A 115,343-nucleotide genomic window follows, 5' to 3' on the forward strand; every position below is an offset into this window, starting at 1 on the left:
TGTAAAGCGATACTTTTTACGGGCTTATACCCTTTTACTACCAGCTAACTTAGTATGATCTAAAAGTCGAGAGGCCCCAGTCTTTTCATATTTTTCATAATCAGATACTGGCGGTGCTTAATGTAACGCGTAGGCTTCTTAGGTGTCCATCTCCTCGGATTCGGGAAACACGCAGCAATCAACGCAGCCTGAGAACGTGTCAACCTGGTACATGACTTACCAAAATAAGCTTGTGCAGCAGCTTCAGCGCCATATATACCGTCTCCCATTTCAATTACATTGAGGTAAACTTCAAGTATCCTTTCCTTACTCCATAACAGCTCTATAAGTAAGGTAAAATAGGCTTCAAAGCCTTTACGCACCCAGGAACGTCCTGGCCATAAAAACACATTCTTTGCGGTCTGTTGTGAAATGGTACTACCTCCTTTTATCTTCTTCCCTTTCTGATTGGTAGCAAAAGCTTTTTCAATGGCCTTCACGTCAAAACCAATATGCTTTAAAAACAACTGATCTTCAGCCGAAACTGCGGCGCGTTTCATGTTGTCCGACATATCTTCAAAATCAACCCATTCTTTTTCCAGTTTCGCGGGCTTACCATCAGTTTTACGCTCAATATTACGCAATACCATCAATAAGGTAATCGGTGGGTTTATGAAGCGGTATGCAAGCACCCACAGCACACTAACCAACAAGAACCAAAGGAAGATCCTGGTTAATACTGCAGATAATTTTTTAGTAAAAGATTGTTTTGATTTAGTGTTCGAACGCTTTTTTTGTGCCATCGGCCAAAGGTAATAAAAAGGCATAAAAAAAAGCTTTCCGGAATCCGGAAAGCTTTTTTTTATATCTGGTATTAAGATTACTCAGCTACAACTTCGAAAGCAACTTTCACTTTCACTTCTTTGTGTAAGTTTAAGTTTGCAACATATTCACCTACAAATTTAGGCTCAGTTTCGAAAGTGATACGGCGACGGTCAACATCAAAACCTTTTTGTTTCAATGCATCAGCAATCATGATAGTGTTTACTGCACCAAAAATCTTACCTGTTTCACCAGCTTTAGCACCGATAGATAATTTAACATCAGTTAAACGCTCAGCGATACCTTCAGCATCTTTCTTAATTTTATCTTGTTTAAAAGCCGCTTGCTTTAAGTTTTCTGCTAATACTTTTTTAGCTGAAGGAGTAGCCAAAGCTGCAAATCCCTGAGGGATTAAGTAGTTACGACCGTATCCTGGCTTTACATTAACGATATCATCTTTTTCCCCTAGGGATTTGATATCTTGTTTTAAAATAATTTCCATCTCTCAGCTCCTATTTTAATTGGTCAGCAACAAAAGGTAACAAACCAATGTGACGTGCGCGTTTTACAGCTTGAGCCACTTTACGTTGAAACTTCAATGAAGTACCGGTTAAACGGCGAGGTAATAATTTACCTTGATCATTGATGAATTTTAACAAAAAGTTTGCGTCTTTGTAATCAATATATTTAATTCCGTTTTTTCTGAAACGGCAATATTTTTTTCTGTTATCGTCCACCTTTGGAGCGGTAACATATTGTATTTGATCCTTAGCCATTATACTGCAGCCTCCTGTTTAGGTTTTTTGTTAAAAGCACCACTACGTTTTTTCTCATTATATGCAACCGCATGACGGTCTAATCTAATGGTAAGGAAACGTAGAACACGCTCATCACGCTTAAGCTCTAACTCCAACTTGTTAATTAATTCACCTGAAGATTTGTACTCTGTAAGGTGGAAAAATCCGCTTGCTTTTTTTTCAATCGGATACGCTAATTTTCTCAAACCCCAATTGTCCTCTTGAACAATTTCGGCTCCGCTGTCAGTGATGATTTTGCTGAATTTGGCAATTGCCTCTTTCGCTACTTCTTCTGACAACAACGGGGTTAGAACGATAACAGTTTCGTACTGATTCATTGTTATTTATTTATTTTTTAATTAATCCGCTCTTAATGCGGGATGCAAAAGTAACAATAAATTTCTAATAATCAAATGATTTAGTGTTTACCAAGCAAGTAATTCAGGCCAACCCGCATTTGACGTTTCCCGATACTAATAAATTGATAGTCTGTAACAGCAGAGTAAGGAGAATACCCTGCCGAAATTTCTATCTTTTTATTTAAAACAACCCCCGCCATAAGCATAACAGAATAGTTAAACTTTTGCAGCTCTATCTGTATTCCGCTCTCTCTGGGCGGGCCAGTCACAGACTCAAATGTGGTGAGGTTATTACTGGTGATAGAATAATTTAACCCTAAACCACCACCTGCAAAAAATTTAAACCGGTCCGCATTATATATATTGTAAAGGAACTGAGGTGTAAGCACAAAAGTAATTTGGTCAAAATGATGTTTTATGCCGGAATACCGTATCTCATTTTTACTCATCAAAAATGACAGTTCGGTCCTAAATATAAGTCTTCTGACAGCAGGATTGATCACAAACAAATCTAAACCTGCAGTAAGCATAGGCATCACAGAGGACTTAGATTCTGCCAAAGGATTTGCCAGATCATAATTTCCACTATACTTAACATCTGTCATCATCACACCTGCACCTGCAAAAAAGCGGCTGCTACTATGCTTAGATTTAGCCAGTTCCTGTTTGTTAATCAGGGCTGCCACTTTTTCGAAAGACGACTGATCATACCGCGTTTGTAATACTCTTTGTTGGTCGGCTGCAGTACCAATACCAAGCTTATTCATGACAAGCAGCAATTGACGCGCGTACAGTTTGTCATCTACAAATGCGCTTACTCCCGGTTCCCTAAAATAGCGGTTTCTGGCCAGCTCCACTGGCTCCACCTGATCTTTATCCATGATATAGAACCGTTGCTTAAGCTGATCTGTGTAAACAAATAAATCCAGGTTTTCACCGGTTTGCAGGACTTTCAAAAGTACTGTATCTCTTTTTGAACTGTCGTTTTTCCCTATACTTAATTTAGCAATATCTATTTCATTCAGGCTAATATTAACCACATATCTTCTAAAAGATTCAGCATCGTACACCCCGTATCCAGCGCAATCTTTAACAGTAAAAACCTGGGACTCCCCACCTTTTGACTTGCTAAAAATAACTGAAGTAGGATTCGTTCTTCTCTCCTTGAGATTTATATAGCCTTTTAAAGTGTCTTTAGAGTTCGTAACAACATATCCTTTTTGAAAGTTGGATTGCGAAAGCGCAACTACCGGCGAAGCCAGCAAAAGAGTGATAAGAAAGCGTTTCATTTAATTTAGTTTAATTTATTTAACAAAACTACTTTTTATCAACCACAATGCAAAGCATTCCCAAAATAGTTTCTGATCACGAAATAACCACAAAGGATCGTTATGCTGGCAAACAAAAAAGAAGTTGTATCAAGAATACGGATTAACACTATTCTTATGCAAATCGTCATTCTGAATTTATTTCAGAATCCCTCTTGGGCATGTTTTGAATAGTTGGGGGCGAGATTCCGACCACGAATTAGCTGCGAAGCAAAATAAATTCAGAATGACGAACGCCTGAAAAAAACAAAAAAGGTTGCTCTTTTTCTGAACAACCTTCTCAAAATAAAAGTATCGTATAACGATTACATTTGAACCGTTTTCGTGAAAACCTGGTTTGCAGATCTGATGATGAAAGTCAGCTCATTCCTACCTACACGTCCAACATCAAACTTCTTAACAAATGACGCATCCGCTTCAAACACCTTATTATATATAGCATCATTATGTCTGTCTAAAATCTCAATTTCAACCGGCCCGGCAGGGGCATTTTCAAAATTTAGAGTAATAATATCGTTTACCTTCCTAAAAACCGGCTTAAACAATTCCTCAACTAAAGGGTTTGAAACCAGGGCCTGACCATCTTTAAGCTCTATTTTATATTCCACAGATTTCGAATCTGTATTCAGCTTAAAGCTATAATTACCGTCAGGAAGAGAATCGAAATTAAACGTTTTTGTGGAGCCTTTTAACGCATTTATTTTTTGGTTATATATAAGTACATCGGCAGCATCATAAATAAACACCTCAGTAGGCTGTGTCTCATTTATAAAAAAAGTAACCGATTTTTCATTCACTCGCTTAAGCTTAAAGGACAAATCACCCTCGCTTGCATACGAGCCTACAGCATTAAATAATAACGCTGCAACCAAACTGATTTTAATAAAACTTTTCATAGCAAAATTGTTTAAAAAATGTATAATTTATTTACATGACAAAATTACCACCAGCCCCCATCAAAAATTTATTGCATATTTCCATATATCTATGCTATATTAACCCTCATTCAGAATGAACACGAAAATCACATTTCATTCTCCTGAAACATGAATAAAAAGACTACAAAGAATTCCAAACCAGGCTTTGAAATTATTGAATCTTCTTTTGGGAGCTCCTTTTACTATTCAAAATATGCAGAGAACCTCAACAACAAAGCACATATCTGGCACTACCATCCTGAAATCGAAATGGTCTTTGTAAACGGAGGTGCGGGAAAGCGGCAAATCGGAAGTCATCTCTCTTATTATACAGATGGGGATTTAATACTGATTGGCAGCAACCTACCCCATTGTGGTTTCACCGATACCAACACAGGCAATAAAAACGAGACCGTTATTCAAATGAAACCCGACTTCCTGGGAAACGGCTTTTTAGGCCTCCAGGAAACGAAATGTATTTCAGACCTGTTTAATAAAGCTAAAGGAGGTATTGCCTTCGGACCTGAAACAAAAAAGGAAATTGGCAAGAGGATTGAAAATATGAATAGCCTGCAACCATTTGAAAGGCTCTTAGCACTATTAAGTATCTTAAAAGACCTCGAAAATGCCAGGGATTACAAAATCTTGAATGCTTCCGGCTTCTCTATAGAAATGCAGGTCCAGGATAACGACAGGATCAATATGATTTTCAACTATGTTAAAGACCATTTTCAGGAAGAAATTGATCTTGCTGCTATTGCAGAAATGGCGAGCATGACTACCCCCTCTTTCTGCAGGTATTTCAAGAAAATCACCAAAAAAACATTTACCAGGTTCGTAAATGAGTACCGGGTGGTACATGCAGCAAAACTTCTGGCAGAAAAACAAATCAGCATTGCAAACATAAGTTATGAAAGCGGCTTCAACAACTTTAGCCACTTCAACAAACTATTTCATGAGTTTACAGGCAAAAGTGCATCACAGTACAGGAAAGAGTTGAAATCTGTTTTTAAGTAGTCGTTCTTCTCTTTTTACAGTCAACTTTTCAACATTTCAGACTTACCACATTCCAACGTCAACAAAAATTCCTACTTTCGTGGACGAATGGAGAATTTTATAGTATCGGCCCGTAAATATCGTCCGGCAACGTTTGAAACCGTTGTTGGTCAGCAGCATATTACAGGCACACTAAAAAATGCGATAAAAAACAACCAGCTGGCACAGGCATTCTTATTTTGCGGGCCTAGAGGTGTGGGTAAAACAACCTGCGCACGCATCCTTGCAAAAACCATTAACTGTACCAATTTAACCGCCGAACAGGAAGCATGTGGTACCTGCGAATCCTGCGTTTCCTTTCAAACCGGTCACTCCTTTAACTTTCATGAACTTGATGCGGCATCCAACAACTCTGTTGATGACATCAGGAGTTTGATTGAACAGGTACGGATACCGCCACAAGCCGGAAAATATAAAATATACATTATTGATGAGGTGCACATGCTATCTGCAAATGCATTCAATGCGTTCCTGAAAACGCTGGAAGAACCACCATCCTATGCTATATTTATATTAGCCACAACTGAAAAGCATAAAATACTACCAACGATATTGTCGCGCTGCCAGATCTTCGATTTCAACAGGATCCAGGTAGATGACATTTCAGGTCATTTAAATAAAATCGCGCAACGCGAAAACATAACTGTAGAAGCAGACGGCCTCCATATCATCGCTCAAAAAGCAGATGGTGGATTAAGGGATGCCTTGTCTATGTTTGATCAGATTGTAAGTTATACCAATAAAAACCTGACTTATAAATCAGTAATCGATAACCTTAATATCCTCGATTATGATTACTACTTCAAACTTACACAATACCTTACAACGGCTGATGTAAGCAATTCATTGGTATTGTTTGATGAAATACTAAACAACGGATTTGATGGCAACAATTTCATTAACGGATTGGCGAGCCATCTCAGAAATCTTTTGGTAGCAAAAGATCCGCAAACGACCAGGTTGCTGGAAGTAAGCGAAAACATCAAACAAAAATACATTAGTCAAAGTCAGCAAACTTCGGTATCGTTTATCCTTACCGCTTTAAACCTGGCTAATCAATGCGACCTGAATTATAAAAACAGTAAAAATCAGCGTTTGCAGGTAGAGATGGCGCTAATTAAAATGTGCCACATCCCTTCGGTACTTCAACTGGCCAGCCAACCTCACAACAACGCAACTGACATAGATCAGATTAAAAAAAAAACTAATATAGGTTCCGTTGCCGCACCATCAGCAACTGTAAATCCGGCATCAATCCCTGCCATTGGGAATAGCAATCCAGCACCCCAAAGTCAGCCAATAGTACAAACGCCATCGTTACCGACAACAGAAACGAAAACCAGTACAACAGAAAGCAAACCGGTTGTCACACCATCAGCAAGTATTCCACTGCCCAAAAAGACAGTAGCACCAACTACCAAAATTGTTTTAAAACCTTCATCTACAAATGAGCAGAATAAAGCTGCGATGCTTATTCCTTCCTTAAATGGAATAGAAAAAAAAGCTGAAGGAGATGACAGTGACGAACCAAAATATATCACAGGAACCGATCGGGAAGCATTCACACTCGAGCAACTTACATTTTACTGGAACCAGTATGCTAACATGGTTAAAGAGGCCAACAAAATCAATATTTATACATTGATGAGTACCTCACTTCCGATAATGGAAAGCCTGGAAGAAATTATAGTTGGTGTTGAACATAAGCTACAGGAAGATATTCTACAGAACGAGATGATAGAACTGCTCAACTTTTTAAGACCACGACTTAAAAACTTTAGCATTCATATCAAAACCAAACAGGTTGTTCGGGAAGTAGTAAACAGGCTATACACCAGTATCGAAAAATACCAGTACCTGGTAGAGAAAAACCCTAAGCTGGAAGAAATGCGCAGAAGGTTTAATCTCGACGTAAACTCTTAAGTTACCTTCCCGGTTTATCATTAAGTGGATAGCCTTCTTCATCCAGGTCATCACGATCATCTTCGGGAGTTCGGGAAAGGATCGCATCTTCAGGACTTAGTTCAATGCTCTCACCACTACTATCGATTCGCATTCCGGCACCATCTAACCTTTCACTCATCTCTTTCTCATGATCATATTCCAATCCATTATAAGGATTAGATTCGTCATAAGTAGAGATACTATCCTCACCGTTGGGCGCTGAGGTATCATAAGGGAGCGGATGGTCGTATTCCACATCCTTGCCTCTTACATCAAATTCAAAGCTGTTTTTATCTTTATCGTAAGATAAATTATCAAAATCCTTAGTCTCTCCTAAATTCATTGAATGGAGTTTATCAGTAGCCCTATTAGCACCTTGCTGATTATTGTCGCCGGTCATCATATTGGTTAGTTTATATAAGCATAACGTAAACCAATATTCAAATGTTTTGATAAAAATAAAAGGGGCTATATCCTGGTGATAAGCCCCTTCCATTTAAATTATAGATGTTCCTATAAACTTGCCAAAGCAGCGTTTAAAGTTTCGCTAGGGCGCATTGCTGCTGCCGCCAGCTCATCATTAGGATTGTAATAACCACCAATATTTTGTGGTTTACCTTGTGCTCCTATTAATTCTTCATTTATTTTAGCTTCATTCTCTGTCAGCGTTTTTGCTAAAGGTGCAAACCTGGCTTGTAATGCAGCATCTTTCGTTTGTGCTGCCAATGCCTGGGCCCAGTATAAAGTTAAGTAGAAGTGTGAACCACGGTTATCAATCTGTCCTACTTTACGTGCCGGAGACTTATCATTAGCCAGGAATTTCTCTGTAGCGGCATCTAAAGTTTCTGCCAGCACCAATGCTTTCGCATTGTTTTGCGTTTGACCTAAATGCTCTAAAGAAACAGCTAAAGCTAAAAATTCACCTAATGAATCCCAACGTAAATACCCTTCCTCGATAAATTGCTCAATATGTTTTGGTGCAGAACCACCAGCTCCGGTTTCAAACAAACCACCACCGTTCATCAAAGGAACGATAGATAACATTTTCGCTGAAGTTCCCAATTCTAAAATCGGGAATAAATCTGTTAAGTAATCACGTAAAACATTACCAGTAACAGAAATGGTATCTAAACCTTTACGGATCCTTTCCAATGTAAATTTAGTCGCTTCAACCGGAGAAAGGATACGGATATCTAAACCTGCAGTATCGAAACCAGGCAGATATTTATTCACTTTGGCAATAATCTCTCTATCATGTGCCCTTTGCTCATCCAACCAGAAAACTGCAGGGGTATCAGACAAACGTGCCCTGTTTACAGCAAGTTTAACCCAATCCTGAATTGGCGCATCTTTAGTTTGGCACATACGGAAGATATCTCCTTTTTCAACCTTTTGATCAAAGAAAACTTTACCATCAGCATCAGTTACACGGATGGTTCCGCTTGCTGTAGCCTGGAAAGTTTTATCATGAGAACCATATTCTTCAGCTTTTTGTGCCATTAAACCTACGTTTGGCACTGAGCCCATTGTAGTTACATCAAAAGCGCCATGCGCTTTACAATCATCAATAGTTGCCGTGTAAACACCAGCGTAGCAACGATCCGGGATTAAAGCAATTGTATCTTGTGATTTACCTGCAGCATTCCACATCTGCCCCGAAGTACGGATCATTGCAGGCATTGAAGCATCAACAATTACATCGGATGGAACATGAAGGTTGGTAATTCCTTTATCAGAATTCACCATAGCCAAAGCAGGGCCATTTTCAATTGCTGCTGCAATTGCAGCTTCAACTTCTGCCTGTTTAGGATTACCTGCAATTTTAGCATATACATCTCCTAAACCGTTTCTTGTATCTACATTTAAAGAAGCGAAAAGTTCAGCATACTTTGTGAAAACATCAGCAAAATAAACTTCCACAATAGCACCAAAAATGATCGGGTCTGAAACCTTCATCATTGTTGCTTTTAAATGCGCCGATAATAAAACGCCGGCAGCTTTAGCTTCGGCAATTTCTTTAGCAACAAACGCTTTTAAAGCCGACAAGCTCAATGCGGAGCTGTCAATCACTTCACCAGCTTTTAATGCAGCCAGTCCTTTCAGTTCTGTTACGGCACCGTCTGCTCCAACAAACTCAATTTTAAACTGAGTAGCCTCAGCAACAGTTACTGATTTCTCTGAACCATAAAAATCACCTTCAGTCATGCTCGCAACCCTGGTCTTAGAATCCGAAGACCATGCGCCCATTGAATGTGGGTTCATTTTAGCATAATTTTTAACCGCTTTTGGCGCTCTACGGTCTGAGTTACCCTCGCGTAAAACAGGGTTAACAGCGGAACCTAGAACTTTAGCATACTTTGCTTTAATTGCTTTTTCTTCTTCCGTTTGTGCATTATCCGGATAATTAGGAATGGCAAACCCTTGTGATTGCAATTCAGTAATTGCACCAACAAGTTGTGGAATAGAAGCAGAGATATTAGGCAATTTAATAATATTAGCCTCTGGCGTAGTCGCCAATTGGCCTAGTTCTGTCAAAGCATCTCCAATTTTTTGTTCGTCTTTCAAAAACTCGGGGAAGTTGGCCAAAATTCTTCCAGCCAGAGAAATATCTCTGCTTTCAACGTCAATACCAGCTGAAGCAGTAAATGCCTGTACAATTGGTAAGAAAGAATAGGTTGCCAACATTGGCGCTTCATCTGTTTTGGTATAGATAATTTTTGATGTGTCTGACATATTTTTATAAATACGATTATATGAATGAAAATGAAAGCTAATTGTCGGTGATAAACATGCTTTCTGTTAAAATCGCCTAAATATAAGAATAAACGAATGATATCGTAGCACTCTTTGCACATCGTTCACTACAAATACGAGATAATTACTACTAAATCACTGGATAAATACAGGGTTGCGCTATCCTTGCACTATCATTGAAATAACATTACGCTATCATTACAATATCTCATATAATAGCCCAATGATAGCGAAACGATAGCTCAAGGATAGCGCAACCTAGTACTTTAGTTATAATTATCCTGTAGTTATCTTGTATTCATTCCCAAATCAGCTAGTCCTAGCCTAACAGACGCCCCCCATAAAAACCTTAACAATATTTAACAAAAGCCATTCTTCAATTTTGTAATATTGAAGAAAGTATTCCTAACCAGACACTTAATTTTACAATCTAAATTTTAGCTTTGTTTAAGATGAAGACATTTTTTACAGGCTGTTTAACCGTACTTTGTTTATCAGGTATTGCCCAGACTAAACAAGACACTACGAAAAAATTGAACGAGGTTATTATCCGTCCTTATTTTTCAAATCAGCCACTACTAAGGTCTACAGGTTCAATTGGACTGATCGATCAGGCGGTTTTAGACAGGCAAGTTTCAACATCTTTTGTCTTTGCAATGAATACCTTATCTGGTGTTCGTATGGAAGAACGTTCGCCGGGCAGTTACCGTCTTTCTATCCGCGGCAGTTTACTGCGATCTCCGTTCGGCGTACGAAATGTAAAGGTTTACTTTGGTGATTTCCCTTTAACGGATGCAGGTGGCAATACCTATTTCAATGCGCTTGATGTATCTGCCGCTCAAAGTCTGCAGGTACTGAAGGGACCACATGGCAACATTTTCGGGGCGAACTCTGGCGGTGTCATATTGATCCAGCCACAGGGAAACATTCCCGATAGCACCAAATTGCGTTTAAAACTTGAAGGTGGTTCTTATGGTACTTTTAAAGAAGATTTAAGCTTAAATCAACAGTTTAACAAATACAGTTTCAATATTACACAAGCCTACCAGCGTAGTGATGGTTACCGCGACCATAGTGCAATGGACCGCAAGTATTTCCAGACTTTTCACAAATGGGATTATGCACGGAATGCCGCCTTAAAGGCTTTGGTGTTTTATTCAGATCTGCATTACAATACGCCCGGCGGTTTAACTGAGCCACAGTATCTACAAAATCCGAAGTTATCAAGACCTGCCGGAGGAGCATTTAAAAGTGCTATTGAGCAAAATGCCGGAATCTATAGCAAAACGCTGTACGGGGGTGTTTCTCATGATTGGCAAATCAATGAAAATTTCAAACATGTACTGGCTATTTTTTCTACTTATACTGACTTTAAAAATCCGTTTATTACGAATTATGAAAAGCGCAAAGAGTTTACACTAGGACTGAGGTCATACGTTGAGTATCAGCAGCGTATCACTGATCTGAACTGGAAGCTTAATCTTGGTGTGGAAAGCATACAAACACGTACTGATTTCAACAACTATGTTAATAATTCAGGTATACAAGGGGCACTTAGCGTTTCCGACAAGTTAAAGGCGAAGTCTAATTTTGCCTTTGCTCATTTTACGGCAGACTTATTTAACAAGTGGTTACTTGAACTTTCTGCAAGTGCAAATTTATATGGATATGGCTATAAAAGTACTTTCCCGGCTGTAATCGCAAAAAAAACAAACAACTTTGATGTGCAGATCATGCCGCGCGCTGCCCTGTCCTACCTCATTGGTCCACAATTATCCTTACGTGCATCAGTAAGTAAGGGTTATGCACCACCTACCCTGTCGGAAGTAAGGGCATCAGACAATGTGATCAATGTTGACTTACAACCAGAACATGGATGGAATTATGAAACAGGGTTGAAATATCAAACCTTAAACAATAGACTGTTTATTGACATTACAGGATTCTATTACCACCTTAAAAATGCTATTGTCAGACGTTTAAATGATGGTGGTGCAGAATATTTCCTCAATTCGGGAGGGACTAAACAATGGGGACTGGAAAGTACGCTTGCATATTGGGTTATTCCTGCCAATACCTCTAATTTTGTTAGAGGACTGCAATTCCGAAATGCATACACACTAAGCCGGTTTAAATTTGACCGTTTCCTTGACAAAACTGCAGATTACTCAGGGAATGCCCTTACAGGTGTGCCAAAAAATGTTCTGGTGAGCAGCATAGATATACAATTGCCAAAGGATATTTACTTTTTCGTACAGCATAGCTTTACGTCGCAGATTCCATTAAACGACGCGAATACAGTGTACGCTAAAAAGTATCATATCCTTCAGGCTAAAATTGGCTGGCAAAACCTACGGATCGGAAATACTCCTGTAACCATTTTTGCCGGTGCTGATAATCTTTTAAACAAAAACTACAGTTTAGGCAACGATCTCAACGCAATGGGTGGCCGTTACTTTAATGCCGCAGCAAAACGTAGCTTTTACGGAGGCTTAACCCTCCGTTTCTAGTTCTATCAATTCCATACTGTTCACTACAATTTCCATGGCATACCGCTGTTCGCCCTTTTTATCGGTATAGCTCTGTGTATTGAGTTTACCTTCAATACTAAACCGCGTTCCTTTTTTAACGATGTCTTCCACCAATTCTACTTTTTTGTTCCAAAAAATCAGGTTAAACCATTGGGTTTGGTTAATCGCATCACCGGCAGCATTCTTATAAAATTCATTTACAGCAATACTAATTCTCGCCATTCTTTTCTCACTGGCAAAATTAATGATCACCGGATCACTACCAGCGAAGCCCATCAAACGGACACTATTTTTAACATTTTCCATTAATTATATATTTTAGTTAATCACATTCATCAGCAGCAATTACCGCAGCTGTTGATTTGGTAAATGTGAAGAAGATGATGACAACAAAAAGAGATTTAAACGGATATAAACGTTTATATCCGTTTAAATCGAATAATTCTGTAATTCCAACCGACATTTTGAATAACATAAAAACAATAATTTAACTAATTGTTTTTATTTTTTACTTACATTAGCATTAAGGTCATATTTTGATCGTTATGAGGCTGTTTGTATTGTAGAATTAAAAGGATGGATTTAACAATAAAACGTTTATGTATAGATTGCAACTGTCCATTGCAGGGCCGGCTGGATAAGAAGTTCTGTAACGATCATTGCAGAAGTAATTACAACAACAGAATAAGGGCTGAAAGCAATGGTGCAATCAAATCTGTTAACCTGATCCTAAAAAAGAACAGGGACATCCTGGAAAGGTTTAATCCAAATGGTAGAATCAAAATAAACCGCATAAAACTACTTTCAGCCGGCTTCGATCCTAATTATCATACCCACACCCATTATTCTAAAAAGGGTGGTTTGTATATTTTTTGTTACGAATACGGATACAAGAAACTAGAGACGGATGAATTTTTACTCATCAAAAATTTACTACCTTAGCTTCAAAACTATTGAACCATGCCTAAAATTTTAACACACTTCCTAACTGCAACTTTGTTGATCTTATTTTTTGCCGGTCCGCTTGCCGCCAAAAAAAGAATCCTTGTTTTTTCTAAAACAGCAGGCTTCCACCACTCTTCTATAAAAGTTGGTGTAGCCGCAATTCAGAAATTAGGCCTGGAAAACAAGTTTGAAGTTGATACGACTATTGATGCGCAGAAATTTACACCTCAAAACCTTAGAAAATATGCAGCCGTTGTTTTCTTAAACACTACCGGCGATGTGTTGAATGATGCACAGCAAGCTGCATTTGAACAGTACATTAAAAAAGGAGGTGGTTATGTAGGAGTGCATGCCGCTACTGATACAGAATATGACTGGCCATGGTATGGAAAGCTTTCAGGTGCTTATTTCATCAGTCACCCTGCTCAACAGGTTGCAGACTTGATGGTCGTAAAATTGAATACAATTGCCACTAAACATTTGCCTGCAAAATGGACAAGAAAAGATGAATGGTATAATTTCAGAGATATAGGAACGAACTTAAATGTGTTGATCAAAATTGACGAAGACGGCTACACAGGTGGCAAAAATGGTGACAACCATCCTGTAGCCTGGTACCATGATTTTGATGGTGGAAGATCATTCTACACAGCCCTTGGTCATACCGAAGAATCTTATGCCGATCCGCTATTCTTAAAACACGTTCTTGGTGGTATCCAATATGCAATGGGTATAAAAAAGATGGAATAAGCGTTACGGCAACGTTATTTTTGTATGGAAGCGGCTCTTATGGGCCGCTTTCTCTTTAATATAGGTTTTGATGGATAGTTTCTGTGCCTTAAATTATTAAAAATCAATGCTACAGCAAACAAAATCAATACGCCTGTTAATACAGGCGATAAAACATACAAATAGCCCAATTCCGCGATCTTTTTCCCACCTGTAACTGCAATTAATGCTGTAGCACCACCTGGCGGATGCAAGGTTTTAGTGATTTGCATGGCAACGATAGATAAAGAAACAGCAAGTGCACAGGCCAGCCAAAGTTCGCCTGAAAACAGTTTATAAATGGTAACCCCAATAATTGCACAGATAACGTGTCCGCCAATTAAGTTTCGTGGCTGTGCAAGCGGACTATTAATAATACCATACACCAGTACAGATGAGGCCCCAAATGAACCTATAAGGAATAAATTATCACTGGCCACCAAGTACTGACTGTTCAGCAATCCGATCAAACCAATGCCGACAAAGGCCCCAATAAATGTAAGTACATGTTCCTTCGCATCTATCAGCGTTTCCCGGTATAAAACATACCTTGCTTTCCGATATTGTTTTCTAATAATTCTTCTGGGCATTTGTTATCTATATTCGCCGCAAAATTAATATAATATCTAGTCATTTACTAGTCAATAGGAAAATCACTATACCAGAACTCTACGACATGAACACCAGGTTATGTCATACTATTTTTCTAATTTTCAAAAAAGTATAAAATATACCAGAGTACTTATCAACCAATTAACTGGTCAAACAGTTCCTGAATACATTGACCATGCGGTGTACGTTCAACTTTGGCGAAGTTATTGCACAATTTAAACCATGCTGAATGCCACTGTTATTTTGCGTTTTCAATATGTTTTTTGTCTGGTTTTATTGACACTCTTCTGCGGTTCCTGCAATAATACTCATCAATCAGACACCGGGTTTTATTATTGGAAGCAGGATTTTCAGCTGAATAGAGCACAAACCAATGTTTTAAAAGGAGCGGGCCCAGCCAATCTTTACGTTCGTTTTTTTGATATTAAATGGGACATCAGGTCACAAAAGCCTTACCCTGAAGCTATCATCAACTTTAAAGATCAAAATGTAGATTACAACATCACTCCTGTTGTATTCATTACCAATCAAACTTTTGAAAAATTAGATCAGTCGGATATAGACAGTCTGGCTTTAAAATGCAATAAACTTATAGCCGCCCTTGCCCTTAAATACCATATCAGTTACAAAGCTGTGCAAATAGATTGCGACTGGACTGTAGGTACAAAAGATAAGTATTTCAGCTTCTTGCATTCGTTTAAAAACATTAGCAACAAAACACTGGAGGTAACCATTAGGTTGCACCAGGTAAAGTATCAGTTTAAAACAGGTGTTCCTCCAGCCGATCGCGGTGTACTTATGTTTTATAACATGGGCAAAATATCTGCTGATTTGAATGAACCTAATTCGATTTACAATGCGCCTACTGCGAAAAAATATGTAAATAGTTTAAAGAACTATTTGTTGCCATTGGATGTTGCCCTGCCAGTTTTTTCCTGGTCTATACACATAAGAGAAGGGAAAGTTATTCAGGTATATGGAAAAATCGGAAGAGCGGAGCTTAATGATAAAGCTAATTTTAGTCCAACGGCACACAGGGTTGTGTACCGGGCTAAACGCGATTTCTTTATGGGTGGCATCTATATTAAAAAAGGTGATCTGTTTAAAGTGGAAGAAACAGATAAAATATTACTGAAACATGCGGCTGTCCAACTCGCAGCCCATTTAAATAAAAATGAAAAAAGAACAATCATCTACTATGAACTTGGCAATCTCAATTTATCAGCGTTTAAGGCAAAAGATTTCGAAGAAATTTCTGCTTATTTTTAGTCTTCTTGGTCTTTCCGCAGGTGGAATAGTTTGGGCATGTTCAGACTATGGTTATGATTATGAGTATTCCAGTTTCAGTCCTGAAGCCTTTGTAAGCAAGGATTACAGCCCTTTCTTTTATACGGAGTACATCTCCTATTACGGAGACAATTACGATCACAATACCTCAAGATATAACCAGGTAATTGTAGATGAATGGTATGGTTATTTTAACGAACGCATTCAAAAGAGTAGTCTTGAATACCTGTTAACAGTTGCTACGGTTAAACAAATAGATTCTGTATACAATAACTTCAAGGGTAAGATCGCTATTCTGCCAGCTAAAATGCCGCAATTAAAGACTTTAAAGCCCGATAAAAAGAAGGTAGATACTTTCTTCGACTACCTGTTACTGGCAAAATCTGCAGAAGCTTTTGCCGCAACAGACATTACACACTCCTGGGAGCCGCAGCCTCAGATCGCAGCGCCCGTTAGTTTAGAAGAACCGCTGTTAAAGCGTTTCAAAAAAGCAAAAGATCCTTTTATTAAGCAAAGATTATGGTTTCAACTGGTCCGTTATTATTACTTTACTGAACGGATGGATTCAAACACAACAAGTACTTCATCTAAAACACTGAATACGTTTAACGCTTATAAAAGTGCATTCCCACAAAATATGATGTACCACCGTACTTTAGGTTATGTAGCAGGATGGTATTATAAAAACCAGGACTATGCCATGTCTAATTACCTCAATAGCCTCTGTTATAATTATTCATGGGAAGCTAAAGTTCCGGCAGAATGGAGTTTCCGTCCGCAGGAGGAAACTGATTGGGTTAAAACACTGGCCTTAGCAAAGACTACTGCAGAAAAGGTTACACTATGGCACTTGCTTGGCATTCATTATGATACGAACAGGGCTATACAGGAAATTGTAAAGTTAGATCCTAAATCGGAGAAGCTGGATCTTTTACTGTCAAGAGTGATCAATACCACTGAATACAACCTTGGCAACTTTTATCAATCTACACCAGATACAAATGCGCTACAAAACTTAAAACGAAATACAGCATTGGTCAGTAATATCGCCTTAAAAAATAATACGTCGAAGCCTTATTTCTGGAACCTGGCTGCAGGTTACTTAAATTTTATGAACCAGAATTATGTTGCTGCAAGAAGTTTCTACGGTGCCGCTAAACCACAACTTCCTAAGGATGAACAGCTGGTTATGGCCCAGTATAAAATACTGGATTGGATTTTATACGTAAGGGAACTAAAAAAGATTGATGCGGCCGCCGAGGCTAAAATGATAGAACCATTGAACTGGTTCGCAAATCTTAAGGAAGGAAAAGATACCATTTCGTCCTTAAGGTTTTACAAAGCATTGGATGAAAGCATCGGTGACATTTCGGAGCTTTATAAAAAACAGGGTGATTTTGTAAAAGCAAATGCTTTTAAAAGCTACTTCAATTTTTATAAAGACAATAATAAGATTGAACAGATGAAGGCCTTGCTACAAAAACAGCACAAATCAGCTTTTGAACAGGCTATGCTGCGTTACTATCCATTTGACATGCATGACCTTTATTACCATCAATCGCAGGTACTCACTTACCAGGATAAAATCGATGAAGCGATTGTGATGATGAATAAGAGTGAAAGTAATGGCTTTCTCATGCCAGCCAATCCTTTTAATATGAACATCCAGGATTGTCACGATTGTGATCATAGCTTAAAACAAAAAAAGGACTTGTATGCCCTCGATGTGCTGAAAGCTATGCAAAATATGAAGACGCAAATTAATCAAGGTAAAAATATTTATAACAATGCCTATTTATTGGCCAATGCATTTTACAACATTACCTTTTACGGCAACTCCAGACTATTTTATCAGGCCAAAGTAATGCAGGCAGATGGAAATACAGCTTTTGAAATACCAGCTGCATTCAGGTCGATGTTGTTATCTAATAAAAATGCGGAGAAATACTATCTTATGGCGGCCAATGCTGCAAAAACAAAGGAACAAAAAGCAAAATGTATCTTTATGGCCAGTAAATGTGAGCGTAATGAAAGTTACAACCTTGCTTACAATAAGCCAGAAAATGCAAATTCAAGCTATTGGGATGTGGATATAGAACCTGTTTTCTTTGGTAAGTATTTCTCTGTGTTAAAGAGTCAGTATGAAGACACTAGATTTTACGAGGAAGCGATTAAGGAATGTGGTTATTTCAGAAGCTATGACCGCAAACATTAATTTTATTAAAAAATATTCAGCTCAACACAATAATCTTTTATATAAAGCGTCTATATAACTGAGAGCGTTAATTTAGATGAACGGGAGTGGTCGGTAGGATTACTCCCGTTTCTTTTTTACACTTAGTTTAAAGCGCTTTCAAAGTACTTCGCGCTTTTGTTGATCAATTGCGCTTTTTTAATTCCCCAGCCTGCATATTTTTTTGTCAAACCGGCATTGTTTAATTCCTTCATAATTCGAACCCCTCCAACTAAAACATCATACCCGGAGTTTTCATGAACTACCAGTTTTACCCATTCGCTATACAATTGTTTATCTTCCAGGGCAATTCCAGGTCTTGCTAATCGGGAACCGATATAGCGAACCTTATTTTCATCGTCGTTATAGTTCTTTATTGCATATTGAAAAAAGGCTTTGTTATCTTTCAGTTGATTTAAATAATGAGCTTCTGCAAGATCTAAGCGTGCATAAGGCCAGTCTTCTTTAGCAAAAAGAGGTTTGATCTGCGTTAAATAAGCTTCAAACTTTGCATCATCCTTTGCTGGGATATCTTTGCTTATTCTACTACCAAGAATTTCCATCACTCTACTCCATACCAAATTCCTACCATACAAATTTTCCAGCTTTTTGTAATTCTTAATTAGCTGATCTCCGAGCTCCTGGTCCGATACATTGCTGACTAAAAGAGGAACTGCATTTACTTCGGCAAAGAGATCCTTTCCTTTTAAATAGGGTACCAACTTCTCTTTGGTGATGAACTTACGGCCGGTAAACATCTCCCTATAAAAATCGGGATGATTAACTTTAAGCGTTGTACTAAAGCCGTTCAGCACAATGCCTTTTTTTGATTTTGAAACCGCCTCTGAGAGCAGTTTTTTAAACTTATCTGCTTCCTGATATCCTCCTGATGCAGATATCAATTGTCCGTCCTTATTCAAAATCAGGTAAGTAGGAAAACCTGTAACCGCATATTTTATTTGTAGTGCTTTACCTATCGGCTCTTTAAAAAAGTCGATTTTAAAATTTACAAAATTATCGGCCATTTGCTTACTTACGTCAGGTAAAACAAAGACCTCTTCTTCCATTTGTTTACAGGGGTGACAACCCACAAAATAAGCGTCTATAAAGATTAATTTATTTTCTTTTTTTGCTTGCGACAATATGCTGTTCCAATCTGTAGCAGTTCTAAACTGATTTTGTTGTGCACTACCTGTAAAAGCAAGCAGCGTAAGCACCAGACTAAAGTATATTTTAAGTTGTTTCATTTTTATAGATTTAATATAATTCTTCTTTTAAATGTGTTTTACTTCCTGGCTAAGACTTTCTCAAGTAATGTCTTCAGTTCAGCTAGAGAAGGTCTCGGTGCATCTACATCCACAATCTTTCCATTTTTGTCAAAAATCAGGAACCTGGGAATTGAGGTGATTTTGTAAAACTTCGTTAAATCACCCCATCCGGAAGCGAACAACTGCAGTCCGCCAAGATTCTGATCATTAACCATTTTTAGCCACTTTTCTTTATCCTTTGCTACATCTACCGAAATACTTATGACCTGTAAATCCGTTCCTTTAAATTCTTCTTCCAGTTTCTTTAAATGTGGAATCTGGTCCTTACATGGTCCGCACCAGGTGGCCCATACATCAACCAATACCACCTTACCTTTCAAATCGGCCATAGTTACCGTTTTACCATCCTTATCCGGATAAGAAAAAGCAAAGGCTGGTGCTCCGGGTTTAAGCACTGTAAGCGAAGCTGATTGATCTTGTTGTATTTTCTGTTGATTCTTACTTAGAATATATTTGCCGTAGGTATTCATGGTCGACCGGTATTCGTCATAGTTCTTAAAATCAGCCGTAAGTTCTAATACAAAATCTCCTTTCAATGTATCATTGGGGATGAGTGCAAGTAAATTGTCAAAGCCTTCTATCCCTCCTCTATACATAGAATTCTGCTGCCTCATGTTCAGTTTAATCAATCCTCCTAATGTTCGAACCGACCAGGTCTGCTGATAGGCTAACGAAGCCTTCCCTGCAAAATCGGAGGTCTTGAGCGTCGAATAATAAGGGCTATATTCTTCAAGCTTTGGATGTATGCTACGCGGTGTGACTAAGTAATTTGTGGCAAATCCAGCCAGGTCCCATCTTATGCTCTCTTTCATCAACCTGTCAAACTTAGCATTGCCTGTTGCTTTCCCTTTCAGAAAAGTTTTGGACTTGGCTGCAATATCTTCTAATTGAGGAAAAAAGTCGACGTAATCACTCATCACTCTGCCAGAGTTGTAAGACTTATCATCCAGCGGTTTCACCAAATCATACCATTGTCTTAAAACAATGTTTTCTTTAGAGTTCGATTGACCATTGAGTACATAATCGGCATCAAGAATTGATAAGGCGAGCTTATCACCACCTTTGAAGTAAAATTTATAATTATCAGCCGGGCCATTGGCGGTTCCTGTCCCCAGCAAATAAAAACCTTCATATTCCGGGAGGAACTGGAAATCAAATCCTCCGTTATCAGATACCGTATAAATTGCAATTTGAATCGGTTTACCATCACTGATCTTAAATAGCTTTACCTCGTTTTTTTTCGCCTTTTTTAGTGTCCCTGAAATTTCGACAGGACGCTGAGCTTGCGCCTGTAGAGCCATTAGGCCCAGACATAGCGTTGCCATTAACATTTTTTTTATCATGTTGTTATAATTTAAATTTGAAATTCCCTCTCAGGCATTTTTTTAAAATACTCGTCATCCCGGTGAAGACCGGGACCTCGCAATAGAAGGTATTTATTCTTAGTAGGAATGAATGTATGTAAACTCACCTACAGTAGGTGATATATAGGTTACATCCCTCACTATGCCTTTTCCTTCGAGTACAAATGCAGGATCACCTGATATACTGCCTGAAGCTTTGTTAAACATTCTAACTTTGTAGCTATCTCCCAACTTTGTACCGATCATGATATAATTAAACCCGTAATTGGTTTCCGTATATTTTTTATGCCTGATAAAAGTAAGCTCCTCACCTGAAGGAGGAGTAAACTCCAGCTTCTCTGTTTTATTGCTCAGGTTTCTAGACCATACCTGATTATCAGTTATAAAATATAATATCTCCTCATCCGCTATTACCAATGCATAGTCGCTTGCGTTATAAAGTTTATCCGTTGTCTTCAACGTATCATTGGTCAGAAACATCTTCGCTTTATTGGGCTCTACCTTTGTTAATATTTTTAAACCCGCATCAGTTTTGTCCTGGAACACCGCATAACCTATAGTCTTATTTCTATATTCAGTGCTTAGATAAACAGATAATTTGTGCCCCATAAACAACATTTTTTTATTGTTGTTCGTTGCAGGCATTGCTGTTTTTATTTCATCTGTCATGGCATCCATAATAGGTGTAGTTCCTGTGGATATGGTTAGGAAAGAGCTACTCAGATCATCATAAAAAACAGGTTCCACGGATGGACCATGTAGAAAATAATCAGATAAACGGTAAGCTGGATTAGCTGGGTCTTTCATTTTTGGCGCGCCAAATAAGCCTGTATTAAAGCTCTGAGTTCCCAGGGCATACAACTTAGCTTCATTAGTCAGGTAGATAGCGGAAGAGCCTGGAAACACAGCACCAGGTGCTTTAGCCGGCGGATTTCCAAGGAACAAATTATCCATATTTTTTATCTGTTTAAGCGTACTGATATAAACAGCAGAAACATCTCTATCGGTCGTTACAAATAATGTTTTAGTATTGCCCAGCGCTCCTGTTACTGTACTTGCATAATTGTGGACATAGGTTAACAATTTGGCCTTCCCATTTATTTTACCTCCATTTACTAAACTGAAAATATTTTCCCGTTTACTTTGAGGTATAATAGAGCCAGGTGTAAGAAAGAGATCAAGATCTGTTTGTACGCCATCATCTTTGGCTACATACCATCCTCTGGTGAACTCTGTAACGACAGTAAGTGTTGAATTTACATATTTAGCATAACCTGTTTTTTTATTGGTTACACGAAGTACCAATATCCAATCTTTTGCTGGTCTTTTTATTGGATAATCAAGCGCTTTAGTTCTTCCTATGGTATCCAATACAGGCACCCCACCCACAACACTGGTTTCATAAATACCCCACATATACTCCAATTCAGCATTTGGATCGGAACAGGTAACCTTCGGATCCAGCGTAATCCTATCTTTTTCAGAAATTAAAGTATATTTATTATCAAACCCTTCGACAGTAATTTCTTCTGCTGTTTGGTAGTCGTAATTGCCATTATCCTTTTTACAAGAAGATAAGAGTGTTGCTATTCCGCAGAACAGCAATATATATATATGTTTCATTTTTTCTACATTAGGTTTAAGGAAACTCGATCCATTGTCCATCTTCATCTTCGAGCGGATTTCCAGAATGTGCATTATTGTAATCAACCAGCGCAATTTTTATTACCGCCAGGTAATAACTTTCCATGTCTGGTACCAGTCCATTAATAAATAACTGATCCCAACGTTCCCCTGTGGTATCTATCATAAATTTATGCTTGGCTACGCTATATTTGCCATATCCGGCTTTCCATGCCACCGGCCTGAGCAACCGATCAGTAAATTCCAGCTTTCGCCATAGGTTACGAATTTCTCCGAGCTGGAAATGCTCATTGGCTACGACATTAAATTTTAGAGTTGCTGTAGTGGTTTTCAAACTGGCATCACGCAATACAATTATGGGTATACTGCTATGAACACTTCCCGCCTTTATGACATAATGTTTGCTTACCGCAGGGTTATTGAAAGCAACAAAGTGCGTACCTGCAACAGCATTGGTTACATTTGGTACTTGCTCCTGAACAAGTTTAAAGGCCCTATCGGATTTCGAGGCTCCTCCAACTGCATAGATATCATAAAAAACAGTATCCTGCTGAATGCCAGTTCCATCATAATAAAAAGTGTGCGCTTTTAGCGTATCAGTGAAACTGTATTCCGGTCTGTAGATTAAACTGATGTCAGGTCCGAACTGTATCCGGGCTACATCGTTAAATAGCTGGTATGCATCCTGTTTACAGGATGTTATTAAAGCTATAGCTATAAATGCAATGATATATTTTGATCTTTTCATGCAATCAGATGGTTAGATGGCTTCCGATTTTGGAAGTGGAATTAGATAATTTATAGTTGCTGCAAGTGGTAGAAATAAAAAGCCTGTATTTGTCGTGTTCAGCCTTTTATAGGCAAAAAAAGCTTGTCCTTCCGAATAAAATTCTTTCCTGTATTCTTTTAATATTTCAGTCTGTAATCCCGTCGGATCAGCTGGTACAGCCAACTGACCAATATTTCTGGCGGCCCTGAATAACTTAAAATAGTTCAGGCCTTCGGTAAATGGCGCAGCTTCAGCTGCGATTAAATACATTTCACTGATCCGAAGCATAGGAATCTGTTTAAAATCACTACCTGCAGGAGCATCCTGTACTTTATATTTTTTAATCGTATAGCCTTTAGCACCACCGCTCAGTGTAATTAACTCCCAAAGTCCACTTTCCCGAATATCTGTCCCGGTTTTTCCAAATAACTGGTTGTTAATGGTTAAATTATTTGCTCCTTTTTTAAGTATTCCTGATCCGTATAATGAGGTATATCTATTAGCAAGGTCAAAATCATATAATCCGAAAATATGCTCGTTGGTCAACAAATAATCTTTGGCCGCGATATCTGTAGCCGACCCGAATACGAATTTAACTGAGCCATCCTCATTTTTGGCATCAATAATTAATTTGGCGCATTCGTATGCCTTTTGCGTATCGTTAAACCACAAATATGCGCGGGCCTGCAGCGCTTTTACAGCATAGTAGTTCATCCGTAAATAACGATAAGCCAGGAAAGTATCAGTTGGATTAACCCCAGATGCCCCCGGAGCCTTCAACTGCTGGATACTATATTTGATGATTGGGTCAATGTTTTTAACCAACATCTCAGCATCGGAAAGGTCCTTGAATAAGGCGGTTTGGAATTCATGATAAGAGAGCCTGCTATTAGGGGTATTAGACAATACGGTAACGTAGGGTAATCTATTGCCATTGACTGGCGACGAAGGCTGCGGGCCAAACAACCTTAAAATATCAAAATGACAATAAGCACGAATGGCCAGGCATTCTGATTTTATAGTTTCATACATTCCTGCAGTTACAAAGACATCTCTTCTCGAATCAATCTGTCCAAGAATTGCATTTACACTTGAAATGATTTTGTATTCCTGTCCATAGATTGAAGACAATGAACCTTCAACGCCTTCATCGGTGTAATTAAATAATCCCATTCGCTCTTCTGTAGTTTTCGCGGTCACATCCCAACTTGACGCCAACTGTTCAATGGTGGTCTGTGTCATTGCCGCTCCGTAAGTCTTATTATCCTTCATTTGAAGGTACACACCAGTCAGTGCATCCTTAAATCCACCCTCACTACTAAAAAGTACGTCGAGTGGCATTTCTGTTTTAGGATTTACCGTCAAAAATTTCTTACATGAAACTAAGAACAGGGTACTCAGCAAGGCGAGCACTATAAAACATTTTTCTTTCATTTCTATAAATATTAGAATGTTGCGTTTAAACTAAATGAGAACTGTCGGGAGAATGGATAGCTGGTTCCTCTTTCTCTTCTAATGGTTGATAAATACATCGGTTCGGCGATATTGGCAGTAAGGTTTAATGCTTCGAGTCTTAATTTCTTCAATAAGCTTTTATTCCTTAAATCATATTGAAAATTCACATTCTGAAGCACCAGCGTATTTTCATCCTGAACAAACCTGGAGGTTTTGAAAGTTTGTTCCGTGACAAGCAGCCCTTTAAAAGGAGCAATATCTCCCGGTTGATACCAACGATCGTCATAAACCCTGGAATCAAGATTGTATTTAAAATCGGAAGTTTCTACTTTACTTACGAGCGTACTATTGTATTGCTGTGCACCCATAGTATATCTGAAAGAAGCATTCAAGGCAAAACTCTTATAGCGAAGCATTGTACTAAAATTCCCGAAGAGTTTAGGTTCTCTGCTTCCCACCGCTACAACGTCACTTCCCTTCCAGATATAGGTAGGCAAACCATCTTTACCCAGATACAGCTCTTTACCTGTACTTGGATCAATACCCAAAGATTGCACTACCCAAATATCATTACTGGAGTGTCCTTCCAGATATAAGGTTCCCGGATCGGTTGTACCATTCATGATAGCAGCCTGGGCATCTTTCAATGCTTTAGAAGTTTCCAATACTTTGTTTTGATTCCTCATCGCAGCTGCGGAGATACTCCAGGTAAATTTCTCTGGATTAGCCAGTAAAAAACCTGTAGCTTTTAGCTCGAAGCCTTTATTTTGCATTCTACCAATATTATCTATATAACTGGTAAATCCATTTGAAGCGGGTAGGTTGATTGACGACACCAGGTCGTTGGTTGTTTCAATATAATAATCAGCTGTGACTTTAAGACGTCTTCCTAAAAATTCAGCATCAGTACCAACATTGTATTTTAAATTCTGCTGCCATTGCAAATCTTTATTGCCCATACCTAATAAATAGGCTCCCATCCAGTTGAAGTAGCGTTGGTCTGCGTAATAACGATAAGTAGAAAGCGCCTGATAGGCATTAAAATTTTGTGATCCGGTAATCCCCATGGAACCACGCAATTTCAATCTGTCGACGATTTTATTATCTGCCAAAAACGATTCTTTGTGAAGGTTCCAACCCAGGCCCGTTGACCAAAATGGGGCGAAGGTTTTGTTTGCTCCAAACTGTGAAGATCCATCGAACCTTAAGGAAGCGTCTATAAAATACCGGTCATCATAACTGTAATTCAAATTACTAGTTATACCAACAGCCCTGGTCAATGCTTCTGATCCGGTTGGTTTTCCATCTTTAGCATATTGCAGAGCCATGGAAATAAAATCAAAGTTTGCATTTGGGAAACCTTCTGCTTTAAAATTATACCTTGAGTTTTTATTCTGGCGAACATTGTAATCTACACCGCCGAAAATGATGTGTTTGCCAGCAAACGTTTTTGAGTAAGTCAGGTTAACGGAGGCGTCATATCCAAAACCGTTAGAAATGCCATAATTATAATCACCTTTTCTGAATACATCAGCAGTACTATAATTGGCAAAAGCAGTATGATCTGCGGGTCTGAATGCATCATACTGAACATTTCCCTTCGTCAGCCCCACTTGTCCTCTTAAGCTCAACTCTGGAAGGATGTTCCATTCTACCGAAGTATTGTTAATGATCTCGGAAGTTGAATTTTTATCGAAAGTATGCAGTGTAGCATTATACAGAGGATTTGTAGGGAGCGGAGCCCATAAAGGGGAATTAGAGTTATCACCCGGATCGCCCAATAGCTTTAACACTTTTCCATTGTTATCATACGGTCTCCAATAAGGATTCTGCCTTGCATAATCGCTAAATGAACCATAGGGGGATTCCGTTGATTTGCCCTGTTGAATTTGAAGGTTATTTCTGAACCTGATGCCTTTATAAATATAAGAGAGTGTAATTGCACCATTAAATGTATTACGACCTGAACCTTTCATTACCCCTTGTATATTGTTAACCTGGGCTGATGCTCCATAACGGAATGACTGATCTCCACCTTCGAGTCGGAAATTATGACGTTGCCCTACACCATTGCGTAAAGGGATGGCCATCCAGTCTGTTTCAACTCCCCTGTTCACTTCATTCAACAAATAGCCATAGTATTTCTTCAAAAGCACATCTGTATCAGCACGATCATGATCATAAGTACCAGCTCGCCACTCCAGGTCTAGTTTTTCTCTTGCATTCAGCAAACTGTAATCAGAAAGATCGGGTGCTTCGAAGTTGATATCTGAGCGGAACGTTAAACGCAATTTACCAGGCCTTGGCGCCTTTGTGATAATGACAACTACACCATTGGCCCCTCTTGATCCATATAGTGCTGTTGCTGCCGCATCTTTAAGAAGTGTAATGGATTCCACTTCATTCTCGTTCATATCATACAGTTTTTGGAGGCTTGACTGGAAGCCGTCTAAAATAATTAAAGGTGTATTTAAGCCTACCCTGGTCTGATCCTGCAGCTCATTTACATTGGGGATACTTGAGTTTCCACGGATTTGTATTTCCGGCAGCCGATTGGGATTAGAGCCGAAAGAATTACTTTCAATGATGTTAAAAGCAGGATCGATATTTCGTAATGAGGTGATTAGGTTTCGGTTGCCGAACTGTGCAAGCTCTTTAGCGGTTACCGTAGTTGACGCTCCTGTAAAAGTCTCTGCCGATTTTTTGAAAATACCTGTGGTAATCGTCACTTCTTTCATTTCGTTCGTGGTCTCTTCCATTCTGATGGTAAGGAACTGCTGATCGCCACGGATTCTTACTTCTTCCGTTTTATAACCGATAAAAGAGATCAACAGTATATCGTTTTCTGAAGCTTTAATACTGAACATTCCGTCGGCAGCACTCATGATAGCACGAGCTGCCGAGCCTTTAATCTTCACAGAAGCACCTGGAATGGGTTGTCCTTTTGCATCAATCACTTTGCCACGGATATCAATTGCCTGAAAGTTTTCGATTAGCCCTTCGATAAATGATTTTTTCCTTTCACGGATGATAATCGATCGGTCCTTAATTTCGAATACCAGGTCCTGGTTTGCCAAAGACAGCTCCAATACCTCTTTAAGTGCTGCATTTTTTACGTTCAGGCTTACCTGGGCAGGTTGTTTTATGATTTTGCTATCGAAAATAAAATCGTATCCTGTCTGGTTTCTGATTTTTTTAAAGAGTTTTTCCAATGAAATATTTCTTTCTGCAAGGGTAACCTTTTGCGCATAGGATGCTGCGCTTACCTGAAGAAAGGTGGTCGTGATTATAATTATGACCATTTTCATAATTAACAAAATTTTAGGTGGCAGCCAATGCCTTGGCATGCCTAGGTTAAAAGTATTTATTTTCATACTTTTGATAAGGTTTGAGTTGATACTGAATAGTTGCACGATTATTTATTCCGGCCTTTCTTAAGGCTGGAAAGGGTTACTCAAATTACGGCCGGTAAGTGCGTCCAACACTTCCCGGCCTCTATTAGAACAACCATTAATTGCTTAATCTGTATGTCGTAAACGTCGGTTCATGTTGGTTGGTTTATTGGTATATAATTGTGATTGTTTAATAGTTGTTGTTATTTCATTACAGTGATGGTTTTCCCATCAACTTTAAACCTTACTTTCCCTGTTGCTTCAATGAGACTCAACACAGATGAAATATTTTTAGATCGGGACACGATTCCACTGAGATTCAGGTCAACTGGCTTTTCATCTTCATAAATGATTTGAACATTGTACCATCTGGCTACTTTCCGCAATACATCTTCCAGTTTTGCATTGTTCATCACAAAGTCTCCATTTTTCCAGTCTATTTCGTTTTCAATATCCACATTGGCTATTTTCAGGTCTTTTGCATTAAGTACTGCCTGCTGCCCCGGCGTTAGTACTACAGCATCTGTTTGCTTTCTGCTATTTTCTGTATCTAGTCTATTCACCCGTACAGATCCTTCGACCAATGTAGTTTTTACGGCTGGCTCATCTGTATAACTACTAATATTAAACATGGTCCCCAGCACTTCAACTTCCTGTTTAGCGGTTGTCACCCTAAATGGTACAGACTTATTGTGAGTTACCTCAAAGTATGCTTCTCCCGATAACAATACTTTTCGTTGAGATTTATTTTCAAAAGTTGTTGGAAACTTAATTGATGATGCTGCATTTAACCAGACTTTGGTTCCATCTGGTAAAATGATTTGTTGCTGATTACCATTATAGGTAGTGATTTCATTATAAGTTTCGGCACCTGCTTTATGGTGACCTGTCACTTTATAAACGAGTTGTCCATTTTCATCTTTTACGATGAGGAGTCCGGCCTGGCTGGCTATGTTTCCAGAGTTCGTATCCGTTAAAGCAATTTTTTGTCCGTCGGACAGGGTCAAAACTGCATGATTTATACCAGGGGCGACATCATTTGCATAAGCTATGCTCCGGGGCTCTGCAACAAAACTATTCCGCACAAAATAGATGGCAATGACAGAGATCAGGAGGATAGATGCGGCAATGGCAATTTTTGGCCATAATAATTGACGGGTTGGCTTCATTTGAGGGTGTAACGTAATATAACCTTCAATTTTACTGGCCTTCTCTGCTGTTACATCCTGCAGCTGCTCTTCGGCAAGCATGTTCCAGTTTGCATCAATCAGTTCATTTACCATTTCCGCAGCGTCCGGATTGTTCAGAATTTGTTTAAATTCTTCAAATTCCAGTGCCGTACAGCTATTGTTCTGATATTGATGATATAAATAAGTAAACTTTTCCTTTTCGTTAAGCATACGAGCCCCCTTTGTTATATAGACACCTGGAAAATAGTATCGGGGTAGTTGACAAACACTTTTTTTAAAATAATCTGAAAATGATTGTTAGAATAACCAGGTCAGTGTGTTTACTTAAATGATTACGAAGGAAACGAAGTGCCATTTTCATATGTGTTTGTACTGTAAGCGGGGAAAGGTTAAGTCGCTCTGCTACTTCTTCATATTTCAAACCTTCTTCACGACATAATTGATAAACCTGTCGTTGTTGCTGAGGGAGCAACGCAATACCAGCCTTTAAAACATTTGTCGTATCCCTGAGCAGGATATGCTCTTCAGTTTCATTGTGTGCTTCATCCCAGCTCCATTTCATCTCCCTGTCGGCACTAACTTCCAGCTTAAGTCTTCTGATTACATTTAGGCACTTATTCCTGGTCAATGTTCTCAGGTAGACTTCTAAGTTATTGATGCGCTCCACATCATCCTGTAGCTGCCATAGCTTCAGGAACGTTTCCTGCATGACTTCTTCTGCCTGTTCTTCAGATTTCAACATTTGAAGAGAAAACGTATAAATCTTTTTGCGGAACCTGTTGTATATTATTGCAAATGCATCTTCCCGTCCCCTGGCTATTTTTGCCAGCAGTACTTTCTCATCAGGCCAGATCTTGATTCTTTGTGAATACATTTCCCCAAGCAGTTGCTGTAGCAATATTAGATATTTATTTCATTAGTAGCTAATGAATAATGTTTGTGGGGAAATTAAAAAAATATTCAGTTCAACACAATATTCTTTTATATAAAGCGTCTATATATGTGAGAGCGTTAATTTAGATGGGCGGGAATGGTCGGTAGGATCATTCCCGCTTCTTTTTGTATATTATCTTGCTTCGGTAGCTGTAAACACCCTTTTTCCTGCTTTAAAAACAACCAAAGGCTTAAATAGGGCATTCAAAGTTATGGAAGGATCTGCATCAAGCAGCAATAAATCTGCCCTTTTGCCTTTACGGATTACTCCCCTATCTTTTAGACCTGTTACCTCGGCAGCATTTAATGTCGCTGCCTGAATGGCTTCCAGATTATTCATACCACATTTACTTACCAATAAATTCATTTCGTCCAGTAAAGGAACTGCTTCATCTTTTTCAGGATAAATCCAGTCCGTACCAGCAACAATCTTTACGCCCAGCTGATGTGCCCTGCGCGTAATTAAGGCGGCGTTGAACATCTTATTGTTTTCTGCATGAAAGACTGTCGGGTCTAAAAATGTGCCATGCTTTTTCATTTCCAGGAGCATTTTATCACGCATGTTGCTATCCAGCTTTAAGCCTTTATATAATTGGGCCCAGGCTGCGCCTATTTCTATCGTATCTCCTTTGATCTGTTGAAACACGAGATCATTGGCGTGCGACATGCTGTTTACACCGGACTGGGCTACGTCCATTGGTTTAGATGGAAAAATAGCACCATGTGCCCAGGCGAGTAATCCTTGTTTATGCGCTTCGTTCGTAATTTCACGGATCAGTTCTTTACTTAGATTGGCATAAATTTTTATCCCTGTAACCCCTGCTTTTTTTGCATTGGCAATTGCAGGCTTGACATCTGATTTAGTTTTAATGGCACAGTACCAGGCGGTATGCCCGAGATCTTCTTCTCCTTTTCTACCATTCGCCATCATTGCGAAATAACCAGGGCCCGCAAATTGGGCTGCATAAAAAACATCAGGGCCCAGAACTTTCCCGCTCTGTACATCCTTTTTGTAATTTGCCAGATAAGGTGCATTACCTGCCATATCTCTCAGAGTAGTGATGCCATGTCTTAGCATATTACCGGTGATACTATCTGTACTGAGGCGTGCTTTTTTAGGGTCTGTTAAATCGGCTGTCGCCAAATGTATGTGCGCATCCATCAAACCCGGAGTAATAAACTTACCTGTGCAATCAATGACCTTTGCATTGGCTACTTTTGGTGCAGTGGTCGTTACAGATTGTATGTAACCATCTTTTATAAGTAGAAATCCTTTGTATGGTTTTACGCTTGCATCTCCATCAATGATGGTAGCATTTTTTAACAAGATGGATTCGCTTTTTTGTGCAATGGCAACGCCTTGCAAAAGCATCAGGAATATAATTACGCTGAATTTGTTCATGTGATATCTGGAATTAACGGATTGGGTATTTATTTAATGAACTTTTCAAGTGCTTGTTCCAATGCCGGCCCTCTTAAATTGGTGGCAATTATTTTGCCCTGAGGGTCAATAAGAAAATTGGCTGGAATCCCTTTAACTTCGTACAATCGTTCTGCACCAACTTTTTTATCATTCAAGACCTGTACCCAAGGCATTCCGTCTTCTTTAACCGCTTTTCTCCAGGCAGGCTCACTTGAGTCCAATGACACACCAAGTACTGTAAAGCCTTTTGCTTTGTAATTATCATAAGCTTTTACCACTGTTGGATTTTCCTTGCGGCATGGCCCACACCAGCTTGCCCAAAAATCGAGTAAAACGTATTTACCTTTTAAAGCAGAAAGCTTTACTCCCTTTCCGTCCAAATCGTTCAATTCAAAGTCCGGGGCTTGCTGACCGATTGCAATAGATTTTAACCGGTCTATTTTCTTTTGAATCTGTTTTAAGTAATAGCAGTGCTGGATGGATGGATCAAATTGTTTTAGAAATGCTTCCATTTTTGGAACATCATCAGTTGACATGGTATACATACTTGCCATTACTGCAACTGGCATACTTTTGCGATGTTTTGGAATAAGTGCGGTTATTTCATCTTGCTTCTTCTTGAATAGTTGATCTAACTGAGCACCGGCTGCCTTTAATTTTTCGAGATTTTCGGGTGTCTGCGCAACATTGTTGTACAAATTAAATACTTCGTTATATGGCTTGGTTGCTGCTTCTATTTCTTTATTTGCAGAAAGGTTATTGTACAACTTATTGTATTCATCACCACATGGGGAGCCTTTAATGGAAGTAAGGGACATATTTTTGTCCTTAACCGCTGCTTGAATTTCAATTTTGGTTGTACATATGTAAAATGAAATCACCGGAATATTCATTGATGGGCCTAATGGTCCCAGTGAAGGTGCATGCAGGTAATAATGGCGCATATCTCCAATTTCCATATCGGCGGTAATTTTAAATTTACCATCCTTAGTCTGCGTCTTTTCAATTACACTTTGATCTACATTTAGCAAGACCAGTTCGTTGTTACCAAGGTTTTTGATTTCTCCCTGGACAGTTACTTTTTTTATTTGCGCGTCGGTTCCTAAGCCTAGAAAAACGAGGCTTAAAACTACTAATATCTTTCTAATCATTCTTATTTTAAGTTAGCATGTAATATTTCTTCCAGTTCGGCTTCTGAAATATTTTGAGCAATGACTTTACCGGTTTTGTCGAGCAGAAAGACAGTTGGCAAACTCCTAACACTATACTGCTTAGCTACCGAGGATTTCTCTATCCCTGTTAATTCGGACACTTGTAACCATGGTAAACCGTCCTTTCTTATTGCTGCTTCCCAAAGGTTTTTCTTATCATCCATAGAAACAGAGACCATTTCAAAACCTTTGTTTTTGTACTTTTCGTAGAGCGGTTTTATTTTCTGATTAGCGGCACGGCAAGGTGTACACCAGGATGCCCAGAAATCGACCACCACATACTTGCCCTTCAAAGCTGATAGAGGAATAGACTTACCCGCCAAATCTGGTATACTAAAATCCGGTGCCTGTTGTCCGACCAGGAATTCTCCTTTTTTCTGATTATATCTTTGTATAAGGTTGGAGTAGACATCTGAGTAGGCCAGTTTAGGAGAGAAAAGTGTCTTCATCTCTTCTAGCTGCTTAAAATTCATCACATCAAAACTTGGTCTCATCACGTGCAGCATGGCTAATGAAGCTGGATACTTACGGATATACTTAAGCTTAATAATCGTCTGCTTTTCATTCAGTGCATTCATTTCTTCACCTTCCTTTATCCGCTCTTCTTTACCTAGTTTCTCGTAACGACGACCTAACTCCTGCATTTGTTTATTCAAAACAGCGGTTTCAGCTTCATAAGCTCTTTGTATGCTCATTTCTTTTCCACCGCTAATGCTATCTCTATTTTTCCAGTCGGGCTGCATCAGGATGTCGTAATTCTCATTTTCTAGAAATAACGATACGGATTTTCTGATCTTTTTAATTTGTATGGATGCAGATAAAGGATGTTTTACAGTTCCTTTGAAACTGAATGATCCATTGGTAACCGCAGCACTATCCAGTAAATTTCTACCGTTGTCGAAACTATACAGGTAGGCCATAGATGGCTGGTCAAGACCAGCCACCTTTCCTTTTATTTGATAACCTTTTTGGGCGAGGCAGGCAGAGCCCGAAAGTCCCATCATAAAAATGGCGACCCATTTGTTTATCTTTCTCATAATCAACAGGTCTATTATTTCATCATTTTATAAGTGATGTCGACGATTGGGTCAAAGCCATCATTTCTGCTGTTATATTTCCCTCCTTTTAAAACCCCGGTAGCGGTTAGATCGAAAGTATAAAAAATACCTTCTCCATCTTTATTTGCTGCAACACCCAAATGCCCTTCTGGGACAGGTGTATCGGGAGTTGTTTTAAAAAAGGGTGATCCTTTAAGCATACTCAATGCCGATACCTTCTCATCTGTGGGAAAAGAGTAAAGAAGAGTAGTACGTTTTTCACCTACTTTATATACATATAAATTATTATTAGCCACATAATATATTACAGGTAGTTTACCCGATGTAGCAAAGAAAGTGGGCGCTCCATTATCCTGAATTCCCATTGGATCAACTGCTACCGCCGGATAACCGTCCAATGCACCCTCTAGTGCCATTGTATATAAATTATAGCCACCGGTTACGCTTTTACCTACTACATAACTCATGTCACCAGCACCTAATCCACCAAACTTAACCTCATCAGGAAAATGATTCATATCAAATGCTGCATTTACAGGTGAAGCCTTGAAAGGCAATAGTTCATTTACACCAGACTTCTGATACAGAAAACGTTTACCTTGCTCGTCATAAAAAACTGACGCAATAGGATTACCAGACTCAACGGGTAAGATTAATTTAGCAACACGATAATTACCAATGAATGGCAAATCAAATCCTACAGGAAAATTAATAGGACCACTCCTTGGGCGCGGAGACTGATACAATTGTCCAGTTGAATCCCATAGATAGAAAATGTTATTGTATATATCAGTCGCATAATTTGTCACATTTATATTAGATGGATTCTTAAAAGCATCGTGGGCGTCTTGCTGAATTTCAAACGTATTATAGTCTAAAAAGTATACATTAGGCAGCGTAGTTGAAATCGTTATAGGCTGCGAAGAAGCATCCCAATCATTTATACAAACTATTTTTTCGGGTTTAGCATTAATTGGATACTCAGTTGATGGTTTCAGAAAACCTTTAAGCACATCATTAGCTGGAGTTACAATAGATAAGTTAGTTTTATTATCTTTCCAGGTCAGGAGCAGCCAACCTTCGGAAGTAAGGCGTTTCACGGTTAGGGCAATCTTTTTATACCCTTTTACACCTGTTTTTGTATCCGTGCTTTCAACAACGAGAAAATACTCCCCGGTTGCCATAGTGATTCTAAGCTCCAATTGAGCTTTATTGCTTACGACAATTCTTTCCGAAGTAGCATTACTAATTGCTGAATAGTAGTACCATTGGAAAGTTAGGTCACCATTACCCTGACTTTGATTAACATTTGCATCCAGCTTTAACAGGTCATCAACGTTGACCATATAAGCATCTTTCAAATTTTCATCTATGTTCAAATTATTTACAGAGTCAGGTTTATAATCACCTAGATTTTGCTTAAGGCATGCACTAAACACCAACAGTAACAATACTGCGATGCATGAAGTGATTGTTTTAAATATTTTATTCATCTCGATCCTTTTTAAAATGAAATTTCGTTACCATTTTCATCCTTTAACTTTTCAGGATGAGTTGTGTTATACTTGACAAGCGCAGTATTTAATGTCGTTTTATTCCTATTCATAACTCCAGCTGAAGTAGTAGTTGGGAAACTAGTTTTGGCAAGTACATCGATTATGAACCTAAACTTCACTTCACTATAAACCCCAAAATACTTGGCAATAAATGAGTCCCAATTCTCGGGTTTAACTACAATATCCTTTGCTGTAACATTTAATGCGACAAGCCGAATAACACCTGTATTACTGAAAAACTGAGTACTATCTCTGTCAGGTCCAAGCTCAAAATTATCATTTGCTTTTAAATTATAGGAAAAAGATAGTGGCTTCACGGCCATACCGGGTGTTCTACGAACAACTACCCGGATAATGGTATTAAACATTCCGGCAGGTATTACAAAGTTCTTATCCAATATATCGAAGTCAAGTCCTTCCTTTGCATTTCCGGCAACGGTACTGCGCTCAAAAATAAATGACCTGTCAATTTTCGATGCGGCCCCGCTGGATTGGATATTAAATCTTAAAGTATCCGTTTTTTTACTGCTATTCTGTGGTGCATAATCAATCCTCAAGTCTCTTGCAGTTGATGTTGGGAAAGGTGCGTAAAATTGGCTTTTTGATAAATTCAAATATATCCTTGACTTTTCACTGTACTGTTGCAATTCCTGCTTCTTACAAGCAGTGAATATTATGCAAATCATTGATATGATTAGTATTTTTTTCATTTTCGATTCATTTATTTATTAAAAATCAATTCATCTTCAGGTACCGGCAATACATATACCTTACTATTGGCAACCACCGCACTCCCAGGAATAGTTGAAAAGCTGTTTCTTTTATAGTAATAGAACAACTGTCCTTCGCTAAAAAATTCTTTTTGATATTCTTTAGTCAACGCATTCTGCAGATCTGCTTTGTTATTGATGCCTGTTAATGGATCTACAGCACGATGGCTAAGCACCTCATTCACAAAGTCAATAGATTCATTGAGGTCCGGAGAACATTCGGCAGCGATATAATACATTTCACTTACCTTAACAACAGGCACTACATTTTTAGCCCATGTACAATTTCCTGGTGAAGATTCAAACTGGAGATATTTCGTATTCATCAATTTACCTGCTGTACTTTGCCAAAGGTAAAGGAGTCTGATATCGGTACTAGATGTACTTTCCTCGAAAACAGCTTTAATCACATTATCCTCGTTATTAAGCGGTGTTTGTTCATACGTATTTGAAAAAGTATTAAAATAATCATCAGTATACCCCTTCATATTATTAATCTGCAATGCGAATAATTGTTCATTCCTGAACGTACGATCGCGACAAGCGCCTGTAGTAGAAATATCAGCGTCTGTTACAAAACTGAACTTTCCAGAGCCAATTACTTTCTTTGCATAAGCATAAGCTTCAGCAGGTTGATTATTATACTGATATACCCTTGCCAATGTAGCCTGTACTGCCAGATAGTTCATTCTAAACTTTCTGTTTTCCACATTAAAGTCATAGTAATCATTACTAGCACCGCTTACAATAGGATCTTTTGCCAATAATGCCTCTGCTTCAAGAAGATCTTTAATAATTAATTTCAACACTTCGTTTGCCGGCAATAATGGCTGCGCGTCTTTACTTAATATAGTTCGATAAGGAATGGCGGGTGCAGTAGGATTATTAGCCATCATTGGACCAAACATACGTAGCAGATCAAAATGGAGAAATGCCCTAAGCCCCAATGCTTCACCCTTAATCAAATTATAATTATTACCAGTAAAAACGGATCTTTTTTCATCCATTTGACTTAAAATATTGTTTGCATTTGCTATTCCGGTATAAGCGGAAAGCCAAATGGTCCGGATGGTGCTTTTTACCTTTATTCCGAGAACATCACCTTCATAATTGTAGTTTACGGCATCCCAGTAAGGACTGGCCTTAGTCCCTGCTTTATAACGTTGTGCTAACAGATCCAGGAAGGACATCGTTAATTTGTCCCCGTACAAATCCCTCCTCGCCATAAGTGTGTAAACACCCGACAAGGCATCCACAAATCCTCTTTCCTTTTCAAAAAGGAACTCTTCTTTGATTTGTGATTTTGGCTTTACATCCAGATACTTTTTACAGGAGTAACAACTACCGACGATAAGCAGTAATAATATAATATATTTTTTTGTCATGACTTTAAATTGATAGGGTTAAAAACCTGTTTGTATGGAAAATGAAAAGCTTCGGGCGAAGGGGTAATCGGTACCACGCTCCATCTGAATAGAACTTAAACGGAATAAATTGTTCATGTACAATCCAAAATTCAGATTTCTTAGCTTCAACGATTTCAATTTTGCCGGATCAACGCGATACAACAAAGACAGAGAGGTCATCTCCAATGTATTGTCATCCTGAACAAACCTGGATGAAGCATTGGTTTTTGAACCATCAATCTTTATCGATTTAAAGTAAGCCAAATCCCCTGCTTGTTGCCAACGCTGTGTAAGTACTCGTCTGTCTGCATTGTCTACCAGATTTACATTCTCTATCCTATCCACTAAAGTTTGATTATATTGTTGTCCACCTAATCTATATGAGAAATAAGAAGTAAGCTGTAAGTTTTTGTAAGCCATAGTAGCACCAAAACTACCACGGTATTTAGGATTAGATACACCTACAGAAACCATGTCTTTAGAATCCCAAACAAAAGTCGAAGTCCCGTCCTTTTTAAGGAATAATTCTTCTCCAGTTACCGGATCTATTCCTAGTGATGGAACTACCCAAAGTGCGTCAAGAGGTTGTCCTTCTTCATATCTTTGAAATGGACTGCTTGTAACAGTGGATGCGTACAGTCTTTCATTTTGCGCTTTCAGTTCGTTACTAATTTTTTTAACAACACTGGTGTTACTACCAACATTCCCCATTAACATTAAACTAAAGTCTTTAAAATTAGCTGATTTAATTGCCTGAAAACTGGTTCTTACTTCCCAACCGCGACTTCCTAATGAGCCTAAATTCCCTTTATAGGTTTGGAAACCTGTAGATAAGGGTAGGTTAAAATCTGCGATAAACTTATCCGTATAATCATAATAGTAATCAGCATTTATGTACAAACGTTCTTTGAATAAGGAAATATCAGTGCCCACATTATATTTCATCGTACTTTGCCAGGTTAAATTCTCGTTACCGATGCTCAACAAACTGGCACCAATGCTATTCCCGTAGGCTTCATTTAGGAAATAGTTGTAGGTACGATAGGCCATATAGGGATCAAACTGCTGCGCACCCGTTAATCCTACAGATCCTCGTAATTTTAATTGAGAAATGATTCCATGTTCCAAGGCATTTTTTACAAAAGCCTCGTTATGTATATTCCAACCTGCTCCAGCCGACCAAAATGGTGCGAACAATTTATCGGAGCCCAAGCCCGAAGAACCATCTAAGCGGTATGAAAAATCAGCAAAATAGCGATTATCATACGTATAATTAATGTTTCCTAAAAACCCTAAGGTTTTTACAGTTGACTCTGAACCAGATGGACGATCATTTACATATTTTCTACCATAAAAAATATAGTCAGTAAGTGCACTTGGCAATCCATTTACCTGCACCATCACATTTTCATTACTGTTTTGATTGGCTCTGGCACTAAAAGTGGAATAGATTTGGCTTTTACCAAAATTACGGTTGTAATTCAGATCAATATTAGCATCATAAGAAAATAACTTGCCATACCCAGAGGTATAAGAACCACGTTCAAAGATGGGGGTATTCAGGGCTTTGAAAGTCGTATGATCTGCGGGTAAAAAGATTTCACTATCGTCATTTTGTGTAGTAAGTGATAAACGGCCTCTTAAACTAAACTCTTTAGTGAAATTGTAGGTAATTGCTGTGTTATTAACCAGGTTCCTGGTTTTTCTAAAATCTTTGCCATTAAGGGTTGTATTATAAACCGGATTATAAATATCCCCGTAAACTGCTCGTTGTATTGATGCGTTCTTTCGCTGAAGATAAAGCACAATATTACCATTTTCGTCGTATGGACTATAATAAGGGTTCATACTTATATATTGTGAAAAAGAGCCCCACGGAGAATTCGTAGCATTGGTAAACTGTAAGCTCAATCTATTGCTCAACAAAAATTTATTGCCACGATAGTTCAGGTATATACCTCCATTATAAGAGGTGCGATCTGATCCTTTAATTACCCCATTATTTTTATTAAAAGTAAAATCTAGTCCATAAGTCATACGGTCACTTCCCCCATCCATGGTCAAACCATGTCTTTGTCCCAATGTATTCCTTACTGGCAAAGCCGGCCAATAAGTATCACGCCCGCGCAACATTTCCTTATATCGCTCATTATAAACTACTTTAAGATCTTCATCAGTATCCGTATATCCGGTATTATAAACGCCGGCCATTTTTTCAACTTCCAGTTTCTCCCTTGCATTTAGCAATTTATAATCGTGTAAATCAGGAAGATTTGCAGTTAAGTCCAGTTTATAGTTAAACCGAAGTTCGCCAGCCTGTGACTTTACCCTTTCTACTACAATCACACCACTTGCCCCCCTGGAACCATAAATTGCAGTTGCCGACGCATCTTTTAAAATGGTTACGCTCTGAATCATGGTTATATCAAGATCACTGATCTGATTGATAGACACCTCAAAACCATCCAGAATAAACAACGGAAGGTTTGGATTCACAGTATAAGTATTCTTGATTTCATCAACACGTTTACCGTAAGCATTATAATAACCCTGTTCAGCCCTTTGTGTACTGACACTCAAAGGATCTACAATGGTGTTAGTCGGCAAACTCGAGGTACCTCTCAACTTTAACTGCGAGATTTTATTTGGGTCAGAACCATTCAAAATATCCTGAGGAATCTGAACAGCAGGATCCAAAACAGACAATACACCAAGTATATTCTGGTTACCAACTTTACGGATATCATTAGCAGTAATGGTATTCGCCGCACCAGTATAGGTTTTCGCAGAACGTTCAAAAATACCAGTGATCACTACATCCTTTAAAGCCAAGGGACTTAACTTCATGCGAATCGATAGAGGTTCGTTCTTATCCTTTACCGTATATTCAAAAGGTTCATAGCCAATATATCGGAATACAAGTACATCCCCTTTTTCAGCGGTAATGGTAAATGCGCCATCGCTATTTGTTTGCGTCACCGTTTTTTTGCCTTTAACAACAATACTTGCACTAGGCAGAGGGTCGCCATTTTCGTCCAATACCCGGCCTTTTATATCAATGGCCATCACATAGTTGTACAATTTATCCAGCAAGCTTTTTTCCTTTGGTTTAATGGAAATCGCTTTGTCTTCAATAGAGAATGCCAAGCCTTGCTCATCCAGAATTTTAGTTAAAGCATCCCTTAAGGGAACATCTTTAAAATTAACAGTTACCGGTGTGGTCTTATCGAGCTGTTCTGTTTCGTACAGCACGTTAAATCCGGTTTGTTTTCTGATCTCGAGCAGGATACTTTTAATACTTGCATGATCCCGCTTGAGCGTAATGTTTTGCGCACTGGTGCTGGCACTCACTTGTAGTAAAAAAACAGTCATTATCAAAATGATCAATTTCATAATACGGAGTAATTGGTTAGGTATAACTAAAGGCAAACCATGCCTAAATAGTTGATTAAAATTCATAAATTTGGTTGTTTTGGTTAGTTGCGGAAGCCTGGAAACCTCGAAAATTTATAGGCGACCGTAATTGTAAAACTTATTATGGTTGGTTCTTTCTTAAAGAATTGGCAAATCAGAACAGCTAACCGGGGGTGGTCTCAAGCATCTCCGGTTTTGTGTTTCTTACAGGCAAAAATATTTTGGTATTGGTTTAGTTTTTGCACTCATCTGCATGATATATAGTAGCATTATTTCATGGCGATGATCCTCCCCTCTTCGATTTTAAAATGGACACCGCCCGTTAATTCAAGCTGTCTCAATACTTTAGATACATTATCAAAACGCGATACGCTTCCTCCAAATAGTTTATTTTTATCTACACCTTCGTATATAACTTCTACGTCATACCAGCGTGATACCTTTTTCATGATACTTTCCAAAGGTTCATCATTGAATACAAAAACTCCATTTTTCCAGGCCAGGACTTCGTCAACATCAGCTTTGGTTACTTTAATTACTCCTTCGTTTATGATAGATTGCTGACCAGGTTTGAGGATAATATGACCTTCTTTTACCCCCTGTAAATTCTTCACCTTAACAGAACCTTCAAAAAGTGTAGTTTTTACGGCCGATTCTTCTGCATAACTACTGATATTGAAATGTGTACCTAAAACCTGGACCTCCTGTTTAACAGTAAGTACCCTAAACGGCTGACTAGCGTCTTTAGTTACTTCAAAGTAGGCTTCACCACTCAACTCAACCTTTCTTTCATTTAAGGAGACAAAACTTGTTGGAAATTTTAGTTTCGATGCCGCGTTTAACCATACTTTGGTACCATCGGGTAGTATGATCTGATAAGTTCCACCCTTAGGCGTTGAAATCGTGTTATAGCTACCCGCTGCAGCACTTGCATCATTTCCCACAACTTCGTAAACCAGTTGTCCTTGTCCGGTTTTACGAATCACCATACCTTCAACTTTTACCAGCTCTCCATCAGCAGCCTCATTAAGTGTAATCGTTTTTCCATCCGCAAGCGTTAAAACTGCCTTATTTCCACCTGGCGGAATATCATGAGAAACAAGCTCTGCCGCTAAATCCTTAAATTTTACATTGGGATAATTATTATGGAGCATTGCTGCAATTCCTGTTACAACTAAAGCAATACAGGCTGCGCTGAGATAAACAAAAGCCTTACGCTTATAAAAAGGAAGTTCAATGATTTTATCTTCGTCCGTCTTTAATTTAGCGGAGATATTTTTATACAGAGAAGCCAGGTGTTGCTTCGACTCCGGGCTTAACGAGGCAGGCTCGTTTCCTTTGCGTAAAGTATCACTTATAGACTTCCGCAGGTCTTTTTCAGTCAACGTACCAAATTGCCCCATCAACAGCTCAATTTCCTGAGGTGTGCAGGCATTATTCAGGTAACGTTTGAATAACTCTGTATGTGATATATTTTTTTCCAAGTTGTTTCTTTTTCACGCTAATACGCTTGTCGAAAAAAAAGACACTACTCTAAAATGAAAAAAAATAAAAATATTTTAAATACATCCTGTTAGCGCAACAACCAGCAAAACGGGAAGCAAGTCTTTGGATTTATTAAGGTATTCCCTGATGCTGACATTCGCCTTTACCAGATGATTACTAACTGTTGAAGCAGAGACCCCCATAATTTCAGCAGCCTCGTCATAACTCCGGCCTTCTACTTTACACAAGATAAACGCAGTTTTGCGCTGTGGAGATAACGTAGCAATCGCTTTATCAATTATTTCTTTACTTTCCTTGCTCAGCAAATCTTCCTCGGTATGGGTATAAAGTTCGGTTGTAATCCGCCGGAACTTCTCCTGTAGTTTTCTGTCGCGGGCGACTTTTCTAAAATGATCGTATACCAGATTCTCTGCAATGGTGTACAAGTAAGACTTAAACGATTGTGTAGTATTGATTTGTTCTCGCTTTTCCCAAATCTTTAAAAAAAGATCCTGAATGATCTCATCAGCAACATCTGTATCTTTGAGCAGCCTCAGCAACCGTGCATAAATCATTTCACTATAATGTACATACAGTTTCCCAAACGCAGGTTCTTCTCCTCCTTTAAGTTTAAGAAGTATATCTTGTTCATTCCAGCTTTCTGATTGCTGTGTTTGCATTTTAATAATTACTGATAAGCTTAGTTAAGTTCCGAAAAAATAGTGGATCATCCTCCCAATATTATATATAATTTCTGAATTAGGCACAATCCTTAGCAAATTTAAGCTTTATCTGCTCTTTTAACCCTTGAGTATAATTGATATTAAATTCAAAATAAAAAACAATCTCCGTTATACTTTTGTTGTACCCCGATAAAGAACACCATATGAAACTACTAATATTAACACTGGCATTCTCTGCAATTACTATAGCATCCTGTACAAATGAACAAAAAGTTAAGCAGGCCGACGATACAGTAGCTAAAGTTATTGCCGTGGATACCACGTTTACTTCCAGCCGCCCGAGAACCAGTAGCAGCGATTGTTACGTGTACATCAAAAACAGGGACACAGCTTCTCTTAAAATTAACATAGAAGGAGAAGAACTAACCGGAGAACTGGACTACAAATTATTTGAAAAAGACAGCAATAAAGGCACAATTGCCGGCGAAATGAAAGGTGATACCATCATTGCTGAATACACATTCGACTCTGAAGGGATGAGATCCGTAAGAGAGGTCGTTTTTGTCAAAAAAGATGACGGTAAAATTTACGAAGGCAGTGGTGATGTTATGGAAAAGGGTGGCAAAATGATATTTAAAGACCGGAGCACGCTAAAGTTCGGTCCGGCAATTGTATTTACCAAAACAAACTGTAAATAGATTTTAAACAAGACGTGTTACTGCTTAATAAGGTCGAGTATGAGCTCGGCATTGTACGCTTCAACGATCTCCCCGGTTTCTTTATCTTCATATTTAACATTTGGGAAATTTGCGGTCCAGGTCAGTTTGCCGGCCGACACATCAGAGATTTCCCATTTTTTTGCATCAAAAATTTCAGCCTCATGTAACTCAATATAAACGCTTTTCTTTTCCTGCGTTAGTTTGTATGTAGTGCTTATCGATTGGTCACTCTTACTTAAAATATTTGCCTTCGGCCCTATTGTAAAATCAACTTCAGTAGCATCACCGGGTCTTTCCAATATCTCTTCGTATTCTTTTTGTCCAGACTCGTCATAGTATATCATCTTATTAGATTGCACATTCCACTTCCCTCTTAATTCTTCACTAATCCGGGCAAGCTGTGCACCATCTTTCTTACAACTTATAGCAGCTATTACAATAAACAGGATTAACAAACCGTATCTCGCTAATGATTTTGAACTCGTCATTAATTTTATTTTAAATGATCAGAAATGATTAAAAATAAAATTACACAATAGGAGCAGGCAATAATTGGCTTAATTGTATATGATTTTGCCATTTGAAATCTAGGGCAATAAAAAAGGGATTTGTTAAAATCCCTCAAACTTTTCCCAGAAACCATCTACAGGCAGCTTCGCAAAAATATTAACCGGTTCCTTCTTAACCGGATGAAGAAACTGAAGTCTTCGTGCATGTAAGCAAATACTCCCCTTACGACTACCGCGCGGATAACCATATTTATTATCACCTACAATTGGACAGCCCATAGTAGATAATTGTACCCTGATCTGATGCGACCGTCCGGTAAGCGGGTCTATTTCAATTAAATAATAACCATTTAACTCCCCAATAAGCTTATAGCTCAGTTCAGAACGCTGACTTCCCGGAACCTCAGTGTTATAAGGTGTAACTACATTCTTCTGTGGATTTTTAATCAACCAATGAACAAGTGTACCGGAAGCCTTTGAAGGCTTGTTACGCACGACCGCCCAATAGGTCTTTTTAACTTCCCGGTTTTTAAACATAGCATTCACCCTTTCAAGGGCCTTACTTGTCTTAGCAAATAGAATAACACCACTCACTGGCCTGTCAAGCCGGTGTACCACACCTAAGAACGCACTATTGGGTTTATTGTATTTTATGGCGAGGTATTTCTTCACCTGTTCATCCAGGGGTTCATCACCGGTCTCATCAACCTGAACAATATCACCCGCTCTTTTCATTACGGCAATCAGGTGATTGTCTTCGTAAAGTATATCCTTATCCGTTACAGGCATTAATATTGTTCTTTTTCATTTGGAAAATCACTCCCTTTCACATCTCTGATATAGGCTTGTGCAGCTCCTTTTATTCCTTCATAAAGGTCAAGGTACTGACGTAGGAAACGTGGTTTAAAGCCTTTGGTTAAACCAATCATATCATTTACCACAAGCACCTGTCCGTCACAATCTCCACCCGCGCCGATACCAATAGTTGGGATATGCAAGCTTTCAGAAACCAATTTGCCCAATTTGGCCGGAATCTTTTCTAAAACTACTGCAAAACATCCTGCTTCCTGTAACGCCAGGGAGTCAGTTTTTAACTTATCAGCTTCTGCTTCGTCTTTTGCCCTTACAGTATAGGTACCAAATTTATAGATAGATTGGGGAGTAAGTCCTAAATGCCCCATTACCGGAATACCGGCTGTAATGATACGTTGTACAGAATCTACTATTTCAGTTCCTCCCTCAAGCTTTACGCCGTGTGCACCCGACTCTTTCATGATACGGATAGCAGAATTTAAAGCTTCTTTAGAATTCCCCTGGTACGAACCGAAAGGTAAATCAACAACTACAAAAGCACGGGCTGCTCCCCTAACTACCGATTGTGCATGATAAATCATCTGATCTAAAGTGATCGGAAGAGTGGTTTCATGTCCGGCCATTACGTTAGAAGCGGAGTCTCCAACTAATAAAACATCCAATCCCGCATCATCCAGAATGGTAGCCATCGAATAATCGTATGCAGTTAACATAGAGATCTTTTCTCCACGTTGTTTCATTTCCTGTAATATATGAGTAGTTATTCTTTTTACTTCTTTATTTACCGACATGCTTTTATAGTTTTGTTGTCGCAAAATTAGTTTTTACAATTGTAATAAAGGGATTTTTATTGTTTTTGTGACACTTGTCTCCTAATCATCGGCCTCTACCTCTGGTGGGAACAGAGACAGTTTTACGAAATCTCAAAAAAAATCTTGAATAAAACCTCACAAAAACATACCTTTGTACTCCGAAATGAAGGAGTTACTTAACAGCACATTTGTTAAAAACATAATCGGTATCAAAACCGCAGTCAAATCCCCATTTTTCTCTTTTTTTACACCAATTATTTCTCATTATAACTACAATGACTAATTACACCAAGTTACCAGCTATCTTGTTACTTGCCGATGGCACCGTATATTATGGTAAAGCTGCCGGAAAAATAGGAACAACAACAGGCGAAATCTGTTTTAACACAGGAATGACCGGATACCAGGAGATCTTTACAGACCCTTCTTATTTCGGACAGATTATGGTAACAACCAATGCCCATATTGGGAATTATGGTATACATAGAGAAGAAATTGAATCAGACAGCATCAAAATAGCTGGTTTAGTTTGTAAAAACTATAACATCGGTTTCAGTCGCAAAGAAGCATCTGAATCTATTCAGGACTACTTTCAAAACGAAAATATTGTAGGTATCTCTGATATTGATACCCGTGCACTGGTACGTCACATCAGACACAAAGGTGCGATGAATGCAATTATTTCTTCTGAGATTACTGATCTTGAAGAACTGAAAGCCAAACTTGCAGAAGTTCCTTCTATGGACGGTCTGGAGTTGTCTTCTCAGGTTTCCACTAAAACACCTTACTTCTACGGATCACCGGACGCAACCTATAAAATTGCAGCGCTTGATCTTGGAATTAAAAAGAATATCCTTCGCAATTTTGAACACAGAGATGCTTATGTACAGGTGTTCCCTGCAAAAACAACTTTCGAAGAAATGGATAAATGGGGTGCAGATGGTTATTTCATCTCAAATGGCCCTGGTGATCCTTCTGCTATGCCCTATGCAATTGAAACTGTAAAAAAAGTGCTGGCAGCAGAAAAACCTATGTTCGGTATTTGCTTAGGTCACCAGTTACTGGCGGAAGCTAACGGCATTGGAACCATGAAAATGTTTAATGGTCACCGTGGTTTAAACCACCCTGTTAAAAATATAATCAAAAACCATTGTGAAGTTACTTCTCAGAACCATGGTTTCGGTGTAATTCCAGAAGAGGTTAGAAGCTCTGACAAAGTAGAAATTACTCACGTTAACTTAAATGACCAGTCTATTGAAGGTATCCGCGTAAAGGGCAAAAAAGCATTCTCGGTTCAATATCACCCTGAATCTTCTCCGGGCCCTCATGATTCACGTTACCTGTTTGATGATTTCATCAACATGATTAAAGGTGAATTGACCTGGTAAAACGTTTACCGAATCAATATATCATTTTATCGACATTTTAGAAGGTTTAGCAGAATAGCATTTTCTATTTGGCTGAACCTTCTTACATTTATAACATGGACAACAGAAATGCCATTATCAGTGTTAAAAATCTGGTAAAAAAATATGACGATTTCACCGCTGTTCAAGGCATTAGCTTTGACGTGTATGAAAACGAAATCTTTGGCCTCCTTGGGCCCAACGGAGCTGGAAAAACGACAACTTTAGAAATCCTTGAAACCCTTCGCGAGAAAACATCAGGAGAAGTTACTGTTGATGGTTATACCGTAGAAAAAGACGCCAGCAAAATTAAAAGAATTATTGGCGTACAATTACAGGCAGCAGGTTACTATCCAAACCTGAACCTGATAGAATTGATGGAATTGTTCTCGGGTCTATATGGTGTTGACGTGAAGCCAATGGAAATGCTGGAGAAAGTAAACCTTCAGGACAAAGCCAAAGCGAAATACAAGGCATTATCTGGCGGACAAAAACAACGCTTTTCTATCGCCACCACACTGATCAATTCGCCAAAAATAATTTTCCTGGATGAACCTACAACTGGTCTTGATCCACAGGCCCGGCGCAATTTATGGGACCTGATTATTGAAATCAGGAACAATGGTACAACTGTGGTCCTCACTACACATTATATGGATGAGGCTGAGCAATTGTGTGACCGGGTTGCTTTTGTGGAACGCGGAAAAATTATCGCATTGGATACACCTGATAATTTAATAGACAAACTGGTAAGCAGCGGTTTCGAAAGGAAAAAAGAAGTAAAAAAAGCCAATCTGGAAGATGTTTTCATCAACCTTACAGGTAAAGAATGGCGGGAAGATAATTAGAACAATATGAATAAACCTTACAATCATACAAAAGCTACACTGGCACTTGCAAAAGCGAGCTTCCGCTCTATTATGCGGAGCCCTTCGGCAGTGGTATTTACGCTGGCATTCCCACTGATATTTATTCTTGTTTTTGGCTTTTTAGGAGGAGGTGGTGTAAAGGTAGACGTAGCCCTTTCATCGGGGTCCGACCTGAATAACCCTGTCGTAAAAGCATTGGAAAGTAACAGCCTGGTACACCTGCTTACAGACAAAACGCCTGAGGAGATACAAAAAGGATTAGAAAAGGGACAAATTGATGCGGTTATATCTGTTCAGAAAAATGCTGCTGGCAAACCTGCCTATCTTGCGGATGTTCAGTATACTTCTGCATCAATTGATAAAGGAAGTATATTTAAATCGGTATTGCATGATATGCTTTACACCATAAATACTCAACATACAGAACCTGCCATCGCCAAATTACACGAAAGTACAGTTCAGGGCCGTGTGTACAGGACTATAGATTTTATTTTACCCGGGCAACTTGGCTTCTCTTTATTAAGTACCGGTGTATTCGGAACAGCGTTTGTTTTTTTTAATTTAAGACAAAACCTTGTGATCAAGCGCTTCTTTGCTACGCCTGTAAGGAGATCAAGTATCGTATTTGGAGAAGGTATAGCAAGAATCGGCTTTGCATTGTTAGGTGCATTATTTATCATCTTACTGGGGCATTTCTTTTTTGAGTTCACATTAATCCAGGGTGCAGTCACAGTTCTAAATATGCTGCTGCTTTCTATTATGGGATTGATCGTATTTATGGGTTTTGGTTTTGTCGTATCAGGAATCGCAAAGAGTGAGAGTACCATCCCTCCCATTTCAAATATTATTACTTTACCACAATTCTTATTGTCGGGTACTTTCTTTTCTATTGATGCCTTTCCATCCTGGCTTCAACCAATCAGTCGTGCTTTACCTTTAACCTACCTGAATGATGCCATGAGAAAAGTTGCCTTTGAAGGCGCCGGTTTATGGGATGTAAAACATCAGATTCTGATTATGGTTATCTGGGGCATTGGGGTCTATGCCGTTGCTGTTAAAGTCTTTAAGTGGGAGTAATATTTACTGCTGCTTAATTTCCCTATTGGAATATTAAATATTTGTAGTTAAATTCATTCATTGATAAACCATTGACAAACAAACTATTTATGAAAAAATTAGCAGCAGAATTTATTGGTACCTTTTGGTTGGTATTAGGCGGTTGTGGAAGCGCCGTTTTAGCCTGTAACTATCCGGAAGCCGGCATTGGCTTTTTAGGTGTTGCACTTGCCTTTGGATTAACCGTAGTAACCATTGCTTACGGACTTGGACACATCTCAGGGGCTCACTTAAACCCGGCAGTTTCCATCGGTTTATGGGTTGGCGGCCGTTTTGATGCCAAAGAACTTGTTGGATATATTGTAGCCCAGGTTTTAGGCGGTATTGCCGCAGCTGGTATACTTTACGTCATTGCTACCGGTAATGGTGCTGCTATTGGCGGCTTTGCCAGCAACGGTTATGGCGATCTTTCGCCTGGCAAATACAGTATGGTAGCGGCTTTGGTCTGCGAGATCGTGATGACCTTTATCTTTCTGCTGGTGATTTTAGGTGCAACAGACAACAGAGCGCCTAAAGGTTTCGCCGGATTAGCTATTGGTCTGTGTTTAACTTTAATCCACCTGATCAGTATTCCTGTAACCAACACTTCCGTAAATCCTGCAAGAAGTACCAGTCAGGCCATTTTTGCTGGTGGCGAGGCTGTAGGACAGCTATGGTTATTCTGGGTTGCACCTATTGCGGGTGCAATTTTAGCCGGAATTGTTTATAAAGCATTTTTTGCAGCTGATTCTGAGGCTGCATAACCATTAATAAAAACATTAAACTTAAGGGCCGTAAGTAATTACGGCCTTTTTTGCTGATAATTTAAAATTTATTATAACTTTGGATATTGTCTTAGTAATTGTACTTTTTACACTAAGGCAGATTTACTAATAAAAACCAATAGAAATGAGTTTAATAATCGATGTTCATGCGCGGCAAATACTTGACTCCCGTGGCAATCCTACAATTGAAGTAGATGTAATTACAGAAAATGGTGTACTTGGCCGTGCTGCAGTACCTTCAGGTGCTTCAACAGGTATTCACGAGGCGGTTGAGCTTCGCGATAATGACAAGGCTGTGTACCTGGGTAAAGGTGTATTAAAAGCTGTTGCCAATGTAAATGATACAATTGCTGCTGAATTAAGGGGTGTGGATGTATTTGAGCAAGTTGCAATCGATAACTTACTGATCAAATTAGACGGAACTGAAAACAAAGGTAAATTAGGTGCCAATGCTATTTTAGGTGTCTCTTTAGCTGTTGCTAAAGCTGCTGCACAAGAAAGCCGTCAACCTTTATACCGTTACATTGGTGGTGTTAATGCAAACACATTACCTATTCCAATGATGAACATTGTAAACGGTGGTTCTCACTCTGATGCGCCTATTGCTTTTCAGGAATTCATGATTATGCCAGTTGGTGCATCTTCATTCTCTGAAGCATTAAGATGGGGTACAGAAGTATTCCACAACTTAAAAAAGATATTACACGACAGAGGTCTTTCTACTGCTGTAGGTGACGAAGGTGGATTTGCTCCAACTTTTGACGGTACTGAAGATGCTGTAGAAACCATTATGCAAGCTATTGAAAAAGCAGGTTATACTCCTGGTAAACAAATCGCTTTAGCATTTGACTGTGCTGCGTCTGAGTTTTACAAAGATGGCAAATACGATTACACTAAATTTGAAGGTGATAAAGGCGCAATCCGCACTAGTGCTGAACAAGCTGAATACCTGACTTCATTAACTGAAAAATATCCTGTCATCTCTATTGAAGATGGTATGCATGAAGATGACTGGGCTGGATGGAAATTACTGACAGAAAAAATCGGTGACCGTGTTCAATTGGTTGGTGATGATTTGTTTGTAACTAACGTTAAGAGGCTTCAAACAGGAATTGACAATGATACTGCTAACTCAATTTTAGTAAAAGTAAACCAGATCGGTTCTTTAACTGAAACTATTAACGCGGTTTCTTTAGCCCAAACTAATGGTTATACTTCTGTAATGTCTCACCGTTCTGGTGAAACTGAAGATGTTACCATTGCTGATCTTGCTGTTGCTTTAAACTGTGGTCAAATTAAGACTGGTTCTGCTTCACGTTCTGACAGGATTGCAAAATACAATCAGCTGTTACGTATTGAAGAGGAATTAGGTGGTGCTGCCAAATTTATCGGCAAAAACTTCAAATATGCAATAAAGTAATCAGTAAAAATATCTATAAACCCCCAATACTGCAAAACGGTATTGGGGGTTTTGTTTTAAAGAAAAAATCATCTTCTTTGAGGAGGCCTTAGGCGTTTTCCGATTCTTCATCGGGAAGATGCCAGACTCTGAAAAGAACGGTTATTTGTTACATTATCCTGATAATTTTTCTTATTTTCGTTTGACTTCAAGGTCTTCTCGCTCAACGTATACACATGAATTATAATCATCAGGGGATCATAAAAAACTGGAAACTCCTAATTGAAGGAGAGAAACAAGGTTTGTATGCTTGCTTTTCTCTTTTTTATGATGATTTATACCGTTTTGGGATGTCACTTTACAGAGACCCGGAGTTGATTAAAGAAAGTATCCAAAACCTCTTTATCGAACTTTGGAAAATCAGGGATAAGCTTTCCGAAGTAGAAAACATCCAGCAATATGTTTTTACCATTTACAAGCGGATTATTTATAAAACCAACCAGAAGTATGCGTATCAGGAAGGATTAGTGGCCTTAGATTCTGAAGACGTACCAGAGCACGTCATTTCTGTAAGTTCTTACGAAGCCATTTTAATTGCGAGCCAGGAAGATGAGCATCTTAAAAACCGGTTGCGACATGCGTTAGGTAGTTTAAGTCCGCGACAAAAGGAAATCATTCAAATGCGCTATTTCGACTGTATGTCTTTTAAAGAGATTTCAGACAAAACGCTTTTAACGGAAAGAACCGTTTATAATACCTTACATAATGCGGTTAACGTTTTGCGTGAAACTTTGCTCTTTATTCTGATAACAATCAATTTAGATTGAGGCGCTAAACTAAATTTTCAACCTGATATTTCTTTTTTCCAATAACCCGGTAATGGCAACAATTATTAACGCGTAGACAAGGGATTTACCCAGACCCAGTCCCCCTGTTCGTAGTATTGCAGGTAACTGTGGGATATGTAACAAGGTGATTAGCGCATAATGGATGTAAGGTAAAAGATAGCAGGTTAGCGTACTCGTGCCAGCTGGCTTTATAAGGCTGTACCATTTTCTCTGATTTAAAATCTCGGTAAGATATATCATCAATGCAAACAACATTATTGTTATTGCCGCACAAATACTTATCCAGGATGGAGTAGCCCTTATTTTAGAGATTCCCCATAGCGGATTGCTTAAATAACCAAAAAGTAATAGCAACACGGCAAAAAAGGTAATACCTATCCAAAAGTTAACATTCCTGGCTGTAAATTTTCTGTACAATAATGCAGTAATGATACCTGCCATAGGGAGTGCCGCCATAGCGCCATTTTCAGACAACCAGATGTATTTACGAATCATTCCAGCGCAATCTAACCAGCCCAAACTATTAGCTGAACTAAATAGCATAAAAAATATAAAGGCTATAATTTGTACGAGCATTCTACCACCGGAAAATAGAAAAACACAACTTGCAACAAGATAGCCCCAGCCAATTAATCCCAGTATCCCCCACCATTCAACTCGCATAGCCGCAAATCCTTCCCCTCCATTTCCTTTAAACAAAAAGCCAAGCAAAATCAAAAGGATAACACCTGTAGTTTTAAGGATTCTACTAAGCCGCAAACCATAAGACGAATAATCCAGCCACACCAGAAAAAAGCCCAGTGTAACTAAAATCTGCCAGAGCGGTTTTACCAACATCGCAGATTCATCATAGCTGTCCATGTTGACATGAAAAAAGCCCATGATCAATAGCGCTATGGTACGTACCAGAATGTGAAAAAGAATTTGAAAGAGATCTTCCTTTTTCTTCCTTCTACTTTCTATTGCATAGGGTACCGACAGGCCAACAATAAACAAAAATGCAGGAAATACAATATCTGCGAGGCCCATTCCATTCGCTGCAGCAGGAACATGATCTAACCAATGTGGAATATCAACTAATGTCCACAAATCATTCACAAAAATCATTAGGACCATAATGACCGCACGGAGGGCGTCGATAGACACCAACCTGTGCGGTATTTTCTTTAATACAGACTCCAATCGCTTATTTCAATTTATTGTTTAAAGCCTTCATTAATGAATTTGTGCCTATCACATCATAATCTACAGCCCACATGTAGGCTCCTTTAAAACCATTTACTTTTAAAAAGTCTGCTTTTCGTTCAACCATCGGAATTCCGTTATAAAAAACCGTCTTCCCATCCATTGTCGTCATTTCTTTACCAAAAGCTTGTGCGTCTTTAGCCAAAATAGCCGAGTATGGCACATAACTATAAGAACCCCAGCCTAAATTGTTACCATTACCATCCAATTCATCGAAACGTAAACCAAAAGCAGGTATACCAACAACAACCTTACTTGCCGGACCATGGTTATTTTTCCAGATATTGGCACCAGCTATCATATATTCGTAGCTAGAGGGCTGTGCAACAGGCGATCCCGGACTAATGGCACCATCTTCAAAGGCGTGTACATTTACCCAATCAACCATATTCAGGTTACTATACCCCCAATGCATCCAATTGGTAGTTACGGTAATTGTAATAACAGATTCTGCTGGTAAGGCGGCTCTTAAGGCAGCTATAAAAGGACCTGTTGCAGCAATATTCCGCTCTCCAAAATCGCTCAGGTCAGTCATCATCACATCTACACCATCTAATTTTCTATCTTTTACATAGGTTGCAATCTGAGCAACAAGTGCGGCCCTTCTCCCTGGGTCACTTATTGCATTGCCAAAATTATTACTTTGATACAGGGACCAGCCATCAATACCTGACAGCGTACCACTTACCCCAAGCATCGCACGAATACCATTTATATGAGCCTGAGCTACGAGTTCATCAGTAACCTGGTTAACCTGCCCTTTGGAGATATCGAGTCCATCCGGAGTTACCTTAGCACCGTTAAATGCCACATGAGTTACATTAGCCCAATCAACTTGTTTGGCCGTACCATTCTCAGATAAATAAGCTAAAGCTACATGCGAAAAGTTTTTGAAAGTATAGGTGGTAGGGCTTACCAGAACTTTGGAAATACGGGTTGAAACCTGGCCATTGTAGCTAGCTTCTACTTTTACCTCATACTCTCCACCAGCTGTTGGCGTAAATGTATAGGTTGTATCTGTTGACACTTCTTTATCGTTAACCTTCCAAACAACTTTTGTTTTCGTATTTGGCTTAGGTGAGAACATCAGTCCGCTGTATACCGCAGACTGCCCCTGAAAGATTATCCTGTTAGGGCTTAAAAAGACCCCGTTATTGTCTATGATTCTTGGATGAAAATTATCGTCATAATCCGCTTCCTGTCCCTTTTCACAGCCTGCCAAAGCAGCAAGCAGAAGAACAGAAAACACTAAATATTTTATACTATTCATGAGATTTATTTTTTAAAATAGTTAATAATATGCTGTACATTATTTTATTGTGTCGTTGATTGCGGTTAACAAGGAAAGGGGGCCTTGTGCATCTCCGGCAATCTGCCAGATCATTACCCCTCCCATTTTCTTTTTAAGCGCCAATTCTACCTTTTTCTTAATGGTAGGCATTCCGTTATAAAAAAAAGACCCTTTTCCGGACACCACCCAGAAATCTTCCTTTTCAGTACCCGGATATGCAGTTACCAATTCACCATAGGTAATACTTTCCTGAATATCAGGACCAAATCCATAGGCATAGAACGGTAGCCCCAGAACCAACCTGTTAGCTGGTATAGACCGGTTAATATTCCAATGTGTAAAGTCAGTTTCCGCAGCCTCGTAAGTAGAATGTGGTCCTGGATTATCTTTTCTCCAGGGGCCAGTCTGATCATAAGACATGATGTTGATGAAGTCAAAAAGCTTAATGGCTTTATCTGAATAGGCCGCCGAATTCCAGGTAGCTACCGCAGCAGTCATCAACTTTGCTTCAGCCTTTAAACCGGCAGAAAGTGCAACTACAAAAGCTTCATAATCTGCATTTACAAAATCTCCTTCAAGATCTACGTCAATCCCATCCAAATTATAGGTTCTTGTCAGCTGTATCAAACCGTCAACCAAAACGCCTCTTTTTTCAGGTCGTAACAAGTCTTTCAGATATTGCGGTGGATCACCTCCTGCCAGTGCTGAAAGCACTTTAACATTATTGTTATGTGCTTTTTTTACGAGTTCAGGCAGGCCATTAACCGGAGCAAAAACACCATTTGCATCCGGATTAATAAAGGCAATATTGAGGTGTGTGAGCTTACTAAAATCAATCGTAGCAGCTACAGCAGCGAGATCACTGTTTGCAAACACATAGCCTACAATTTTAAAGTCCTTCTTTCCTTGCCCCTGTGGTTCAGGCATTGCCGTCTTTACCTCTGCTTTACCACAGTTTGTAAATAGCACCGCTAAACAAATCAACGGAACATACAACTTTATATTTTTCATAACATCTGTCTATTAATGATGCTGTTATTGCTTATCCCACCATACTCTTGCGTTCCAACTATCTTCGCCACCTAATCCTGGAAGTACCTTTACGAAATTTGCCTTATTTTGCTCTTCCTCGGTAAAAGGATACTCGAACCTCCTTGGTATAGTCGTACTTTGGCTAGGCTCATCAATACCTACTCCCGGTGTCAATAAAGGGAAACCACTTCTTCTCCAGTTAGAAAAAGATTCTGGTCCGTTTAAAAATAAGGTAATCCATAATTGTTTATTGATCAGTTCAATTTCTTTACCGGCAAGCAATGCATTTCCCTGAATAAAGGTATTGATCTCGGTACTGGTAGCAGTTGGGCCGGATGGGAAAAAACTAAGCTGTTGTATTCCCGCTTCAATCCCTTTTTTGTAATGATCAATGGCGGTACCACCAAAAGTTTCTCCAAACCTTACGGTTGCTTCAGCAAGTAAAAGTTCAACCTCAGAATAGGTTAAATGCAAATACGGCGCATTAAATCTCAACAGAAAATTTGCCGGCTGTGCTTTCTGATCATTATTAGTAACGGTCACAGTACCCACACCAGGAACAACAACAGGGAAGCTATCCTTATAATCGTTCCAGATATATTGACCGGGAGTTACTCCCTGATAGCCTTGCTTTTCAACCACCTGATCTGTAATGTCGATCCTGTTAATCGGTGGTATTGCCGGATTGTCTACGTAGTATTTTACCATGTATTTCATTCTTGGGTCATTGGTTGACCTCAACTGATCTAAAAACACAGAAGTAAAACGTCCCGGAACACCATCTTTATGAAAAGATTCCGAAACCGCATTTCCTTTAATATATCCTTTACCTCCCTCTTCATAATTATTTCGAACATCTTCATGATCCACCTTACATACATCAGCATTTGCAGTAAATACACCTGCGTTAAATGCCGCCTGAGCTTCCGTTTTTGCTTTAGCAAGATCAATTTTCACTAGGCGCATAGCATAGCGCAAGCGCAATGAATTGGCAAATTTTTTCCAGGAATTTACATTTCCATTGTAAAACACATCACCTTTCACCAAATCTTTTGACGCATCAAGCTGAGCTGACGCAGCGGTAAGTTCTTTAAAGAAATCATTATAAATTTCCTGTTGCGTATCAAATTTTGGTTTGATCCCCTTACCAGCCTCTGAGTATGGAAGGTCTCCATATAAATCAGTCATTCTGGCGAAAATATAAACCTTCATAATGCGGCATATCGCATTTAAATTAGACTTTTCCGCAACCCCATTGGTTCTCTTTACAGCATCAATGATATTAACTACCTCATTGCCATAAGAATCATCCCATAAAATACCCAGCATACCCGGATCTTTATAATAAGCCGTTCCCCATCTGTTGCTATATGCGCCTGCAATCTGCTGTACCAATGGCATGGTCAACATAAAAGTTGTACGTTGATTGATATTCAGGTCTCCGGAAAACCTCAACTGAACTGTAGTGAGTTGGATCGACGGATCAAGATTAGATGATCTCGTAGGATCGATGTTTGTATCTCCAAACTTTTTACAGGAAGTTACTGATAGCAAAAGTGCTATTCCTCCAATATATAATGTATTTATAATATGTTTCATCTTCTTCTAATTAAAATCTAAAGTTGAGGTTAAAACCATAGCTGCGTCTTCCTGGCAAGGAGCCGTACTCAATCCCCTGTCCGTTACCATTGTTATAGTTCGAATCAGGATCCACATTTGGAACATCTTTATAAATAATAAACGGGTTCCGTGCTACAAAAGCGACCTGAAGATCTTTAATTCCCCATTTAGATGTAACAGCAGAAGGAATTCTATAGCTTAAAGTCAATTGTCTCATTTTTACATATGAAGCATCATAGATAAAAGGCACACCAACAGAGTTGGCAATATCATTTAAGGAACCCCAATAACCAGATGGCTCAACTGCCCTTGTATTTTGAGCGTATATAGGTTTCCCTTGTCCATCGGTACCTGTTTGGATGACTCCTTTTGGCACCAATCCGCCAACTCTACCTTCGGAAGCCCATTGCTGAGGTGTTTTTCCCGCAGACATTCTATCCTCTTCCGACTTAATCCATTCTGCCCTTCCATCCAGCGTGATTTTAGACGCCCCGTTTGCTGCAGCAAAATAATTCGTTAAGGATAACAAATCACCGCCAACTTTGATATCCAGCAAAGTACTCAAACTAAAATTCTTATAAGTAAAGGTATTGGTTAAACCACCCGTCCAGTCAAAAATACCTTTGCCTAAAACCTTACGGGTATCACTTAAAAGTGGCTGCAAAGTAATTGGGTCAAGAATAATGTTTCCGTTTGGATCTTTTTGATAATCATAGGCTAAAATAGAGCCGTAATCTGCTCCGGGCATGGCCACAACCGATACGCCCATCCATCTCGCATCAGACAATACCAGGAACGGCGTGCCGTCCGCTAAGGATTCTACCGTATTTTTGTTTCTTGCAAAAGCAATATTCATTTCCCAATTAAAATCCTTGGTGGTAACCGGAGTCGCATTCAACGCAATTTCGACACCTCTGTTTCCAATTACACCAGCATTAATGATTGAGTTCTTATATCCTGATGAAACTGGATTGGGCAAAATATTCAACTGGTCTTTTGATTTGGAATTGTAATAGGTAATATCCATTCCAATCCTATTGTTAAAAAACTTAAGTTCTGCTCCAAATTCATAGGAGAAAGTAGTAGTAAGCTTCAAATTAGCATCTGCCGGCATAACATCGGTTGATAATCCTCCTGTAGGCAGGCCTTTAAAAGCCAGAGAATTTGCTCTGTAATACTGATTTAAAAGATAGGGATCGGTGTCAGAAGCCACCTGTGCAACAGAAGCCCTTAACTTACCATAAGAGAGCACTTTATTGTTCATTTTAAATGCTTCAGTAAAAACAAAACCACTACTAAATGAAGGATATAGTTTACTGTTCTCATTTACACTCAACGTAGAGAAAGCATCATTACGCAGGGTCGCATCGGCATATAAATAGCCTTTATAAGCAGCGGTAACAATCCCGTATACAGAATTGATAGCTTTTTTCAACGGTGAAAGTGGTGTAACAGACTGGGTAACATAACTCGTCGGAATGGCAACATCTAATACCGCCTGATCTGTAAACTGCATTAATGTACCTGGCCTTTTGTTTCTTGTAATACTACTTCCTATACGGGCAGATAAATTTAAAGAAGGAGTAACCTGTTTTTGTGCAGTTAGCAATACATCCGCTTCTAAAGTATTATACCTGGAATTATTGATATCTAAAGTGCCCGTTAATGCTCCGGGAGTTGTTCTTGGCGCAAATTTCTCAAAGTCAACCTGAGTCTGATCTGTTGAGGCTCTACCTTGTAAACTTAGCCAGCTTAAGATATTATAATTCAATTGTACGGAAGCCAGCAACCTGTTTTTGATGGTCTTATTTTTCATTTCGTTAATTACCCAATAAGGGTTTAAACGATATTGATTTCCATTATTCCAATCGAGATAACTACCGTCAGCATTTTTATACTCGTTTTTAAACCTGGCCTGATCCACGGTGTTTGCCAGTGAAAGGAAACTATTCCCAATATTTCCAGGGTCATCAGCAAGAGAGGGGCGGTTTTTAACATCTTCATTCATGTAAAATGCCCTGGCTTCCAAAGTAACTTTCGAACCAAATTTAGAGCTGCCATTAAAGGTGAAAGAGTTCCTGGTGAGGCCACTACCTGGAATAATATCCCTGTTCGTCAGGTTAGATGCAGAAAATCTAAAAGCCGTAACATCCGTCGAATTAGCCAAAGAAAGCGTATTTGTAAATGTTGATCCGGTTCTAAAAAATCCATCAATGTTGTTTTTTACATATGCGTAAGGCATACGTGCACCTGTACCGGTAATTACTGTTAAATCCGGGTCTATACGTGCACCGAAGCTTTTGGTTAAGGTATTATAATCCTGTATGGCACGGGTATTCAATTCCTGTTTAACGCCTTGTCCGTACAAGGACTGGTAACCATCATAACTGGTCAGCTGTTTTTCCAATGTAGCAGTACTGTTAAACTCTATCCCCAGATCTTTACTTTTATTCCCTCTTTTTGTGGTGATTAAAATCACACCATTTCCTGCTCTTGAACCATACAGTGCCGATGCTGAAGCTCCTTTTAATACACTGATTTTATCAATATCATCCGGATTGATTGCCGAAATCGCATCTCCCATATCTACACCACTCGCGCTGGCAGCAGAACCTGTGCCACCATAATTCGAGTTGTCAATTGGAATCCCATCTATAACATATAAAGGCTGATTATTGCCACTCACCATTGTATTTCCCCGGATGATTACTCTTGACGAGCCTGCCGGGCCGCTTGCCGTCGTATTAATCACCAAACCCGGAACTTTACCGGCCAAAGAATTGATGACATTAATCTCTCTGGCTTTTTTAAGTTCCTCACCTTCTACTTCAGATACCGCGTAACCCAGCGACCGCTGTTCTCTTTTAATACCCAATGCAGTAACTACTGTTTCTTTTAAATCAAGCGATTCTTCCTTTAAAACAACAGTTATACTCTTTTGCTGATCGCTGGCTACAATTGCTGCCTGCTGGAAGCCCATCATTCTAAACCGAATCATATCGCCCTTATCTGCCTGTATAGAGAAATCACCCTGAGCATTGGTAGTAACCGTCTTATTTTTAGTTACATTCACAACAACTACCCCCGGCATAGGTACTTTCTTCTCGTCGGTAACCTTACCCGTTAAGGTGAATTCAACCGGAGCAGCAACAGGTTGTGGTGTGACAGATTGAATCATAATCGTACTCCCGTTAATCTGATACTTGATACTCACCTGGCGTGAAATTGCATTTAAGACTTCATCAATCCGTGCCTTTTCGACATTAAGATCGATCTTCCTGTTTACATTTAAATCCAAAGGATTGTACGAAAAATGAACTTTTGCTTCCGTTTCTATCTGCTTAAAGACATTTAGGATGGAAGTCTTCTTCCATTTAAAGGAATACAATTTCTCCTTCGACTGTGCAAATCCTGATAAAGAAACGATCATTACAAAACATAGGCATGCTTTGCAAAACAGCCCGTAAAAGTAATAATACGATGGTAGTTGTTTTTTCATATTGGTTTGTTTGGTTAGTATTTAAAATTTATCTGGTGGTTATTTTTCGAAATCAAGTTTCACTTTATCATCCTTTATACTATAGGTAAAATGGTTAGAGAACCCGATGGCATCCAAAACTTCGGTAAGGCTTTCATTGGTAAACTGGCCGGTAAATGCGATGGGTTTTTTAGGCTGGTTTTGAGTAATGATCTCTACGCCATAAATATTTTTGAGAACGGACCTGATTTTTTCTAGTGAAGCCATGGAGAATACCAACCTGCGATCTCTCCAGTCCTCAACTTCCTGGATAGAGAATGTTGACTTGTTAAACTTATTATCGGCTTCAGCAATATGAACCTGCTCTCCCGGAAGTAGCTGAACATGATTCACAACCTCCTGCCCGTTAACAGTCCCGACACTCACCTTACCCGTGGTCAACATCACTGATGTCTCTGTAGTCCGGCTGTAATTATTAATTTTGAAAGATGTACCCAGGGCAGTGGTTGCTGTTTTTCCGGATATCACAATAAATGGTCTGTCAGCATTCTTAGCAACTGTGAAATGGGCTTCCCCAGTTAACCATAAAACCCGGTTATTTTTATTGTAGTCTTTATCAATTTTAAGTTCAGTAAGTCCATTTAACAACACAGTACTCCCATCTGGCAGATTTACCGTTCTACGCTCATTAAATTTGGTCTTTACTTCTTCAAGTGCACTTACCGTTGCATAGGTAGGTACATAAGTACTATAATCTACCCTGTTCATTACTGAATAAACACCGATACCGATTAAGATTGCAGCCGCAGCAGCTGAAAGCCATGCATACTTTGGTTTGAAACGCACAATTCTTTGGGGGATTTCTGAATCAACAGCATCTGCCAGCGTTTCATTTTCTATGACAAATTTCAATTTGTCCAGTTCCTTTTCTTTTTCAATAGGATCCACTTTTAGTGCGAGCACCATAAAAAGTGATTCCGCCTGATGGATTGTACCAGCAAGTTCGGGTTGATTTTTTAACACCGCTTCCCAATACTTCAGCACCTCGGGGTCTTCCCGCAGGCAATATTTTATAAAACTTTCGTCTGTTAAAAAGTCTTCTATCTTGTATAATGAATAATCCATACCGAGCAATTTGTTCTGTTTATAGCTACAAGTGCCCGGCGTTTTTCATTTTTACCAATGATTTTGAAAAAATATTTTTTAGTTCTTCAAGGATGTTGTTTTTTCCCTTCTTTTATAACCAATACAATAATGCCCGGCTACGATTTGGATTGTATCCCATCACATTAAAAATTAAGAAGTGTTTAAAACAATTGTAAGGCTTTTTTGTTACATTGCTGTATTAGTGCATAAATTCAAAACTCATGACAAAAAATAAAAAGGAAGAAATAAACGTTATAGCGACCTTACTAAGTGTATTTCCTCCATTTGCATTATTGGTTATTCTGGCAGGTTGGTTTAAAGGAAACAAAATCAGTTCCCTGTCACTGGTTGGCGCTGTTGCCGCAATAGTCTTTAGCGTACTCTTTGCTGTACTATTATACAAACCATTGTAAAAAGCTGAAATCATATTTATACATTTGTAAACATGAATCGCATATTAGAACTTGTCCGCAACAAATACTTCCTGTCTGTAGCAGCTTTCATAGTATGGATGTTGTTTTTCGACAAGAATGATATGGTTGCCCAATATGAATTCAATTCCGAAGTGAACAAACTTCAGGAAGAGAAAGACTTCTATGTCAAAGAGATTTCGCAGGTCAAAAAAGACCTTAATGAGTTAAATACAAATTTAAACACTGCAGAGAAATTTGCCCGCGAAAAATACTTCATGAAAAAAGATAATGAAGATGTCTTTGTGATCATTAAAGAAGCGCCGAAAGATTAGTACCCAAACTTTGGCAAAGTAAGTTTAAACCGTACCACGACTACCCTTAGTATAAATATAAAGGCAATAACAATAATTGTCGCGACATCGTCTTTAAGATTAAAATACTTCAAAGCATAATACAGTATGCCTCCAAAAATACAGGCAGTGGCATAAATTTCTTTATGAAAAATAACCGGAATGGCATTTAACAAAGTATCTCTGATTACCCCTCCAAAACAACCGGTAATTGTCCCTAATGCAATACAAATCCCCGGGCTCAGCTCAAACATAATTCCTTTTTGAATGCCCAGCATGGTAAATAAACCGAGACCTAGTGAATCGAAAAGAAATAGCGTAACCTTAAATTTCTTGATGTGGGTTTTAAAAAACATTGTGGCAACACTGGTGAGCAGAATCAGTAAGCAATAGTTTACATCCCTCATCCATGCTACAGGAGTGTCTCCTACCAAAAGATCCCTTACTGTTCCCCCACCTATCGAAGTCACAAATGCAATGATCAATACCCCAAAAGGATCTAACCTCCTTTGCATAGCCGCAAAAGTCCCTGATATTGCAAAAGCGATAGTCCCCAGGGTTTCAATGGCTTCCATTGTATCGATCTGTATCATCTTATATCATTAGATTTCACCATTTCTCTTGCGGAGGAACCACTCTATAGTAAATAGTCCCATAATCAGTGCAAACAGCCATTTAAAGTTAATTAATTCCTCATATTTACGGTCTTCATAAGTCAGCGTTTTAATCTGGTCATTAGCTTTTATTGCATCAGACAGTTTTAGCAAATCCCCGGGCATAAACATTTTTCCTCCTGTTTGAACCGACATTGTATTGAGCAATTGATGATTGGCTACTGTTTGCTGGTATTCGGCAGTCATTGCATTCACATAAAATAATCCTTGTGCATTATATGTTTTATTGCCTAATCGTGTTGCGGCAGCATACGTATAATTACCCGAAGGCAATGTGCCAGCATCAAGTTGATAAGCAGACTCGGTTCTTGAAAACAAAAACTTATAAACCTTACCTGCCTCATTTTTAAGTGTGACACTTACATCTGGTGAATTTACAGACTCGTAACTATCATTATACAACACTGCATTGAGCACTATATTTTCATTCTCCTCAAAAGTATATTTTGCAGCATATACCTTAAACTTCCTTTTATCGTCCTTAACAGACAAATATTGAACTGTTTTTGAAATTAAACTGTTAAAAACGAGGGGTTCTTTTTGTGTTTCTCCTGCTTCAGAAAGCTTCCATCTCCATACTCCTTCGCCTGCTAAGACCCCTGTTTTTCGACCGTTATCCAGTATAAAAAATAATTGGGGATAATCAGTATTGATTTTGCCAATGCGTTGGTTCAGGACAACAGAACTGGTTCCGTTGATCACAACTTTACCAAAAGGGGCAGACAAAGGATCGAAAGCTTCAATTTGTTTAGTCGTAGCCTGATCTAAATCGAAGGCTGTGAATCCTTTATTTACAGTGCTGAATGTTTCCTGTATGGTATTGTTGCTTCCGGTAAATTTTACTTGCTGTTGAAGCTGATTAAAAGCATTCAGGTTACTTTGAGCACCTAATACATACCAAACTGCAGCATTACCCCTATTTAATTTACTGATAAATGCGGTAGCATCATATACAGTTGAAGGAAGTTGATACAATATTACCAGTCCATATTCAACCGGATTCAATGTATTTAATTCATCAGCAATCGCCACCTTAACTTCGAAATTCTTATTCAACACAATTGCCTGCTTTAGCGCAGTAATATCAGGATGGGGAGCTGCTGCAGCAATAAGTACCTTTTGCTTTGCATCAATCACCTCTACAAAAATATGCTGTACATTATTCTTTTCTGATACTTCATCCTCCACCGGGCTCAACTGTATGGTATATTTTCGTAACCCAAGCTTAGTTGCATTTAGCTTAACCGGAATATTCTTAACAAAAGCATTTGAGTTCAGCGACACCCTTTCTTCATATACTTTTTTGCCATCGCTCATCACAGAAAGCACGCTTTCTGCACCCTTTGCTTCAAATGCCTGCACCTGAACTTCAATGGTAAAGTCGTTGTCAAGATAAACCAGGTTATTGTAGTTTACATTGGCAATCAGCAAATCTCTTTTAAGAATAGTATCTCCAAGGGCCACAGTATAAACAGGTGCTTTTAATTTATCCAGATTATAAAGTGGACTTCCTCCCCTGTTAAAGATCCCATCAGATGCCAGAATCACTGCACCTACATTTCGGTTCAGATACTCGTCATTCAATTTCGCAACCAATTGTGCTGCGTTACTTAGTTTGCCTTTATTTGAAAAATCAAATCCGTTTTTTACACTATCACTAAAATTGTAAATCTTTACTTCATATTGCTCAGAAAGCTGCTTAGCCAGCGTCTTCATCTGCTGTTCGTATTCCTGCTGATTAAAGCCCGCTGGTTTAACATTCGCAACAGACAGTGAATTGTCCTGTCCGATTATTATAATTGGTTTCTCCCGCTTATAAGCTACACTCCTGATTAATGGAGCGAACAATAAGAAGCCAACTAACATCACTGCTATAGTCCGGGCAGCAGCCAGACCATAACGCAGTTTTTTATCCAGGTAAGATGTCTTACCATATAATAGCCAGGCAAACAGCAGCCCCGCAAGCAAACAAGCCAGCAACAATAAAATAGTATATCCGTTAAAAGAATTGCCCATATGTGTTTGGATAAAGATGCTAAATTTTAAAATAAACTGCTAGGCATTTTATTTAAGTTTGTTTTATCAAATCGCTGGCAAAAAATGAGACGCTACTTACAGCTTATTCTACTGTTAACTATGACTACCACATCTGCCCTTTCACAATCCGATTTTAAAACTCAACAATTAAAATTTGAACGGGTAAAAACTGCCTATGATCAGAAGTGGGATAATCTAAAGAACGAGCTATCAAAAAAAGGCGTTGATGGTCCCTTTAAGCTGTTCATGACTGCCTATAAAAGCGAAGGAAAATTGGAAGTCTGGTTACAGACCGAAAGTCAAAAACAATACAAACACTTTAAAACCTATAATTTTTGCGAACACTCTGGTACACTTGGACCTAAAACAAAAGAGGGCGACCGGCAAACACCCGAGGGTTTTTATCACATCAGCGCTTTTAATCCAAAAAGTAATTTTTATTTGTCTTTAGGTATCAATTACCCAAATAGTGTAGACCGGTTAAGGAGTGGTGAAGATAAACCGGGCAGCGATATTTATATTCATGGAAGTTGTGTAACAATTGGCTGCATCCCATTAACCGATGAAAAAATAAAAGAAGTATATGTATTGGCCGTAGAGGCACGTAATAGTGGACAAACAAATATTCCTGTTTATATTTTCCCGTTTAAAATGACAGAACGTAATTTTAAAAAACACACGGCCCAATATCCTATTCAAACAAAATTCTGGCAAAGCTTACAACCAGGCTATGCTTATTTTGAAAAAAACAGGACATTACCAAAAGTAATCCAGGTTAAAGGAAATTACCTGACAAAATAAAAGCGCTCTATATCAGAGCGCTTTTATTTTGTAGAACTAGTCTTTTGTTCTTTAGGCTTACTACAACATTCCGCCGCAAACAGATAATACCTGACCGGTCACATATGAACTCATGTCTGAAGCTAAGAATACGCATACATTTGCAACGTCTTCAGTCTCACCTGCTCTTTTCAATGGAATACCCTCTTCCCAGCCTTTAACAACTTTAGGATCCAGCACATCAGTCATTTCAGTACGAATAAAACCCGGAGCAACTACGTTTGTGCGGATATTGCGGGAGCCCAATTCTTTAGCCAATGATTTAGAGAAACCAATGATACCTGCTTTTGAAGCTGCATAATTAGCCTGACCAGCATTGCCCTGTACACCAACTACTGAACTCATATTAATGATAGAACCTTTACGTGCTTTCATCATTACCTTAGAAGCGGCTTTACATACGTTAAACACAGATTTAAGATTTACGTTGATCACGTCATCCCAATTCTCTTCACTCATACGCATCAATAAACCATCTTTGGTGATACCTGCATTGTTTACAACGATATCTAACGTACCGAAATCAGCGACAATATCATTGATCAATTGATCAGCTTCATCAAATTTAGAAGCGTCAGAACGATAGCCTTTTACTTTAGTACCGAAGCTTTGTAACTCCTGCTCTAATGCCTGCCCTTTTTCTACTGATGACAGATAGGTAAAAGCAACATTAGCACCTTGCTCTGCAAATTTCTCCGCTATTTTGCGGCCTATTCCTTTAGAAGCACCTGTAATCAGTGCTGTTTTTCCTTCTAACAATTTCATATAATATGTTTGGTTATGATTTTTCTATTTATGTAATGCTGGTTCTTGCTGACTTAAACAATGAAAGCTACCCAATCCCCAAATAATATCTGTTGAATCTATTCCTACTACTTTTCTATCCGGGAATACGTCTCTGATAATCTGCAAAGCTTTTTCGTCGTTCACATCCCTGAATGTAGGTACGATCACGGCAGCGTTTGCAATGTAAAAATTAGCATAAGACGCAGGCAGGCGTGTGTCTTCATGAATAACTGGTGAAGGCATAGGCAGTTTCACAATATTCAGTGGTTTACCATTCAATAAACGCATCGCTTTTAATGCCTCCAGATTTTCCTGAAGTAGCAGGTAGTTTTCATCCAGCGGATTACTTTCTACTACCGTCAACACTGTATCTTCGTTTACAAAGCGGGTAATGTCATCAATATGGCCATCAGTATCATCACCTACAATTCCATCACCTAACCATAACACCTGCTCAGCACCATAAAACTCAAGTAAGTACTGCTCAATCTGTTCCTTACTCAAATGCGGGTTTCTGTTTTTGTTTAACAAACAAGCTGTAGTTGTTAAAATAGTACCTGCCCCATTAAATTCTACGGAGCCACCTTCCATTACAATATCAGGATTGTATAAAGGCAATTCAAAATGATGTGCGATTTTAGTAGGAACAACATCGTCCAGGTCATATGGAGGGTATTTATCGCCCCAGGCATTATAGCCCCAATCAACCACAGCCTTTTTACTACCATCTTCATTCAATAAGAATGCAGGCCCATGGTCGCGGCACCAGGCATCATTTGTCGGGTTTAAATAAAACTCGATGTTAGACAAATCTGCATTTACCTTTTCCAGCTCAGCCGTAGCAAAAGCTTTCGTAGCTTCATCGTTGATATTAATCCTTACTTTTTCACCTTCAGCTACAATTTTAATAAACTGGCAATAAGGTTCATAAATAGTCTCAATTTTACCTGGCCAGGAAGCCTCTTTATGCGGCCAGCTTAACCAGGTAGCTTCGTGTTTAGCCCATTCGGCTGGAAAACTATAGCCAGTTTTTTTAGGACTGTTATTAAATATTACTTCGTTAAATGATGACATCTCTAAATCTTAAACGTTCCCTTAATCTTCGTCAATAAACCTTTTTGTAATCGGCTGATAAGAATCGATTCTACGGTCTCTTAAGAATGGCCAGTGTTTACGGAAGAAATCAGATTCAGCTAAATCCAACTCTACCACTTTGGTTTCTTCATTATCATGAGAACCCAGATAAAGTAACCGGCCTTGTGCGTTAGTTGCAAAACTTCCGCCCCAGAACTTCATTGCTCCATTTTGCTCAAGTCCCACACGGTTTACACTTACCACAGGTACTCCATTTGCTACAGCGTGAGAACGCTGAATGGTTTGCCATGCATTATATTGATCTTTATTCGTTTCTTCATCCTGATCTGTTGCCCAACCAATTGCTGTTGGGTAAAACATAATCTCGGCCCCCATCAGTGCGGTAATACGGGATGCCTCAGGATACCATTGGTCCCAGCAGATTAATATCCCGATTTTGGCGAACCTGGTCTGAAAAACCTTATAACCTAAGTCCCCTGGGGTAAAGTAAAATTTCTCATAAAAAGCCGGATCATCCGGAATATGCATCTTACGATATTTACCTAAATAAGTACCATCAGCATCTAAAACAGCTGTGGTATTATGATATAATCCCGCTGTGCGTTTCTCGAACAATGACGCAATAATCACAACGCCCAATTCCTTTGCAACAACCTGTAAAGCATCTGTAGATGGACCGGGAATAGCCTCAGCCAAATTGAAATTGTCATAATCTTCAACATCACAAAAGTATAGAGAAGTAAAAAGCTCTTGCAAACACACAATTTGCGCACCGTTTGCTGCTGCTTCCCTAACTTTTAAAATTGCTTTATCTAAATTTTCTTGTTTATTATTGGTACAACTCATCTGCACCAATCCAACCTGTACTTTAGCCATTCTTTATCAACAAATAATTTCGGGCAAAGTTAGCCAAAAAAAACAAATATGGATAGAGGGAATCAGGAAGCTATACTTTCCTTATATTCCTGCTGTAGTTCAAACAAACATTTGGCACACAGACAACCATCATATAGTTCGCTAATGTATTGTACTTCATTCAGGTTCAACTGAACAACACTACATTGACATTTCGTATACGAATTAGCCTTACACTCTATTGGCGTATTGCAACGTTCGCAAGGTATGATTTCGTGTTTCGCCATTTAAGGAGTCAGGATTAAGGAGCAAAGATCAATGATTAATTGCAAATATACGACACACCACAAAAAGACTTTTCACAACCAGGTAATATTTAGTCAGCCATAAAACCTTTCAATTCTCTTCAACAGAGACCTGTTTCCTCCCAAAATATAACATAAAAAAAGGAGTAAGAATTGCTTCTTACTCCTTCCATATATATATTCAATCTGAATGATTAACCTGAACAGCTGATACAGCCCTCTTCCATTGAACAAACCGGACCTTCAACGATCTCTTCAGCACTTTGTTCAATATGCTCCGGAATTACCGGCTCCATATTTTTACCAGCCTGGTTCTCAACAGTAAATTTAACTGCCTGAGAAGCTGCCTGTGTACGCAGATAATACATGCCGGTTTTCAATCCTTTTTTCCATGCGTAGAAATGCATTGAAGTTAGTTTTGAAGTATTCGGTGCATTGATAAACAAGTTTAGTGATTGCGACTGGCAGATATACGCACCCCTGTCGGCAGCCATATCAATAATGCTACGCATTTTTATTTCCCAAACTGTTTTATACAATTCTTTAATATAATCAGGGATCTCAGCAATGTCCTGAATAGAACCGTTCGCTAAAATAATCCTGTCTTTCATAGCCGGGGTCCATAAACCTAAAGCTACAAGATCTTTCAATAAGTGTTTATTCACTACAATGAACTCACCACTTAATACCCTTCTTGTATAGATGTTAGAAGTATAAGGCTCAAAACACTCATTATTTCCTAAAATCTGTGAAGTTGAAGCTGTAGGCATTGGCGCAACCAATAAAGAGTTGTAAACACCGTCTTTTACTACTTTTTCGCGTAAAGTCTCCCAATCCCAACGGTTACTTGTTGGTTTTACGTTCCACAGATCAAACTGAAACTTACCTTCAGACAAAGGAGAACCAGCAAAAGTTTCGTATGGACCATTTTTAACAGCAAGATCATGAGAAGCAGTCATCGCAGCAAAGTAGATCGTTTCAAAGATTTCAGTATTTAAAATACGGGCACCTTCACTTTCGAAAGGTAAGCGCATTAAAATAAAGGCATCAGCTAAACCTTGCACTCCTAATCCAACAGGTCTGTGACGCATGTTAGAATTTCTTGCCTCTTCTACCGGATAATAGTTATAATCTATGATTTTATTCAGGTTAACAGTAGCCTGATAAGTAACATCGTATAATTTCTGATGATCGAATTCTCCGTTAATAACAAATCTTGGTAAAGCCAATGAAGCAAGGTTACAAACTGCTACCTCATCTTTAGAAGTATACTCAATGATTTCAGTACAAAGGTTAGAACTTTTAATCGTACCTAGATTTTGCTGGTTAGATTTACTGTTAGCAGCATCTTTATACAATAAATAAGGTGTACCAGTTTCAATTTGAGAATCCAGTATAGCAAACCACAACTCCTGAGCTTTAATGGTTTTACGTGCTCTACCTTCTTTTTCATAACGCTCATACAAAGCTTCGAACTCTTCGCCAAAGCAATCAGCTAACCCTGGTGCTTCATGCGGACAGAATAAACTCCAATCGCCGTTCTCTTCCACACGTCTCATAAACAAATCGCAAACCCAAAGTGCATAGAACAAATCACGCGCACGTAATTCTTCCTTACCATGGTTTTTACGCAGATCTAAGAAACTCAAAACATCAGCATGCCAAGGCTCCAGATAAATCGCAAAAGCTCCTTTACGCTTACCTCCACCCTGATCTACATAACGTGCGGTATCGTTAAATACTTTAAGCATTGGTACAATACCATTACTGGTACCATTTGTACCACCAATATAAGAGCCTGTTGCCCTGATGTTATGAATACTTAAGCCAATACCTCCAGCACTCTGAGAGATCTTAGCAGTTTGCTTTAAAGTATCATAAATACCTTCAATACTATCATCCTGCATAGTTAACAAAAAGCAAGAAGACATCTGAGGCTTAGGGGTCGCAGCATTAAACAGGGTTGGCGTAGCATGTGTAAACCAACGCTCGCTCATCAGGTTATAGGTAACGATTGCGCTATCGATATCACCTTTATGAATACCTACAGCAACACGCATAAACAAATGCTGAGGACGTTCTACAATCTGACCTTCAACTTTTAACAGGTATGATTTTTCTAAGGTTTTGAAACCAAAGTAATCAAACCCAAAATCTCTGTCATATATAATAGTACTGTCTAAAATATCAGCATTCTTTTCAATAACTTCCCAAACATCATCGGCGATTAATGATGCTGGTTTTCCAGTTTTAGCATCGATATAGTTATACAGCATCTCCATTGTTTTGGAGAAAGACTTCGTCGTATTTTTATGAAGGTTAGAAACAGCAATACGTGATGCCAGTAATGCATAATCCGGATGCTTTGTAGTTAAAGAAGCTGCGGTTTCAGCTGCAAGATTATCCAATTCTGAAGTTGTAACGCCATCATACAACCCTTCGATTACCTTCTTGGCAACATCGATCGGATCTACAAGTTCTGCGTTAAAACCATAGCATAACTTCTCTATACGAGCCGTTATTTTGTCGAATCTCACCGCTTCTTTACGGCCATCTCTTTTTATTACAAACATATTTTTCTGGTATTTATAGTGCGTATTGAACTTGAGAGCAGCAAACCCAACATAGGCACCAAATTATAATTATTATTTATTTACTTATTGCCTAACCTCAATAAGTACTAAAAGTCATCATCTAATGAAAATGCAGCTGCTTTGTCTTCTGTAGACGTTAGCACACCACTTTTCTGATAGTCGCCCACCCTTTTTTCAAAGAAATTGGTCTTACCCTGAAGAGAGATCATCTCCATAAAGTCGAAAGGATTTGTTGCGTTATAGATCTTTGAATAACCCAATTCCTGTAACCACCTGTCGGCCACAAACTCGATATACTGCGACATTAATTTTGCGTTCATACCGATCAATGCAACAGGTAAAGCATCTGTAACAAACTCTTTCTCAATTTCCACAGCATCACTAATGATACCGTGAACCTGCTCCTCACTTAATTTATTTTTAAGCATTCCATACAACAGACAAGCAAATTCACAATGTGAACCTTCATCTCTTGAAATCAGCTCATTGCTAAAAGTAAGACCTGGCATTAAACCACGCTTCTTTAACCAGAATATTGAGCAGAAACTTCCACTAAAGAAGATTCCCTCTACAGCAGCAAAAGCAACTAAACGCTCAGCAAACGTGCCATTATCTATCCAGCGTAAAGCCCATTCTGCTTTTCTTTTCACAGCAGGAACGGTATCTATAGCATGGAACAAACGGTCCTTTTCTTCAGGATCTTTAATATAAGTATCAATCAATAAAGCATAGGTCTCCGCATGGATGTTTTCCATCATGATCTGAAAACCATAAAAGCAACGCGCCTCAGGGAGTTGCACTTCACTCATAAAGTTTACAGCAAGATTCTCGTTTACGATACCATCGCTGGCAGAAAAGAAGGCTAATATATGAGAAATGAAATGTCTTTCCCCATCGTTCAGGTTATCCCAGTGTTTCTGGTCATCCGAAAGATCTATTTCTTCAGCAGTCCAGAAACTTGCTTCAGTTTTCTTATACATTTCCCAGATTTCAGGATATTTAATCGGCAAAAGAACAAATCTGTCTTTGTTTTCTTTTAATAATACTTCTTCTTCTTGCATAAGCATCTATTTTAATAGGGTGAAATGTATATTGATTTTACAAAGCCTCCATAAATCATATAGCCTAGCAATCCATACCCAGTTATAAAAAGTTTAAAAGAAATCAAATCCTCTGGCAACCTTAAGCAACTAAATACTAAAACTTTAACTAAAAATCTATAAGTGATTTATTAAAGAACTTTATGTAAACAAATATAAAGTACAAGGCCCTGATAAGAGAAGAATAGTTGTTAACAAGCGGGCATTTTTATCAACACTAAAAGGAGAAATTGACACAGTAATTACGCTTAAAATTTGCTATTTATTTCTTTTTAAAAGCCTGACAACTTATAAAGATGTGTTAGTAAATTCAAAAAACTGACTATAACGCAGTTAAAGTTAAAATACTAATCTTCGTCAGGAATATAGCTGATTTCTACCTTCGCCACACCTTTGCCATAAATACCAATAGCTTTAGCCGCAGCTTCTGAAAGGTCTATTTTAAACTTTCGGGAGTGGGGGCCCCTGTCATTTACCTCAACATCTACAGATTCCCCGTTTGCAGGATTAGTCACCGTTACAATAGTCCCAAATGGTAACCTCATATGGGCAGCAGTCATTTTATTTCTACGATATCTTACGCCACTAGTAGTTTTGCGGCCTTCAAATTTCCTATGATAATAAGTAGCGTAGACAGTTTTTGAGATTAATTTAGAAGAGTGATCGGATGAGGATTCTGCTACTTTATCAGCTGTCCCACCTAACGTCGGCACATCTGGAATATCCTGGGCAAAACCCAAAAAAGAAATTAGCATACCACACATCAATAAACAATACTTCATATTTACTATAGTTGGTGAACGGACAAACATAAGTAAACTAAATACTTAAAAACAAGAAATGCCCGACAAGTTATCATCGGGCACTATAACAATATCATCCTTAAAAAAATTATTTCTTATCAGGCACAAAACTCATGGAAATTGAGTTCACGCAGTTCCTTGTATTTTTTTCAGTAAAGCCTTCCCCTAAAAAGACATGTCCTAAATGCGCTTTACAATTTGCACAAACAATTTCAGTACGCATACCATCCGCATCTGGAACCCGCTCTACCGCACCTTTAATTTCATCATCAAAACTAGGCCAGCCACAATGTGAATCAAATTTTGATTCAGAACGATACAAAGGCGCATTACAACGCCTACAAACATAGGTTCCCTTTTCCTTATTATTTAACAACTTCCCCGTACCCGGATACTCGGTTCCCTTACGTACAATTACATCTTCCTCTTCTTTGGTTAGTTTATTCCACTCCATATTCCTGGTTGTTTTTTTTGTCTCTTCTTTTTTTGGTTGCTGGGCACAGGCAGCAAGCTGCATTAAAACCAACACGCCAGCAAGCATAAATGTTTTATTGATCATCTTCTTCATCACCTTAGCTTTATTTATACAATATACGATCAAAAAAAGTTTTTGGTTTGCCTAATGGCAAAAACTAACATCATTACATTGCAATAATTCATAAAAAAACTCCGATGAAAAAATATCACCGGAGCTTTTTAATTTATACAAGAAGATCTTATAATATTGAACTTATTTTTTCAATAATTTAGCCATTGCAGCACCAATCTCAGCTGGACTTTCCACAACAGTTATACCACACTCGGCCATAATTTTCATTTTAGCTGCAGCAGTATCATCAGCACCACCAACAATTGCACCGGCATGTCCCATTCTACGACCCGGAGGCGCAGTTTGACCAGCAATAAACCCTACTACAGGCTTAGTACCATTTGCTTTAATCCAATGAGCAGCCTCAGCTTCCATACCACCACCGATTTCGCCAATCATGATGATACCTTCAGTCTCCGGATCGTTCATCAACAACTCCACAGCTTCTTTAGTAGTTGTACCGATAATCGGATCACCACCAATACCAATTGCAGTTGTGATACCTAATCCTGCTTTCACTACCTGATCAACAGCTTCATAAGTTAAAGTACCTGATTTAGATACTACACCTACTGAACCTTTTTTAAAGATAAAACCTGGCATGATACCAATTTTAGCTTCATCAGCAGTAATTACACCCGGACAGTTAGGACCGATTAAACGGCAATCTTTATCAGAAATATATTCTTTAACCTGAATCATATCCTTAGTCGGAATACCTTCAGTAATACAAACAATAACTTTAATTCCAGCCTCAGCAGCTTCCATGATAGCATCTGCAGCAAATGCAGGTGGAACAAAAATGATAGATACATTTGCGCCGGCTTGATCAACCGCATCCTTTACCGTATTAAATACAGGTTTATCTAAATGAGTTTGTCCGCCTTTACCAGGAGTTACACCACCAACAACATTCGTTCCGTACTCGATCATTTGAGTAGCATGATAAGTACCCTCATTTCCAGTAAAACCCTGAACAATAACTTTTGAATCTTTATTTACTAAAACACTCATGTATCTTTATTTTTTTGTGCAAAGCTAAGCTAATTGAAATGCATTGTCAAATGCAATCCTAATTTTATTGCAATTAAAAGCTTCCGGTTTATCTTTTATATATTTGACCAGCTCAGCTTTGTTAATGATATGAAACCACTTAAAATCTATTTTAAAATATTAACCCTTGGAAATGGCAAATTGTTAAAGAACAAGGACGGCATAAACAACCTTATTGTTGATATAATTAACAAAAACCCCAGCCAGCCAGCGGCAGCATTAAGAGAGCTGGTCCTGAATGAACTGACAAACTCCGAACACGGCCAGCAACTACTCCAAACCAATAGTCGCTTCTTTATTAGTAAAGCGATCGACATCGAAGCTATTATCACTTTTTTACCTGGCGAAAGCGCGATACAGGAACAATTTTATACGCAATGGAGATATGTCCAGGTCTCAACTCCCTACCGATTGGTACAATATCTGGATGATAATAAAGTAATTGTATACAGCGAAAAGACAAAAGTACTGCATAGCGTTAAATTAGATAAGGATATTACAATTGTGGCATATGAGGACTAGAACTGAATTTCACTAAACCATTTTTTATAAATCTGCTGATAAGTACCATTCTCTTTAAGCAAACTTAAGGTTTCATTAAACTGTGTCTTGAGCTTCACATCGCCCTTTTTCATTGCAATAGCGTAGGCTGAATCTGTTTTCGGCAAGAACATCCCAATTTTGAGCTTTTTATTATTCTGAAGAAAGCCTCCTGCTATTGGCGAATCATCAATAAGCATATCAATCTTTCCTGCCTGCAATTTCCTGTACAATTCTTTATTTGTCACTGCATAAACAATATTATTGCCAGGAAATTGTTCCCTTACATACCTTTCCGCTTCAGTAGCCTCCCTTACACCTATGGTTTTATTCTTAAAATGCGGCAAACCGGACAGGCTATCATCTTTATCCACAACCGCACACAGCCTGAAATATAAATAAGGGTTGCTAAACTCAAGAATATGCTCGCGTGAGGCTGTTACAGTTACCGCAGAACATATAATATCCAACTCGCCTTTAAATAACTTTTCAAGAATGGTAGACCACAAGGAGACCTCGTATTCAACTTCTAAATTCAGATGATTGGTAACAGCCTGGAGTAAATCAACCTCAAATCCTTCAAAATTCCCAGCGTTGTAGTCAGAATGCATAGGAAATGGTGCTGCAGAATCCAGTCCGACTTTTAATACTTTCTTGTTGGCCATACAATAAATAAGATTGATATTTCTTCCACTGACTTAAAAGTGTACAGCTAAAGCTTAACATTACCTACAAATAACAACAAAAAATTTCAATAACTGTTTTATTTACCCCATATTTACACATAAGAATAATACAACGACTCAAAAAAATTACATCGCTCACTAAAACGACTCAAAAAAAACAGAAACTAAACCCATTTCTTTGCTAAAAAACATAATAAATTAAATCTCTCACTAAAAAAAACAACAATACAGCAGAAAAATCTCCCGATCAACAGCGCTACCAATCAAGATCAACGAATTCGTTAAAGCAAAACTTATGATTAGCTATTTCCTTTGTATCATTTATGATATACAAGAAAATATAAACCGCAATAAAATTAGCCATACGATAAAATAAAAGTCATTCAAATTGTTTATCAACTCATTACGATACGAAAAAAAAATAAAACGAAAAAAAATTAACCAGATAAGTACTTAAAACTAATATCTTTACGTTAATATGCCAAATATGAATTATCCACACGAAAACCTTTCGTCTGATGCTCTTCCAGGCGAACTATGGGCTCCAATTCCAAAATTGGATGCTCCTTACGAGGTTTCTAATCTAGGGAGAGTGCGCAGATTGGAGAAAAACTCCATCGATAAGAAAGGTATAACCAGGCAAAAACCGGGCATGATAATTAAAACGATCATTTCCGAAAGTAAAAATTCGCAAACCGGAGATACTGCCAAATATGCAGGCATTACTCTATCTGCGGGTAACAAAAGGCACTACCTGAGCGTAGCACGTCTTGTTTATTATTGTTTTGTAGAAGAATTTGACCTCGAAAACAAGCAACTTCTGGTATTTCCAAAAGATGGTGACAATCTTAATTTAAGTGCTGATAACCTTCTTTTAGGAACTCCGAAAGACAAGGCAGCAAGAATGATCGCCTCAGGAAGAAGAAAAAGCTTTTTCCCTGAATTCAGTGAAGAGTCTAAACAAAAAAGCCGCGACAAAATAAAAGCGACGAAGGAAGCAAAAGGCACGTATAATGTCAGTCGTTATTCCTTAACCGGTCAGCTGTTAGAAACCTATTCCAATGCCAGAGTCGCAGCAGAAGCTATGAACACTGCTCAGGGATATATTTCTATTGCTGCTAGAGACACAGGCAAAGTAGTTACAGCTTGCGGATACCTTTGGAGACGCGGAAGCGAACCCGAACTCGATTTGAAGCCAATGCTAAAGGAAAGATGGTACGGCCATTCACCTCTTGCAAAACAACAGCACATCATCGGACAATACGATCTGGAGGGAAACCTTGTAAACACGCATACCAATACCGTAGAAGCTGCAAAAGCAGTTAAAGTTCATAAAAATGGCATTAGAAATGTCATCAATGGCCGGGGTTTAACATATGGGGGCTTTATTTGGAGCAAAGTAATCAGAAAAAAAATAGCTGTCGACCCTAAGATTACCATCAGCAGATCAGGAATATCACAATATGACCTCGATGGTCGTTGGATCAAAACCTATAAAAACTGTGTAGCAGCAGCAAGAGCAACACAAGTTGACAATACCAATATCCACCTGGCGGTAAATGGACACACCCTTACTGCCGGAGGCTTTTTATGGCGGAAAGGACAACAACTCAGAATAAACATTAATGAGCTCCGCAAACACCCACACTACATTGGATCAGGACTGGAAAGACATATGAAAAGGAAAAGGGAATTGGCGACTCAATAAGTGCAATTAATCATTTTTTTTATACTAAATGCCGGGAGACCTACAATCCTGGCATTTAATTTTTAGCACCAATTGTCATTAAAAAATACCAACATCTTCTTGTCTTTTGAAGAGCACACTTATTTCTTTACCTTTACGCTGGGAACGAAATTCAGTCCATACCGACCTGAGGCATAAAATGATGCGTTTAAAGCAAGAAGTAACTTTTAATGATGAGAAAAACCTTTTACACCAAATCTCAACTGGTGATGCGAAGGCTTTCAGCATTATTTTTCATCGCTATAGTCCCAAAGTTTATGTTTATGCCTTAAAAATTGTTAAATCTGAAAATCTTGCGGAAGAGATTGCACAGGAAGTATTTGTAAAAATATGGAACCTTGAAGCCCAATTAACACAAATTGAAAATCTGGACGCCTACTTAAGGGTACTCACCAGAAATCATACCTTAAAGGTACTTAGGAGATTAGCGCTGGAGGTAAAAACAAACCGAATGATAGCACATGATTATCAGGAAGAGCATAATGAAACTGAAGAATATATCATATTCAAAGACTCGGAAAAAATCTTAAACCAGGCTATTGAAAAATTACCTACCCAACAGAAGCTTGTTTATACCCTTTGTCATCAGGAAGGACTGAAGTATGAAGAAGTTGCTGAAAGGCTGAATATTTCTAAACTAACGGTGAAAACGCATATGCAACACGCTTTACGTTTTCTTCGCAATTACGTAAGCACACATACAGACATTGCAACGGTAGTTATTCTTATGACTTTACTAGGCGAGAAACATTAATTATATTTTTTTTCAATTCCATTACTCCTACCCGCTTTCTTATGGGTCTTTATAATAAAGGGAGCCTAAACTAATATACCCATGAATGCCAGATTAGCACATTTGTACCAACGATACATTGACAATACCTGTACAGCCGCCGAGCGCGAGGAGTTGTTATTAATCGTAGCAGAAGACCCTGAAAATGAGCTTATACCAACTTTAATGGATGGCACATGGGATCAGGTTAACTCAGAAAAATTAGTATTCCCTGCAGAAGACGCCGTACTGTACAACATACTGACACATCATCAAGAATCCACTATTAAAAAAATCTCATGGTACCGTTATGCTGCTGCAATAGCTGCAATAATTACCGTGGTAGTTTCGGGAATCTATTTCTATCAGAACAACACCAACACTTCATTGATTCAGTCTAAAACTGCTGACATCCAAGCTGGTAAAAACAGGGCAACTTTAACGCTTTCAAATGGCAAAGTAATCAATCTCGACAATGCAGCAAATGGGGAACTCGCTGAACAATCCGGGCTAACAATTACAAAAACTGCAGACGGACAGATTTTATACAATATAGCAGCGTCTACAGAAAAAAAGAACCTTGCTTCAAATGAACTGGCATTCAATACCATAACCACTCCACGCGGTGGAAAGTACCAGATTAACTTGCCTGATGGCAGTAAAATATGGCTTAACGCAGCCTCCTCTTTAAAGTACCCTATAACATTTGGCGAAGATAAACGCAAAGTTGAATTAACAGGGGAGGCATATTTTGAAGTAGCCAAGGCATTTATAAATGAAGATAAAGGCCTTCGGAAACCTTTTGTCGTAAAAACAGACAAACAGGAAGTCGAAGTTTTGGGTACCCATTTTAACATCAACAGCTACGCAGATGAAAACCGGACTAAAACAACACTATTAGAAGGAATTGTACGCGTAACATCCTTAGGTGGTCAACATACTTCATCAATTTTAAAACCGGGACAACAAACAACATTAATTAACAATAGCCTAACCACCGATGCTGTAGATGCAGAAGAGGCAATAGCCTGGAAAAACGGTTATTTCCAATTTAATGAGTCTGACCTTGGAAGTATCATGAGACAATTATCACGTTGGTACGATGTAGATGTTGTATTTGAAGGACGATCACCCACTGATCTATTTCACTTTAGAGTACCAAGGGACCAAAGCCTCATGGAAATATTGAAAATATTTGAGATTAACGGCATTAACTTAAAAATAGAAGGGAGAAAGCTTATAGTAAAATCGTAATAAAGTAGATTTTACTCTGAAGTAAAAAATCCGGAAGTGTTTCGACCACCTCCGGATAAATGTTCCGGGTAAATAAAAATGAATCCTGATAGACCGCATTAAATTATCAACCAAATCGGGCGTTTGTAACTGAATCTCTTAAATCAAGGGAAACAATACCGCCACGACTAAACCTAACAAAAATATGAATAAAATTTTAGACGCATTAAGGGTCATGAAATTAATTATATGCTTACTGATTATAAGTTTCCAGGCTAGTGCTGTTGCATTTAGCCAAAGTATTAGCTTGACTGAAAAAAATGCAAGCATAGAAAGTGTAATTAAAAAGATCGAGCAACAAAGTGGCTACTCCTTTTTCTACAAAGTAGACTTGCTAAGAAACAACGCTTCGAAAATAAGCCTCTCATTGAAAAACGTAAGTATAGACCAGGCCTTACAACAAACGCTAAGTAACCAACCACTAACGTTCGTAATTGTAAACAAAACGGTTATCATTAAGCAAAAAGCAGAAACGAGTACGCCTGAAGCTAAAAAGCCCGTACGTGGCAGGGTAACGGATGGGAAAGGTCCGTTACCAGGGGTATCCGTTAAAGTTGACGGCACCAATCTCGTAAGCATAACCGATGCAAATGGTTATTTCACCTTAAACCTGACTCCAGGCACCTATCGCATCATTTTTAGTTATGTAGGATACGAAACCAAACGTTTCGAGAAAGTGGTAAGCGAAGGTACTGATGCAGACATCAACATAGTTTTAAACCCTGTAATGACACAATTGCAGGAGGCAGTAGTAGTTGGCTACAGCACGAAAAAAGCCAGTGAAGTGACCGGTGCACTACAAACTTTTTCAGCCAAACAACTGGAAGGTGTAACCAGCAACAACATTATATCACAACTAAAAGGAAAAGTTGCCGGGATGTACATCACCGAGCCTTCAGGCGATCCAAACAGCAAATCATCTTTCGTGGTACGCGGACAGGGTACATTACCTATTCAAAGCAACTTACGTGTTACGAATAACCTTAACCCGTTAATTGTAGTAGATGGGATCATTTATCCTGATGTAGCTTATCCAAGTGATATTGTTTCTTCGACCGATATAGAAACGCTTACCCTATTAAAGGACGCAGCATCCACAGCGATATATGGCTCACGCGCCAGTCAGGGTGTATTGGTTATTACAACAAAGAAAGGCGTTGCGGGCAAAGCGAAACTTGACATTAACAGCAGCTTTGGTATAAGTCAGCGTTATGCCGGAAAAATTGAGTTTATGAATTCGCAAGAGTTGTATGACTACCAGCGCAAGATGTTAATAAACTCTTTCAAGTTAAAAAACGAGGGGTTAACTGAGGAGAGTTACCTTGCCAAGTATCTACCTTCGACATCGGTTTTAGGCACTTATACAGATTGGAATAACCAAATATACCGGGATGCACTAAATAAAACAGTAGATATCGGCTTATCAGGCGGAACAGAAAAAACACGCTATTATTTTGGTGGAAACCACTATGAAGAACAAGGTCCTTTAAAAGGAAATGATTTGCAGAGAAATAGTGTGAAACTAAATCTAGACCATAACGTTACCAGCAAACTGAGTCTGAATGCCAACATTAGTGCCATATTTGATAAAGGGAACAAGAGTCCGGTTGGCAGTCTTAACCCGCTGTACCTGTTACCGTGGTTTACACCTACCAATGACGATGGAAGCCCTAAAAAAGTGCTTGGAGCAGATGTATTGAGTAACACTTACCAGAATCCACTTTATGATTTACCGTATAACAGCAATATTACCACAACTCAGCAGGTACTTGCCGTATTTGCTGCTAAATACAAAGTGTTTGATTGGTTAACTTTATCTTCTAACAACTCTTACAATACTACATTTTTAAACACAGATGTTTATGAGGACAGATTGTCTTTAACTGGCCTTGCCGACAAGGGTAGAATGTCACAGACCAAAACGAAATCAAATTCGTTCATGACTTCCAATCTGATCACCGCCCGCAAGCAATTCGGTCTGCATACTGTAGGCGGTTTGGCTGGCTTCGAATACAACCGGAACAATTCAGAATTCAATGCACTTGCAGTTAAAAATATACCGACTGGAATTAAAGTTCCGTCAGCTGCTGCTGAAGTGTGGAACACATACTCAGGTAAATCCTTTATGGGAGAGAAATTTGCAAGAGCTGCCTATTCAGTTTTCTCTGAGGGCAACTATAATTATGATGACCGCTATTTTGCAAATGCATCATATAGAATGGATTACTCTACCAACTTTGGGATAGACAACCGCGACGGTCATTTTTATTCGGTAAGCGGTGCATGGTTAGCTTCAAATGAACAATTTTTACGAGGCAATAAATACCTGACTACATTAAAATTAAGAGCGAGTTATGGAACCAGTGGAAAAATTGCCGGTGAGGATTTTCTTACTGAAAGCTTTTACAACTTTGCTTATCAATATAACGGTGACCCGGCAGGTATCATTAACCAGCTTGGAAACAGGCAGATTACCTGGGAACGTGCCTATGTACGAAATCTAGGAATAGATATGGGCTTGTTTAACAGAGTTACACTATCTGCCGATTTTTACAGGAAACGCAATACAGATTTACTTCAACTAGCAGCTACTTCTGCACTAATGGGTGTACCCAAACAGTATCAAAATATCGGGGCCATGGTAAATAATGGTGTTGAGCTTGTACTCTCAACCCAAAATCTAACAGGTAATTTTACTTGGGAAACCAGTTTTAACATTACATTCAATAAGAATAAAGTAACCAAGCTAGATGGAGGATCATTAAAATATGGATACGCAGGTGTTATTAAAGAAGGTGAGGATATCAATACCGCACATGCCATTAAATGGTTAGGTGTAGACGCTCAGACCGGTCAACCTCAGTTTGAACGTTTGGAATTTGATGCTGCGACCAACTCTTACGTGAGCAAAATCGTAAATACAGTTGATGAGGTAACATTAGGTTTATCGGGAGATGTTCTGGCGGCCCAATACCAGAACGTGGGGACTACCGCACCAAAATATTATGGTGGTATGCTCAATACATTTGGTTACCGCAATTTTGAATTATCTGTTTTACTGAACTTCGCTGCCGATTATGTAGTATATAATAATTCAAAAAATACATACTTTTCTTCAGAGGGAAATAATGTATTGAAAAACAACCAGATCAAACCTGCAAAAGGGCAGGTAGTCTGGGAAAAACCTGGGGATATCGCTACAGAACCTATGATTTACCGTGGACGTTTAGATGGGGCCGGTAGTAGCAGTTCTAGATTTTGGGAAGATGCCAGTCACATTAGGGTGCGCAATGTACGTTTGAGTTATGCTTTACCAACAAAACTGATCAGTAAAGCAAAATTAAACCGCGCAAACGTTTATCTGAGTGGCGATAACCTTTTCATTTTTACTAAAAAGAGCTTTTCCGGGACAGATCCTGAAGGTGGCCTTGCCGGCGATATCAACAATTATGGGGTGAGTGCCGGTTACGGTGCCAGCCGTAAGTACCTATTGGGTTTACAATTATCATTTTAATGAAGCAGACAATGAAAAAGTACATACTATCCGTATATATATGTTTTGCAGCAATTGTATTGTTTGGCTGCAAAAAAGCAATTGATGAAAACATCAGGCCTTTTAATGATAAGGCCGATCAGGAACTTTTAACCACGCTAGATGGACTAGGGCTTGCAACAAATGGTAATTATGCATTACTGGTTACTCCAGCGGCCGGTGATGCTCAATACAGTTTATCCTGGTATAACTTAAGTGAATTAAAAGGCAACAACTTACTTTCAGTTGTACAAGCTTATCCTCAAACCAGAAACGACGGTTACATTTTTAATAACTCACCGAGTCAGGGCCCAACAACCGCCTTCTGGAGGATGTCTTACCGTCTCATATTTGGTACGAATAAAGTTATTGAAGCCATAACTGACGGACAGGGGGCTGCTTATGATCAGCTTAAAGGGGAAAATTATTTCCTTCGGGCATTGACCTATTTCAATTTAGTAAGAGTGTATGGCCGCCCATATTATCAGAACAATTCATCTGAACTTGGGGTTCCTTTATCTTTAAGTTCACTGGTAAATAAGGATTACAAACCAAAACGCAATACAGTAAAAGAAGTTTATGAACAGGTGATTGCAGATTTAGAAAAAGCTGCTGCTTTAATGAATCAACCGCGGACGGGCAATCCAAACAATTATGCAAGTAAAGAAGCTGCATGGGCATTATTATCACGTGTATATCTTTACATGGGTGGTACACCAGCAGCACCACAGAATGACTACAATGCCAAGGCTGTTGAGTATGCGGACAAAGTAATCGGCTCGCCTAACTATACCTTGTTGCAAGGTGCCAGCTATAGCTCATCGTTTGCTGTAGATAGCAAAACAAACAAAGAATTTATTTTCGCATTCAGACATGATAATGCCAATGGTAATGAGATCAATGATTTTCTGATACCAAGAGATGTCTGGGGTAACCTTAGCCAGGGGGAGTATGCCGCATCACCCGATTACATTGCAATACTAAACCAGAATTCCACCGACCTGAGAAAGAATTTTGTAACGCTTGAAAATGATAAAAGAATAGCTTTAGCAGACAAAAGCAGGTATACGATCAATAAATTTAACTATCAACAGATTAATCCTCCGGGTGGCTTTGAATACAGTTCAAAAAGCAGAAGTGCAACACCTTATCTCCGCATTGCTGAGATGTACCTGAATAAGGCTGAAGCTTTAGCTAAATTAAATAATACTTCCGATGCCTTAACTGCGCTTAACGAGGTGAGAACAAGGGCGACGGCAGCGGCATGGACCACAACAAGTCTTGCGTCAGCAAATATGACTGTTTTTCAGGCTGTTCTTAACGAACGCAGACTGGAACTTGCCTGGGAAGGACATTCTTCGTATGATAACTTCCGCAATGGTTTACCAATGGTTAGAAATTACACTGACTATTTCAACAACAGTGCACTTACAATTCAACCGGAAGACAAACGCGTGGTGTATCCGTTACCTCCATCAGAAATTCAGTTTAACCCTAATTTGGACCAAAATCCATTGTAACAATACAAATCCGGGCTGGCAGTCGGCCCGGGTTTATGCTAAATTCCGCTCAGAATAGCAAAAAGAACTAAGACTAACAGGATGAAAAAACTATTAACCGGACTAGCCTGCATTGCAGTCTTATCTGCTTCCGCCCAGAACCGCGAGATTGCATTTAAAGATGCGGATTGGAAAACACAGCTTGCGACAGCAAAAAAAGAAAACAAGCTCATTTTTTTTGATGCTTACACCAGCTGGTGTGGGCCGTGTAAAATGATGGCTAAAGATGTCTTTACAAAAGACAACGTAGCAGACTTGTTCAATAACACCTTTCACAACGTGAAATACGATATGGAGAAAGGGGAAGGACCTGCATTAAAAGATAAATATGGGGTAAGTGCCTTCCCTACTTACCTTTTTATTAATGGTGATGGAGAAATAGTGCATAAAATTGTTGGTAGTATGCCTGCCGCAGAATTTATGGAAGAAGCTGGCAAAGCTTTAAAGCCAGAAAGTACAGCATTCGGACTGGCAAAAAAATTCAATAGTGGAGACCATTCAGAAGCTACTACCGTAGCTTACCTGGAAGCGCTTGAAAAGGCTTATGAATCAGATAAGGTCGGGGTAGTGGCAAAAGTGTACTTTGATGCCCTCCCTAAATCAGCGCTTATGGATGGAAATAACTGGAACCTGGCGCTTAAATACCTTAGTAATCCTTCATCGGAGGCCTTTGCCTATATGTATGCCAATAAGGGTGAATTAGAAAAGAGATATGGAGTTGATAAAACTAACATGTATTTTGAACGTACATTTAATTCTTCCGTTTACGCAGTGAAGAGGTCATATGAGAAAAAGACTAATCTGAAAGAGGCTAAAGAAATCATTGCAGCCATCAGAAAGCTGCAGGCAAAACCTACAGCCAACGCCGAAAATATGCTTGCACAGCTAGATCTTATTGAATATGCTGCAGCCAATAAATGGGATAAATTCTGCGCAAAAGTGGGTGGAGTAATTGATAAGGACGACTTCCCTCGTAAATCAGGTTTTGTTGTCATGGCGGCAAATGACGTTGTCACCGCAGCACCTGTAAAATATAGCCATGAAGCTATTAAATGGGCCAATGAATTAGAGAAAAATAATCCTGACCTATTTACCAGCATCCAGCTCGCCGACCTCAGGAAAAGGACATTTAAAAAGCAAGGGAAAACAGCAGAAGCAGAAGTAATGGCTGCCAAAGCGCAGGACTTAAGAAAAGAGGCGATGCAGAAAAAGCAGATGACCCCTCCAATGATGAAAGATTAAAAATTAACTTAAATACATAATACACAAGACCATGATTAAAAAAGGTTTAACACTGGCATTTGCCCTGATGTTAATGGTGAGCAGTAGCTTTGCCCAAAAAGGAAAAACAGTAACTTTTACTGGTACAGTTAAATTTCCTGATACAGAGAATAAATACCCCATTTACCTGGGTAAGTACGAAGGTGAAGGATTTAAAAGAGCCTTTAAAGCGATAGATAGTACCAAGCTTGATGCAAACAACAACTTTTCGTTTAAAGTTCCGGCCGACAAGCCAGATTTCTATCAGGTAAGAGTTTACTATTTTGACCGCATTGACTTCTGGTCAGAAAATGATAACATCCATGTTAACGTAAGAGGTATCGATACCGCTAAAATGAAAATCAAAAACCCTCCTTACATTTATATGGAAAATACATCTGCGGCAAATGACGTAATCAATGATGTTAACCTTGCAAGCTATCTAAACTACCAAAACATGATTGCAGTAAGCCAGGAAATGTACAAAGCCGGACTCGCGAAAGAGCCTAAATGGATCGAGTATATGAAAAATGGTTATGATGCACTGAGCAAAGACATGGATTTCAGGATCAAATATCTGGTTCACAAATACAGAGATCAACCTTCAGTATTATATGCTTTAAACAACTTAAGCACTAAAAGGGATCAGGAGCTGATTATGTCTACCCTTGATAATCTAATCAAGAAATTCCCTAATCTTGCACAGGCTAAAGAAAGAAAAAAAGAAATCCTGAATGGTATAGCTCAGGCTGCAAAAATTGCGGATGGACAAAAAACACCTGATTTTGCTTTCCCTGACTTAAATGGTAAAAAATGGGGTCCAAAAGATTTCAGAGGAAAATACCTGATCATCGATTTCTGGGCTTCATGGTGTGGTCCTTGTCGCCAGGAAATTCCTCATTTAAAAGAGGTATATAAAAAATATAAAGATCAAGGTCTTGAAATATTATCTGTATCAGTAGATGCAAAACCAGCTGCATGGAAAAAAGCTTTGGACGAAGAGCGCATGACATGGCCACAGATCAACGCGGTAGAATCTAAACCTGTAATGGCAGATTACCTGTTTAGCGGAATTCCTTATCTTGTTGTTGTAGATAAAGAAGGAAAAATCGTGGAGAAAAATGTTCGCGGTGAATCATTAGATAAAGCCATGGAAAAAATATTTGGCAAGTAATAATTAATAGGGTCAGACAGATATTCCTGACCCTTTTTTAAAATAAATAACTAAAGAAAATGAAGAAGATAATATTATCCCTGTTACTCCTAACCAGCTTATCTGTAGTTAAGACTTATGCACAAATGGAGGCCGCCCGAAAGGTTAAATGGGACATCGAAAAAAGCATAGACGTCAATATGGAAATGGATCTGGTATGGGACGTCTTCAACAACAATGAACTTATGAAAAAAGCTTCGAATGGCTATATAAGTGCCATAGAGGTTATAGATGCGAATATGCCTATTTCCAGAAAGGTTATCTTTTCAAATGGTAGCAGTCGTTTAGAGAATATTACTCAGAACGAGGCGCACAATAGACTGATCGCAATAGATTTTGTTGATAGCAATTTGCCTAAAGGGATTAAATCGGTACAATATGTGGTATACATTAAAGCTAAAGATAGCCAATCGAATGTGATGTGGAGAGTCTTGATTAAAGGTGACGAAGACGCTAAAAAGGCTTTGATGGCACAATTAATGGTTGAATTTGACAGCTATGCCGCTGGTTTTGATAAAATGACAAAAAAAACAATTCCTGCCGCTCGTATGAACTAACAAAGAGAGACCGTACCATAAAAATGGTGCGGTCTTTTTATATCTGGCCACTACAGGTCAAGCCAATTTCTTACATTCTGTTGTATTACTTAAAGTATAAAAAAGGCTCTTTAAACTGCCTTTTCTGTTACTCAAAGCTCTCAAACAGGTAAATAAGACGTATTGACACCTATCATATACCTACGATATACCTTCTATATACCTATGAAGTACCTGTTAACCCAAAGCCAATCCTACACCACGCCTGAGCTTTTTCATTATCTTTGCTGCAATGAGATCTCCAATATACAGTTCCAGGTATTTTATTGTGATAGGTATATTTATATTCCTGTGCTTTACCGGGATCTGGTTTTTCATGTCGGGGAAGTTGACCAAACACACGGAACAAATCAGTGTTGAATTGGCAACAAAAAACTACGAGCTTAAATCCAATATCATTCGCAATGAGTTCTATAGTTTCATAAAGGGAATTGATAACCTGGAAACACTATTACCCGGAATCCGTTCAAAAAATGAATTCATAAAACAGGAGAAAATCGCAGCAGCACTTTTACTAAGTCACCCCAACATCAACAAAGGCTGGTATGCTATTATCAGTCCTACTGACACTGTTTACAAATCAATTCAAAAAAACAATAATCTCTATAGCAGTAGTCCGATTTTAAGCCATCAGAAAACGTGGGCCAGACAAGAACTGTTAAGCCCTGACTCCGCTCGTCGGGCAGGTAAAGTTGTTACAATTGCCGACACATTGCATTGGCTCGTTTCTTCAAAACATAAACTTTCAAATACGGAAGAACTCATTTTTGGCCTCGATATTAACCTCAAAGAACTGCAACATTATTTATGGGGCGTAGATGCGAAGGGGCGTGCATCTGCATTTGTAATAGATGAAAAAGGGTATTATGTGACCAATCCCTATGAGCAATTAATTGGCACTAAAATGGAGGATCCCTCAAAGCTATCTGCTGAAAGAATCCGACTTAACGACAGTGTCAGCAGTTACGAGTTTGTGATCTCCCCTATTTTAGAATTGCCTGTTATTCGTTATTACACCCCATTGAACATCGCCTCAATGAAATGGACAATGGTTATTGACACTCCTGTGTTAGTGGTTGACGAAGATACAAAGGCTATAGAAAAATACCTTATGGTCATGTTCATCTCTGCTACATTCATTATACTGTTCCTGATTGCCTGGGCACAAGCCAAATGGCAAAGGGAATTCATGCTCCGACAGCAAACAGAAATGAAGCGTCAGGAATTATCCATAGAAAAACAGGCCTTAAGCCTTGTTACCGAACGACAACAAAAAGATAATGCCCTTCTTCAATTGAATTCATTGAAACAAAAGGTAAACCCACACTTTCTTTTCAACTCTTTAAGTTCACTAAATGCGTTGATTGAGAAAAGTCCGGAGCTAGCTAAATCTTTCGTTATCAAGCTATCAAAAGTATACAGGTACGTACTGGAATCGTACCCAAATGGTCTGGTTACGGTTTCGGAAGAACTCCAATTCGTAAATGAATATTTCTTCTTAATGAAAATAAGATTTGGTGAAGCACTAGAACCGCTGGAAATTAAAATTTCCACAGTTCACATGGAACAAAGCATTCCCTTTATGAGCCTACAAACCTTGATAGAAAATGCTGTAAAACATAATATGTTATCCAAAGAAAAGCCGCTTAAAATCAAGATAGAAAGCATAGGGGAGCATATTGTGGTAACTAATAACCTGCAGTTGCGCAAAGATGTACGAGACTCGGGCAAACAAGGCCTAAGCTACCTACAAAGTACTTATGCTTATTTTGGTACCGACCAATTTAAATATGGTGAAGAAGACGATGTTTATAAAGTCTATCTCCCTGTCTTAAAGACGATCTGATAAGAACCCACAACTAAGCCTCGCGTTTAACAATGTTATAACATCTATTTAACATTTTCTTCACTCCTTAAAACTGCGCCTTCACCCTATTAATTGTACAGGCTCACACGCTACAATTTCATAATCAGCAAACATTCAGGCATTTTAGATTATGATTTTAAATAAGACTTCGTTTATAGCTTTATTTATTCTTATCTCAGCGATTGGTATAAATGCACAAACTCCTAAAAAACTTCCTAAAGTTACAACCAAAAAAGTAAGTACTGATTCTCTAAAAAAGAAAACCGATCAGGACACTACTAAAAAAAACACTTTAAAAGACTATAAATCACTTTTAAAGAACGCAAAAACAGTTAATGGTATTTTCAAAGTACACCAGGTAGAAACTGACTATTATTTTGAAATCCCATTTAAATTGATGGATAAAGACTTCTTATTGGTCAATAAAATTTCCTCAGTCCCTCTTGCTATCAATGAAGCCGGTGTAAATAAAGGCATGAATTACGAAAACAAAGTTATTCGTTTTCATCCCAATAAAATCGCAAAAACGGTATGGGTAAAAACCCATGTACCACAGGTAGAGTCTCCCGCTGGTGACGCCATTACCCAATCGGTAAAAGACAATTTTGTAGGTTCTGTTATTGAATCCTTCAAAATAGAAGCTTATTCACCTGATTCCTCAGCGGTAGTCATTAAAGTAAACAAGGTATTTGATGGGACAGAAAAGAGCTTCAACGATGTTTTTAATGGTATAGGCCTGGGAACAAGTCCAAAAGTAGCCCTATCCGCTATTGAACATATTAAGAGTTTCCCGCAAAATGTAGTGGTACGCTCCCTGTTGAGTACATCAGTTACAGAAGGGCAAAGCACTATTGCTATTAGTGTGGCGGTAACAACAAATTTATTGTTACTCCCTGAAAAGCCAATGAAACCGCGCTTTGGAGATGACAGAGTTGGTTATTTTTCTACACCAAGGTGGTATTTTTCAGACAAACAACAAAAGTTAGAAACCAGGGAGCTGATTACCAAATGGAACCTTGTGCCTAAACCGGCAGATCGTGCACGTTACCTGAAAGGTGAATTGGTAGAGCCTGAAAAACCTATTATCTATTACATCGATCCTTCTACCCCAAGACAATGGGTCCCTTATATTGTGGATGGCATTCATGACTGGCAAAAAGCTTTTGAGGCCGCAGGTTTCAAAAATGCAATACAAGCAAAATTGGTTACTGATACAACGGACTTTGATGGAGATGATGTCCGTTATTCAGTTGTCACCTATGCTGCTTCGCCTAAATCAAATGCGATGGGTCCATCGGTAGTAGATCCCCGTTCAGGTGAGATTCTGGAATCAGATGTAATCTGGTGGCATAATGTAATGACTTCTTTGCAATATTGGATGCGTGTACAAACTGGTATTATTGATACAGGTGCCAGAAAAAACAATTTTAGTGAAGAACAGATGGGCCATGCGATTCGTTTTGTATCATCGCACGAGATTGGACACACACTGGGTTTAAAACACAACATGGGATCATCTTTTGCCTACCCGGTAGATTCATTACGTTCAGCTAACTATACGGCAAAAATGGGTGGTACTGCTCCTTCGATTATGGACTACGCCCGGTTTAACTATGTTGCACAACCAGAAGATAAAGTAACCAACATTACACCACAAATAGGTGTATATGATAAATATGCAATTGCCTGGGGTTACCGCTGGTTAGATACACAAGATCCGCGCAAGGATCTGGAAATTCAAAAAGAGTGGATTGCAAAACACAAGAACGATCCTTTGTATCACTATGGCGAACAACAAAGTTCCTTAAACGTGGTAGATCCAAGAGCACAATCTGAAGATCTCGGTGACAATGCAATGAAAGCTGGTGAATATGGCATAAAAAACCTAAAACGTCTGGTACCACAAATATTGAGTTGGTGTGCCGAACCGGGTGATTCTTATTACCAGGCTGGGAAGTTATACATGGCAACTGTTTGGCAGTGGAATACTTATGCCGACCATGTGATGGCCAACATTGGTGGTTACTACCTGGAGAATCCTGTGGCAGGCGATAGCAAAAAGGCTTATACGCCTGTGCCAAAGGCCATACAGCAAGATGCGCTTAATTATCTGAAAAAAGAAATATTTAACCTTCCTGAGTGGCTGTTTAACCCAGAATTGTTATCAAAAACCTTTGCTATAAAAGATACCCCTCTCGGACCATTTGAGTATGGGCCTTACAACCTGAAACGCGAACAACAGTATGGTTTAATGTACAGCCTTGTTGGTGATGAACGTTTGTTGAGGTTATTGGAAATGGAATCTATTTATGGAAAAGACAAAGTGTATACAGTTTCACAATTGTTAAAGGAAGTAAGAGAGACTGTTTTTAAGCCAACGTTAAATGGCAAATCGTTGTCACTGGATGAGCGTATGACTGAACAGAACTATGTCGACGTATTGTTGGTAGGTACCGATAAATTAATGGAAAAAATCAATAAGAAAGCACTGTTACCACAAGCTGTATTCAAAAGTAACCTACCGGAACTATGTGATCTAACTCCTCGCGCCTTTAAAGAAGAGCCGGAAAGTCAAGGAAATGAACTTAGAAACATCCATGTAAACTCCATGACCAGAACATCAGATATCGCTTCTGCCAAACGTGGTGAGCTTCTTAAAATCCTTAACCTACTGGAAACCAACAAGCGAAGAGGAGACTCAGAGACGCAGAATCATCATATAGATCTCATTTTGAGGATCAAACAAAGCTTAAAAATCAATTAAACGATAAACTATCAATAATTTTGCACGAATGAACAAATTTTTAATATTTCTGTTTCTGCTCTCGGCTGGCTTTAAGGGCTTTACCCAGGAACAAACTACAGTTACCGGAACGGTGCTGTCGGAAGATGACGGAAAACCAATTCCAGGCGCGTCTGTCTTTGTAGATAAATCAGGTATTGGAGAGCAGTCAAGCCCGGGAGTAATCCAGAATTCAGTGATCGGTGCGATGACGGACGTAGATGGACATTTTACGTTAAAAGTTCCTGTGGGAACTACCTACTTAAAAGTGAGCTACCTGGGTTACGTTACTGCAACAGTAAACATTACCAATAAAACCAAGATTACAGTTTCTCTGGCCAATGACAATAAAGTCTTGAACGAAGTCATTGTAAACGGCTATACAGACATTTCGAAACGTAAAAACACAACTTCGGTAGCGAAGTTAGATTACGAGAAAGTTCGTCAGAGTGGCGTATCAGGTGTTGATCAAATGTTACAGGGGCAGGTTGCAGGGGTCTCAGTAACCAGTTTGGGAGGGGGGCCTTCATCTGCACCAAAGATCCGTATCAGAGGTACCGTTTCATTAAATGGTTCGCAAGATCCACTTTGGGTATTGGATGGTTTGCCTTTAGAAGGAACAGATCTTCCGAAGAACATCATGGATAAAGACAATATCGATCAGTTACGCAATTTACCAATCTCAGGTATCAACCCTGATGACATTGCCGACATTACCATTTTAAAAGATGCCGCTGCTACTGCAATTTATGGTGCAAGAGCTGCAAACGGGGTTATTGTAATTACTACAAAAAAGGGTAAAAAAGGTCCAATGGCAATTAACTTTAGTGCGAACTCCTTTATTGCACAAAGGCCTGACTTCAGCAAACTAAACCTGATGAATGCTGAAGAGAAAGTTAATTTCGAACTGGGACTGGCTGCAAGACCAGATCTTACTTATAGAGATAATTTAGGTGCAGTTGCCAGACTACTTAATAAAACAGGTGAACTAGCGGCTTACCGGACAAATGGTTTTTCAGGACTCTCGGCCAGTACACAAGAGCAAATCAATGCTTTAAAAAACAATGGTACTGATTGGGGAAAAGAACTTTACCAGTCTGCAGTTAACCAACAATACACACTAGGCTTATCTGGTGGAACTGATCAGGCTAACTATTACTTTTCCGGAGGCTTCTACAATGAAAAAGGATCCACTATTGGGACAGGTTTAAAAAGATACAACACAACTTTAAAAACCGACTTTCAGATTTCACCTAAGTTAAAAGTAGGCGCTGCCTTATTTGGATCTGTAACCAACCAGAATAACTATTTAACAGAGGTGGATGCTTTTACAAGCCCTTCACGCTATGTAAGAAATGTAAACCCTTACTTAACGGCAAGAGACGCAAACGGAGCTTATATTTATGATCCTGATATACATGGCACTGCAAACTTTAGTGGTGATGTATATATCCCATTCAATATCCTTGAAGAACGCAGCAACACACGGTACACCTTGAACAACAAAAGTTTCAAAGGTATATTCGATGTAAACTACAAAATCTTTAAAGACCTGAATTTCCGTTCAGAAATGGGCTTGCAGTTTGAAGAAAATGGCTCTGAGAAGTATGGCAGTGCCGACACTTATTTTATACGCAAAATGCGTGAGGGTACAAGGTTTTATAATTCTGTTACGAAGCAAAACGAATACTTCCTTCCGCAGGGTGGTGTAATTCAAAATGGCAATACTTCATTTTTCCAATACAACTGGAAAAATATATTTGAATACAATAAGGTAATTAACGAAAAACATGAAATTGAGGCTTTAGCCGGGGCAGAACTCCGCAGAACTAAAAATGAAGTCATCAACACCAAAGGATTCGGATTTAACGACCGCACTTTGACGAACCAGAATATTATATTCCCTAATGCGGATGCAGCAAGCAACTCTTTGTATAGAGGATACCAGAAAACCTGGAAGGAAAATGCTTATGCTTCATTCTTTGGTACACTTTCCTACACTTATGACAGGAAGTATACACTTTACGGAAGTGTTCGTTATGACGGATCTGATCTATTTGGGGTAGATCCAAAATACAAATATCTACCCATCTACTCTGTATCAGGCGCATGGAATGCCAGTGAAGAAGATTTCATCAAAGATGTTAAATGGATCTCCAGTTTACGTGTTCGTTCTTCATATGGTATCCAGGGGAACATTGATAAAAACACAAGCCCGTTTGTTGTAGGAGAATATAAAAGTGGAAATATCTTACCCGGTGCAAACGAAGAAACTATTGTAGTTACCAGCCCACCTAATCAAAAATTACGTTGGGAAAAAACTGCAACTTTCAACGCCGCTGTAGACCTGGGTGTATTTAACAATGCGTTACAGGTAACTGTAGAATATTATAACAGACAGAGTAAAGACCTGATCGGTATTCAGGAATTACCTCTGGAGAATGGCTTCGACTTTACCAACTCTAACTGGGCTCGGGTGAGCAATAAAGGACTGGAGCTAACCATTTCGACCAGAAATATCAGCAATAAAAACTTCCAATGGTGGACAGATTTTAACATTGCTCATAACAAAAGTAAAGTTGAAAGAGAGAAAGTAAGCTTGACCTCATTTGCACCATCAAAAGAAGGTTATCCGGTAAATTCACTGTTTGTTATCAAAACTGCTGGTTTAGATGCAAATGGTATACCTCAGTTTGTGCAAAAAGATGGTAGTATTGTATCTCTGGAGAGCTTCTATAAGTTATATGATCCTTATGCGGATTTCTTCCCTGGAGAACTTTCACAAAGTAGCCTTAGCAATAAAGAATATCAGGATTTATTTACTTATGCTGGTGACCGCGATCCAAAGTATACCGGAGGACTAGTGAACAGGTTCCGATATAAGAACTTTGATTTGTCGATAGCAGCAAACTTTAACCTGGGTCAGATGGTAGTTGAAACGCCGCCATATAACCCAGCCGAATTAGATCGTGGACAGAACATGAGCAAGGTAGTGTTAAATGCGTGGAGCCCAACAAATACCAGCTCTACCCTGCCGGCTATTTTCGGTAAAGGAACTGGCGATGGCAGCAGATGGATGGCATATAGCTGGTTAATTGATGATCCGGCACATTCATATAACAACCTGGACATCTTTGCGAAGAAAATGAACTATCTGAGAATAAACAGTATGCGCTTGGGTTACATTTTACCAGCTAAATTATCCAGTAAAGTGAGAGCTAATAGTTTACGTGTGAGCGTTGAAGGCAGGAACATGCTGGTATTCGGATCAGACTATAAAGGTTATTTTGACCCGGAAACTTATGGTAATATTTATGCACAGCCAGTTACAAAAAGTATATCAATTGGCTTAAGTGCAACCTTTTAATTTTAAATCAAATGAAAAGATTAATCATATTAAGCCTTGTTCTGCTTTCATTAAGCATCAGCGGCTGCAAAAAATACTTAGAGATAGAGCCCGTTGGAAAGGTAATCCCTACCACTGTTGAAGACTTCAGGGCATTAATGACCTCTGCTTACATTGGTTTCCCAAAACATAAAGCTCTACTGGTATTGCGCACAGACGAATTAACATTGGATGAATTTGGACAAGATTTTCCAACTGTTAAAGACATTTATACCTGGAAAGATGTAAATCAGGATGGTTTAACCGCTCCCTTCCCTTACATTCAGTTTTATAAAAGCATTTTTTATGCCAATCAGGTAATTAAAGATGTAGAGGCTACAGCAGGCATTTCTGCCGAAACGGCTCAATTAAAAGCAGAAGCTTATCTTTTACGCGCCTATGCAAATTTTGAATTACTGAACCTATATGCTAAACCTTACAATAAAGCGACTGCAGGTACAGACAAAGGTATTCCACTTGTTACGATTGTAGATATCGAGCAGAAATTCCCTCAGGCTACTGTAGAAGTGGTTTATAATCAGATATTCTCTGATCTGGCCGCCGGGCAAGCTTTATTAAATGTAGACAAATGGGAAAATGGCAAAAACTATCGTTTTAGTAAAAGAGCGGCCCTTGCTTTATCTGCCAGGATTTATGAATTCAGAGGAGAGTGGGACAAAGCTTTAACAGCATCACAGGCAGTTCTGGCACTCAATAGTGACCTGGAAGATCTGAATGCCGGGGGCAGTGTATTGCCAAACAATTACCTGTCAAAAGAAAACATAATGGCATTAGAGGATGTAATGGATTCAAGAGCTTCTAATGCATCTTATATCTCAGCACATCTGCTAGGCATCTACAATCAAACTAATGATTTACGATTCGCAAAATACTTCAGTAAATCAGGATCAAGATATCGTTCCATAAAAGGGAACTCCAACGCATTAAAGATTACCTTCCGTAATGGAGAAATCTATTTAATCGCCGCAGAGTCTGCATTGCAAACGGGCAACAAAGACTTGGCATTACAACGCTTATTGGCACTAAAAGCGAAACGTTTGACGCCTGATTATTTTCAAACTGAATCAACCAGAATATCAGTTTTATCAGCGACGGATCTGATGTCTGAGATCATTGCAGAGCGTGAACGCGAGCTGGCTTTAGAAGGGCATCGATGGTATGATTTAAGACGATATGGACAACCGGAATTGACACATGTTATTGATGGGACGAATTATATTCTTCAAAAAAATGATCCCAGATATACAGTACGCTTTCCTACGGAAGCTATAGCAAATAACCCGGAATTAATGCAATAAAATCATTTGGCTTAAAAACCTGCAAACTCCGGCCTGTTTTTTCAGGCCGGAGTTTTTTTATACTTTTACATTAAATTACAAAATTTAATGAGGGTATTAATTATTGAGGATGAAGAATTAGCAGCAGATACGCTGCAGAATATTCTGATGGATATCAATCCCAATATACAAATACTAGCTGTTTTAGGCACCGTAGAAGCAGCTGTTACCTGGTTAAATAAAAATACAGCCGACCTGCTCTTCATGGATATCCATCTCGGTGATGGTGAAAGTTTTGAAATCTTTCAGCAGGTTAATGTAGATAGCCCCGTTATTTTCACCACAGCTTATGATCAGTATACTTTAAAAGCTTTTAAAAACCAGGGCATAGATTACTTGTTAAAACCATTTGATGAGGATGATGTACGTATGGCGCTTGCCAAGCTGAATACAATTCGTAAAGCATCAGAAATGCCCTTACAAAATGTACTTACCCATATTCCTCAAACTGATAAACTGCGAAACCGGTTTATGGTTAAAATGGGCCAGCTGATTAAAACCGTACAATCGGAAGATGTGGCCTATTTTATGGCAGATGACAAATATCTTTTCCTGATTACAAAAGACCAGCAAAATTACATCATAGAAGAAACCATCAGTAGCCTGGAACCTCAGTTGAACCCGGCAGATTTCTTTCGCGTCAACAGAAAATTCATCATCAATATCAATGCAATTAAAGAGATGTACAAACTATCCCGAAACCGGGTACGGGTTGTCCTTAGCCCTACTCCTGCTGAAGGTATTGAAGTAATTGTTAGTGAAGAAAGAGCCGAAGCATTTAAAGATTGGCTAAACAAATAAGCCACTAGGTGGTGATCCCACCTGAGCTAAACTGAAGATCGTAAAGCTTCTTATAATAACCATTCAGCTTAAGCAATTGCTGATGTGTCCCCATTTCTTTGATCTCTCCCTTATCCAACACCAATATCTGATCGGCCTTTTGTATCGTAGACAAACGGTGGGCAATCACGATAGATGTACGACCTTGCATCAGGTTCTCAATAGCTCTTTGAATCAGCATTTCAGTTTCGGTATCTACAGATGATGTAGCCTCATCCAGTACTAAAATAGAAGGATTATAGACCAATGCCCTGATGAATGAGATGAGCTGGGATTGTCCCGCAGAAAGTGTAGCTCCGCGTTCCATTACGTTGTACTGATAGCCACCAGGCAATCGTTCTATGAAATCGTGCGCTCCAACCTTTTTAGCTGCATCTACCACTTCTTCCATTTTTATATCAGGATTGTTAAGGGTAATGTTGTTGAAAATGGTATCCGAAAAAAGAAATACATCCTGCAGAACCGTAGCAATGTTACTCCGCAGGTAATTGAGTTCGTAGTCTTGAATTTTAACACCGTCTACTTTAATCTCTCCTTTTTGAATTTCGTAAAAACGGTTTAAAATATTTATTGTGGAAGATTTACCAGCCCCTGTAGCTCCGACAAGCGCAATGGTTTTACCCGCTGGCACCTGGAAAGAGATATCTTTTAGTACATAGCTCTCTTCATTGTAAGCAAACCATACTTTATCAAAAGAGATTGCGCCCTGCATTTTTTCGGGTACAAATGTTCCTTTGTTTTCCGTTACCTCATCTGTATCTAATACTTTGAAAACACGTTCAGCCCCAACCATTCCCATTTGCAGGGTATTGAATTTATCAGCAAGTTCACGTATTGGTCTAAACAGCATATTAATATACAGGATAAACTCTGCAATGGTACCTGGGGTCACGTCTAACGGTTTCGAAAGGATACTTCTGGAGCCATACCAAACCAGTAAGCCTAAAGAGATCGCAGAAATGATCTCGACAACAGGAAAAAAAATAGAATAGTACCAGTTGGAACGAATATTCGCATCGCGGTAACGGGCATTGATCTTTACAAATTTCTTATACTCCTGCTCCTCCCTTGCAAAATACTGTATGATGGATACACCAGAAATGTGCTCCTGCAAATAAGTATTGAGATTAGAAACTTCTGTACGGATTTCCTGAAAAGCCGATTTAATTGCTTTTTGAAAAATAGAAGTCGCTAATATGAGCAACGGCATGGGCAATAGGACCACAAGGGTAAGCGTCCAGTCTTTATACACCATAACCCCAATAATGACAATCACCATTAAAATATCTCCGATGATGACAATAAGGCCTTCAGAAAAAATCTCGGCTATAGTTTCCAGATCCGAAACTGTACGGGTAATCAATTGTCCAATCGGGGTATTATCGAAATATTTTAAACGAAGTTTGGTGATATGGTTAAATACATTAATCCGCAGATCACGAATAGCCGACTGCCCCAGGGTATTCGTCAACAGCGTGTGGCTAAATTGTATCCCCGCCTGCAATACCAATAAAACAAGCATCAGGATTGTCATAGACAACAAACCATTGTAACTCCCTTTCATGATGTAATTATCCAAAGTATGCTGGATAAGAAATGGTCTTGCAGGAGCAATCAGTGCTAACAATATGGTTAAAACAATAGACAGGACGAAAATTTTGCGGTAAGGCTTCACATATTGAAAAACTCGCTTCAATAAGCTCACATTAAACGCATCTCCTGTTATTTTAGACATATTTATTTTACGAATGGATAAATTACATTTACTAAATACAAACCACAGGCTGGAACAGACTGTCCGGCATTGCTTCTATTCTTACTTTCAATAATCTCTTTAAACTGTGCAAGGCTAAGTTCTTTTTTACCTACCCTGATCAGTGTACCGACAATTGCACGTACCATATTTCTTAAAAACCTGTCAGCCCTGATGGTAAACTGCAGACTTCCATCCTTCCTTTCAAAAAAAGCTTCTGTAACTTTACAATTATTGGTAAAGGTTTGTGTATTTGATTTACTGAAACATGAAAAATCGGTATAGGTTAACAATAACTTTGCAGCTTCGTTCATAAGTTCCATGTCCAACTCACCTTTGTACAACCAGGAACGATTCAGTTTAAAAGGATTTTTATGAAAATGAATATGGTAGTGATAAGCACGTTCGGTAGCACCAAAACGTGCATGAGCATCATCATCGACCTCAAAAACACGTTTAACGGCAATTTGATAAGGTAATAAAGAATTTATACCGGTTACTGATCTTAGCGGATCCGGTACTTTTACAACTGGCTCCCCCTCTGTCGTTGCAATTTCGGCCTGCAAATCAAAATGTGCGTAGAATTGCGTGGCGTGTACACCACTGTCTGTACGTCCACAGCCCAGTGTAACAACTGACTGTCTGAAATAAACAGACAAAGCTTTGTCCAGACATTCCTGTACAGTGAAAGCATTTGGCTGTATTTGCCAGCCGTGATAAGTGGTGCCGTCGTACGACAATTCGATAAAATACCGTTGCATATTCAAGAGTACAAAATTATCTTTTTAATCGGATATCGGATTGCTAAGTATCTGTGTTTTGATATATTTGTGGAAATTATTAAACTGATATGATACAAAGAGTGCAATCTATTTGGCTTTTACTAGCAGCATTAACCTTGATCTGCCTGTTTTTTTTACCATTACTAACAAAGAGCGTAAACAATACCGAATATCAATTATATATAGACGGACATCATCAGACGGTAAAAGAGGCAAATGGAACAAGTATTTCGACCACACCTATAGGCGCAATGATCTTAAACGGAGTATCTATTTTATTATGTCTTACCTGTATTTTTCAATTTAAAAACCGTCCAATGCAAAAACGATTAATCATGATTAACATGATACTTATCATCGTTACAGCAGTATTATCAGCTTTAAATGCGTCCTTATTTCCGGGAGGAATAACAGGATCTTCTGTCCATTTGGGTTCTTCTTTATTCCTTTTTGCCCTCATATTTTGTATGCTTGCAATACGTGGAATTAGAAAAGACGAGCAGTTATTAAGGTCGGCCGACAGGCTCAGATAATTAATACTCTGATTTTTATTTAGTTACGAATCAGTAAAATACCAAAAAATAAACTTACCTTTGCGGCTTAATAAATAATTATACATGATAAACCCATTTAGTAAATTGGGGATAAGTGATGACGTTGTTAATGCTGTAAAGGATTTAGGTTTCGAAAATCCAACACCTATTCAGGAGCAAAGTATTCCTGTGCTGTTAGAGGGCAATAACGATTTTGTTGGTTTGGCCCAAACAGGAACAGGAAAAACAGCCGCATTTGGTTTGCCGCTGTTAGAATTGATAGACTTCAAGAGCAATAAGCCTCAGGCATTAGTTTTATGCCCAACGAGAGAGCTCTGCTTGCAGATTACTAGCGACATCAAGAATTTCTCAAAAAACATCAGTGGTGCTAATGTTGTTGCCGTTTACGGTGGCGCAAACATTATGCAGCAGCTGCGTGAAATTAGAAACGGTGTACAAATTGTAGTGGCTACACCGGGCCGCATGTTGGACATTATTGGCCGTAAGGCTATAGACTTCAGTAACGTGAAGTTTGTAGTACTTGATGAAGCTGACGAAATGTTAAACATGGGTTTCCAGGAAGACATTAACGATATTTTGTCTACTACACCTGACGACAAAAAAACATGGTTATTCTCTGCAACTATGCCTCCTGAGGTTAGAAGAATAGCTAAAAACTACATGGACTCACCTGTTGAGTTAACCATGGGTACAAAAAACACTGGTAACGTAAATATTGAGCATGAGTACTACATTGTACGTGCAAGAGATAAATACGCTGCTTTAAAACGCATTGTGGATTTTAATCCGGAAATTTTTGCAGTAGTTTTCTGTAAAACCAAACTGGATACCCAGGATGTAGCTGAGCACCTGATTAAAGATGGTTACAATGCCGATGCTTTGCATGGTGACTTATCTCAGCAACAACGTGACAAGGTAATGCAACGTTTCCGCGACCGTAACATGCAATTGTTAATTGCGACTGATGTTGCTGCCCGTGGTATCGACGTAAACAACGTTACCCACGTAATTAACTATTCATTACCTGATGAAATTGAGAGTTATACCCACCGTAGTGGCCGTACCGGTCGCGCCGGAAAAACAGGTGTTTCTATCTGTATCGTAAACTCGAAAGAGCTGGGTAAAATCCGTCAGATTGAAAGGATCATTGGAAAACAGTTTACAAAAGCTGCGCTTCCTACTGGTTTTGACGTTTGCGAAAAACAACTGTTTGCTTTAGTACACAAGGTTCACAATGTTGAAGTTAATGAAAGCCAGATTGAGCAGTACATGCCACGCATCATGGATGAGTTTGCAGAACTGAGCAAAGATGAGGTGATCAAACGTTTTGCATCTTTAGAGTTTAACCGCTTTTTAGAATACTACAAAAACGCACCGGATCTGAATTCGTCTGCTGACGAAAGAGGTGAACGTGGTGAGCGTGGAGAAAGAGGCCCAAGAACAAGTGACGGCTATACCCGCTTATTTATCAACCTTGGTTCTGTTGATGATTTTACACGAGGTGATTTATTATCTTTTGTTTGCAATAACGGTAAAATTAGCGGAAAAGGTATTGGTAAAATTGACCTTAAAGGTGTTTACTCATTCTTTGAAGTTGAAAATTCAGCCGTTGAGTCGTTATTCAATAACTTTAAAGGTGTTGAATTTAACAATCGCGGTGTAAGAATAGAAAAAACAGCTGATGGTGATGGCGGCGGTGGTCGTAGTCGTGGCGGCTTTGGTGGCGGTGGCAGACGTGAAGGCGGAAGCTACGGTGGCGGAAGACGCGAAGGCGGTGAGCGCAGAGGCTATGGCGGTGGCAACAGACGTGAAGGTGGTAATAGCGGCGGAGGTTTCAGAGATTTCTCTGGAAGAAGCCGTGAAGATAGAGGTGGATCTGGTGCTGGCAGACGTGACGGCGGAAATGGCGGCGATAGAAGACGTAGATCTTAATTGCAACCATCATATATATCAAAAAGCCTCCGGGATTTCCGGAGGCTTTTTTTTCACCCTATTTTTTTGTCTGAGGTCTTGTTTTTATCTGCGACGCTTTAAGATAAATCTTTGCCCCTTTTTTATTGATATAATATTTTTTGTTTTTACCATCAATATATACATCTGAACCATCTGGAGCCATTTTACCTTTAAAAGTTTGATCGGCAACTTTTGCGGTTCCCTTTACAGCAACCTCAGCAGTTTTATTACCGACAGTGGTGGCTGTTTTACCGATAGCTTTACCCGTTTTATCGAGAGCCTTACCTACCCCACTTTCTTTTTTCTCTTGTGCGTTGGTATTGATGGCAAGTGAAGTACAGATCGCAAATGCCAACACGCCTGTTAAATACTTTATTTTCATAGTTAATGAGTTTATATACAAAGTCATTAACAAGCTAAAGTATTGATTTGTTTGACACCTAGTTTAACTGTTCAGTCAGCAGGCGCATTTCGATATGAGGCGAATGCTTCTCATACAAGATTGCATAAACAGCACGACTAATCGGCATATCTACCTTATATTTCTTATTGATATGATGCATACAACTCACCGCATAATAACCTTCGGCAATCATATTCATTTCCAACTGAGCAGATTTTACAGTATACCCCTTCCCTATCATATTACCAAAAGTTCTGTTACGGCTAAATTGTGAATATGCGGTAACTAATAAATCTCCCAGATAAGCGGACTCTTTGATATCTCTCGTTATTGGATGAACAGCATCAACAAAACGTTTGATTTCGCGGATAGCGTTTGAAATTAATACTGCCTGAAAATTATCTCCGTAGCCAACACCATGACAAATACCGCTGGCCACTGCATAAATATTCTTTAACACCGCAGCGTACTCTGTCCCAAAAATATCATCCGAAATATTTGTTTTAATATAACGCGTATTTAAAAGGTTCGCAAAAAAGCCAGCAAGTCCTACGTTCACAGAAGCAATTGTCAGATAAGACAATTTCTCCAGCGCAACCTCTTCTGCATGACAAGGTCCACTAATCACCAGAATATCTGACAATGGAATGTTATACTTCTGATGAAGAAATTCGCCAATGATCTGGTTTTCATCAGGCACAATCCCTTTTATCGCAGATATGACTTTTTTCCCTTTTAATTGTTCTGGTGTAACATCTTTCAAAGTTTCCTTTAGAAAGGCTGCTGGTACATTTAGTACAATATAATCTGCCTGTTTTATGACAAAAGAAATATCATCAGAGATATTATCTTCAGGAATCCGGATCTCCACCGAACTTAAATAATTCGGATTATGCTTATACTTCTGAAGATGCGTTATGGCTTCTGCATTTCGCATCCACCAATAAATCTCTTTTGCAGAAAAATTATCTGAGAGCATTTTTATAATAGCAGTAGCCCAACTACCCCCACCAATCATTGCGACTTTAGGTATCATACATTATAAATAAAAAATCCCGGTCTAATGTTTTAAACCGGGACAATTTACTCATTTAAAAAGTATTGATAAAGTTTACTTCTTGGCAGGATCAGCAAACAATTGATCCTTAGTTACTTTCTTTACTTTCATTCCGTCTTTTAATTTGTTTTGGATAGCCGAATAAGGACCAGTCACAACTTCCTGTCCGTCTTTAAGTCCGGTTTTAACAATGATATATTGATCATTCTGAATACCTGTCGTTACCTCAACCTGCTTAACAGTTTGATCCGCATTGTACAGATAAACATATTGTTTCACTTTCTTATCAGTTAGTTTAGACTTCTGTTTGTCAGCATTCTCCTGGTTATCTTCTTGTTTTTTATCGTTCTCTTTCTTTTTATCAATCGTAAACACCGACTGGATAGGAACCGATAAACCTTCTACCATATCGCTTTCAATATCAACAGTGGCAGACAAACCTGGCCTGAAAGGAGAAGGAAGGTCTTTAGCTCCACTTGTTAATTTATCATAAGATTCAGCCAGAATACGAACCTTCACTACAAAATTAGTAACCTGATCTACTGAGCTGGTTGCCGTACCCACATCCTTAGAAGAACTGGCTATTTCGGTAACTGTGCCTTTAAACTTTTTATCAGCAAATGCATCCACCTCAATAGTCGCATTATCGCCAACCTTTACCCTGTTGATGTCGTTCTCGTTCACATCTACGTTTACTTCCATAGACGAAAGGTTTGAAATACGCATGATCTCGGTTCCTGCATTTTGCACGGTACCTAAAATACGATCTCCCAACTCAACAGAAAGCTTAGAAATCACTCCATCAACCGGAGCAAATATCGTAGCCTTTGCAAGGTTTGCACTTGCCTCTTGTACGTTTGCACCAGATTGTTCAAGGTTAAATTTCGCCGCACTAAGGTCTTCTTTTGCCCTTCCAAGATTTGTTTTCGCAGTTAAAAATGCCGCTTTTGCAGCATCGAACTCCGAAGCTGAGATTACCTTTTTATTGAACAGTTCAACATTACGTTTATAAGTAACTTCACCATTCGTAAAATTAGCTTCGGCTTGTTTTAACATCTGTGCTGCAGCTGCTACACCTGCCTTCTGGGAGCTATAAGAAGCAACAGCACGATCATAACCTGATTTAAGCACATCAGGACGTACTTTAACGAGCAACTGCCCTTTTTTAACAACATCGCCTTCCTTAACCAAAAGCTCTGTAACCTCACCTGATACTTCCGAGCTTAACTTTACTTCAGTTTCAGGTTGAATTTTACCACTGGCGGTTACCGTTTCTATCACTTTTCTGTTTGCAGCTTTTTCAGTAGTAATCTTCTCCTCCTTATCACCTCCTATCACCCCGGTATATGCGCCAATACCAATCAGGACGACAATAATACCCACTATAATTAATATGGTCTTTAGTTTCATTCTTGTATATGTTATGTGAATCTCTATGAACGTTAAAAAACGATTTGTTTACCTAAATAATAATCTATCACCTTTGCCTTGAACAGAAGGTCGTATCTTGCTCTGATCATGTCTATTTCCGCCGTATTCCTTTTTGTCTGCGAGGTACTGTAATCAAGGGAATTGACAAGCCCTACATTATAGCGTTGCTCAAGAACTGAAAAAGCTTCCTTTTGCGCTTCAAAAGCTTTATTTGCGGAAGCATAAGTACTTTCGGCAGCCTTTAAATCGGCCACTGCCTGATATATAATTTTGTTTAAATTGTTTTTAGTGATTTGTTCATCAGCTTGGGTTTGCAATAAATTAATCTGCGCTTTTTTAATACCAGACCTGGCTTGAAGGCCATTAAAGATTGGTATACTTAAACTTAAACCCAGGCCCTTCGAAACGTTGTTTTCTATCTGGGTCCTAAATGACTCATTTTGAATATTTGCAGGTAAATTATAATTATAGTTATAAAAAGAGCCATAGTTACCACTTAAAGATAAACGGGGATATAAGCTACCTTTTGCGATGTCAATACCCTTTTTTGCAGCTTGTGTTTGTAAAGCAGCCAATTTAATATCAGGAAATATACCTAATGCGTCAGCATATACTTGCTCGGCACCATATATATTAGATGAACGGACAATATTAGAAATATCAGGAGCTTGAACTTCAAACCTGCTTGAGGATGGAATATCCATTAATTGTGCCAGTGTAATGAACGAAATGGTGAGCGCATTATCGGCATTTGTCACATCTAACTCTGCAATAGCGACCTGTGATTTCGACTCCGCCAGATCTGCGAGCGTTTTATTTCCTACATCCAAAAGCTCCTGCTGTTGTTTCAATTGCTTGCGGGAAACTTCGAGCTGTTCTTTTGAAGCCTTTAATCGATCTTTATTATATAAAATTTCCATGTAAGAAGTAACGACTTGTAAAATAAGATCATTTTTAATTTTATCGGTACCGACTTTACCTGCTTCCAAAAGAATTTTATTCTGCCTCACCTGGTTTACTTTAGCGAAACCATTAAATACATCAATACCGACACCAACACCTGGACTAAAGCTATAATTCTGTGTATTTTCATAAACACCCGAACTCACGTTATTACGACCCCAGTTCATATTCTGTCCTGCTGATGCATTTAAAGTAGGATATTGAGCAAGCTTTGCTTGCTTAAAGTTTTCTTCAGCCAGACGTTCACTCAACTTTGATTTGGTAATCTGCAAGTTGTTATTTAATGTAACTTCTATGGCCCGTTGTATGGTAATCACCTCTTGAGCAACAGTCTTTTGTGCAAAGGCGGTGACGAAAACAAATGTTAAAGCCAGAAGATGCTTTGAAAAGGCATTATAGGAGATGATTGTCTTCATAGATTTTTTTCACAATATTAATATAAACAACTTACATTTGAACATGTACCTGGTCAAATCTCCACTTTTATTAAAATGGTATTACCCATCTTTAACCTGGAATAAAACCCGGAATGATAAAGTCATTTATTTAACCTTTGACGATGGACCTATACCCGATGTTACAACCTTTGTTTTAAAAACTTTAAAAGACTTTGATGCAAAAGCTACCTTCTTTTGTATTGGTGACAATATCAGGAAACACCCAACTGTCTTTAACCAGATCAAAAAAGATGGGCATCGGATAGGCAATCATACTTTCAATCACCTTAAAGGCTGGAAAACAACAGATCATGTTTACCTTGAGAATGTTAAAAAATGTCAGGAACTAACCAATACAAATTTGTTCCGACCTCCATACGGGAGGATCAAAAAATCACAGATAACCGGTATAAAATCTAAATACCCTGATATGGAGATCATCATGTGGGACGTATTAAGTGGGGACTTCGACGTTGAACTTTCTCCGGAAAAGTGTTATGAAAATGTGATTAAAAATACACGCAACGGTTCTGTTATTGTATTTCATGACAGCTTAAAAGCGTTTGACAGACTCAAGTATACCTTGCCCCTGATTTTAAAGTTTTTCAATGACAAAGGGTATCAGTTTGGGTGCTTATAATATATTTCCGCACAACTTAATTATTTAGAATAGGTATAAATAATATAATGATCTGCTTATGATCAATATCGCCTGTTTTTTTTTGTAAATTCGCTACCAATTATAGTAATAACTTACCCTTTTAACACATATTATCAATGGCTTTTGATATAGAAATGATCAAAAAGGTGTATGCAAACTTTGGCCCCCGTGTAGAGGCGGCCCGTAAATTAGTAGGCAGACCTTTAACACTTTCAGAAAAAATACTTTATACCCACCTTTGGGAGGGAAACACGAATACTTCTTACAACAGAGGTGTTGATTATGTAGATTTTGCTCCTGACCGTGTGGCCATGCAAGATGCAACTGCACAAATGGCTTTATTGCAGTTTATGCAGGCAGGCAGACCACAGGTAGCTGTTCCATCTACAGTTCACTGTGATCACTTAATTACAGCTAAATTCGGCGCAGAAGTAGATTTACCTGCTGCAAACACAGAGAGCAAGGAAGTTTTCGACTTTTTAGCCTCAGTTTCTAATAAATACGGCATTGGTTTCTGGAAACCAGGTGCTGGTATCATACATCAGGTGGTATTGGAAAACTATGCTTTTCCGGGCGGAATGATGATTGGTACAGACTCACACACTGTAAACGCAGGTGGTTTAGGTATGGTTGCCATTGGTGTTGGTGGTGCTGATGCCTGTGATGTAATGGCTGGTTTACCCTGGGAGCTTAAATTCCCTAAACTGATTGGTATTAAATTAACAGGAAAACTTAACGGATGGACCTCTCCAAAAGATGTAATCCTTAAAGTTGCCGGTATCTTAACTGTAAAAGGTGGTACTGGTGCAATCGTTGAATATTTTGGTGAAGGTGCACAAAACCTGAGCTGTACTGGTAAAGGAACCATTTGTAACATGGGTGCCGAGATTGGTGCAACTACTTCTACTTTCGGCTATGACGAGAGCATGGAGCGTTATTTACGTGCGACCAACAGAGCAGATGTTGCTGATGCTGCAAATGCAATAAAAGAACATTTAACTGGTGACGCTGAGGTTTATGCTGATCCTGAAAAATATTTTGATCAACTGATCGAGATCAACCTTTCTGAGCTTGAGCCTTACGTAAATGGTCCTTTCACACCGGATTTGGCAACGCCTATTTCTAAAATGAAAGAAGCTGCTGCTGCGAACGGATGGCCATTAAAAGTAGAATGGGGTTTAATTGGTTCTTGTACCAACTCATCATACGAAGATTTATCAAGAGCTGCATCTATTGCAAAACAAGCAATTGATAAAGGCTTGGTAACTAAAGCTGATTTTGGTATCAATCCGGGATCTGAGCAAGTACGTTACACCGCTAACCGTGATGGTCTATTGAAAACTTTTGAAGACCTGAACGCTAAGATCTTTACCAATGCTTGCGGACCATGTATCGGTATGTGGGACAGGGTTGGTGCAGATAAGCAAAAGAAAAACACGATCGTACACTCGTTTAACAGAAATTTTGCGAAACGTGCTGATGGTAATCCTAATACTTATGCTTTTGTAACATCTCCGGAAATTGTAGCAGCAATTGCTATTGCAGGTGATCTTAGTTTTAATCCATTAACTGATACCTTAACCAACAGTAAAGGTGAGCAGGTTAAATTAGATGCACCAAAAGGCGATGAACTGCCAGTAAATGGTTATGCTGTAGAGGATGCAGGTTATCAGCAGCCAGCCGAAGACGGAAGTGGCGTACAAGTAATTGTTTCTCCAACTTCACACAGATTACAGTTGCTTGATCCTTTCACTCCTTGGGAAGGCACAGACCTTAAAGGCTTGAAACTCCTGATCAAAGCAAAAGGAAAATGTACTACAGATCATATCTCTATGGCTGGTCCATGGTTGAAATTCCGTGGTCACTTAGATAACATTTCTAACAACATGTTGATCGGTGCAGTTAACTTCTTCAACGAAAAAACTGACACCGTTAAGAATGAGCTAACAGGTGAGTATGGTCCGGTACCAGCTACCCAACGTGCTTATAAAGCCGCAGGAATTGGCTCTATTGTGGTTGGTGATGAAAACTATGGTGAAGGTTCAAGCCGCGAGCACGCCGCTATGGAGCCACGTCACTTAGGTGTTCGTGCAGTATTAGTAAAATCATTTGCCCGTATTCACGAAACAAACCTTAAAAAACAAGGTATGCTTGGCTTAACATTTGCCAACAAGGATGATTACGATAAAATTCTTGAAGGTGATACTATTGATATTGTAGGTTTAACTACTTTCACTCCTGATGTTCCTTTAACACTGGTATTGAACCATGCTGATGGATCTAAAGAAGAGATCACTGTAAACCATAGCTATAATGCACAGCAGATTGAGTGGTTTAAAGCAGGAGGTGCTTTAAATATCATTCGCAGAGAAGCTGCTGCAAAAGCTGCACTATAAATAAATTGCTTTAGGCAATATGCTTAACGTCCAGTTATATAATCCCATTCCAAATAAAAGCGGAATGGGATTTTTTTATTTGTATTGGTCAACTTAAAGTTTAATCTTTGCCGCTTAAACAAACAAATTAACCAAAAAATTAAATTATGAGGAAACTCCTATTATGTGCTGTAACGGCATTAACGTTCTTTAGTGCGAAAGCGCAACAAGAATCCAACACTCTAAAAATCAATCCAATAAGCGCTTTATTAAAAACCGGCTCTGTGTTTTACGAGCGCAAAATTAACGACGGCATGTCGGCACAGCTTGGTGTGGCTTACACTGGCATCAAAATCAGCGACACTAAATTTACAGGTCTGGCAATTACACCTGAAGTACGTTTTTATTTCAAACAAAATGCTTTGAGTGGTCTGTATGCTGCGCCTTTTTTAAGATATCAAGACTACAAGCTTTCTGATGAAGGTGATGAAGGTAAATATACTTCATTTGGTGGTGGTGCTTTAATTGGCCGCCAGTGGGTATATTCAAGCGGTTTTACACTGGACTTGTTTTTCGGTCCGGCCTACAACAGCGGAAAATACAAAGCAACGGCTGGCACTAATGAACCAGACATCAAAGGTGGTATCGAAGGTATGGGTATCCGTACAGGTATCGCGCTTGGATTCGGATTCTAAAATATATTTTATTATAAAAAATCCCGTTTTGAATAGCTTCGAAACGGGATTTTTAAATTAAAAGGAAGCTTGCACTTACTCAAACTCATGTTTACAATCGAAACAATGATGGGTTTTCTTCACTGAAAATGGGTATACCAACAGCAGCAAGGAAACAATTATCGTAAATATACCAAAGCGCTTTTTTGTTGCCTGTACGTAACCAACGTTCGTTGAACCACAAACAGGGCAAGCTATTACATTGGGGTCTTTATCTTCAGCTATTGAATCAGATTGCTGCTCTACAGCATTGTCCAAAGCAATCTGCACATCCTCATCCTGAAGGATATTTCTGGCAGTTTCTACATCTCTTTCAAATAAATGCAATTTTACACCACCCAGGGCCTGTGTATACAGCGGATTAATGGTAATGGTATTTTCATCAGAAAGAAAACATTGCACACCACTGTCTATCAGTCTCGTTTTCACAATATTGGCTTCTATTGGATTATAATAGGTTTCGAATACGACAATCTTATCCATAATTTCAGAGATTTAGGTTAAGATACGAAAATTAATGGCTAAGGAAGTCCCTGAACCAAAGTCCTGAATCTTTAATTGTTCTTTGTTGAGTCTTAAAATCTGTATACACTAATCCAAAGCGGGCATTAAATCCTTCGGCCCACTCAAAATTATCCATTAATGTCCAGGCCATATAGCCTGTAATGTTAAGCCCCTCTTGCTTTGCTTTTAATAAAGCTGCCAGATATTGTTGAAAGTATGTAATCCGTTCCTCATCATTAACCTGCTGGTTTACGGTCCTATCATGATAGGCCGCGCCATTTTCAGTAATCATCAGACTCTTAATCCCCTTATATGCAGAAAACTGTTTTATAATATTATAAAAACTATTCGCATTAATCTCCCAGCCCATTGCAGTATGAGGCTTCTTACGACTCTTAGCCTTCACTTCCCAGGCTTGTACTACAGGAATAAAAGCATTGTATTTTATGGTAAGCGGAAAATAATTCTGAATACCTATAAAATCAAAATCAAAGGTAAGCCGTTCTGTATGCCGCCATGTGGAATGTTGAATAGAAAACTTTTCCATTACCTCCCAGTCGGCTGTAGGATAACCTAATCCTAATAAAGGTTCAATGAATAGTCGGTTCATCAGGCAATCTACCCTTCTGGCTGCCAGTACATCAGATTCCCTGTCTGTATAAGGAATAATTTCGGAACAAGAAAAGCTGGTACCAATATTTGCATTCCTTACTTCAGCCCTCAGTATTCTACCTCCATCAGCTTGTGCTATTGCAGCATGATGGACAGCAGAAAAGAAATTAGTCAGGCCTGTTTTCCCTGGTGCATGAATTCCTAGCATATAGCCAAGAGAAGTAAAGCCGAAAGGCTCGTTTAATACAATCCAGTTCTTCACTTTATCACCATATTCTTTTGCACATAAACTTACAAACTGATTAAAGCTGTGATTTATGGAAAAAGCGGCCCAACCTCCCTCATCTTCCAAAGCCTCTGGCAAATCCCAGTGGTATAACGTAACATAAGGTACTATTCCCTGCAGTAAGCATTCATCGATAAGCCTATGATAAAACATAATCCCTTCCTGATTCACCTTACCTTTTCCTTCAGGAAAAATACGAGGCCAAGAAATGGAGAAACGAAAAACCTGAAAGCCCAATAGCTTAACCATCGCTATATCTTCCTTATACTTATGATAAAAATCACATGCAGTTGTTAATTGATGGCCTTTTTTAATCTTTCCTGATCTTTTAGAAAAGGTATCCCAGATAGACAAGCCTTTTCCATACTCCTCCGCAGCACCTTCAATCTGAGCTGCAGCTGTAGCTACCCCCCATACAAAATCCTTTCCAAAATCAGATGCCTTGATCATACCTTTTCTTTATAACGAGCAATATGCTAATCATTTATGAAGTTAGTGTTAAGCTTGTCGCCCGTTTATAATTTTTATATACAACTTATCATAATAAAGTTTAATTTACATCTTATGATGAAGAGTTTATATTCAACAATAGTTTTTATTTTACTGAGTAATGTATTGTTCGCTCAGGAGCCTATTGGAACTTGGTATGGCACATTAAACATCCAGGGCACACAATTAGGCCTCGTTTTTCATGTGAACAAAAATGGCAATGAATACAATACCACTATGGATAGTCCTCAACAGGGCGCCAAAGGTATGCCGGCAAGTAAAACTTCTTATGTAAATAAGACTCTAATTGTTGAGTCTTCGACTATAGGCATGAAATATACAGGGACATATGTACCCGACAGCAATAAAATAAACGGAACTTTTGAACAGGGGGGCTTCCGCACAGCTTTGGTATTGAGCACCACGCCCGGAAAAGAACTGGCAGCTAAAATACAGCCAAGACCTCAGGATCCTAAGGAATTTCCTTACAAGCAGGAAGAGGTAACCTTTAGCAATTCTGTTAATGGAAATACGCTTGCAGGAACATTAACCACACCGACAGATGGTAAAACCAACAAAATTGTCATTTTAATTACAGGATCGGGGCCACAAAACAGAAATGCAGAACTGGTACAATATAATCACCGCCCCTTTTTAGTTCTTAGTGATTATCTAACCCGTCAGGGAATTGCCGTATTAAGGTATGACGATAGAGGGGTAGGCAAATCTACTGGTGTTTTTGCTCAGGCTACAACGGGGGATCTTGCTGATGACGTAGATGCTGCGGTAAATTACATCTCTTCCCGAGCCGACCTTAAAAATATGATGATAGGATTAACCGGACATAGTGAAGGTGGTATGATAGCTCCAATGGTTGCCAGTAGAAACCCAAAGGTAAAATATATTGTTTTAATGGGTGGCCCCGGAATTCCAATCTATCAATTG

The 115,343-nt window shown here is 38.8% G+C and carries 95 protein-coding genes (2 of these 95 running past the window's edge); 38 read left to right on the plus strand and 57 right to left on the minus strand.

Going from position 1 to position 115,343, the window contains the following annotated elements; translation table 11 throughout:
• Nucleotides 1-5, plus strand: partial view of an ABC transporter ATPase gene (locus R2Q84_RS08530; RefSeq protein ID WP_316816120.1) — the 3' portion only. It extends 475 nt beyond the left edge of the window; the window shows 5 of its 480 coding nt (coding positions 476-480); its start codon lies off the left edge, out of view; the stop codon is at nucleotides 3-5.
• Nucleotides 6-59: 54 nt separating this feature from the next.
• On the opposite strand, the gene mtgA is transcribed toward R2Q84_RS08530, so the two are convergent.
• The 6 genes from mtgA to R2Q84_RS08560 form a co-directional block, all read right to left on the minus strand.
• A complete protein-coding gene (gene mtgA / locus R2Q84_RS08535) occupies nucleotides 60-782 on the minus strand; it encodes a monofunctional biosynthetic peptidoglycan transglycosylase (RefSeq protein ID WP_316816121.1) in 723 nt (240 codons plus the stop codon).
• A gap of 77 nt (nucleotides 783-859) precedes the next feature.
• Complete coding sequence (rplI, locus tag R2Q84_RS08540; RefSeq protein WP_316816122.1) at nucleotides 860-1,303, minus strand: 50S ribosomal protein L9; 444 nt, start codon at nucleotides 1,301-1,303, stop codon at nucleotides 860-862.
• A 10-nt stretch (nucleotides 1,304-1,313) separates the two neighbouring features.
• Complete coding sequence (gene rpsR, locus R2Q84_RS08545; RefSeq protein ID WP_084291565.1) at nucleotides 1,314-1,577, minus strand: 30S ribosomal protein S18; 264 nt, start codon at nucleotides 1,575-1,577, stop codon at nucleotides 1,314-1,316.
• Nucleotides 1,577-1,936 (minus strand): 30S ribosomal protein S6, encoded by a 360-nt coding sequence (gene rpsF, locus R2Q84_RS08550; RefSeq protein WP_316816123.1) that lies wholly within the window; start codon nucleotides 1,934-1,936, stop codon nucleotides 1,577-1,579. The genes rpsR and rpsF overlap by 1 nt, the downstream gene beginning before the upstream one ends.
• 80 nt (nucleotides 1,937-2,016) lie before the next feature.
• Entirely contained in the window at nucleotides 2,017-3,246 is a 1,230-nt protein-coding gene (locus tag R2Q84_RS08555; RefSeq protein WP_316816124.1) for a hypothetical protein, read from the minus strand.
• Between the two features lie 344 nt (nucleotides 3,247-3,590).
• Nucleotides 3,591-4,181, minus strand: a complete 591-nt coding sequence (locus tag R2Q84_RS08560) for a hypothetical protein (RefSeq protein WP_316816125.1) — start codon at nucleotides 4,179-4,181, stop codon at nucleotides 3,591-3,593.
• Nucleotides 4,182-4,331: 150 nt separating this feature from the next.
• On the opposite strand from R2Q84_RS08560, the gene R2Q84_RS08565 reads away from it, so the two are divergent.
• Together R2Q84_RS08565 and R2Q84_RS08570 are read left to right on the plus strand one after the other, a co-directional pair.
• A complete protein-coding gene (locus tag R2Q84_RS08565; protein WP_316816126.1) occupies nucleotides 4,332-5,219 on the plus strand; it encodes an AraC family transcriptional regulator in 888 nt (295 codons plus the stop codon).
• A gap of 87 nt (nucleotides 5,220-5,306) precedes the next feature.
• Entirely contained in the window at nucleotides 5,307-7,181 is a 1,875-nt protein-coding gene (locus R2Q84_RS08570; RefSeq protein ID WP_316816127.1) for a DNA polymerase III subunit gamma/tau, read from the plus strand.
• 1 nt (nucleotide 7,182) lies between these two features.
• Here R2Q84_RS08570 and R2Q84_RS08575 read toward each other — a convergent pair whose 3' ends face one another.
• A complete protein-coding gene (locus tag R2Q84_RS08575) occupies nucleotides 7,183-7,605 on the minus strand; it encodes a hypothetical protein (protein ID WP_316816128.1) in 423 nt (140 codons plus the stop codon).
• A gap of 110 nt (nucleotides 7,606-7,715) precedes the next feature.
• Entirely contained in the window at nucleotides 7,716-9,935 is a 2,220-nt protein-coding gene (locus tag R2Q84_RS08580; RefSeq protein ID WP_316816129.1) for an NADP-dependent isocitrate dehydrogenase, read from the minus strand.
• Nucleotides 9,936-10,408: 473 nt separating this feature from the next.
• Here R2Q84_RS08580 and R2Q84_RS08585 point away from each other — a divergent pair, with 473 nt between their 5' ends.
• Nucleotides 10,409-12,466, plus strand: a complete 2,058-nt coding sequence (locus tag R2Q84_RS08585; protein ID WP_316816130.1) for a TonB-dependent receptor — start codon at nucleotides 10,409-10,411, stop codon at nucleotides 12,464-12,466.
• On the opposite strand, the gene R2Q84_RS08590 is transcribed toward R2Q84_RS08585, so the two are convergent.
• The gene (locus R2Q84_RS08590) at nucleotides 12,449-12,793 is read right to left on the minus strand and encodes a single-stranded DNA-binding protein (RefSeq protein WP_316816131.1); all 345 of its coding nucleotides are present in this window, start codon (nucleotides 12,791-12,793) and stop codon (nucleotides 12,449-12,451) included. The genes R2Q84_RS08585 and R2Q84_RS08590 overlap by 18 nt on opposite strands.
• A gap of 16 nt (nucleotides 12,794-12,809) precedes the next feature.
• A complete protein-coding gene (locus R2Q84_RS08595; protein WP_316816132.1) occupies nucleotides 12,810-12,962 on the minus strand; it encodes a hypothetical protein in 153 nt (50 codons plus the stop codon).
• Between the two features lie 101 nt (nucleotides 12,963-13,063).
• Between R2Q84_RS08595 and R2Q84_RS08600 the strand changes: the two genes are divergently transcribed.
• The gene (locus R2Q84_RS08600; protein ID WP_316816133.1) at nucleotides 13,064-13,429 is read left to right on the plus strand and encodes a hypothetical protein; all 366 of its coding nucleotides are present in this window, start codon (nucleotides 13,064-13,066) and stop codon (nucleotides 13,427-13,429) included.
• Between the two features lie 18 nt (nucleotides 13,430-13,447).
• Nucleotides 13,448-14,182: a ThuA domain-containing protein gene (locus R2Q84_RS08605; RefSeq protein ID WP_316816134.1), complete on the plus strand. Its 735-nt coding sequence runs from the start codon at nucleotides 13,448-13,450 to the stop codon at nucleotides 14,180-14,182.
• 14 nt (nucleotides 14,183-14,196) lie between these two features.
• On the opposite strand, the gene R2Q84_RS08610 is transcribed toward R2Q84_RS08605, so the two are convergent.
• Nucleotides 14,197-14,790, minus strand: a complete 594-nt coding sequence (locus R2Q84_RS08610; protein ID WP_316816135.1) for an HPP family protein — start codon at nucleotides 14,788-14,790, stop codon at nucleotides 14,197-14,199.
• A 244-nt stretch (nucleotides 14,791-15,034) separates the two neighbouring features.
• Here R2Q84_RS08610 and R2Q84_RS08615 point away from each other — a divergent pair, with 244 nt between their 5' ends.
• Together R2Q84_RS08615 and R2Q84_RS08620 are read left to right on the plus strand one after the other, a co-directional pair.
• Nucleotides 15,035-16,081: a hypothetical protein gene (locus R2Q84_RS08615; protein ID WP_316816136.1), complete on the plus strand. Its 1,047-nt coding sequence runs from the start codon at nucleotides 15,035-15,037 to the stop codon at nucleotides 16,079-16,081.
• The gene (locus tag R2Q84_RS08620; RefSeq protein WP_316816137.1) at nucleotides 16,011-18,314 is read left to right on the plus strand and encodes a hypothetical protein; all 2,304 of its coding nucleotides are present in this window, start codon (nucleotides 16,011-16,013) and stop codon (nucleotides 18,312-18,314) included. Before R2Q84_RS08615 ends, R2Q84_RS08620 begins: the two co-directional genes overlap by 71 nt.
• 122 nt (nucleotides 18,315-18,436) lie before the next feature.
• On the opposite strand, the gene R2Q84_RS08625 is transcribed toward R2Q84_RS08620, so the two are convergent.
• The 17 genes from R2Q84_RS08625 to R2Q84_RS08705 form a co-directional block, all read right to left on the minus strand.
• Nucleotides 18,437-19,579, minus strand: coding sequence for a thioredoxin family protein (locus R2Q84_RS08625; RefSeq protein WP_316816138.1), 1,143 nt, complete (start codon nucleotides 19,577-19,579; stop codon nucleotides 18,437-18,439).
• A gap of 38 nt (nucleotides 19,580-19,617) precedes the next feature.
• Nucleotides 19,618-20,985, minus strand: coding sequence for a TlpA disulfide reductase family protein (locus R2Q84_RS08630; RefSeq protein ID WP_316816139.1), 1,368 nt, complete (start codon nucleotides 20,983-20,985; stop codon nucleotides 19,618-19,620).
• A gap of 117 nt (nucleotides 20,986-21,102) precedes the next feature.
• Nucleotides 21,103-22,647, minus strand: coding sequence for a PKD-like family lipoprotein (locus R2Q84_RS08635; protein ID WP_316816140.1), 1,545 nt, complete (start codon nucleotides 22,645-22,647; stop codon nucleotides 21,103-21,105).
• Between the two features lie 16 nt (nucleotides 22,648-22,663).
• The gene (locus R2Q84_RS08640; RefSeq protein ID WP_316816141.1) at nucleotides 22,664-23,416 is read right to left on the minus strand and encodes a DUF4843 domain-containing protein; all 753 of its coding nucleotides are present in this window, start codon (nucleotides 23,414-23,416) and stop codon (nucleotides 22,664-22,666) included.
• A gap of 12 nt (nucleotides 23,417-23,428) precedes the next feature.
• Entirely contained in the window at nucleotides 23,429-24,871 is a 1,443-nt protein-coding gene (locus R2Q84_RS08645; RefSeq protein ID WP_316816142.1) for a RagB/SusD family nutrient uptake outer membrane protein, read from the minus strand.
• An 11-nt stretch (nucleotides 24,872-24,882) separates the two neighbouring features.
• Nucleotides 24,883-28,200: a SusC/RagA family TonB-linked outer membrane protein gene (locus R2Q84_RS08650; protein WP_316816143.1), complete on the minus strand. Its 3,318-nt coding sequence runs from the start codon at nucleotides 28,198-28,200 to the stop codon at nucleotides 24,883-24,885.
• 287 nt (nucleotides 28,201-28,487) lie between these two features.
• A complete protein-coding gene (locus R2Q84_RS08655) occupies nucleotides 28,488-29,684 on the minus strand; it encodes a FecR family protein (protein WP_316816144.1) in 1,197 nt (398 codons plus the stop codon).
• A gap of 64 nt (nucleotides 29,685-29,748) precedes the next feature.
• A complete protein-coding gene (locus R2Q84_RS08660; RefSeq protein WP_316816145.1) occupies nucleotides 29,749-30,348 on the minus strand; it encodes an RNA polymerase sigma-70 factor in 600 nt (199 codons plus the stop codon).
• Nucleotides 30,349-30,540: 192 nt separating this feature from the next.
• Nucleotides 30,541-31,809, minus strand: a complete 1,269-nt coding sequence (locus R2Q84_RS08665; protein ID WP_316816146.1) for an amidohydrolase family protein — start codon at nucleotides 31,807-31,809, stop codon at nucleotides 30,541-30,543.
• A gap of 29 nt (nucleotides 31,810-31,838) precedes the next feature.
• Nucleotides 31,839-32,981, minus strand: coding sequence for a TlpA disulfide reductase family protein (locus R2Q84_RS08670; RefSeq protein ID WP_316816147.1), 1,143 nt, complete (start codon nucleotides 32,979-32,981; stop codon nucleotides 31,839-31,841).
• 2 nt (nucleotides 32,982-32,983) lie between these two features.
• Entirely contained in the window at nucleotides 32,984-34,078 is a 1,095-nt protein-coding gene (locus tag R2Q84_RS08675; RefSeq protein WP_316816148.1) for a TlpA disulfide reductase family protein, read from the minus strand.
• A 14-nt stretch (nucleotides 34,079-34,092) separates the two neighbouring features.
• Nucleotides 34,093-35,592: a PKD-like family lipoprotein gene (locus R2Q84_RS08680; RefSeq protein ID WP_316816149.1), complete on the minus strand. Its 1,500-nt coding sequence runs from the start codon at nucleotides 35,590-35,592 to the stop codon at nucleotides 34,093-34,095.
• Nucleotides 35,593-35,603: 11 nt separating this feature from the next.
• The gene (locus R2Q84_RS08685) at nucleotides 35,604-36,365 is read right to left on the minus strand and encodes a DUF4843 domain-containing protein (RefSeq protein WP_316816150.1); all 762 of its coding nucleotides are present in this window, start codon (nucleotides 36,363-36,365) and stop codon (nucleotides 35,604-35,606) included.
• An 11-nt stretch (nucleotides 36,366-36,376) separates the two neighbouring features.
• On the minus strand, nucleotides 36,377-37,810 hold the full coding sequence (locus tag R2Q84_RS08690) for a RagB/SusD family nutrient uptake outer membrane protein (RefSeq protein WP_316816151.1): 1,434 nt from the start codon (nucleotides 37,808-37,810) through the stop codon (nucleotides 36,377-36,379).
• 18 nt (nucleotides 37,811-37,828) lie between these two features.
• A complete protein-coding gene (locus R2Q84_RS08695; RefSeq protein ID WP_316816152.1) occupies nucleotides 37,829-41,224 on the minus strand; it encodes a SusC/RagA family TonB-linked outer membrane protein in 3,396 nt (1,131 codons plus the stop codon).
• A gap of 290 nt (nucleotides 41,225-41,514) precedes the next feature.
• Nucleotides 41,515-42,729, minus strand: a complete 1,215-nt coding sequence (locus R2Q84_RS08700; RefSeq protein ID WP_316816153.1) for a FecR family protein — start codon at nucleotides 42,727-42,729, stop codon at nucleotides 41,515-41,517.
• 75 nt (nucleotides 42,730-42,804) lie between these two features.
• Entirely contained in the window at nucleotides 42,805-43,410 is a 606-nt protein-coding gene (locus tag R2Q84_RS08705) for an RNA polymerase sigma factor (RefSeq protein ID WP_316816154.1), read from the minus strand.
• A 206-nt stretch (nucleotides 43,411-43,616) separates the two neighbouring features.
• On the opposite strand from R2Q84_RS08705, the gene R2Q84_RS08710 reads away from it, so the two are divergent.
• A complete protein-coding gene (locus tag R2Q84_RS08710) occupies nucleotides 43,617-44,111 on the plus strand; it encodes a hypothetical protein (protein WP_316816155.1) in 495 nt (164 codons plus the stop codon).
• Between the two features lie 17 nt (nucleotides 44,112-44,128).
• Here R2Q84_RS08710 and R2Q84_RS08715 read toward each other — a convergent pair whose 3' ends face one another.
• The 3 genes from R2Q84_RS08715 to panB form a co-directional block, all read right to left on the minus strand.
• Nucleotides 44,129-44,620, minus strand: a complete 492-nt coding sequence (locus R2Q84_RS08715; protein WP_316816156.1) for a hypothetical protein — start codon at nucleotides 44,618-44,620, stop codon at nucleotides 44,129-44,131.
• 123 nt (nucleotides 44,621-44,743) lie between these two features.
• Nucleotides 44,744-45,430: an RluA family pseudouridine synthase gene (locus R2Q84_RS08720; RefSeq protein ID WP_316816157.1), complete on the minus strand. Its 687-nt coding sequence runs from the start codon at nucleotides 45,428-45,430 to the stop codon at nucleotides 44,744-44,746.
• Complete coding sequence (gene panB, locus R2Q84_RS08725; protein ID WP_316816158.1) at nucleotides 45,430-46,245, minus strand: 3-methyl-2-oxobutanoate hydroxymethyltransferase; 816 nt, start codon at nucleotides 46,243-46,245, stop codon at nucleotides 45,430-45,432. Before panB ends, R2Q84_RS08720 begins: the two co-directional genes overlap by 1 nt.
• Nucleotides 46,246-46,541: 296 nt before the next feature.
• On the opposite strand from panB, the gene carA reads away from it, so the two are divergent.
• The 6 genes from carA to R2Q84_RS08755 all read left to right on the plus strand — a co-directional run bounded on the left by carA (nucleotide 46,542) and on the right by R2Q84_RS08755 (nucleotide 52,647).
• On the plus strand, nucleotides 46,542-47,654 hold the full coding sequence (gene carA, locus R2Q84_RS08730; protein ID WP_316816159.1) for a glutamine-hydrolyzing carbamoyl-phosphate synthase small subunit: 1,113 nt from the start codon (nucleotides 46,542-46,544) through the stop codon (nucleotides 47,652-47,654).
• 95 nt (nucleotides 47,655-47,749) lie between these two features.
• Entirely contained in the window at nucleotides 47,750-48,520 is a 771-nt protein-coding gene (locus R2Q84_RS08735) for an ABC transporter ATP-binding protein (protein WP_316816160.1), read from the plus strand.
• Nucleotides 48,521-48,526: 6 nt separating this feature from the next.
• Nucleotides 48,527-49,618, plus strand: a complete 1,092-nt coding sequence (locus R2Q84_RS08740; RefSeq protein WP_316816161.1) for an ABC transporter permease — start codon at nucleotides 48,527-48,529, stop codon at nucleotides 49,616-49,618.
• Between the two features lie 89 nt (nucleotides 49,619-49,707).
• Nucleotides 49,708-50,400, plus strand: coding sequence for an aquaporin Z (gene aqpZ, locus R2Q84_RS08745; protein WP_316816162.1), 693 nt, complete (start codon nucleotides 49,708-49,710; stop codon nucleotides 50,398-50,400).
• 145 nt (nucleotides 50,401-50,545) lie between these two features.
• Nucleotides 50,546-51,841 carry a phosphopyruvate hydratase gene (gene eno / locus R2Q84_RS08750; protein WP_316816163.1) on the plus strand — a complete coding sequence of 432 codons (1,296 nt, stop codon included), beginning with the start codon at nucleotides 50,546-50,548 and terminating at the stop codon, nucleotides 51,839-51,841.
• 215 nt (nucleotides 51,842-52,056) lie between these two features.
• A complete protein-coding gene (locus R2Q84_RS08755) occupies nucleotides 52,057-52,647 on the plus strand; it encodes a sigma-70 family RNA polymerase sigma factor (RefSeq protein WP_316816164.1) in 591 nt (196 codons plus the stop codon).
• A gap of 9 nt (nucleotides 52,648-52,656) precedes the next feature.
• On the opposite strand, the gene R2Q84_RS08760 is transcribed toward R2Q84_RS08755, so the two are convergent.
• From R2Q84_RS08760 to R2Q84_RS08785, 6 genes are read right to left on the minus strand one after another with little or no spacing between them, the layout of a single operon-like run.
• On the minus strand, nucleotides 52,657-53,850 hold the full coding sequence (locus tag R2Q84_RS08760; RefSeq protein WP_316816165.1) for a DUF5009 domain-containing protein: 1,194 nt from the start codon (nucleotides 53,848-53,850) through the stop codon (nucleotides 52,657-52,659).
• 4 nt (nucleotides 53,851-53,854) lie between these two features.
• Nucleotides 53,855-55,183, minus strand: coding sequence for a glycosyl hydrolase family 18 protein (locus R2Q84_RS08765; RefSeq protein ID WP_316816166.1), 1,329 nt, complete (start codon nucleotides 55,181-55,183; stop codon nucleotides 53,855-53,857).
• A 39-nt stretch (nucleotides 55,184-55,222) separates the two neighbouring features.
• Nucleotides 55,223-56,215: a glycosyl hydrolase family 18 protein gene (locus tag R2Q84_RS08770; protein WP_316816167.1), complete on the minus strand. Its 993-nt coding sequence runs from the start codon at nucleotides 56,213-56,215 to the stop codon at nucleotides 55,223-55,225.
• Between the two features lie 24 nt (nucleotides 56,216-56,239).
• Entirely contained in the window at nucleotides 56,240-57,835 is a 1,596-nt protein-coding gene (locus R2Q84_RS08775; protein ID WP_316816168.1) for a SusD/RagB family nutrient-binding outer membrane lipoprotein, read from the minus strand.
• A gap of 10 nt (nucleotides 57,836-57,845) precedes the next feature.
• Nucleotides 57,846-61,355: a SusC/RagA family TonB-linked outer membrane protein gene (locus tag R2Q84_RS08780; RefSeq protein ID WP_316816169.1), complete on the minus strand. Its 3,510-nt coding sequence runs from the start codon at nucleotides 61,353-61,355 to the stop codon at nucleotides 57,846-57,848.
• Between the two features lie 39 nt (nucleotides 61,356-61,394).
• Nucleotides 61,395-62,459, minus strand: coding sequence for a FecR family protein (locus R2Q84_RS08785; RefSeq protein ID WP_316816170.1), 1,065 nt, complete (start codon nucleotides 62,457-62,459; stop codon nucleotides 61,395-61,397).
• Nucleotides 62,460-62,701: 242 nt separating this feature from the next.
• Here R2Q84_RS08785 and R2Q84_RS08790 point away from each other — a divergent pair, with 242 nt between their 5' ends.
• Together R2Q84_RS08790 and R2Q84_RS08795 are read left to right on the plus strand one after the other, a co-directional pair.
• The gene (locus R2Q84_RS08790; protein WP_316816171.1) at nucleotides 62,702-62,893 is read left to right on the plus strand and encodes a hypothetical protein; all 192 of its coding nucleotides are present in this window, start codon (nucleotides 62,702-62,704) and stop codon (nucleotides 62,891-62,893) included.
• Nucleotides 62,894-62,925: 32 nt separating this feature from the next.
• The gene (locus R2Q84_RS08795) at nucleotides 62,926-63,225 is read left to right on the plus strand and encodes an FtsB family cell division protein (protein WP_316816172.1); all 300 of its coding nucleotides are present in this window, start codon (nucleotides 62,926-62,928) and stop codon (nucleotides 63,223-63,225) included.
• Here R2Q84_RS08795 and R2Q84_RS08800 read toward each other — a convergent pair.
• Complete coding sequence (locus tag R2Q84_RS08800) at nucleotides 63,222-63,836, minus strand: trimeric intracellular cation channel family protein (protein WP_410478414.1); 615 nt, start codon at nucleotides 63,834-63,836, stop codon at nucleotides 63,222-63,224. The two genes, R2Q84_RS08795 and R2Q84_RS08800, sit on opposite strands and share 4 nt — an antisense overlap.
• A gap of 9 nt (nucleotides 63,837-63,845) precedes the next feature.
• Nucleotides 63,846-65,933 carry a hypothetical protein gene (locus tag R2Q84_RS08805; protein WP_316816173.1) on the minus strand — a complete coding sequence of 696 codons (2,088 nt, stop codon included), beginning with the start codon at nucleotides 65,931-65,933 and terminating at the stop codon, nucleotides 63,846-63,848.
• An 84-nt stretch (nucleotides 65,934-66,017) separates the two neighbouring features.
• Here R2Q84_RS08805 and R2Q84_RS08810 point away from each other — a divergent pair, with 84 nt between their 5' ends.
• Nucleotides 66,018-66,755, plus strand: a complete 738-nt coding sequence (locus tag R2Q84_RS08810) for a murein L,D-transpeptidase family protein (RefSeq protein ID WP_316816174.1) — start codon at nucleotides 66,018-66,020, stop codon at nucleotides 66,753-66,755.
• A 60-nt stretch (nucleotides 66,756-66,815) separates the two neighbouring features.
• Here the strand turns inward: R2Q84_RS08810 and fabG are convergent, their stop codons facing one another.
• From fabG to sucD, 9 genes are all read right to left on the minus strand, one after another.
• Entirely contained in the window at nucleotides 66,816-67,559 is a 744-nt protein-coding gene (gene fabG, locus R2Q84_RS08815; RefSeq protein WP_121269277.1) for a 3-oxoacyl-[acyl-carrier-protein] reductase, read from the minus strand.
• 24 nt (nucleotides 67,560-67,583) lie between these two features.
• Nucleotides 67,584-68,654, minus strand: coding sequence for an agmatine deiminase family protein (locus tag R2Q84_RS08820; RefSeq protein WP_316816175.1), 1,071 nt, complete (start codon nucleotides 68,652-68,654; stop codon nucleotides 67,584-67,586).
• 21 nt (nucleotides 68,655-68,675) lie between these two features.
• The gene (locus R2Q84_RS08825; protein WP_316816176.1) at nucleotides 68,676-69,551 is read right to left on the minus strand and encodes a carbon-nitrogen hydrolase; all 876 of its coding nucleotides are present in this window, start codon (nucleotides 69,549-69,551) and stop codon (nucleotides 68,676-68,678) included.
• Between the two features lie 62 nt (nucleotides 69,552-69,613).
• The gene (locus R2Q84_RS08830; protein WP_316816177.1) at nucleotides 69,614-69,817 is read right to left on the minus strand and encodes a cysteine-rich CWC family protein; all 204 of its coding nucleotides are present in this window, start codon (nucleotides 69,815-69,817) and stop codon (nucleotides 69,614-69,616) included.
• 212 nt (nucleotides 69,818-70,029) lie between these two features.
• Nucleotides 70,030-72,408 carry a ribonucleoside-diphosphate reductase subunit alpha gene (locus R2Q84_RS08835; protein WP_316816178.1) on the minus strand — a complete coding sequence of 793 codons (2,379 nt, stop codon included), beginning with the start codon at nucleotides 72,406-72,408 and terminating at the stop codon, nucleotides 70,030-70,032.
• A gap of 107 nt (nucleotides 72,409-72,515) precedes the next feature.
• On the minus strand, nucleotides 72,516-73,490 hold the full coding sequence (locus R2Q84_RS08840; RefSeq protein ID WP_316816179.1) for a ribonucleoside-diphosphate reductase small subunit: 975 nt from the start codon (nucleotides 73,488-73,490) through the stop codon (nucleotides 72,516-72,518).
• A 386-nt stretch (nucleotides 73,491-73,876) separates the two neighbouring features.
• Complete coding sequence (locus tag R2Q84_RS08845; protein WP_316816180.1) at nucleotides 73,877-74,311, minus strand: septal ring lytic transglycosylase RlpA family protein; 435 nt, start codon at nucleotides 74,309-74,311, stop codon at nucleotides 73,877-73,879.
• 109 nt (nucleotides 74,312-74,420) lie between these two features.
• The gene (locus R2Q84_RS08850; protein ID WP_316816181.1) at nucleotides 74,421-74,900 is read right to left on the minus strand and encodes a methionine-R-sulfoxide reductase; all 480 of its coding nucleotides are present in this window, start codon (nucleotides 74,898-74,900) and stop codon (nucleotides 74,421-74,423) included.
• Nucleotides 74,901-75,062: 162 nt separating this feature from the next.
• A complete protein-coding gene (gene sucD / locus R2Q84_RS08855; RefSeq protein WP_316816182.1) occupies nucleotides 75,063-75,935 on the minus strand; it encodes a succinate--CoA ligase subunit alpha in 873 nt (290 codons plus the stop codon).
• A 129-nt stretch (nucleotides 75,936-76,064) separates the two neighbouring features.
• Between sucD and R2Q84_RS08860 the strand changes: the two genes are divergently transcribed.
• The gene (locus R2Q84_RS08860; protein WP_316816183.1) at nucleotides 76,065-76,496 is read left to right on the plus strand and encodes a hypothetical protein; all 432 of its coding nucleotides are present in this window, start codon (nucleotides 76,065-76,067) and stop codon (nucleotides 76,494-76,496) included.
• Here R2Q84_RS08860 and R2Q84_RS08865 read toward each other — a convergent pair.
• The gene (locus R2Q84_RS08865; RefSeq protein WP_316816184.1) at nucleotides 76,493-77,179 is read right to left on the minus strand and encodes a transporter substrate-binding domain-containing protein; all 687 of its coding nucleotides are present in this window, start codon (nucleotides 77,177-77,179) and stop codon (nucleotides 76,493-76,495) included. The two genes, R2Q84_RS08860 and R2Q84_RS08865, sit on opposite strands and share 4 nt — an antisense overlap.
• A 508-nt stretch (nucleotides 77,180-77,687) precedes the next feature.
• On the opposite strand from R2Q84_RS08865, the gene R2Q84_RS08870 reads away from it, so the two are divergent.
• From R2Q84_RS08870 to R2Q84_RS08930, 13 genes are all read left to right on the plus strand, one after another.
• Nucleotides 77,688-78,908 carry an NUMOD1 domain-containing DNA-binding protein gene (locus R2Q84_RS08870; protein ID WP_316816185.1) on the plus strand — a complete coding sequence of 407 codons (1,221 nt, stop codon included), beginning with the start codon at nucleotides 77,688-77,690 and terminating at the stop codon, nucleotides 78,906-78,908.
• A 106-nt stretch (nucleotides 78,909-79,014) separates the two neighbouring features.
• Entirely contained in the window at nucleotides 79,015-79,701 is a 687-nt protein-coding gene (locus tag R2Q84_RS08875) for an RNA polymerase sigma-70 factor (protein WP_316816186.1), read from the plus strand.
• An 81-nt stretch (nucleotides 79,702-79,782) separates the two neighbouring features.
• Complete coding sequence (locus R2Q84_RS08880) at nucleotides 79,783-80,973, plus strand: FecR family protein (RefSeq protein ID WP_316816187.1); 1,191 nt, start codon at nucleotides 79,783-79,785, stop codon at nucleotides 80,971-80,973.
• A 184-nt stretch (nucleotides 80,974-81,157) separates the two neighbouring features.
• Nucleotides 81,158-84,526, plus strand: a complete 3,369-nt coding sequence (locus R2Q84_RS08885; RefSeq protein WP_316816188.1) for a SusC/RagA family TonB-linked outer membrane protein — start codon at nucleotides 81,158-81,160, stop codon at nucleotides 84,524-84,526.
• Between the two features lie 11 nt (nucleotides 84,527-84,537).
• Nucleotides 84,538-86,064, plus strand: a complete 1,527-nt coding sequence (locus R2Q84_RS08890) for a RagB/SusD family nutrient uptake outer membrane protein (RefSeq protein WP_316816189.1) — start codon at nucleotides 84,538-84,540, stop codon at nucleotides 86,062-86,064.
• 81 nt (nucleotides 86,065-86,145) lie between these two features.
• The gene (locus R2Q84_RS08895; protein WP_316816190.1) at nucleotides 86,146-87,345 is read left to right on the plus strand and encodes a thioredoxin family protein; all 1,200 of its coding nucleotides are present in this window, start codon (nucleotides 86,146-86,148) and stop codon (nucleotides 87,343-87,345) included.
• A 31-nt stretch (nucleotides 87,346-87,376) separates the two neighbouring features.
• Nucleotides 87,377-88,537 carry a TlpA disulfide reductase family protein gene (locus R2Q84_RS08900; RefSeq protein WP_316816191.1) on the plus strand — a complete coding sequence of 387 codons (1,161 nt, stop codon included), beginning with the start codon at nucleotides 87,377-87,379 and terminating at the stop codon, nucleotides 88,535-88,537.
• Between the two features lie 59 nt (nucleotides 88,538-88,596).
• The gene (locus R2Q84_RS08905) at nucleotides 88,597-89,133 is read left to right on the plus strand and encodes a hypothetical protein (protein WP_316816192.1); all 537 of its coding nucleotides are present in this window, start codon (nucleotides 88,597-88,599) and stop codon (nucleotides 89,131-89,133) included.
• A gap of 271 nt (nucleotides 89,134-89,404) precedes the next feature.
• Nucleotides 89,405-91,018, plus strand: coding sequence for a histidine kinase (locus R2Q84_RS08910; protein ID WP_316816193.1), 1,614 nt, complete (start codon nucleotides 89,405-89,407; stop codon nucleotides 91,016-91,018).
• Nucleotides 91,019-91,169: 151 nt separating this feature from the next.
• Entirely contained in the window at nucleotides 91,170-93,803 is a 2,634-nt protein-coding gene (locus tag R2Q84_RS08915) for a zinc-dependent metalloprotease (protein WP_316816194.1), read from the plus strand.
• Between the two features lie 28 nt (nucleotides 93,804-93,831).
• Entirely contained in the window at nucleotides 93,832-97,188 is a 3,357-nt protein-coding gene (locus R2Q84_RS08920; RefSeq protein WP_316816195.1) for a SusC/RagA family TonB-linked outer membrane protein, read from the plus strand.
• An 11-nt stretch (nucleotides 97,189-97,199) separates the two neighbouring features.
• Entirely contained in the window at nucleotides 97,200-98,525 is a 1,326-nt protein-coding gene (locus tag R2Q84_RS08925) for a RagB/SusD family nutrient uptake outer membrane protein (RefSeq protein WP_316816196.1), read from the plus strand.
• An 87-nt stretch (nucleotides 98,526-98,612) separates the two neighbouring features.
• A complete protein-coding gene (locus tag R2Q84_RS08930; protein ID WP_316816197.1) occupies nucleotides 98,613-99,365 on the plus strand; it encodes a LytTR family DNA-binding domain-containing protein in 753 nt (250 codons plus the stop codon).
• 4 nt (nucleotides 99,366-99,369) lie between these two features.
• Here R2Q84_RS08930 and R2Q84_RS08935 read toward each other — a convergent pair whose 3' ends face one another.
• The gene (locus R2Q84_RS08935; RefSeq protein WP_316816198.1) at nucleotides 99,370-101,139 is read right to left on the minus strand and encodes an ABC transporter ATP-binding protein; all 1,770 of its coding nucleotides are present in this window, start codon (nucleotides 101,137-101,139) and stop codon (nucleotides 99,370-99,372) included.
• Between the two features lie 2 nt (nucleotides 101,140-101,141).
• Nucleotides 101,142-101,918 (minus strand): tRNA pseudouridine(38-40) synthase TruA, encoded by a 777-nt coding sequence (gene truA / locus R2Q84_RS08940; protein ID WP_316816199.1) that lies wholly within the window; start codon nucleotides 101,916-101,918, stop codon nucleotides 101,142-101,144.
• Between the two features lie 89 nt (nucleotides 101,919-102,007).
• On the opposite strand from truA, the gene R2Q84_RS08945 reads away from it, so the two are divergent.
• On the plus strand, nucleotides 102,008-102,472 hold the full coding sequence (locus R2Q84_RS08945) for a DUF4293 domain-containing protein (protein ID WP_316816200.1): 465 nt from the start codon (nucleotides 102,008-102,010) through the stop codon (nucleotides 102,470-102,472).
• 84 nt (nucleotides 102,473-102,556) lie between these two features.
• The gene (locus tag R2Q84_RS08950; RefSeq protein WP_316816201.1) at nucleotides 102,557-104,425 is read left to right on the plus strand and encodes a DEAD/DEAH box helicase; all 1,869 of its coding nucleotides are present in this window, start codon (nucleotides 102,557-102,559) and stop codon (nucleotides 104,423-104,425) included.
• Nucleotides 104,426-104,483: 58 nt separating this feature from the next.
• Here the strand turns inward: R2Q84_RS08950 and R2Q84_RS08955 are convergent, their stop codons facing one another.
• The 4 genes from R2Q84_RS08955 to R2Q84_RS08970 all read right to left on the minus strand — a co-directional run bounded on the left by R2Q84_RS08955 (nucleotide 104,484) and on the right by R2Q84_RS08970 (nucleotide 108,716).
• Complete coding sequence (locus R2Q84_RS08955) at nucleotides 104,484-104,828, minus strand: hypothetical protein (protein WP_316816202.1); 345 nt, start codon at nucleotides 104,826-104,828, stop codon at nucleotides 104,484-104,486.
• A gap of 58 nt (nucleotides 104,829-104,886) precedes the next feature.
• Nucleotides 104,887-105,885, minus strand: coding sequence for an NAD(P)H-dependent glycerol-3-phosphate dehydrogenase (locus tag R2Q84_RS08960; protein ID WP_316816203.1), 999 nt, complete (start codon nucleotides 105,883-105,885; stop codon nucleotides 104,887-104,889).
• A gap of 75 nt (nucleotides 105,886-105,960) precedes the next feature.
• Nucleotides 105,961-107,316, minus strand: a complete 1,356-nt coding sequence (locus R2Q84_RS08965; RefSeq protein ID WP_316816204.1) for an efflux RND transporter periplasmic adaptor subunit — start codon at nucleotides 107,314-107,316, stop codon at nucleotides 105,961-105,963.
• A 32-nt stretch (nucleotides 107,317-107,348) separates the two neighbouring features.
• Nucleotides 107,349-108,716: a TolC family protein gene (locus R2Q84_RS08970; protein WP_316816205.1), complete on the minus strand. Its 1,368-nt coding sequence runs from the start codon at nucleotides 108,714-108,716 to the stop codon at nucleotides 107,349-107,351.
• A 43-nt stretch (nucleotides 108,717-108,759) separates the two neighbouring features.
• On the opposite strand from R2Q84_RS08970, the gene R2Q84_RS08975 reads away from it, so the two are divergent.
• The 3 genes from R2Q84_RS08975 (at nucleotide 108,760) to R2Q84_RS08985 (ending at nucleotide 112,468) form a co-directional block, all read left to right on the plus strand.
• Nucleotides 108,760-109,377, plus strand: coding sequence for a polysaccharide deacetylase family protein (locus R2Q84_RS08975; RefSeq protein ID WP_316816206.1), 618 nt, complete (start codon nucleotides 108,760-108,762; stop codon nucleotides 109,375-109,377).
• A gap of 137 nt (nucleotides 109,378-109,514) precedes the next feature.
• Nucleotides 109,515-111,794, plus strand: coding sequence for an aconitate hydratase (locus tag R2Q84_RS08980; RefSeq protein WP_316816207.1), 2,280 nt, complete (start codon nucleotides 109,515-109,517; stop codon nucleotides 111,792-111,794).
• A gap of 146 nt (nucleotides 111,795-111,940) precedes the next feature.
• Nucleotides 111,941-112,468 carry a DUF3575 domain-containing protein gene (locus R2Q84_RS08985; protein WP_316816208.1) on the plus strand — a complete coding sequence of 176 codons (528 nt, stop codon included), beginning with the start codon at nucleotides 111,941-111,943 and terminating at the stop codon, nucleotides 112,466-112,468.
• Between the two features lie 75 nt (nucleotides 112,469-112,543).
• Here R2Q84_RS08985 and R2Q84_RS08990 read toward each other — a convergent pair whose 3' ends face one another.
• Both R2Q84_RS08990 and R2Q84_RS08995 read right to left on the minus strand, forming a co-directional pair.
• The gene (locus R2Q84_RS08990; RefSeq protein WP_316816209.1) at nucleotides 112,544-112,990 is read right to left on the minus strand and encodes a putative signal transducing protein; all 447 of its coding nucleotides are present in this window, start codon (nucleotides 112,988-112,990) and stop codon (nucleotides 112,544-112,546) included.
• A gap of 31 nt (nucleotides 112,991-113,021) precedes the next feature.
• Nucleotides 113,022-114,359, minus strand: coding sequence for a GH1 family beta-glucosidase (locus tag R2Q84_RS08995; protein WP_316816210.1), 1,338 nt, complete (start codon nucleotides 114,357-114,359; stop codon nucleotides 113,022-113,024).
• Nucleotides 114,360-114,473: 114 nt separating this feature from the next.
• Between R2Q84_RS08995 and R2Q84_RS09000 the strand changes: the two genes are divergently transcribed.
• Nucleotides 114,474-115,343: the 5' portion of an alpha/beta hydrolase family protein gene (locus tag R2Q84_RS09000; protein WP_316816211.1), read on the plus strand. 546 nt of this gene lie beyond the right edge of the window; the window shows 870 of its 1,416 coding nt (coding positions 1-870); it begins with the start codon at nucleotides 114,474-114,476; its stop codon lies beyond the right edge, outside the window.

It is taken from the genome of Pedobacter nyackensis (assembly GCF_032678475.1).
Lineage (GTDB): Bacteria > Bacteroidota > Bacteroidia > Sphingobacteriales > Sphingobacteriaceae > Pedobacter > Pedobacter nyackensis_A.

Excerpts from the sequence above, each read along its gene's own strand:
- R2Q84_RS08560 (WP_316816125.1), bottom strand. The coding sequence starts at position 4,181 with ATGAAAAGTTTTATTAAAATCAGTTTGGTTGCAGCGTTATTATTTAAT.
- R2Q84_RS08885 (WP_316816188.1), top strand. The coding sequence starts at position 81,158 with ATGAATAAAATTTTAGACGCATTAAGGGTCATGAAATTAATTATATGC.
- sucD (WP_316816182.1), bottom strand. The coding sequence starts at position 75,935 with ATGAGTGTTTTAGTAAATAAAGATTCAAAAGTTATTGTTCAGGGTTTT.
- R2Q84_RS08755 (WP_316816164.1), top strand. The coding sequence starts at position 52,057 with ATGAATTATAATCATCAGGGGATCATAAAAAACTGGAAACTCCTAATT.
- R2Q84_RS08635 (WP_316816140.1), bottom strand. The coding sequence starts at position 22,647 with ATGAAACATATATATATATTGCTGTTCTGCGGAATAGCAACACTCTTA.
- R2Q84_RS08960 (WP_316816203.1), bottom strand. The coding sequence starts at position 105,885 with ATGATACCTAAAGTCGCAATGATTGGTGGGGGTAGTTGGGCTACTGCT.
- R2Q84_RS08705 (WP_316816154.1), bottom strand. The coding sequence starts at position 43,410 with ATGCAAACACAGCAATCAGAAAGCTGGAATGAACAAGATATACTTCTT.
- R2Q84_RS08870 (WP_316816185.1), top strand. The coding sequence starts at position 77,688 with ATGAATTATCCACACGAAAACCTTTCGTCTGATGCTCTTCCAGGCGAA.
- R2Q84_RS08665 (WP_316816146.1), bottom strand. The coding sequence starts at position 31,809 with ATGAACAAATTCAGCGTAATTATATTCCTGATGCTTTTGCAAGGCGTT.
- R2Q84_RS08980 (WP_316816207.1), top strand. The coding sequence starts at position 109,515 with ATGGCTTTTGATATAGAAATGATCAAAAAGGTGTATGCAAACTTTGGC.
- panB (WP_316816158.1), bottom strand. The coding sequence starts at position 46,245 with ATGTCGGTAAATAAAGAAGTAAAAAGAATAACTACTCATATATTACAG.
- R2Q84_RS08585 (WP_316816130.1), top strand. The coding sequence starts at position 10,409 with ATGAAGACATTTTTTACAGGCTGTTTAACCGTACTTTGTTTATCAGGT.
- R2Q84_RS08695 (WP_316816152.1), bottom strand. The coding sequence starts at position 41,224 with ATGAAATTGATCATTTTGATAATGACTGTTTTTTTACTACAAGTGAGT.
- R2Q84_RS08955 (WP_316816202.1), bottom strand. The coding sequence starts at position 104,828 with ATGAAAATAAAGTATTTAACAGGCGTGTTGGCATTTGCGATCTGTACT.
- R2Q84_RS08580 (WP_316816129.1), bottom strand. The coding sequence starts at position 9,935 with ATGTCAGACACATCAAAAATTATCTATACCAAAACAGATGAAGCGCCA.
- R2Q84_RS08900 (WP_316816191.1), top strand. The coding sequence starts at position 87,377 with ATGATTAAAAAAGGTTTAACACTGGCATTTGCCCTGATGTTAATGGTG.
- R2Q84_RS08965 (WP_316816204.1), bottom strand. The coding sequence starts at position 107,316 with ATGAAACTAAAGACCATATTAATTATAGTGGGTATTATTGTCGTCCTG.
- R2Q84_RS08605 (WP_316816134.1), top strand. The coding sequence starts at position 13,448 with ATGCCTAAAATTTTAACACACTTCCTAACTGCAACTTTGTTGATCTTA.
- R2Q84_RS08805 (WP_316816173.1), bottom strand. The coding sequence starts at position 65,933 with ATGGGCAATTCTTTTAACGGATATACTATTTTATTGTTGCTGGCTTGT.
- R2Q84_RS08630 (WP_316816139.1), bottom strand. The coding sequence starts at position 20,985 with ATGGCAACGCTATGTCTGGGCCTAATGGCTCTACAGGCGCAAGCTCAG.
- R2Q84_RS08970 (WP_316816205.1), bottom strand. The coding sequence starts at position 108,716 with ATGAAGACAATCATCTCCTATAATGCCTTTTCAAAGCATCTTCTGGCT.
- R2Q84_RS08945 (WP_316816200.1), top strand. The coding sequence starts at position 102,008 with ATGATACAAAGAGTGCAATCTATTTGGCTTTTACTAGCAGCATTAACC.
- R2Q84_RS08655 (WP_316816144.1), bottom strand. The coding sequence starts at position 29,684 with ATGCTTAACGAAAAGGAAAAGTTTACTTATTTATATCATCAATATCAG.
- R2Q84_RS08720 (WP_316816157.1), bottom strand. The coding sequence starts at position 45,430 with ATGCCTGTAACGGATAAGGATATACTTTACGAAGACAATCACCTGATT.
- R2Q84_RS08765 (WP_316816166.1), bottom strand. The coding sequence starts at position 55,183 with ATGAATAGTATAAAATATTTAGTGTTTTCTGTTCTTCTGCTTGCTGCT.
- R2Q84_RS08930 (WP_316816197.1), top strand. The coding sequence starts at position 98,613 with ATGAGGGTATTAATTATTGAGGATGAAGAATTAGCAGCAGATACGCTG.
- R2Q84_RS08915 (WP_316816194.1), top strand. The coding sequence starts at position 91,170 with ATGATTTTAAATAAGACTTCGTTTATAGCTTTATTTATTCTTATCTCA.
- R2Q84_RS08740 (WP_316816161.1), top strand. The coding sequence starts at position 48,527 with ATGAATAAACCTTACAATCATACAAAAGCTACACTGGCACTTGCAAAA.
- R2Q84_RS08600 (WP_316816133.1), top strand. The coding sequence starts at position 13,064 with ATGGATTTAACAATAAAACGTTTATGTATAGATTGCAACTGTCCATTG.
- truA (WP_316816199.1), bottom strand. The coding sequence starts at position 101,918 with ATGCAACGGTATTTTATCGAATTGTCGTACGACGGCACCACTTATCAC.
- R2Q84_RS08910 (WP_316816193.1), top strand. The coding sequence starts at position 89,405 with ATGAGATCTCCAATATACAGTTCCAGGTATTTTATTGTGATAGGTATA.
- aqpZ (WP_316816162.1), top strand. The coding sequence starts at position 49,708 with ATGAAAAAATTAGCAGCAGAATTTATTGGTACCTTTTGGTTGGTATTA.
- R2Q84_RS08610 (WP_316816135.1), bottom strand. The coding sequence starts at position 14,790 with ATGCCCAGAAGAATTATTAGAAAACAATATCGGAAAGCAAGGTATGTT.
- R2Q84_RS08840 (WP_316816179.1), bottom strand. The coding sequence starts at position 73,490 with ATGCAAGAAGAAGAAGTATTATTAAAAGAAAACAAAGACAGATTTGTT.
- R2Q84_RS08785 (WP_316816170.1), bottom strand. The coding sequence starts at position 62,459 with ATGGATTATTCATTATACAAGATAGAAGACTTTTTAACAGACGAAAGT.
- R2Q84_RS08680 (WP_316816149.1), bottom strand. The coding sequence starts at position 35,592 with ATGAATAAAATATTTAAAACAATCACTTCATGCATCGCAGTATTGTTA.
- R2Q84_RS08920 (WP_316816195.1), top strand. The coding sequence starts at position 93,832 with ATGAACAAATTTTTAATATTTCTGTTTCTGCTCTCGGCTGGCTTTAAG.
- rpsR (WP_084291565.1), bottom strand. The coding sequence starts at position 1,577 with ATGGCTAAGGATCAAATACAATATGTTACCGCTCCAAAGGTGGACGAT.
- R2Q84_RS08795 (WP_316816172.1), top strand. The coding sequence starts at position 62,926 with ATGAATCGCATATTAGAACTTGTCCGCAACAAATACTTCCTGTCTGTA.
- R2Q84_RS08825 (WP_316816176.1), bottom strand. The coding sequence starts at position 69,551 with ATGGCTAAAGTACAGGTTGGATTGGTGCAGATGAGTTGTACCAATAAT.
- R2Q84_RS08995 (WP_316816210.1), bottom strand. The coding sequence starts at position 114,359 with ATGATCAAGGCATCTGATTTTGGAAAGGATTTTGTATGGGGGGTAGCT.
- R2Q84_RS08710 (WP_316816155.1), top strand. The coding sequence starts at position 43,617 with ATGAAACTACTAATATTAACACTGGCATTCTCTGCAATTACTATAGCA.
- R2Q84_RS08780 (WP_316816169.1), bottom strand. The coding sequence starts at position 61,355 with ATGAAAAAACAACTACCATCGTATTATTACTTTTACGGGCTGTTTTGC.
- R2Q84_RS08575 (WP_316816128.1), bottom strand. The coding sequence starts at position 7,605 with ATGATGACCGGCGACAATAATCAGCAAGGTGCTAATAGGGCTACTGAT.
- R2Q84_RS08715 (WP_316816156.1), bottom strand. The coding sequence starts at position 44,620 with ATGACGAGTTCAAAATCATTAGCGAGATACGGTTTGTTAATCCTGTTT.
- R2Q84_RS08990 (WP_316816209.1), bottom strand. The coding sequence starts at position 112,990 with ATGGATAAGATTGTCGTATTCGAAACCTATTATAATCCAATAGAAGCC.
- R2Q84_RS08650 (WP_316816143.1), bottom strand. The coding sequence starts at position 28,200 with ATGAAAATGGTCATAATTATAATCACGACCACCTTTCTTCAGGTAAGC.
- R2Q84_RS08820 (WP_316816175.1), bottom strand. The coding sequence starts at position 68,654 with ATGTCATCATTTAACGAAGTAATATTTAATAACAGTCCTAAAAAAACT.
- R2Q84_RS08975 (WP_316816206.1), top strand. The coding sequence starts at position 108,760 with ATGTACCTGGTCAAATCTCCACTTTTATTAAAATGGTATTACCCATCT.
- carA (WP_316816159.1), top strand. The coding sequence starts at position 46,542 with ATGACTAATTACACCAAGTTACCAGCTATCTTGTTACTTGCCGATGGC.
- mtgA (WP_316816121.1), bottom strand. The coding sequence starts at position 782 with ATGGCACAAAAAAAGCGTTCGAACACTAAATCAAAACAATCTTTTACT.
- R2Q84_RS08555 (WP_316816124.1), bottom strand. The coding sequence starts at position 3,246 with ATGAAACGCTTTCTTATCACTCTTTTGCTGGCTTCGCCGGTAGTTGCG.
- R2Q84_RS08790 (WP_316816171.1), top strand. The coding sequence starts at position 62,702 with ATGACAAAAAATAAAAAGGAAGAAATAAACGTTATAGCGACCTTACTA.
- R2Q84_RS08925 (WP_316816196.1), top strand. The coding sequence starts at position 97,200 with ATGAAAAGATTAATCATATTAAGCCTTGTTCTGCTTTCATTAAGCATC.
- R2Q84_RS08810 (WP_316816174.1), top strand. The coding sequence starts at position 66,018 with ATGAGACGCTACTTACAGCTTATTCTACTGTTAACTATGACTACCACA.
- R2Q84_RS08670 (WP_316816147.1), bottom strand. The coding sequence starts at position 32,981 with ATGATTAGAAAGATATTAGTAGTTTTAAGCCTCGTTTTTCTAGGCTTA.
- R2Q84_RS08595 (WP_316816132.1), bottom strand. The coding sequence starts at position 12,962 with ATGTTATTCAAAATGTCGGTTGGAATTACAGAATTATTCGATTTAAAC.
- R2Q84_RS08775 (WP_316816168.1), bottom strand. The coding sequence starts at position 57,835 with ATGAAACATATTATAAATACATTATATATTGGAGGAATAGCACTTTTG.
- R2Q84_RS08800 (WP_410478414.1), bottom strand. The coding sequence starts at position 63,836 with ATGATACAGATCGATACAATGGAAGCCATTGAAACCCTGGGGACTATC.
- R2Q84_RS08895 (WP_316816190.1), top strand. The coding sequence starts at position 86,146 with ATGAAAAAACTATTAACCGGACTAGCCTGCATTGCAGTCTTATCTGCT.
- R2Q84_RS08640 (WP_316816141.1), bottom strand. The coding sequence starts at position 23,416 with ATGAAAAGATCAAAATATATCATTGCATTTATAGCTATAGCTTTAATA.
- R2Q84_RS08835 (WP_316816178.1), bottom strand. The coding sequence starts at position 72,408 with ATGTTTGTAATAAAAAGAGATGGCCGTAAAGAAGCGGTGAGATTCGAC.
- R2Q84_RS08850 (WP_316816181.1), bottom strand. The coding sequence starts at position 74,900 with ATGAAGAAGATGATCAATAAAACATTTATGCTTGCTGGCGTGTTGGTT.
- R2Q84_RS08570 (WP_316816127.1), top strand. The coding sequence starts at position 5,307 with ATGGAGAATTTTATAGTATCGGCCCGTAAATATCGTCCGGCAACGTTT.
- R2Q84_RS08985 (WP_316816208.1), top strand. The coding sequence starts at position 111,941 with ATGAGGAAACTCCTATTATGTGCTGTAACGGCATTAACGTTCTTTAGT.
- R2Q84_RS08625 (WP_316816138.1), bottom strand. The coding sequence starts at position 19,579 with ATGAAACAACTTAAAATATACTTTAGTCTGGTGCTTACGCTGCTTGCT.
- R2Q84_RS08735 (WP_316816160.1), top strand. The coding sequence starts at position 47,750 with ATGGACAACAGAAATGCCATTATCAGTGTTAAAAATCTGGTAAAAAAA.
- R2Q84_RS08905 (WP_316816192.1), top strand. The coding sequence starts at position 88,597 with ATGAAGAAGATAATATTATCCCTGTTACTCCTAACCAGCTTATCTGTA.
- R2Q84_RS08860 (WP_316816183.1), top strand. The coding sequence starts at position 76,065 with ATGAAACCACTTAAAATCTATTTTAAAATATTAACCCTTGGAAATGGC.
- eno (WP_316816163.1), top strand. The coding sequence starts at position 50,546 with ATGAGTTTAATAATCGATGTTCATGCGCGGCAAATACTTGACTCCCGT.
- R2Q84_RS08565 (WP_316816126.1), top strand. The coding sequence starts at position 4,332 with ATGAATAAAAAGACTACAAAGAATTCCAAACCAGGCTTTGAAATTATT.
- rplI (WP_316816122.1), bottom strand. The coding sequence starts at position 1,303 with ATGGAAATTATTTTAAAACAAGATATCAAATCCCTAGGGGAAAAAGAT.
- R2Q84_RS08615 (WP_316816136.1), top strand. The coding sequence starts at position 15,035 with ATGCTGAATGCCACTGTTATTTTGCGTTTTCAATATGTTTTTTGTCTG.
- R2Q84_RS08590 (WP_316816131.1), bottom strand. The coding sequence starts at position 12,793 with ATGGAAAATGTTAAAAATAGTGTCCGTTTGATGGGCTTCGCTGGTAGT.
- R2Q84_RS08830 (WP_316816177.1), bottom strand. The coding sequence starts at position 69,817 with ATGGCGAAACACGAAATCATACCTTGCGAACGTTGCAATACGCCAATA.
- R2Q84_RS08865 (WP_316816184.1), bottom strand. The coding sequence starts at position 77,179 with ATGGCCAACAAGAAAGTATTAAAAGTCGGACTGGATTCTGCAGCACCA.
- R2Q84_RS08620 (WP_316816137.1), top strand. The coding sequence starts at position 16,011 with ATGAACTTGGCAATCTCAATTTATCAGCGTTTAAGGCAAAAGATTTCG.
- R2Q84_RS08770 (WP_316816167.1), bottom strand. The coding sequence starts at position 56,215 with ATGAAAAATATAAAGTTGTATGTTCCGTTGATTTGTTTAGCGGTGCTA.
- R2Q84_RS08935 (WP_316816198.1), bottom strand. The coding sequence starts at position 101,139 with ATGTCTAAAATAACAGGAGATGCGTTTAATGTGAGCTTATTGAAGCGA.
- R2Q84_RS08660 (WP_316816145.1), bottom strand. The coding sequence starts at position 30,348 with ATGTATTCACAAAGAATCAAGATCTGGCCTGATGAGAAAGTACTGCTG.
- R2Q84_RS08845 (WP_316816180.1), bottom strand. The coding sequence starts at position 74,311 with ATGAAGTATTGTTTATTGATGTGTGGTATGCTAATTTCTTTTTTGGGT.
- R2Q84_RS08645 (WP_316816142.1), bottom strand. The coding sequence starts at position 24,871 with ATGAAAGAAAAATGTTTTATAGTGCTCGCCTTGCTGAGTACCCTGTTC.
- R2Q84_RS08685 (WP_316816150.1), bottom strand. The coding sequence starts at position 36,365 with ATGAAAAAAATACTAATCATATCAATGATTTGCATAATATTCACTGCT.
- R2Q84_RS08890 (WP_316816189.1), top strand. The coding sequence starts at position 84,538 with ATGAAAAAGTACATACTATCCGTATATATATGTTTTGCAGCAATTGTA.
- R2Q84_RS08880 (WP_316816187.1), top strand. The coding sequence starts at position 79,783 with ATGAATGCCAGATTAGCACATTTGTACCAACGATACATTGACAATACC.
- R2Q84_RS08675 (WP_316816148.1), bottom strand. The coding sequence starts at position 34,078 with ATGAGAAAGATAAACAAATGGGTCGCCATTTTTATGATGGGACTTTCG.
- fabG (WP_121269277.1), bottom strand. The coding sequence starts at position 67,559 with ATGAAATTGTTAGAAGGAAAAACAGCACTGATTACAGGTGCTTCTAAA.
- R2Q84_RS08950 (WP_316816201.1), top strand. The coding sequence starts at position 102,557 with ATGATAAACCCATTTAGTAAATTGGGGATAAGTGATGACGTTGTTAAT.
- R2Q84_RS08690 (WP_316816151.1), bottom strand. The coding sequence starts at position 37,810 with ATGACAAAAAAATATATTATATTATTACTGCTTATCGTCGGTAGTTGT.
- rpsF (WP_316816123.1), bottom strand. The coding sequence starts at position 1,936 with ATGAATCAGTACGAAACTGTTATCGTTCTAACCCCGTTGTTGTCAGAA.